This window comes from Bacteroides propionicifaciens DSM 19291 = JCM 14649, from assembly GCF_000375405.1.
Lineage (GTDB): Bacteria > Bacteroidota > Bacteroidia > Bacteroidales > Bacteroidaceae > Bacteroides_E > Bacteroides_E propionicifaciens.
In genome coordinates this window covers 1-115,343 of record NZ_AQWS01000002.1, presented here as the reverse complement: position 1 = coordinate 115,343, position 115,343 = coordinate 1, and the positions used below count along the sequence as shown (strand labels likewise).

Below are 115,343 nucleotides of genomic sequence, written 5' to 3'. Positions count from 1 at the left end.
TAAATAGTTTCACCATTGTCCTCAAATATATAGGGAAGTGAATCTACAAAAGGCTTAAGGGCATTGAATTTAGAATTGATTATCCTTTTATACATAGGCTAAAATTATACTTCTTGGTCTGCTCTAGCAATTACAAGCTAAAATCTCGCTCAATACGATCAATTATAGTTGTGGGAGCTATTTGATTCAAACATGCATAATCTTTTCTGTAACAAGGCTTTTGACCATAAACAGAACAAGGTCTACAGGTTAAGTCTTCGATTTGAATGGTGTTAATGGGCAGTTGCTTCCAACCCAAGAACCCTGCATAAGGATGTGTTGCACCCCAAATAGAGAGTACAGGAGTATTTACAAGAGAAGCCAAATGCATATTAGACGAATCCATAGACAACATTAGGTCAAGGTAACTCATCAGAATTAGTTCTTTCTCCATGTTCAGCTTACCAATCATTGACATAACTGAAGGATATTTCGCCACCAAGTCATCAAATATCACTTGTTCGTGCTGACCACCTCCAAACAAGAATATACGTACACGAGGGTCTTTTGAAAAATGTGCAATGACTTGCTCCATTTTATCCATTGGATATATTTTGCCCTTATGCAGTGCAAATGGGGCGATACCCAACCATTTCTCCTGTTTTAGCCCAACTACATCTTGAATTTGAGAGAAGTCTCCTTTCCCCTTTCCAAAGATAGAATCGAAATTGGCAGATATAGGTAAGCCAAGAGTTTCCAAAACATCTGTATAGCGTTGGAATAAGCTCTTTTGACGAACAAACACTTTATTGGTTCGACGAACCAGTTTGCGCTTGCCTGTACGTCCTTTATCTATTTTGGCAACCTTGACTCCTTTAAGTCGGAATCTTAAGTCTAAGTATTGCGTTCTTAATACGTTATGAAAGTCGGCAACTGCATCAAATTTATGGGCAGCAAGCTCTGAGAAAAGCTTGTTTAAACCCGAAATACCATGATGCTTGCCTTTAAGGTCTGCACCTATAAAGCGTACATTAGAGGGCATTTCTTTAAAGATTGGTCTTAAAGCCTCTCTACTTAGCATGGTAATCTCCAAATCTGGATATTGCACAGCCAAGGAATGAACAATAGGGACTGTCATGGCGACATCCCCTATTGCAGAAAATCGTATAATTAGAATACGCTTCATCTTATTTCTTTGCATATAATACTGGGTTCAAAGCAGGGTCATTATACATTTTCATTTGTTTATAAACTTTCATGTATTTATTACCAGCTTCAATATCTTCTAGTAGTTGATCAATTGCAGAACAAAGATCTTTTTGTTGCTCCAAAAGAACGTTTAGCTTCTCAAGACATTTGTCGTGATGCTCTTTCGAAGTATCTTTTCGATCTACCTCTTCTTGCATATGATAAATCTTAAGAGTCAGAATAGACAATCTATCTATAGCCCAAGCAGGACTTTCAGTATTGATCGTTGCATCAGATTTAACCTTAACCTCTTTAGATTTGTCTAAGAAGTAGCTATCAATAAGCTCTACTAAGTCGGTACGATCTTGATTCGATTTGTCAATACGACGTTTTAGCTTCAAAGCCTCAACGGGATCAATATTAGGATCACGGATGATATCTTCGAAGTGCCACTGAACAGCATCAATCCAATTCTTCAAATACAAGTAGTATTCGATAGTTTTAAACTCATAAGGATTGTTTATCGTTGCATCAACACTATTTTCAATATGATAGTCTTTTGTCGATTGCAAGAAAATTTTATTACAAAGGTTGCTAAAGCTCATAAATTTCAATTTTTAAATTAGTACTAGGTTTGAGGTTTACGCTTTGTGCATCTACATTTATACAATATAGATACCAAGAACAATTCAGCAAAAATAGATAATTCTTTAATGTCAGCCAATTTAATGCTGTATAATTAAAAAAGCTCCTTCGATGAAGGAGCTTTTTAATTTTCTTAACAAGCTTAGATGAATTATCGTCTAAGTTTAAGAGCTTTAATGATATTACGGTATCTTTCGATCTCGTTATCTTTAAGATAATCAAGTAAACCACGACGTTTACCTACTAATCTTGTTAATGCTCTTTCTGTGCTATAATCTTTTCTGTTGAGCTTCATGTGCTCAGTTAAGTGCGAAATACGGTACGAAAACAAAGCTATCTGGGCCTCAGCTGAGCCAGTATCAGTGTTAGACTTTCCGTGTTCGGCAAAGATTTCTTGTTTTTTAGTTGCGTCTAAATACATAATTTTTAGCGTTTTTATATAACTATTCTATGAGCTTGCAAAGATAGACATAGTTTTTAATATATTAGCATGATTATCAGAATATATTCAAAACATTACCCCCATTTATCAGATCGCTTTTTGTATCTTTGCAACAAATTATAGGTATTATATGCAGAATATTAGAAATATTGCAATTATTGCCCATGTCGATCATGGAAAAACCACATTAGTGGATCGTATGTTATCTGCGGGTCAGCTTTTTAGAGATAATCAGTCTAGTGGAGAATTAATTCTAGACAATAATGATCTCGAGCGTGAACGCGGAATAACCATTCTTTCAAAAAACGTATCTATCAACTACAAAGGTACAAAAATCAATGTTATTGATACTCCTGGTCACAGTGACTTTGGAGGTGAAGTAGAGCGTGTTCTTAATATGGCCGATGGCTGTATCCTACTCGCTGACGCTTTTGAAGGTCCGATGCCACAAACTCGCTTTGTATTGCAGAAAGCACTTGAAATAGGACTGAAACCAATTGTTGTTATCAACAAAGTGGACAAGCAAAACTGTCGCCCAGACGAGGTAAACGAAATGGTCTTTGACCTAATGTTTAATCTTGATGCTACAGAAGACCAGTTGAGCTTCCCAACCCTTTACGGCTCTGCCAAAAATGGCTGGATGAACACCGACTGGAAAACTCCAACCGAAACCATCGAACCACTACTTGATTGCATTATTGAGACTATTCCTGCACCAGAAATACTTGAGGGAACTCCTCAGATGCTTATCACTTCACTAGACTACTCTTCATACACAGGTCGTATTGCTATTGGTCGCGTCCATAGAGGTACACTTAGAGAAGGTATGAACATCACACTTGCTAAACGCGATGGTGAGTTTGTGAAGACCAAGATTAAAGAACTACACGTTTTCGAAGGCCTAGGCCGTATTAAAACAAAAGAAGTTTCTTCGGGAGATATTTGTGCAGTTGTCGGTATTGACGGTTTCGAAATTGGTGATACTGTTTGTGATTACGAAAATCCAGAAGCACTAATACCAATCAAGATTGACGAACCAACTATGAGCATGCTATTTGCTATCAATGACTCACCATTCTTTGGTCGTGATGGTAAATTTGTAACCTCAAGACATATTCACGATCGTTTGATGAAAGAGCTTGATAAGAACTTAGCACTTCGCGTAGCCAAAAGTGACGAAGATGGTAAGTGGATCGTATCTGGTCGTGGTGTACTCCACCTTTCAGTTTTGATTGAAACTATGCGCCGTGAAGGTTATGAGCTACAAGTAGGACAGCCTCAGGTTATCTTCAAGGAAATTGACGACAAAAAACATGAGCCAATTGAAGAACTTACAATCAATGTACCCGAAGAGTATTCTAGCCGTATCATTGATATGGTAACGCGTAGAAAAGGCGAAATGACTCAAATGGAAAACACTGGTGAACGTATCAACCTTCAGTTCGATATGCCATCACGTGGTATCATTGGTCTACGTACTAACGTACTTACAGCTTCTGCTGGTGAAGCAATCATGGCTCACCGTTTCAAAGAATACCAACCTTTCAAAGGCCCAATCGAAAGACGTTCTAACGGCTCAATGATTGCTATGGAGGGTGGAACAGCATTTGCTTATGCAATTGATAAACTACAAGATCGTGGTAAATTCTTTATCTTCCCACAAGACGACGTTTATGTAGGACAAGTTGTTGGTGAGCATATTCACGACAAAGACCTCGTTATCAACGTAACTAAATCTAAGAAGCTTACCAATATGCGTGCTTCAGGATCGGATGATAAAGCAAGTCTTACACCTCCAGTACAATTCTCATTAGAGGAAGCACTAGAATACATCAAAGAAGATGAATACGTAGAGGTTACACCTAACCATATGCGTATGCGTAAGATTATACTAGACGAATCAGAACGTAAGAGATCAAATAAGAAATAAGAACTCCTTACATCGCAATATATAAGAAAGCCGTGTCGAGACTATCAGGTCAAGACACGGCTTTTTATTTTAAAACTCAACAAGAGGATTCTCTTAGTGAGTCTCTTTATTTTGAAGAGAATGCCATAAGCTTGCTTTCAGATTGTTTAAACCATTTATTATACGACCACAAAACAACTCCATAAATAGGAAATGCTGTAACCCATCCCGCAAACACATCTATCAGGTAGTGGGCTTGGATATAAACCGTTGCTCCACAAAGCAGCACATAAAAAGGAAATAATGCACCAAATGTGGTTCTGCTTATTCTCCAAATCAAAATCATAATAATGGTCGATATCCCCACATGAGAGCTGGGGAATGCTGCTGTTGGACGCTCTCCTGCTGCCTGAGAAGACTCCACCAACTCATAAAATATCCCTTGATCACAACCCGTATTGGGCAATAATTCTTGGCTATGGTCGAAATAATCACCAACTGCGGGGAATACACCATTCAATACATTATCAAAACCGATTGCAGGGAAATAATACTGAGGCCCTACCACTGGCAAGAAGATATAGATAAAATAATAAAGAAAGAAAGCCCCTACAAGGATATAAGCCACTTTAGTAAATTCCTGAAATCGTTTAAAGAAATACATAAATACAACTAAGCCTATCATGGGGTAATAGGCAAAATAACCCAGGTTAAAGGCCTCACTCCAAGAAATATCAGAGAAATTAACCCTAAATGTAATAGCAGGCTGAAAGCCAATCAAGCTCTGTTCCCAAGAAGCAAAAACATGGTCTAAGTTATCGAATAGACGATTGAATTCATAAGTATCAGGGTACCAATAAGATAGTAAACTCATCTGAAAAGCCACCCGAACAAGTGTCGTAAACTTGGAAGGCCACCACGAACCAATAAATACAAGAGCTAAGGTAATCCCCACTATAGCCAATCGTTCAACGAGCATTTGCATGGGATGATCCATACGAGGGTAAAGGCAAACAATTAAGATCGCAGTTAAAAAACTATAGATCAAAGAGATCTTTTCAACACCAAGTAATCGTTTATTAAGAAGAACTTTTTTTGTCAGCGCTATATCCATTTTTCATCTTTATACCAAGAAACAGCCTCTTTCACTCCCCTATCAAGTTTGTATTTGGGCACGTAACCCAGCTCTTCGACAGTTGGAGAGATATCACATTGCCAGTTTCTTTGTTTCATAATTTTGTATTTATCTGAGTTTAGAGTACTTGTCTTCTTCATCAAACCCGATAAAAATTCAGCGCACAAAGATATTACTTTTAATACGAAAAGTGGACTTTTTATATGAATAACAAAAGGATCGCCTAACTCATGCTGTATTAAGTCGGAGAAAGATCGACTACTATACACCTGGCCATCAGACACAAAATAGGCTCTGCGATTAACCTTTTTGTCGATAGCCAAAAAGATGGCTTGAACCAAATCCTTCACATAGACAAAGGTTATGTCTTGACGTTTATAACCAACCGAAAAGTCAACATGACCTTTAATAGACTTTATCATCAAGAAGTAATCGCCTTCACGCGGGCCATAAACCCCAGTAGGTCGAAAAATCACATAAGGGAAATCCGGCATCTGCTCAAGGTATTGCTCAGATTTTAGCTTACTAAGTCCATATGCCGTATTGGGTTGGCGTTGGTCAGATTCGGCAATGGGCTGATAGGTCTGTTCGTAAATTGGTCCAAAGACACTCAATGTACTAATATAAATAAATTGCTTAGGAACCATTTCGAGCTCTGATAGTGAGTCTACAAAATTCTTGGTTTGGAGGTAGTTGACCTCAATAAACTCCTCTTTATTGATGCATTTAGTTACCCCTGCACAGTGAATGATATAATCAAAACTGCCGTTATCACGTTTAAAATTGGATAAAGCCTCAACTATGGACTGCTTGCTAGAAAAGTCAATCTCTAAAAAGTTAATTCGCTCATCTTGAAGATAACGTCGGCTACTGCTTCTACGCACTCCAGCATAGGTCTTATAGCCTTGGGATAGGGCTTCCTCAACGATAAAACTACCGATAAAACCACTAGCTCCGGTGATTAATATTTTTGTCATGTTCTAAAAAAGGTTCTATATGAATGCTTATGTATGTGTTCTGTCCAAATGACTTTCTGAGTCTGTCTTCAAGTTCATCCGTATATTGATGAGCCACCTTAACGGTGGTATTCTGATCTATATATATAAGGAAGGATATTGCATAATAATTGCCTATTCTACGGGTACGTAGTTCATCAAAACCCTTGATTGGTTCAACCGACTCAATAATAGCAATAATTTCCTTCGCTGTTTCGGTAGGCAAAGAACGCTCTAAAAGCTCATTTAAAGAAGATTTTAGCAATTTAAATCCTTCATAAATAATCCAGAAGCTCATCAATACTGCTACCAAGGGGTCGAGTATGCTCCATGAGTGACCCAGCAAAATAGCCCCACCAATACCTACAGCAGCACCTACAGAAGACAGAGCATCACTCCGATGGTGCCATGCATTAGCCATAACAGCCTGCGAATTCATTCGTTTGCCTTCAGCATAGGTATAACGAAACAACAATTCTTTTGCAATAATTGAAACTACGGCTGCAACGAAAGCTATGAGTTTAGGAGAGGGTAAAACATCTTTGAGAACTAGTGAGCGATATATATCAATTGATCCGTTACAAAAAATCCCCACACCGACTATAAAAAGGAAAACACTTATAAGTAAGGTGGCAAGCGTCTCGTACTTACCATGGCCGTAGTCGTGGTTATCGTCTTCGGGCTTACTGGATATCCGTACAAAAACAAGCACAATCAAATCGGTTATCAAGTCCGAGAGTGAGTGCACAGCATCGGCTATCATAGCAGAGCTACGACCAAAAATTCCTGCTGCAAGCTTAAAAAGTGTCAGCAGTACATTGACAACACTCCCTTGGAGGGTCACCTTATATATTCCTCTTTCTCGAGAAGTAACTCTGGATTTCATACTAATAAAACAGATTAAGGGAGATTATGTTACAATATAAACATAAGTTTTGTAAACTTAATTAGGTTTTTTATGATTTACAGCCCTATGCTAGCCTATAATAAGCGACCGATACTATTTTAAGCTCAGACTTATTCGCACTACCCAAACGACTAACTCGTTTGCTTCAGGCGAGTAAGTCCTTTTAAATAATGTCTAAAAACAGCACTGTAGCTTTAACTAGGCGACTTACAACAACAGGTCATCAAATTATTCTTTCATTATAAATGGTGAAACTATTTTATTTGCTTACTTTGTTGTGATTAACTAAGAAAACAAGATTTAAAAGATCGAACTAAAATATATGGGTAAGAAAAAATTTCCAAAAGCTAAAAAGACAATTTCGAAACGGGATTTATCAGAACGTCTGATTAAGTTGCTCGAAAGAAACACCAAAGAAAAACTAACTTTCAAGCAAATATGTACTGAGCTGAGCCTAAAGACTCACCCAGCTAAAATGCTATGTAAAGATATCTTGGGTGCAATGATTAGTGATGATTACGTATTCGAATCGGCCAAAGGCAAGTACACACTCAACCACCGAGGTACAGAGATGACGGGTACTTTCAGACGTAAAAGTAACGGAAAGAACTCTTTCATCCCCGATGAAGGTGGAGATCCTATTCTTATCTCGGAGTTCAACTCGGGCCATGCAATGAACAACGACAAGGTTAAAATTGCATTTTTTGCCAAACGCAAGAATCAAGACCCTGAAGGCGAAGTAGTAGAGATTTTGGAACGCGCTAACGACACTTTTGTTGGTACGCTTGAGGTTTCAAAATCGTATGCCTTTTTAGTTACAGAAAACAGAACATTATCCAACGATATATTTATCCCTACCGAGAAACTTAAAGGTGGAAAATCGGGAGATAAAGCGGTTGTTAAGGTTACTGAGTGGCCAGACAAAGCAAAGAACCCTATTGGTGAGGTAATCGACATTTTGGGTAAAGCAGGAGACAATAACACAGAGATGCATGCCATCTTAGCTGAGTTTGGCCTACCTTATGTATATCCCAAAGAGGTCGAAGAGTATGCTAACAGCATCCCTACCGATATCACAGCCGAAGAGATTGCTAAAAGAGAAGATTTTAGAAAGATTACGACTTTCACCATCGACCCCAAAGACGCAAAAGACTTTGACGATGCACTCTCTATCCGCCAATTAGAGAATAAAAACTGGGAAATTGGAGTACATATTGCAGATGTGACTCATTATGTAAGACCTGATGACATTATAGATAGAGAGGCTCAAAAAAGAGCAACATCAATCTACTTGGTCGACAGAACCATCCCGATGCTTCCCGAACGACTTTGTAATTTCATTTGCTCGCTACGTCCTGATGAGGAAAAACTAGCCTACTCGGCTATCTTTGAGATGAACGAGCAGGGTGAAGTTCTTCATTCTAGAATTGTACATACCATAATTAAATCGGATAGACGATTTGCTTATGAAGAGGCTCAAGAGGTTATTGAGACAAAACAAGGCGAGTATGCTACCGAAATCTTAATGCTTAACGAACTTGCAGGCAAACTAAGAGCTGCTCGCTTTGCTGACGGTGCTCTAAACTTTGATCGTGTAGAAGTTCGCTTCGACATTGATGCAACGGGTAAACCCATTGGAGTATTCTTTAAAGAGTCAAAAGAAGCCAATAAGCTAATTGAAGAGTTTATGCTACTGGCCAACCGTACGGTTGCCGAAAAAATAGGCAAAGTGGGACATAGCAAAAAGGCGAAAGTTCTTCCTTACCGTATTCACGACCTACCCGACCCTGAAAAACTAGACACACTAGCTCAATTTATTGCTCGTTTTGGTTACAAGATTAGAACTAGTGGCAATAAAGACACCGTATCAAAGTCTATTAATGCTTTACTAACGGAGGTTCAAGGTAAGAAAGAGGCTAATTTAATTGAGACGGTATCAATCAGAGCAATGCAAAAAGCGAGATACTCAACACATAATATTGGGCACTACGGTCTTTCGTTCGACTACTATACGCACTTCACCTCTCCTATCCGCCGTTACCCAGATATGATGGTACATCGTTTGGTTACAGCCTACTTGGAAGAGAATGCACCAAGTGCATCTGAAGAAAAGTATGAAGAGTTATGTGACCACAGTTCTCAAATGGAACTTATCGCTTCGAATGCTGAACGAGCTTCAATCAAATACAAACAGGTTGAATTTATGGCAGACAAACTTGGGCAGGAGTTTGAGGGTGTCGTTTCGGGTGTTACTGAATGGGGGCTTTACGTAGAGCTTAACGAGAACAAATGCGAAGGAATGATTCCTGTACGCGACCTTGACGACGACTACTACGAGTTCGACGAAAAGAACTACCGCTTGATTGGGCGACGCACACATAAGGTTTTCTCACTAGGCGACCCCATACGAATCCAAGTTGCTAGAGCAAATCTAGAAAAGAAACAGTTAGACTTCACCTTGGTAGACGAGTCGCCTAAAAGCAAAAAATAGATGAAAACTGAGGTTCTCACTGATCTAGAGCAAATTGAGTCGGTTATCAAAACCTGCTCAGTTTGCTATGTAGGTCTGATAGACTCCGATGGTTCCCCCTATGTAATCCCCATGAACTTTGGCTATTACAAAAACATAATATACCTGCATTCAGCTCCAACAGGCAATTTGGTAGATAAGGTCAAAAATGACAATCGGATCTGCATCACTTTTTGTAGTGATGGTGAGTTGGTCTATCAACACCCCGATGTGGCTTGCAGTTATAGAATGAAGGCCGAAAGTATTGTTTGCAAGGGAAAGGTAGGGTTTGTCGACGATTTCGATAAGAAAGTAGAGATTTTAAACATCATAATGAAGCAGTATGTCAAAGACAAAAGCTTCAACTATTCAAAACCAGCAGTTGAGAATGTACTTATCTGGGAGGTCCCCATTGAAAAGGCTACAGGAAAGTCTTTTGGAGTACCACACGCTGGACCACAAATAATAAGAGGAGGTAAATAATTACCTCCTCTTATTATTAAATTAGAACCTTAGTATAGCATTAGTCCAGCTGACACAGTTAATACATAATTTTTCAATAAATAAGTGCCGCTTGAGATTAGAATACAGTGATTATTATAGAAATGCACATGATGAAATATACTTTTGAGAACGTTATAGGAATAATAAAAAAACATTTGGAGTTAATAGACTGGGAGAAAGAAAAATTTAGCTGCGAACCATTTTATAAAACGGAATATGATAATGACATAATTGTTAAGTACGAAAATAAAGAGTTTGTACGTTTTGGATTTTATATATCAAATGTTTTTACTCCAGATGGACGAAGACAAATAAGAGGCAGCATTACTATTGAACTATTCAACTACTCCAAATGGTATCATATAGGTAACATATCAGTAAATGTTGATGAATTTCTTACATGTGGACATAATAATGGGAAATCTATTATGTTAGATGATGAGTTAAATAGAGTATTACCAATCTCTAACAGCGATGAGGTAACCAAAATTAAAGACCAATTTCAAAAGGAATCTATAAGTAATCTTGAAATAAAATTTGACACTCTTAATAAACGCTATATCATTTTGGGGGATTTATCATTATTATTGATTGATGGAGGAGAAACCAGTGGCCAAGAGGATAAAAACACTTTATATCTTTATAAATACATGTCATTGGACACGTATTATAGCATGCTAAACAATAATAGCTTTAGGATGAACTCTATAGTAGCTATGAATGACGAAAGTGAATCATTTTTCTTAGATGACGGAATTACGAATATTTATGATGGTGAGGGTAAAGATGAGAAGTATTTAAAAACTGTTGAAAACAGCAGAATATTAATTACTTCTTTTACTGACCAACATGATAGTGCTTTAATGTGGCGACTGTATGGAGACTCAGGTAGAGGTGTATGTTTAAGCTTTATTGTACCTAAAAACAAAGTAAAAAAGATTCATTACGTAAACACAAGATCAGAGGGTTATCAAAAATTAAAGAGATGTGTTGACAATCTAAAGAAAGAAGGCATCAGTCTTTATTTTAAAGATTTTGACAACTTTAAGTATTATGCTAAAAGTGACGGGTTTAAATACGAAGACGAGTATAGGTTATCTTATCGCTGCACTGAAGAAGATTTAAAATGGGCAAAGTATGGCAATCTGTTAAGCCCATACAAAGATTTCAACATAAGTAATCAGGAGATTAAGGAGATAGATATTAAATTAAGTTGGCTAATAATTGGAGCAAAGTTACCCAATTTTAGTGTAAATTATCCCTTACTAGTAGATATGACAAATAGAAAATTTGGTATTAGCGTGATAAATATTAGCGAGCATGATAAATTTAGGGAGTAGGTTAAAGCGGTAACTTAAGCCCTTGTTCTGAAGAACAGCTATAAAATAAAGGACTTTAGCTTTTAAAACTCAATTTACTATTATACAGAAGAACGACTTGAGTAATAAACTTACTCAAGTCGTTCTTAAAAAAGTTAGATAGTGCCTTAAGTCAAAATGTCACAGACAAAGCTCTTAACTTATGAACTAGTCATTATAATGGATAAGAGTCAAAAGCATACAAATCTGTCGATAGATAGCGTTCGCCCGTGTCAGGTAGAAGCACTACAATGTTTTTACCTGCATTCTCAGGGCGTTGAGCCAACTTAGTTGCAGCAGCAACAGCAGCCCCAGAAGAGATTCCTACAAGTAGTCCTTCTTTGGTTGACAACTCACGTCCTACGCGAATAGCCTCATCGTTTTCAATCTGAACTACCTCGTCAACAACACTAGCATCGTAGTTTTTGGGCACAAAACCTGCACCAATACCTTGAATTTTGTGAGGGCCTGGCTTGCCGCCCGAAAGTACAGGAGAGCTTGCGGGTTCAACAGCTATAATCTTAATCGATGGGTTTTTAGCTTTTAGTGCAGAACCTACTCCACTAACTGTACCACCAGTACCAACACCAGCAACAAACATGTCAACCTTACCATCGGTAGCACTCCATATTTCAGGACCAGTAGTGCGTTTGTGAACTTCAGGGTTAGCCGGATTTTCAAACTGTTGCAAAACTACCGAACCTTCAATTTCTGTTTGAAGAGCCATAGCCTTAGCTATAGCACCCTTCATTCCATCGGCTCCAGGAGTCAGATGCAATTCAGCACCCAGAGCTTTTAATAAGTTTCTACGCTCTACACTCATGGTCTCGGGCATGGTAAGAATTAGTCTATAGCCTTTTGATGCAGCTACAAGCGCCAACCCTACACCGGTATTACCACTAGTAGGTTCAATAATAGTTCCTGACTTTTTAAGCGTTCCCTTGGCTTCGGCATCTTCTACCATAGCTAGGGCAATACGATCTTTAACACTACCTGCTGGATTGAAATATTCTAATTTAGCAATCACTTTCGCTTTAAGCCCCTTGGCAGCATTATAGTTAGTCAGCTCTAGCAATGGAGTTGAGCCGATCAAATCTGTTAGTTTACTTGAAATTTTACTCATAACATCTATTTTTTAAGTGTATGTATTTCTAAATATAAAATAAAGATTTTGATTAACACTTTTGTATAGCCTTTTTTATGTTTTTTATTCGCACTTTTATAACTATCTTTGCAGACTATATCACTTCATTTTAAGCGTATTCAAATGAACCCTTTAGACCATACACTCTGTCTTACTCAGGTCGTAGACCAGTTATCAAATAGCAATTCTTATCAAGAGCTGTTTCATGAGCAAAGAGATGGAGAACTACTCCCTTCCGCTAAAGAGCTCAATACGATTATTGAACTATGTCGAACAATCTTATTTCCTGGGTATTTCGGAAATTCAAGTATAAACAGTAGAACCATCAAATATCACATTGGAGTTAATGTAGAAAGTCTGCTAGAACTTCTTACCGACCAGATATTTGCAGGCTTATGCTTCACTCGCAGACACAATGATCAAGATTGCAGAGAGGTAAAACGTCAAGAAGCAGCCCAAAAGGCTATTTCTTTTATTACGAAACTTCCCGAAATGCGTCATACGCTTGCAACCGATGTAAAAGCAGCTTATATAAGTGATCCTGCTGCGCAAAGTGTTGGAGAAGTTATTTGTTGTTACCCAGCGATACGAGCTATTAGCAATTACCGAATAGCACACGAACTACTACTACTTGGAGCACCTTTGATTCCACGTATGATAACCGAAATGGCACATAGCGAAACAGGAATAGACATTCATCCTGGCGCGCAAATTGGTGGTTTCTTTACCATTGATCACGGTACTGGTGTTGTTATTGGAGCTACAACCATTATTGGAAACAACGTAAAACTATATCAAGGGGTAACCCTTGGAGCCAAGAGTTTTCCTTTAGACGAAAACAACCAACCCATTAAAGGCATCTTAAGACATCCCATCATCGAAGACGATGTCATCATATATTCCAATGCAACGATACTCGGAAGAATCCGTATAGGTAAGGGAGCTGTCATTGGTGGTAATATTTGGGTTACTGAAGATGTAGAATCAAATTCAAGAATAGTACAGCGAAAAGTTTAAAACAAAGATTAATATTATATATTTTAATGAATAAAAACTATGCAATGATTGCTAAAACATTCCAAGGATTGGAAGAGGTTTTAGCAGAAGAGTTAACAGTACTAGGGGCTAGTGATGTACAGATTGGTCGCCGTATGGTATCATTCTCTGGTGATAAAGAGATGATGTACCGAGCCAACTTTTGTCTGCGAACTGCTACTCGTATACTTAAGCCCATCAAAGAATTTACCGCAAAAAATGCTGATGAGGTATATGATGCCATCAAAAACATAGTTTGGGAAGACTACATGGATGTGAATAACACATTTGCTATTGACTCAGTTGTCTTTAGCAACGAGTTTAGACACTCTATGTTCGTTTCTTATAAGGTTAAAGATGCTATTGTTGACTATTTTAGAGATAAAACAGGAAAACGACCATCGGTACGTATTCACAGACCTGACATTTCGCTTAACATCCATATTGCTGAGACGCGATGCACGCTATCGTTAGACTCATCGGGTGAATCGTTACACCGTCGCGGTTACCGCCAAGAAGCTGTTGAGGCCCCTCTGAACGAGGTTCTTGCAGCAGGTATGATTCTACAAGCAGGATGGAAAGGTGAAACCGACTTTATCGACCCCATGTGTGGATCTGGTACTATTCCTATTGAAGCGGCTCTTATTGCAAGAAACATCGCTCCTGGGCTTTTCAGAAAAGAGTTTGCCTTCGAAAGATGGGTTGACTTTGATAAAGAGCTTTTTGAAGAGGTTTATAATGACGACAGCCAAGAGAGAGAGTTCAACCATAAAATTTATGCAAACGATAATAACCCCAATGCTATTGAAATTGCGAGTCGCAACATCAAAGCTGCAGGTGTATCAAAAGACATTGAGTTGGCACTCAAACCTATTCAGCGTTTAGAGCAACCAACTGAGCCAACACTGATGATTACCAACCCACCGTATGGTGAGCGTATCTCTACAGACGATATTCTTGGTTTATACGAAGTAATTGGTGAGAGACTTAAACATGCTTTTTTAGGCAATACGGCTTGGATTCTATCGTATAGAGAAGAGTGCTTTGTGAAAATCGGTTTAAGACCGAGCTTAAAACTACCTCTATTCAACGGCCCACTTGAGTGTGAAATTAGAAAGTATGAGATTTTTGATGGCAAAATGAAGGTTTTCAAAGCAGAAAACCCTAGTGAGCATAGAAAAGACAAACCAAGAGACTCTTCAAAACCACGTGTAAGAACTCCCAAAACCATTGTGCGTGTAAAAGAGGGAGATGCTCCAAAGTTTGAGCGTAAACCTTCAGCAGACTCCTCAACAGGATCTTCAGATAGAGAGCGCTATAAACAACACTACGAAAGAAAAGTTGAGTATCAAAAAAGACTAGAAGAAGGAACGGAGGCTTCCGAAAACTCAGCTACTGAAAATTAAATAAAAGCCCTAAGCACTTTGCTAACTAAGAAGAACATGAGACACAAACTTTACTTACTATTAAGTCTATTTTTTTTAAGTAATACACTTTTTGCTCAAGACACATTAAAAGACCTCACCCTAGAGCATCTTATGCCAGGTGGAAACAGTTATATTTTCCCCGAAAACAGGTATGGATTAAGCTGGTGGGGGGATCAATGTGTGCAAAAAGAGATGGATAACCTTAAACTAATAAACACTAAGAACGGTAAAGAGAAGGTCTTACTGACACGCACCGAGGTCAATCAAATTCTTAGTCAGCAAGGCGTTTCTGAGCTTACAACGTTTTATCAAGCTCAACTTCCTTGGGCAAACCAAAATAGGTTCTACTTCGAACAAGGAGATGAGTATGTTTTAGTGGATTGGGAGGCTAAAACAGCCTCCATTCTCCATAAGACAGCACCCGAAGCCGAAAATAACGATTTTAACCCTATCTCTAAAAATCTTGCCTACACGGTAGGTAATAATTTATGGGTTAACGACAGGCAAATTACAGACAATCCTGAAGGAATAGTTGCGGGTCAAACCGTACACCGCAGTGAGTTTGGAATTCGAAAGGGTACGTTTTGGAGTTCGAAAGGCGACTTACTCGCTTTTTACCTCAAAGACGAGACCATGGTGAGTCAATATCCCCTTGTAGATATTACAAGCAGAGTAGCCTCACTTGAAAATGTACGCTACCCTATGGCAGGCATGGAAAGTCATAAGGTTAAAGTTGGTATATACAACCCAGCAAACCAAAAGACAGTTTACTTAAATACAGGAGATCCGACCAATCGATTCTTTACAAATATCAGCTGGTCACCTGACGACAAGTCAATTTATCTGATTGAGGTAAACAGAGATCAAAATCAATCAAAGCTTTGCCGCTATAACAGTGCAAGTGGAGAACTTGAGATGGTTTTATACGAAGAATCACACCCCTACTACGTAGAACCTCAAACCCCCATTGTATTCTTACCTTGGAATTCAAACCAATTCGTACTCCAAAGTCAAAGAGATGGCTTTAATCATCTCTACCTGATGAATGCCCAAGGGGAAATCATTAAACAACTTACAAGTGGACATTGGTTAGTGCAAGAGCTAGTAGGTTTTAACCCTTCTAGAAAAGAAATTATCCTTACAGCTACAAAACAATCTCCTCTACAGAGTAATATTTTAGCTCTGTCGGTTAACTCAGGTAAATTGCGTGAAATTGACAACCTTGAAGGAGTTCATAGCCCCCTACTTAGCGGCTCAGGAACTTACCTTATAGATAGTTACAGCTCACCAAACTTACCTCGAGTTGTTGATATAGTCAATATTGATAAAGAGACTAGAATCAACTTACTCAAAGCTGAAGACCCCTATAAAGAATATAAACAACCCCATATCCAAGTAGGTACAATCAAAGCCGCTGATGGACAAACAGACCTGTATTATCGATTGGTTACTCCAAGTAAATTAGACAAAGACAAGAAATACCCAGTAATCGTTTATGTTTATGGTGGGCCTCATGCTCAAATGATAAATGGTGGTTGGAACTACGGTGTCAGGGGCTGGGACATATACATGGCAAACAAAGGCTATATTGTTTTTACCTTAGACAATAGGGGTAGTGCAAACCGAGGCCTGGAGTTCGAGAACTGTACTTTCCGCGAACTCGGAATAAAAGAGGGAGAAGACCAAGTTGAAGGTATCAAGTTCCTAAGTACTCTAGATTACGTAGATACAGATAGAATCGGAGTACATGGTTGGAGCTTCGGTGGACACATGACCACAGCACTTATGCTACGCTACCCTCAGATTTTTAAGGTAGGTGTTTCGGGAGGCGCAGTAATGAATTGGGCTCTATACGAGATTATGTATGGTGAGCGCTACATGGATACTCCGCAAACCAACCCCGAAGGATACAAAAAGACAGATCTAACCAATTATGCTAACCTGCTCGAGGGAAGATTGCTGCTTATTCACGACGATCACGACACAACTTGCGTGCCTCAACATACACTCTCTTTTCTTAAAGCGTGTATAAATGCGCGCACTTATCCCGATTTATTTATATATCCTAACCATGCTCATAATGTGCAAGGCCGAGATAGAGTACATTTGTACGAAAAGATAACAAGATATTTTGAAGACTTTTTATAAACTTATTTCTGAATAAAATGAAGCTATTATTATTGGGTTCTGGTGGTAGAGAGCATGCACTGGGATGGAAAATTGCACAAAGTCCGTTAATCGAACAACTTTATATTGCTCCGGGCAATGTGGGGACTCAAACCTTAGGACAAAACATAGCTATTGACCCTTGTGACTTTACAGCCTTGAAAGAGTTTTGCTGCAAGAACGAAGTTACGGTAGTAGTTGTAGGCCCCGAAGCTCCTTTGGTTCAAGGTGTTTACGACTCTTTCAAAGCCGATGATTCGACCAAACACATTACGGTTATTGGCCCATCAAAGAAAGGTGCTCAACTCGAGGGTAGCAAAGAGTTTGCTAAGGCGTTCATGCAGAAATACAATATTCCTACGGCCAAATACAAAAGCATCACACAAAACAATATAGAAGAAGGGTTTGAATTCTTAGAAAGCCTCAAAGCACCTTACGTATTAAAGGCTGACGGTCTTTGTGCTGGTAAAGGTGTGCTAATTTTAGATTCACTAGATGAGGCTAAAAGCGAACTTCAAGAGATGCTTTCGGGTCGTTTTGGACAAGCAAGCACCACGGTTGTTATTGAGGAATTCCTTAGTGGAATAGAGTGCTCTGTTTTTGTACTTACTGACGGAATTGATTATAAGATTCTTCCTGTTGCCAAAGACTATAAGAGAATTGGTGAGGGCGATACAGGGCTAAATACGGGTGGAATGGGTAGTATATCACCAGTTCATTTTGCAGATGAGGTTTTTATGGAAAAAGTAAGAACTCGAATTGTAGAACCCACTGTACACGGAATTCAAAAAGAAAACATTGATTACTTAGGTTTCATCTTTGTGGGTGTAATTTCGGTAGACAATGAGCCCATGGTTATTGAGTATAATGTGCGAATGGGTGACCCTGAAACTGAAAGTGTTATGCTACGCATAAAAAGCGACCTGGTAGAACTATTCCAAGGAATACAAGATGGAACTCTTCAAGACAAAAAGCTAGTAGAAGACCAGCGACATGCAGCTTGTGTAGTCATGGTTAGCGGTGGATATCCTGAAGAATTCAAAAACGGTTATGAAATAACAGGCACTGAGTCGACCAATCCTGATACCCTTGTTTTTCACTCGGGTACAAAAAGTCAGGGAGAGACTATACTCACCAATGGCGGTAGAGTTTTAGCTGTATCTTCTTATGGCAAGACCATGCAGGAAGCATTAAATAACAGCTATCAAAAAGCTAAAGAAATCAATTTTAAAGACAAATACTTCAGAACTGATCTTGGTTTTGATTTAAAATAAATGAGAGATAACTCAATACAGAATAGATACACAACAGGTAGATTTACGCTACCTATTGTGTATATTGCTTGTACAGTAGGCTGGATTATTTCAGCCTACTATACCCCTAGCAACCAATACCCTTTCCCGAGTGATAATCCTATCTGGAATATAATCTCACTCCAGAATTTACCTGCTTGGATTAGCCAATTGGGTACTTACGCTATTTTAAGCTTGGTGGGATACCTACTTATTCAGCTGAACAATCAGTTTACCATTATTACACAAAGAGCAACAGTACAGTCAACCCTGTTTTTACTCTTCATAACAGCCATACCACAGCTACACATCATTCAGCCCAGTATTATTATTGGGTTTTGCTTTGTCTGCAGCACTTATTTCTTATTCCTATCTTATAAAGAGTGGGATTCGATGCGCCAACAGTTCTTTGCGGGAGTATCGATGGCAATAATCTTCTTTATGGAGCCCAAAACGATATTACTATTCCCTATATTCTTGCTAAGTAGAATCACATTCAACTGCATGAATTTAAGGACACTTTGCGCTACACTGTTGGGATTTTGCATGCCGATTTGGTTCTTATTAGCACACGCCATTTGGCACGAGCAGATAGAACTATTTTACTTTCCTTTTACCGATCTATTTAGTGGGCACGATCTGTTCAATTACCATACACTGAGCTGGGATCAGTTGGCTACATGGGGTTATATGGTTTTTATTTCGTTATTGGCTGGAGGATATTTAGTATTCTCACGTACCAAGATGAGAACCCGTACCCGCCAAATGGTAAACCACTTCAATAGAATAGCAATTTACTCGATTGCACTAACACTACTTTACCCCAATATCCTCAGAGAGATTATTCCCATTTGGTTAATCTCAATAAGCTTTACTTACGGCTATGCCTTAATGAGCAATCGGGATAAACTCTCCAATTATCTATTCATGTTTTCAATCTCACTGCTAATCACCTTATTCTGCTTCAACGTATGGATGCTATAATACAATTTCTTATTGACTGGGGTTACCTCGGTATGTTTATTTCAGCCCTTCTTGCCGGAAGTGCCATCCCCTTTAGTTCAGAAGCAGTACTTGCCGCTTTAGTACACCCATCCACAGGACTTGATCCGTGGATTTGTCTTCTAGCAGCATCTGCTGGCAATATTTTGGGCAGTTGCACCTGCTTTGTTATCGGACGTATGGGCCATATGGATTGGTTGGAAAAATACTTCAACATGAAGCCCGAGAAGATTGTAAGGATGCAACATCAACTCAATAAACGCAGTGGTCTGATGGCCTTCTTTGCTTTTATTCCAATTGTTGGTACTGTGATAGTTGTGGCATTGGGGTTTCTGCGAAGCAATTTCCTAGTGGTACTCGTAAGTATGTCAATTGGAAAAGTGCTACGCTACCTATTGGTTATTTACGCAGCTCTAGGTATCTTTAATTATTTTTAAACGATGGACGAACTCATTCTAGAAAAGACAGAGGATGGCAGCGATACGTTGTTTATCCCAGAGATGGACGAGCACTACCACTCAACGAAGGGTGCCCTAACCGAAACAAATTATATTTTTATTGAGAAAGGCTTACTAGCCTCAACTCAAAAAGAAGTTAAAGTGCTCGAGATAGGATTTGGGACAGGATTAAATGCTATTCAAACACTTAAAGCAGCTCAAGAGAATAATATTAAAGTTGCTTTTCATACGCTAGAACTCTACCCTCTAACTTGGGGTAAACTGGAGTCGCTTAGCTATGCAGAACAACCCTATTATAAAGAGATTCACCTTGCACCTTGGGAAAATTTAGTTGAAATTACACCCGAGTTTACCATACATAAGCACCAGTTCGACTTTACAACTTTGCCCACAAAAGATATAGGATCAGCATTTAATGTAATCTATTTCGATGCGTTTGCCCCCGAAAAACAACCAAACATGTGGACTCAACAACTTTTTAACCACCTTTTTGGTTTATTATCTGACGGAGGAATCCTGACCACCTATTGTGCAAAAGGAGTAATCAGAAGAATGCTTCAAGAGGCTGGATTTAAGGTAGAACGACTGCCTGGACCTCCCAATGGTAAACGAGAAATATTAAGAGCAACAAAATTCTAAATTCATGAAACTAAGATATTATATACTCATTCTTTTAACACTGGTTCTAAGCAGCTGTGGACAATCCCAAAAGTCGGATAAAGCCATCATTACAGTTACAATAGAACCCTTACGCTTTTTTACTGAAGCCATAGTAGGCGATCACTTCTCGGTTGTGAGCATGGTTCCCAACGGGACTAGCCCAGAGACCTACGACCCTACTCCACAACAACTGGTTAATCTAGCCAATAGTGCTGCCTACATTAAAATAGGCTATATCGGGTTTGAACTCAGTTGGATGGATAAGATTCAGGAGAATGCCAAGCACCTTGCCATATTTGATAGTTCTAAAGGTTTAGACCTAATTTATGCCGATGGGCATCAACACGGAGATCACTACCATGCAGGAGGAGTTGAACCACATACTTGGAACTCAACGAGGAATGCTAGAATAATAGCCAAGAACATACTCAATGCTGTAACTCAGCTCGATTCTATCAATATTCAGGCCTACAAAGCAAATTACGAATCACTTATTGAACTGATAGATACGACCGAAGATACTATACAGTTGATGCTCAATAATAATCCGCATGCCAAGGGTTTTATGATTTATCATCCTGCCCTATCTTACTATGCTAGAGACTACGACTTAGAGCAAATCAGCATTGAGGAAGAGGGAAAAGAGCCCACTCCAGCGCATCTTAAGAAGCTGATTGAAAAGTGTATGAGCGATAATATACATACGATCTTTATTCAACCAGAGTTTGATCAGAAGAATGCTGAAGTCATCGCCACTCAAACCGATAGCAAAATAGTGGGCATCAATCCGCTCTCCTTTTATTGGCAAGATGAGATGGTTCACATCACTAAAGCTTTAATAGAAAATCAGTAAGCAGAACCCATAACTCGAACTAGAATATGCAACCTATTATTAAGATAAAAGATTTAGCAGCAAGTTACGATCAAAAACAAGTTCTGACCGACATTACCTTAGAGGTATGCAATAATGACTTTTTGGGCATAATTGGCCCCAACGGAGGTGGCAAAACGACACTTATCAAGTGCATCTTGGGTCTCAAAGCCTATGATCGTGGCAACATTAGCTACTTCAAAAATGGGAATGCTGTCAAAAATATAAAAATGGGATACCTACCTCAGTACAACCTAATCGATCGAAAATTCCCAATCTCTGTTCGTGAGGTTATTCTCTCGGGCTTAAGAAGAGAGAGAGGCTTGATTCTTAGACATAACAAACAAGAAATCCAGCATGCTCAGTTAATCATTGAGCGCATGGGATTGGAGACTTTAGAAGATCGTCCAATAGGTCAACTCAGCGGAGGACAACTCCAACGTGCTTTACTTGGAAGAGCCATAATTTCGGATCCTGAAGTGCTCATTCTCGACGAACCAAATACCTATATCGATAAAAGATTTCAAGATAAGCTATATGACCTACTCGAGGACATCCAAAAGGAGTGTGCTATAATTTTGGTCAGCCATGACATCAGTACCGTACTCAAAAAAGTACAGAAAGTAGCCTATGTAAACCAAACTCTAAAGTATTACCCTGATGCTCAAGTCTTATCTACGGCTAGTGTGCAAGATATTTTTTAATTTATTGATTAACTCAACTGTTTTATTTAGTAAAATAAAGAAACGAAAACATATAGCTTGAGTTATATCATTAATATTTAGCTTCTTAAAATAGTTTAATCATTAAATTTCTATCGGCTCACACAATTTACTTATATTTGCAGCTTTAACATTGCAATTAAAATCATTAATTTCTATTGGATGAAACACTATAAAGCAATCAATAACCTCACAGGGTTTATTGTTTTTTTCATAGCGGCACTCGTTTATGGCTTGACTATAGAGCCCACAGCCAGTTTTTGGGACTGTGGAGAATTTATTCTTTCGGCTTTTAAACTTGAAGTTGGTCACCCACCTGGCGCCCCTTTCTTTATGCTAACAGCGAATTTCTTTTCGCTATTTGTAAGTGACCCAACGAAAGTTGCCATGATGGTAAACCTTATGAGTGCACTGATGAGTGCAGCTTGTATCATGTTTCTCTATTGGACTATAACTTACCTCACTCAAAAACTAATCAACGTTACAGACGGATTTAAACGAAGCTCTCAAATGATTACGGTCATTGGTAGTGGTCTTGTTGGTGCATTTGTTTACATGTTTAGCGACACCTTTTGGTTTAGTGCTGTTGAAGGTGAGGTTTATGCCTATTCATCTCTATTTACAGCCGTTGTATTCTGGCTCATCTTAAAATGGGATGCCGATGAAGACTCACCAGCAGCCGATAGATGGCTTATTTTAATTGCATACCTAACAGGTTTAAGTATTGGAGTCCATTTGCTGAATTTACTCTGCATTCCTGCTATTGTGATGGTTTATTACTTCAAGAAAAGACCTGAAGCAAAGTTAAAAGACTCACTTATCGTATTAACTCTATCAGGAATACTTGTAGGCTTGGTGCTTTATGGACTTGTTCCTGGGGTTATCAAGGTTGGAGGTGCTTTTGAACTATTCTTTGTTAACACGCTAGGATTTAGCTTCAACACAGGTATTATGGTCTATATGATGGCCTTAATCTTGATTTTAGCTTGGGGAATATATGAGTCCATACACTTAAAAAGTGGCAAAAGACTACTTATCTCTTTTTTAGCTACTATAGCTATTGTAGGGATTCCGTTCTTTGGAGAGGGCACAACAAGCCTACTTGTTGGCATAGTAGTTCTTGTAGCCATAGGCTTTGCCGTTCAAAGGTTTAAGAAAGTATTCAATTCGCGTGTAATCAATACTGTTGTGCTTTGCATTACATTTATCATGGTAGGTTATTCTAGCTATACACTAATTGTGATGCGTTCGATTGCCAACACGCCAATGGATCAAAACTCACCCGAAGATATCTTTACCTTGGGTAGCTATTTGGGTAGAGAGCAATACGGTTCTCGTCCACTATTCTATGGTGAAACCTTTAATTCTATTCCTAAAACAAATGCAGATGGTACGTTTGCTCGTGAAAAAGCATCGCACACCTATATTCCTAAAACAAAATTAAGCCCTAATGAGCCCGACTCTTACGAGGTATCGCCAAAACCAGCCGACTATATTTTTGAGCAAAACATGCTATTTCCACGTATGTACAGCCAGGGACATGCTCAAGCTTATGAGCAATGGGTAGATATTGAGGGCAATCAAGTGCCCTACTACTATAATGGTCAGGTCGTACCTGTAACCATTCCTACTCAGTGGGAAAATGTTCAGTTCTTCTTGAAATATCAAGTAGGATACATGTATTGGAGGTACTTCTTATGGAACTTTGTAGGCCGCCAAAACGACCTTCAGGGTCAGGGCGATCTCGATAAAGGCAATTGGATAACGGGTATCCCTTTTATTGATAATATGGCCTATGGAGATCAAGACAAGCTTCCTGACTCCCTTAAACAGAATAAAGGACATAATGTATTTTATGGTCTTCCACTATTGCTGGGTATTCTTGGACTACTTTGGCAACTCAATAAGGGTAGAAAAGGGACAAAGCAGTTTAGCATTGTTTTCCTACTCTTCTTTATGACAGGTTTAGCAATTATCTTATACCTAAACCAGACACCAATGCAGGTGCGTGAGCGTGATTATGCCTATGCAGGATCGTTCTATGCCTTTGCCATCTGGGTCGGCATGGGAGTAGCAGGAATTGTTCGACTCATAAAAGACATTACCAACAAGGAAACCCCAGCCATAGCAGGACTTGTTACTGGGCTATGTATACTTGTGCCCATCCAAATGGGTTGCCAGACTTGGGATGATCACGATCGTTCTCACCGCTATTTTGCAAGAGATTTTGGTCAAAACTACCTAAACAGTACGCAAGTAGAGGGTGCTCCTATCCTATTCAATAACGGCGATAACGATACTTTCCCTCTTTGGTACAATCAAGAGGTTGAGGGTGTTCGTTTAGATACACGTACTTGTAATTTTAGCTATATCAATACCGATTGGTATATCGACCAAATGAAGAGACCTGCTTACCAAAGCCCTAGTCTACCGATTACTTGGCCTGAAAAGTACTATGCTCACAACACAAATAACGGTGTTGAAGTGCGTCCAGAGATGAAAGAACTTATCCTGAGCGAGCAAAGAAAAGCAAAACAGAAAGCTGCTGAAGGTGATGATAAGCTCTTGAAACTATTCAACATGAAGTATGGTGAAGATCCGTTCAGCGTACAAAACGTATTCGAAAAATGGGTGATGTCTGACGATCCTAAGCTAAGAGTAATCCCAACCGATACGCTGACAATCCCTGTTGACAAAGCTGCCGTGTTAGCTTCGGGCATGATGATTCCCCAGGGAATGGAAGATAGTATCCCTGATAAGATGTATATCTCACTCAAAAACACGCGTGTCTTAACAAAGGGAAATATGATGTTCCTTGAAATTTTAGCGCGCTCTAACTGGGAACGCCCCGTTTACGTAGCTGTATCTGTTGGAGGTAACGAATACCTGAACCTAGACAAATACTTAGTACAAGAGGGATTAGCTTATCGCTTCACACCATTTAATTGGGAAGAAATCAGAAAGCAAAAACTGACTGAGAAATATCCTGAGATCGATCCTGCAAAGATTCCTTTTGAGATAACTATTGATACCGACAAGATGTACGATAACATCATGAACCGATTCAAGTTTGGTGGTATGAACGTTGAGGGTATCTATATTGATGAGAATGCGATGCGTATGTGTCTTACGCATAGAAGAATCATGGTTCAGCTTGCCGATCAACTGATCGAAGAGGGTGAAAATGACAAAGCACTTGAGGTATTAGACTTCTGTGAAGAACAGATTCCTGCCAAGAATGTCCCTCACGACTTCCAAAGCTATTCACATATTATGGCTGAGAATTATTACACCTTAGGTAAACAAGACAAAGGTGACCAAATAGCTAGAGCACTGGCTGACGATGCTGTGGCCTATATCGACTGGAGTCTGTCGCTATCTGATGCACAATTACCAAATGTGCTCTCTTCATTGAGTTACCATTTTAGTTTAATGCGCAATGCTATCGGACTAATGAGTCAAAACGACTCAACTTATGCCGACGAATACATGCAAAAGCAACAAAGTCTAGCTAAGGTTTTGGATAAAAGGATCCAAAAACTTAGAAATAACCAATAAAATTCGATCTTTGAAAAGAAGGAGAAGTTAGAATCTTCTCCTTTCTTTCATTTCAAGATGATGATATGTTAATAGAACAACCACCCAAGTTTTTTAGAGCGCTATACCCTAGTGCCATCTTTAGAATGGACCCAAACGAACATTCTATTTACTTGACCTTTGATGATGGCCCGATTCCTGAGGTTACACCCTGGGTGCTTGATATCTTAAACAAGTATAATGTAAAAGCTACCTTCTTTATGGTGGGTGATAATATCCACAAATACCCAGAGATTTTTCAACGTGTAGTTGATCAAGGACATAAACTGGGTAACCACACCTATAACCATATTCGTGGATTTGAATATTGGAGCAATAAGTATCTCAAGAATGCTAAGAAGGCTGACGAATATATGCATACCGATCTCTTTAGACCCCCACACGGACATATGAGATGGATGCAGTACCGACTGCTCAAAAAGTATTATAAGATTATCATGTGGGATGTCGTTACCCGTGATTATAGTACAAAATTAAGAGGACCACAGGTTTTAGCCAATGTAATGAAATATACGCGCAACGGCTCAATCATTACATTTCACGACTCACTAAAATCGTGGAAAAATGGCAACCTACAATATGCTCTTCCCCGATCCATTGAATTCCTAATCGAAGAAGGTTATGAATTTAAACTACTCTAAAACAGAGCTCACAGAACTCATAAAAGAAAAAGCCTACTTGCTAGGCTTTACTGCTATTGGTATGGCTTTGGCTGAACCCATTGATCAAAAGGATTTAGAAGCCTACAAAGAGTGGATAGAAAAAGGCTATCACAGTCAGATGGGCTACCTAGCCAATAATCTAGAGAAAAGAATTGACCCCACACTCCTCGAAGATGGGACAAAAACCATCATTTCACTGGCGTATAACTATTACCCATCCCAATTTATCGCTCCCGATCAATACCAACTTGCTTGGTATAGCTACGCCAAAGACTACCATTACATAGTAAAGGATAAACTCACCGAATTATTCAATTACATCAATCAGATTCAACCCATTAATGGCCGTGTATTTTGTGATACTGCGCCTGTGCTTGAACGCTATTGGGCTTGGAAATCGGGGCTGGGCTGGATTGGAAAGAATACACAATTGATAATCCCTAAAGCGGGTTCTACCTTCTTTTTAGGTGAACTTTTTATCGATATTGAGCTCGACTACGACACACCTCAACGCAACCGATGCGGCACATGCCGAAGATGCCTTCAGGCCTGCCCAACAAATGCACTAGAGGCTCCATTTCTGCTCAATGCCAACAAATGTATCTCCTACCAAACCATAGAGAATAAGGGTGAAATAGATAAAGACATCATCTCCCATTTAGGCGATAAAATTTACGGTTGTGACGACTGCATCAAGGCCTGTCCATGGACTCGTTTTGCTAAGCCATCTCTAGAACCTGCCTTTAGAATCTCCGACGAGCTACTTAACATGAAAAAAGAAGACTGGCATGAGCTTTCCGAAAAGCAATATCAGGAATTATTTAGAAAATCAGCCGTTAAAAGAGCCAAGTTTACCGGGCTAGTCCGAAACATTCGGGCAACTAAAGACTAACCATAGGCTGACTCACAAGTTCCCACTTACTCGCACTACCCAAACGAGCTGCTCGCTTAACATACTCATTTAGTCAAAACAGTATATCCTATTCTACAGGCTAGACAACGGTTTTTATCGCAGTACTCTTTCTGAAGTTGAATCAGGGCTTGACTATCACCTGCATGATCAACTCCAACGTGTGCGGCACGCCAAAGCCGAGTAATGTAATTATTTTCAGGTTTTATCTGATTTAAAAGCTCAATAGCCAACTCCATTTTCGGCTGGCTGTTTTGATGCTTAGCATAGGCATACAAAAATGGAGATACACTGTTAATGATTAAGAGATCTTTGGCCTGCCGAGTCAAGACCTTATCACGTGAAGCGATCTCTTTACCAAAAATTACATGAGTCTGCCAATAAGGACTAGTCTTAAAGTCAAGTGCTTTATAAACATCGTCTATACGGGTAGAATCCAAAAGGTTGGAGAGTTGTGTTCTCTGACAGCTATAAAACCAAGCGAGCTGAGCTAAACGAACATGGGGATAATTGCCTGGTTTGAACTGCCTAGCTATCCAAGGGTAATCTGCTACATTAAGATTGAACTTTACACTCAAAAAGGCAAACTCATCTTGAAGCTCACGCATATATCGGTCAGATGGATCTGTCTGTAATAAACCAGCGAGACCAAAAAAGATTGCCTCAACCTGAAATAACGAATCCTTATGCTTATCAAGTGCACGATAGGGTAAACTCTTTGCCCACCGCTCAAAAACATCACCCCGGATACCAAACCCGAAATTACGAGCTAGTGCAATAAAGAATATATCTTCCCATAGATAATTTTGGGATTCAAATAGCTCTTGAAGACGGGTTTGCTTGGTTTCGAGTCGTTCTACACGAAGGGCTTCGAACCACAAATGAAGTCGCAGCTTATCTACTAGCAACAAAGACTTTGAGCAATGTGGCTGGTATCGAGTATCCCTAAGCCTGACGTATCTATCGATTAGTTCAGGGGGTAAAGACAAAATTAGTTTTGGGATAGCATCATCTGTGGCGCACAAATCAGACTTGGCTGACTCCACCTGAGCATAAACTTCAAGAATAACTGAATCTTGAAGCAAAGATTTAGTGGAAAGATCAGCAGGAGCACCACTATGATGCCCATGTACCAGAATATTGCCCACCCAAAGGGTGTGATCAATTATTAACTTTGCATTTAAAAAAGTAGGACCTACACTGTAGTTTCTAAGTCCTGAGTCGATTACCTCTACGGGAAGATGATTAGTGGTCTCTAGAGGTGAGCTGGTGAACAGTTTGTACTGCCACACGTAATATAAAAGCTCCTCCATATGAACAAGTTGTGTTTCTCAACTATCAAATATAATAAAAATATTATCTTTGTATTAGTACGGAATAAAAAATTCACACAAACTTTTGAAGATTATGAAGATAGCACTTATAGGATATGGAAAGATGGGGAAAGAGATTGAGCGTATAGCCAAAACCAGAGGTCACGAAATCGTCTCCATAATTGACCACGATAATCGCGGTGATTTTGAAAGTGAAGCTTTTAAATCGGCTGATGTTGCCATTGAGTTTACAAATCCTAGTTCAGCTTACGATAACTATATTCAAGCTTTTAAGGCTGGCGTTAAAGTTGTTTCGGGCACTACAGGCTGGCTCGAAGAGCATGAGGAAGAGATAAATAGTCTTTGTCAGAACCAAGGTAAAACACTATTTTGGTCTTCAAACTTTAGCCTAGGTGTAGCTATATTTTCATCAGTAAATAAGTACCTCGCCAAGATAATGAACGATTTTCCTGCTTATGATGTCAAAATGAGTGAAACTCACCATATCCATAAGCTTGATGCACCGAGTGGTACTGCTATTACGCTTGCCGAAGGAGTGCTGGAGAATATCAATCGCAAAACAGAATGGGTAAATGACCCATCAGTCAAAAGCGAAGACTTATATATTGAATCAATCCGTGAGGGAGAAGTTCCCGGTATACATACCATAAGCTACGAATCGGAAGCAGATACAATAACCATCACTCACAATGCTAAGAACCGTTCAGGCTTTGCTCTTGGAGCTGTTATTGCAGCTGAATTCACTGCAAAAAACGATGGTTGGTTGCAAATGTCAGACCTATTTACCTTCCTTAAATAAGATTATATGCAAAAGAGACAGATTAAAGGCATTATATTTATCGTTCTATACCTCCTTTTCCTTGTATGGGTTAAAAGCTGGTTAGGGCTGATTTTGCTACCTCTCCTAATCGATATCTACTTTACAAGGTTTATCCCTTGGGGATTTTGGCGTAAATACACCAACCCCATAGCCAAAACATTGTTTAGCTGGTTTGATGCCATCCTTTTTGCACTAGTTGCGGTATATTTCGTCAACATATTTGTGTTCCAAAACTACCAAATCCCTACTTCTTCTCTTGAGAAATCACTATTAGTGGGTGATCACCTATTTGTTAGTAAACTTAGTTACGGACCACGCATACCCAATACACCAATTGCACTACCTATTGCACACAACACACTCCCTAGCGGTGGTAAATCTTATTTTGACTCACCTCATTGGGACTATAAACGTGTAAAAGGACTTGGAGAGATTCAAAGAAATGACATTGTTGTTTTCAACTATCCTGCAGGTGATACTGTTGCCTCAGACCTGACCAATGTAGACTTCTACAGACTGGCCTACGAAATTGGCTACAATGTCAACAAAAACATGCCTTTGCTCGACAGCATGTCAACCCAAGAACAACGAAACTACTTTGAGAGCATTTATACCGAAGGCCGTAAGGTTGTCGAAACTTTGCCTCAATATTATGGTGAGATCATAAGTCGCCCAGTTGACCGAAGAGATAACTATGTAAAACGTTGTTTAGCACTACCAGGAGACACTTTACAGATCATTGATAGTAAAGTCTATATTGATGGTAAATTAAACCCCGATGCCCCCGATGTACAGTTTAACTACTACGTACAGACTACAGGCCCTAGAATTCCTGAAAAGGTGTTTAAAGAGCTTGGTGTTAATAACGACGATAAATACCTATTCCGAAGAGATGTTCGAGTTGAAGACAGAGCGAGCAATAATCAAATTGTTTATCATGCAGAAGGTCTGAATAACGAAGATTTAGAGAAAGTTATAAATAAGTATTCCAACTCGGCAAGATATGCGGTATTGGTCATCAATGGTGCTGAAGCAAACTTCTTAAACCAAGAAGGATTTGACTCAAATGGTTTTAGAGCTGACGATAAGTTTATCTATAAGATTCCTTTGACCAAGGAGATGTATCAAACCCTTAAGGTTAATACAGCTTTAATCTCAAAAATTATTCAAGAGCCAAACACGGCACGCATAGCCGATGCTAACTATCAGAAGCTCCTAATCTACCCACTTAGCGGTTATACCAAGTGGGACAAAAACGACTATGGGCCTATTTGGGTGCCAAAAAAAGGAGAAACAATAGAGCTTAGTCTAGAAAACCTGCCAATTTATGAAAGATGTATCGCTGTTTATGAGGGCAATAAGCTCGAAGTAAAAGACGGTAAGATTTATATCAATGGAGAGCAAACAGACAAGTATACCTTCAAGATGAGTTATTACTGGATGATGGGTGATAATAGAGACAACTCGCTCGACTCCAGATATTGGGGATTTGTGCCTGAAGACCATATTGTGGGTAAACCTCTATTTATTTGGCTATCTTTAGAGAAAGACAACGGATGGTTTGATGGAAAAATTCGTTGGAACCGCTTCTTTAAATGGGTTAAGTAAAAAAGTTCTTGAGCATGAGAAAACTAAAAAAATGGATAGCAATTACAGTTGGAGTACTCCTCATTGCAGGAATACTTCGACTGTTGCTATTTACCTCATGCTATATCCCTAATCAGGGTATGGAAGATAGCCTTAAGCAAGGCGATCATATCATAATCAATAAGACCAGCTATGGCTTTACAACACCTTTTAGCAACAAAGTAATAGGTGACAGAAGCCCCAAGCAAGGAGATATTGTACTCTTCTACAATCCTGCAAATACGCAAGCTCCACTACACCAAAAAGAGATATACACTAGCCGCTGTATGGGACTTCCTGGAGATACCTTATTGGTCAATGCTCAGTTTGAAATAGAACAAGAGGATCTATTCTTCAGCCCCGATCAAAAAAAACAATACAGTTACAGCAGTCGATACAAAGCAACTATTGACTCCGTTATAAACCTACTAGAAATAACAGTAAACCCTGCTTCTGAGCGAAACGACTCCTTAGTACAAAGTCTGAGTAGCTACGAATATTACCTAATAGCCCAAAAGCTAGGAAGAGAAGATAGCATAACGGTCAAAGACCTAAGTGACAACTTGGAATATCATTTTGTTATACCTAAAAAAGGTGAAAGTATCAAAGTAGAACCTTGGAACATAGCCTTGATACATAACACCATACTGCTTCACGAGAGAAAAACAACAACCGTTAAGAGTAATAAATTATGGGTTGAGAACCAGCCTGTAGAGAGCTATAGATTCGGACAAGATTATTACTGGATGGTAGCTGGAAACAGTAAAAACACGGTGGATTCAAGGCAGTTCGGCTTAGTACCTCAAAGCCATATCATCGGAAAGGCTAGCTTTATCTGGTTCTCCAAAGATCCCAACCAAGGACTCTTTTCGGGCTACCGTTGGAACAGAATTTTTCAGCCCATCTATTAAACGAAAATGAATAAAACGCTTTACTTAAGTTCGGCCTACATGGCTCCAATTCAGTATTATCAAAAACTAGTGTCTAACCCCAACACTGTTATTGAACAATACGATAATTATACCAAACAAACTTACCGAAACCGATGCCATATAGTGGGTGCCGAGGGTGTCCAAAACCTTACGATTCCTACCGTTAAGGCAAGTACACCGAAGATTTCAATGAAGGATGTAGAGATTTCACAACATGGAAATTGGAAACATATCCATTGGAATGCTATAGTATCAGCCTATAATAATAGCCCCTATTTTGAGTTTTATGCTGACGAGTTTGCCCCCTACTACCACGACAAAGATTTTAAATACCTACTAGACCTCAACGAGTCACTACAAGAACTAATTTTGGAACTTTTAGACTGCCAGAAGAGCTATAGCTATTCATCAGAATACAAAATGGATTTTGAGGGGAATGAGTTGGATTTAAGAGAGGTGATTCACCCCAAGAAGAGCTACCTGGAGATAGACCCAAACTTTGATGTTGTAGCTTATCACCAAGTCTTTAAGCAGAAACACGGCTTTATACCGAATCTAAGCATTATTGATTTACTGTTCAATAAAGGCCCAGAGTCGGTATTCTACCTCGATTTATCATTTATAGATAAGATAAAATAACTTATCTTCATCAAATATTTCGTTAGCAACATTCAATAGGTCTACAGCAGTAAGTGAGGTAATCTTATTGTAGATGGTTTCGAAGCTATCGCATTTACGGTGGTGTAGATATGTTTTACCCATTCCGAGTGCCAAACTTTCACTACTATCTGAAGCTACACCAATTTGACCAAGTAATTGCTTCTTAGCCATAGATAGCTTTAAGCTAGTCAATCTAGTTTCTCGGAATTCTTTCAGCTCTTTAAGCACTAAGTCAATACAGCGATCAGCATCGGAGTCATCGGTACCAAAATAGATTGAAAACACTCCAGCATCGGTATACGAGGTCAAATTAGACTCAACAGAATAGACCAAACCGTTACGTTCACGAAGCGAAAGATTAAGCTTATTATTCATCCCTGGTCCGCCCAAGATATTATTGAGTAGGTATTGTGCATCACGATTTTTATCCAACTGATAAAAAGACCGAGAACCAATCATTACATGCGACTGATGGGTATCTTTTAGCTCAATTTTTTTTGTTGGGGGTATTATAACTGGAGATTCACGGAAAAGAGGTATAACATCCGATGGGATGCCTTTAGTAAAGTTTTCTAGGGTATTAACAACTCGTTTAAGTGAGAGATTTCCTCGAACAAAAAACACCATGTTATTGGGTCGGTAAAATCGAGAAGTAAAATTGTGTACATCCTCAGATCTGTAGGTTTTAAGCTTCGAGGCTTCACCAAGAATATCACGCCCTAAGGGATGATCCTGGAATACTTGGTTCTCAAACTCATCAAAAATTAGCTCAGAAGGGCTGTCCTTATAAGAGACAATCTCCTCTGCAATAACTTCAACTTCCTTTTCAAGCTCGTCCTGTGGGTAGGTCGAATGAAAAACAATATCTGTCAAAAGATCAACAGCTCTACTGAAATGTTCGACTAAGAAAGCTGAATAGATGACGGTTTCCTCTTTGCTAGTATAAGCATTTAAATCACCACCAACATTCTCCATCCTGTTTAGGATATGCCATGCTTTACGATGCTTAGTCCCCTTGAATAATAAGTGTTCAACCAAATGAGCCATACCCGATTCAGTGTATAATTCGTCTCGGGTTCCTGCATTTACAGCATAACCACAATAAGCTACTTTCGACTCTGTTCGATCAAGTATAACTCGTAATCCATTGGATAATTCATATTCTAAGTAACTCACGCTGACCTCTCTTTATTATGTTAAGGCTACAAAACTAAGCAAAAGATATGGTCATTAATAAATATTTGTGGATATTTGCAAAAGAACTAATCACTTTTAAGTATGAATAGTATTGGCGTTTTTTGCTCAGCTTCATCCAATATAGATGTAATCTACACAGATAATGCAGCATCTTTTGGAAAATGGCTTGGAGAAAATAAGAAAACCCTAATATATGGCGGGGTTGATAGAGGTCTAATGGAAATTATTGGCAAGGCAGCCCATCTGGCTGGAGGCAAAGTAATCGGAATCGTTCCTACAAAACTACAAAACCATGCGAGTCAATATCTGGATGAAAAAATGATAACAGAGAGTCTTAGCGATAGAAAAGATAATATCTTAAAGCTATCTGATAAGCTCATCGCTTTTCCTGGTGGTATTGGTACGTTAGATGAGGTGTTTCATGTATTGGCATCACTTTACATTGGTAGTCACGACAAGAAAATCATCTTCTACAATATCAACGGCTACTATTCTAGTTTACTAACCTGCTTGGCCGACTACAAAAGAAAGGGATTTATAAGTTCTAATTTATCTGACCTCTATGAGGTTGCAAATACAGATACAGAACTCAAAACACTATTAAAATAACAACCATACTACAATGATTGAGGCTATTAAAGCATTATTAAAACAAGAAGCTGAAGCTATTTCAAATATTCCAGTTACTAGCGAATACGAAAAAGCAGTTGAGCTAATTGTTAAGCAGATACACCAAAAGAAAGGTAAACTAGTAACCTCAGGAATGGGGAAAGCTGGTCAAATAGCAATGAATATTGCTACTACATTTTGCTCTACGGGTATCCCCGCTGTATTTTTACACCCCAGTGAAGCCCAACACGGCGACCTTGGTGTATTACAAGAGAACGATTTATTTCTGATGATTTCGAACTCAGGAAAAACGAGAGAGATTGTTGAGTTGGCACGACTTTCTCGCCAATTATTACCCAATATACAATTTATTGTGATCACAGGAAATCTCGATAGCCCACTAGCCAAGGAAGCGACTATCGCACTTAGCACAGGCAACCCTAAAGAGGTTTGTGAGCTTGGAATGACTCCTACAACTTCTACAACAGCGATGACTGTTATTGGAGATATACTAGTTGTTGAAACCATGAAATGTACTCAGTTCACCATCGAAGAATATTCTAAGAGACACCACGGTGGATATTTAGGCGAAAAGTCAAGAAGTCTATGTTCTGATCTATAATCAACAAAAGACATTTTAAATAACACATAAATGGGTGACTTCCCAGGGCGATAAAAGCCCTTATGGGTAGGTTACCCATTTTTATTTAATCAATATAGAGTCACTTATCAAACTAGAAGTGAATAAAGAGCTACTTACAAAGCCTACAAAGCATTTTTAGAAGCATACCTACCAGAATAGGAAATCATGACTAAAACCACCTGTTAAACAGATGGTTAAGGAGTATAATTAGTCTTAAAAAAATATATACTTTATCTATTTAAAAGAACAACATACCAAATATTCCAAATTAACACCTATCTTTGCATCACCTTACACTGGTAGTGATATGCTTATAAGACATTTATTCAGGACATTTATTCTCTTTTTATTGTTTACATCTTGCTCAAAGTCTTCATCACAAATATCCATTACTTGTGAAGAAAATCAAGTTGGTAACAATATCATTGTTTGGGAAACAACCCCCATTAAAGAAGGTATTGTACGAGTATTTGCAGGTAATTCTCCCTATAACATTGTCGAAGACACCCCTATTGCAATGGCTAATATTGGAGATCAACGTCTAGTTATAATCAATAATAACCCTTCTGTTCGCAATTTCTACAAAGTTGTTTTCAACAACGAAGAGCGAATAGTAGTAGGAAGCCGAAACATAAACATTCCTAATGTTCAAAACTTTAGAGATTTAGGTGGATATCCAATCCACTCTACTAAAAAGAGAACAAAATGGGGAATGGTTTATCGTACAGGAAACCTTGACAATATTGACGCAAAAGGAATTGCACGACTTAAAAACCTAAACATTAAAACAGTTATAGATTTAAGACCGCTTAACGAGCAAAAGCAAAACCAACTACTAGACAATAACTTTAAAACAATTTCAATTCCAGTATCTTGTAGAGATACTGAAGACCTAATTAATCAAATAGGGAATAAAGAGATAACACGTAAGGAGTTAAGAGCATATATGCAATGCATCTATACTCAACTTACTAAAGAGAATAACGAACAATATAAACAAATATTCGACTTGCTTTTGGACAAAGCAAACTACCCTATCGTTTACCAATGCGCTGCTGGAAAAAGGCAAAGTGGTATAGTATCATACATACTACTGAGCATATTAAACGTTAATGAGGATATTATCAAAACAGATTATAAACGATCAAATAACTTTATAGATATCTCGGAGGCATACGTCTATGCTTCTAATCTATCGAATAATGCCCAAGAAGCTTTAACTGCATTACTTTTAACTCAAGATGAGTATTTAGATGCAGCAATCCAAGAGGTTAAGTCAAGTTACGGGAATATTGACTCCTTCATGACCGAAGGGCTTGGATTTACAGACAACGATCTTAAAAAGCTTCAATCTATGCTGCTGGAATAATTAAAGACAGTCCTTCTCCCAAATTTTTGCTATTCTGTCACATAGCACAAGACCGTAACAAACGTATACAAAAGATTATTTAAATTGATGAAAAATTTTCAAGAGCTTGGTGTATCTGCAGAGATCATCAAAGCAATCCAAGAATTAGGGTACGAACACCCTATGCCAGTACAAGAAGAAGTAGTTCCTTATTTACTAGGTGAAAACAACGATGTCGTAGCTTTAGCTCAAACAGGAACAGGTAAAACAGCAGCATTTGGATTACCTATTATTCAAAAAGTAAATGTAGATTTCAATTCTCCTCAGTCTTTGGTACTTTGCCCAACGCGTGAGCTTTGTTTGCAAATTGCTGATGACTTACACAACTATTCTAAATATATCAAAGGACTAAAGGTATTACCTGTTTATGGTGGATCATCTATTGAGAGCCAAATCAGAAGCCTTAAAAGAGGTGTTCACATTATTGTGGCAACTCCAGGTCGTCTTTTAGACCTTATGAAGCGTGGTACAGTGTCATTATCAACCATTCAAAACGTGGTAATGGATGAAGCTGACGAAATGCTAAATATGGGCTTTACCGAAAGTATCAATGCAATTCTTGCTGATGTTCCAAAGAACAGAAACACGCTATTATTCTCGGCTACAATGAGCCCTGAGGTAGCTAGAATCGCTAAGAAATACCTTCAAAACCCAAAAGAAATTACCATCGGTCGTAAGAACGAAAGTACAGCTAATGTTAATCACGTTGCTTACAAAGTTCACGCTAAAGATAAATACGCAGCTCTTAAGAGAATTGCCGATTTTAATCCTAAGATTTATGGTATTATCTTCTGTAGAACTCGTAGAGAGACTCAAGAGATTGCCGACCTATTAGTAAAAGACGGTTATAGCGCAGACTCACTTCACGGTGATTTATCACAAATCCAACGTGATGCAGTAATGCAAAAATTCCGTGTCAAAAGCGTACAACTGCTTGTAGCTACAGACGTAGCTGCACGTGGACTTGACGTAGATGATCTATCTCACGTTATCAACTACGGTCTTCCTGATGATGCTGAAAGCTATACTCATCGTACAGGTCGTACTGGTCGTGCTGGTAAAACAGGTACTGCTATTGCAATTATGAACCTTAGAGAAAAAAGCAAACAACGCGAAATCGAACGCATCATTGGTAAGAAATTCGAAGAGGGTAAACTACCAACAGGTGAAGAAATTTGCGGTAAGCAAATCATCAAGGTTATCGATGATATCGAAAAAGTAAAAGTGAACGAAGAAGAAATCGAGCACTTCTTACCTGAGATCTATCGTAAACTCGATTGGTTAACCAAAGAAGATGTTATCAAACGTATGGTTTCAATTGAGTTTAACCGCTTCTTAGAATACTACCAAGGTAGAAAAGATATCGAAAACGCACAAGATGGTGACAGAAGAGATCGTGATCGCTCAGATCGTGGTGATCGTGGAGATCGCAATGACCGCAGCCGCAACAGACGTGAAGAAGGTTCTCGTAGCCCTAGACAAGCCGACGCAGGTTACTCTAGACTATTTATCAACTTGGGTAAAACAGACAACTTCTATCCTAGCGAACTAATTGAACTACTCAACAAAAACACTTCTAAACGAGTGGATTTAGGTCGAATCGACTTAATGAGAAACTTCTCGTTTTTCGAGGTTGAAGAGAGAGAAGCTCGCATGGTACTTGATAGTTTGAATAACAAATCGTGGGGTGACCGCAAAATTGTTGTAGAACTAGCTGGTGACGATAGCAATAAATCTTCATCAAGAAAAAGACCAGATAGAGAAAATAGAGAAAGAAGACCAAAAAACAAATACGGTAAATCTAACCGCTAGTTTAAGGTTATCTGAAAAAAGGTGCTAGTTTAGCCCTAATCATATAAAAGCCCCGTCGTTACATTAAGTTGTAGCGACGGGGTTTTGCTTTATGTTTTTCTTAATCTATCGAAAATCCTACCTCTTGGTAGAACTCAGCAATATACTCTTGCATAAATTGATGTCGCTTATTTGCTATAATTCTAGCAGATTGGGTATTCATCTTGTCTTTCAGTTTAAACAGCTTGTCGTAGAAGTGCTGAATACTAGAATTGATCTGTTCATACTTATGAGGACTGAACAGAATGCGGTTCTTGCTTCCTCCATAAGCAAAGCAGCGAGCAATACCAATTGCACCAATAGCATCTAGCCGATCGGCATCCTGCACAATCTCAGCTTCTATAGAGTAGGGTGTATTCCCCTTACTAAAAGAGACCTGGGATACCACCTCAACAATCCGGTCGATTACCTGCTGTTCAACGTCCAGTGAGCTAAGAAAGTCATTAATTAACTCTTCGGACTTGTCAACCCCATCGTGTAATTTATGATCTCCCAAATCGTGTAGCCAGGCAGCAAGCTCTACAACAAAGCTATCGGCTGGTTCGGTAATCAAAATCTTTCGGGCATTGATTACCACTCGCTGTATATGATAATAGTCGTGACCTGTGCTTTCGGTTAAGAAAACCTCTCGTATATGTTCTTGCGCTCGAATCAGAATCTCAGCTTTACTTATCATTTTTATTATTCTAAATTTTACGATACTTACAGTTAGCATACGCCAGTAAAGACCTATTTACAGGTTTCTAGACGCAATATATTATGATAAAGATAAATGAAGTTTTCATTAAACGAAGATTCTGATCAATAAACCAGCTAAGAAACTCACGCAAATTTGCCTATCTTTACACCCAAATCATCTTGATTATTAAAGACATGAATAGAAATACCATCACAGGATTCCTTTTCGGAATCTTGTCCTCTTCAACCTTCGGGCTAATTCCACTCTTCACCCTACCGCTAATAGCTGAAGGATTGCAATTCCCATCCATACTGATGTATAGATTCATTTTCGCCTGCCTCGTACTGGCTAGCCTACTCTTAGTAAAGGGAGTTTCACTCCGACTAACCCGAAAAGAAATCCGTGGATTAATCCTTTTGGCTGTTCTCTACGATATCTCATCACTATTCCTTTTCTGGGGATTTCACCTTATTTCGAGTGGCGTTGCCGTAGCCATACACTTTATTTACCCCGTCTTTACTACTCTATTAATGATGATTTTCTTCAAAGAAAAGAAGTCGTTTTGGCGGATATTTGCCATACTTACTGCCATACTTGGAGTAGCTCTACTGTCAATTAATGGTGGTGACACTCAGCTCTCCATTTGGGGTATCATTATTGTCCTTATATCAGGGTTTGGCTATGGAGCTTATCTTGTAGCCTTAAACCAACTCAACCTAAAGATGAATCCTCTTAAGTTGACCTTTTACGTTTTCTTATTTGGAGGACTAATTCTTTTTGCGGGTATTACCTCTTTCTCTGAGATACAAGTCATTCCCTCATGGCGATCATTTGGTTTTTTAAGCCTACTAGCCATCGTGCCAACCATACTATCGAATCTAGCATTAATTAAAGCTGTAAAAGCCATAGGATCGACCATAACATCAGTGCTAGGTGCCATGGAGCCTGTCACAGCATTAGCCATCGAAATGTTATTCTTTGGTGAGGTATTTACACTTCAAATAGGGTTTGGTATAGCACTAATCCTGACTGGTGTAATGCTCATCATCCTAAAGAGATAATACAATAGATAAAGAATTCAAAAAAGCGAGACTACCAACAAATCGGATAGTCTCGCTTTTTAAATATTAAGAAACTTACAAGCTTAGCAAAGCTGCTTATTTATCTAGAATGATTTTCAACTTCTTAGCTTTCACTCGGGTTTTAAGCCAATCTTGAAGCTTTATTCTCTCCTCGGAAGTAAAGTCTCTATCAGTTCTTAGTACGGCCAACATTACAGTATCCGACTTCATGGTTTTGGTATCTACCTCTGTGGCTTCGAATATGGAGAACTTCTCTACCGAAGGATAAAGTACAGTCAGTTCAGGAGCAATCGTACTACTCATTTGGCTGTACTCTTTGTAGCGTTGTACGGTCGATTCTAAGAGCTTGATTTGTTCCTCATTCGACTGGATTTTCATTCGGCTCTCCTTGTAAAAATCTTCCATAAGTGAGGCTTTAATGGTGCTTAAGTCGGGAGTATTGCTATCACCTAATCCTTGAATAACGACAAGTCGTGTATCTTTAAGATTGTACTTTGGTAGTTTTTGACGCGCCACATTGATCGCTGCTTCGGGAACTTCTGCTCCAACCAAGACAACTCGAATCTCACGCTCTTTATTAGAATCGTTCAGGTGAATCGTTTTATCGATAATCTGAGTATTATCAAATTGAAGCTCCTCGGCTATAAAACGGCTAGCAGAGTTCTTGAACACAGTCTCTTTAATAATACCCGTGGTTAAGTAAATGGCAGGCACCATAGTTAAAATAACAATCAGTACAATATATTTACGAACCTTCATCTCACGAGTTTTGTCAACAAACTCTTTGGGCCTGAACTTCATTACTCGAACACCAATAAAGGTAGCTACGGCAATAAATACAGAGTTGATAAAGTAGAGGTAAAAAGCACCTAAGAAAAAGGCGAGGTTGCCTGTTGCCAGTCCATAACCTGCTGTACAAAGAGGAGGCATAAGAGCAGTGGCAATCGCCACACCTGGAATCACATTTCCCTTCTCTTTTGTAGAGAGTGCAACTACACCTGCCAAGCCCCCAAAGAGTGCAATCAAAACATCGTAAATATTGGGTGAAGTACGAGCCAAAAGTTCTGACTGCGCTTCAGCCAAAGGAGAGATTAAGAAGAATATGGTAGAGGTAACCACACTAAAAGCCGTAGTGATTAAGAAACTCTTAAATGAACGCTTTACCAAGTCGAAATCACTAACACCTACAGCCAAACCAATACCCATAATTGGGCCCATTAGCGGCGAAATTAACATCGCACCAATGATTACGGCTGTCGAGTTAACATTGAGCCCTAACGAGGCCATAAAGGTGGCAAAAATAAGAATCCAAAGATTAGCACCTTTGAAAACAACACCTTTTCGAATAGAGTCTACCGCAAGACTCTCGTCATCTTTGTCTTTGTGAAGATCTAGATACTCACTCAAAAATGAGCGTATAGCAAATACATTTCTTTTGTCTGTTTTCATTCTGCTATGATTTAGTTAATCGGTTTAGAAGAGGAATCTTCCGCAGTGGCAAATCTTTTTTTAGTACATAAGCCACATAGATTATTAATAAAACTGTTCTGTAAGTCAATCGTAAATATAAGTTAGATATCTCTACTTGTGTACCCAGAAGGTATAAAAAGAGTGTCAGAAAAACATAACCAGCAATACGCTTCATGTCGTAAGGGATGGGGTTTTTCATTTGCCCTACAATATAAGAGAGCAAGGTCATTAACGCATAACCCACCAAACCTGCATAAGCTGCTCCCATATAACTATACTTAGGTATCCACAAGATATTCAAAGTTATAATAACACCGCAACCTATGATCGAAAAATATGCTCCCCACTTGGTTTGTTCTGTGAGCTTATACCAATAGGAAAGATTAAAATAGACACCAATCAAAATTTCGGTAAGCATAACAATGGGTACAACGATTAAACCTACGCGATATTCAGACTGAATAATATACTGAATCACGTCTAGATAGAAGACGACTCCAAGAAAGCCCAAAAGCGTGAAGATGATGAAAAACTTCATCACATCGGCATAGGTTTTTCGGCCATCACCCTGACGGTTTTTATTAAAAACAAAGGGCTCGTAAGCATAACGAAAGGCTTGCGTACTCATCCCCATGATCATGGCAATCTTACTGGTCGCTCCATAAATGCTCAGCTGAGATAAACCCTCTGCCTCATTTGGATAAACAATGGGGAATATTATCTTATCAAATGTTTGACTCAACACCCCTGCAACACCCAAAATTAGGATTGGGAATGAATACTTGAACACGCGCTTAAAGAGCGGTAAATCGAAGATATACTTCATACGTCTTAGCTCAGGCACAAAGAACAACAGCTGCAAACAGGTTGCTATAAGATTGGCCACAAAAACATACCCCGCCAAATCCTCTACATTGAACCAAGCAAATAGGGATGGCATAGACTTTTTCAGGTCGGGAGCCAAAACCAAGAAGAATAAGTTTAGTGCAATATTGCTAACAATAAAGAATATCTTGATTGAAGCAAACTTTATGGGCCGCTTCATGTAGCGTAAGTAAGCAAATAAGATGCTCATAAAAGCATCGAGTGCAACTACAATAATCATCATACCCAGATATTCGGGGTGCTGCCCATATTCGAGCAATTGAGCTATTGAGCCTAAATTAAGCAAGCATAAAAACACAAATAATAGCGAGCTCACTCCTACTGAAATCAAAATTGTAGAAAATACACGGCTAGGATTCTCCGTCTTTTTATTGGCAAAATAGAAAAAACCCGTCTCCATACCATAGGTCAGAATCACCAACAGTAAAGCAATAATCGCATACATATTGGTAACCACACCGTAACTTCCACTCTCCACAGTCATCTTGTAAGAGTATAGCGGAACAAGTAGATAGTTTAAAAAACGACCTACGATGCTACTCGCACCATAGATCATTATATCTTTTACTAATCGCTTACTCTCCCCTGCTGAGGTTTGTTTATTGCTGGTCATAGTTGAGAGATTAAAATAGATTTTGCTGTTTAGACTCGGGGGTTCTACCCAAATGGGTATAAGCCAATGGGGTGACTTCACGTCCTCGAGGAGTACGCTTAATGAATCCTTCTTTGATTAAGAAGGGTTCATAAACCTCTTCGATAGTACCTGTATCTTCACCCAAAGCTGTAGCGATGGTAGTAATCCCGACAGGACCACCGCCAAACTTATCTATAATGATGCAAAGTATCTTATTGTCGATTTCATCCAGGCCGTAACGGTCAATGTTTAATGCCTCAAGTGCATACTTAGCAATTGCTACATCAATCGTTCCATCACCTTTTACTTGAGCAAAATCACGAACACGCCGAAGCAATGCATTACAAATACGAGGTGTACCCCTACTTCGAGATGCAATTTCTTCAGCCGCTTGAATCTGGCACGGAACATCTAAGATATCAGCCGAACGGTTAATAATACGGGTCAACACATCGTCGTCGTAATATTCTAGGTGCAAGTTAATACCAAATCGAGCACGAAGTGGAGCTGTCAACAAACCACTTCGGGTCGTTGCTCCCACCAAGGTAAAAGGATTTAGTTCGAGCTGAATGCTTCGAGCCGAAGGCCCTTTGTCGATCATGATATCTATTCGGTAGTCTTCCATAGCCGAATAAAGGTACTCCTCGACTACGGGCGAAAGACGATGAATCTCATCAATAAACAATACATCATTGGGCTCAAGACTCGTCAACACACCAGCCAAATCACCTGGCTTGTCGAGCACAGGCCCAGAGGTTACTTTAAAGCCCACCTGAAGTTCGTTAGCAATGATGTTCGATAATGTCGTTTTGCCCAGACCTGGAGGCCCATGCAACAACACATGATCGAGTGCTTCACCTCGTAAGCGTGCAGCTTTAACAAATATAGTAAGGTTCTCAACCACCTTTTCTTGCCCATTAAAATCGTCAAACGATAAAGGACGCAACGCATTCTCGAATTCAGTTTCGCGAGTGGTTAATTGGTGGTCTCGGATATCAAAATTATCTTCCATTATATAAACTATTTCACAAACAAAGGTAATAAAAAGAATCAGCCAGCACCCTCAGTATTCAGCATAAAAGATGGCCCATACTCAGGGAGTCAAATCGAGTAAGTGGTTTGCTTGCTCCGACTAGGTACTTTACTACAAATGACCTAGTCGTTTTGGGCTATCAATGGCCCACATGAAGGTCAAGACCAACTAATTATGCCTTATACTTGTATAGGTAGACACATTTCGGGTTTAATCACTAACTAAGTAGACATAATCTTTATACGCATACTGAATAAATAGTCATATTTGATTCTACTGCATTAAAGGAACTCTACTTAGTTTTTCATTTTGTTTTTAAAGTTAAATAATTCACTCAGTATTGTGCAGGGTAAGCCCTATTCTTTTTATATACCTTTAGCTTCCATAATTTTACTTGGTTGCCCTCTTGTAAATGGGCTACATCTGGAGTTTGCATTTTTAAACTCATATGGGGACGCCTTTTGTTATAATACTCGGGTGAAGTTAAACAGTTTTGTCTTGAGCTCTTTAAAGTCTTTAAACTGCTTCTGCCTGTAAATTAGCTCCTGCTTAATAATACCATTTACTCTTTCTGCTATTGCATTATCTGTGGGTTTAGAGTCTTGTGTCATACTAATGCTAATATTATAATTATTAAGTTCTTTCACATAATCAGTACTACAGTATTGTTTTCCTCGATCTGAATGGTGGATTAAGCCCTCTAATGAGTTTTCTTTAGTATAGTCGATAGCCATTCTAAGAGCATCTATGCTGTGGACTGCTTTTAGAGAGTTTGCTAACTTCCAACCCATTATCCGACGAGAGTATGCATCAGTTATTAAGTGTAGATAGCTAAAACTTTCCGCCGTGTCAATGTAAGTTATATCACTAACCCATAACTCATTAGCCTTAGTTATTTTAAGATCTTTAATCAAGTTTTTATATTTACGAAAGCTATGATTTGAGTTTGTTGTTCGTCGAGGTTTGGGTGCTGGTAACACCAAAGCATGCTTTCTCAATAGTCCAATAAAGGCATCTCTACCAATCATGAAGTCCTGCCCAAAGATATCCCTGAGTTGTATGTGAAGCTTTACAGAACCAACCCCTGGAGCCTCTGATCGAATCTCTTTAGCTGCAACGATAAGTTGTTTTTCACGAGTTAACCTCTCTAAATAATCTGTTTTGAGTTGATAATATGCTTGTCTACAGTGGCCAAACAATCCACAAGCAGTTGTAATATGCAAGCCATGCTGCTTGTGGAGTACTGTTACTGCTTGGCCCCAGATTTTTTTCGGATGCGAATACCCTCATGCTCCTCAGCTACATCTATTAGAGTGTTTAGAGCAAGCGTCTCTAATTTTGAATAAGCCAAAGCCTTTTCCAACTCTTTTACTCTTGCTTCCAAGAGCTCTTGAGCCTCACTAGTCTGAGGTTTCTTTTTCATATCTTGACTATATTTACAGTCAGAAGATAATTCTAATTCTTCAAAGCTAAACCTCTCTATCCAAGAATTTATCAAAGTAGGAGTTCCTAACTTGAATTTTCTTGCTGTTCCAATACGGCTAGATCCTGACTCAAAGTGGTCACGTAAGATATCCAGTCTCTCCAAGTCTGTATATCTATTCTTCTTCTTTGTTTTCATTAATTATTATAATTAATGAAATGTGTCTACCTTTTTCAGGAAAAGTCACATTACACACTAGCTTTAAAAATCATACAGAATTCCTTGTGATTAGAATCTGCAGCCTATTTCTACTTACGTGTCAATTTGCTTTTCAAACCCATATGTTTCATACATTTAGCTACTATTGATCTTAACTCCTAGCTCTCGCCTTTGTTCCACTAAGATAAAGATGGTTTTATCTCTTAACCACTTCTGCTGATAAAGTTAGCAAGGCTAATTTTTCAAAACACCACTCCCCATAAACAAAAAAACTCGTCTAGAGCTACCTTAGTTAGCTACAAGACGAGTTTATGATTACAAAATATTATTTTACTCTAACACGAACCTAACTTTACTCTTTATGTTGGTAGAAGAGTTACCAATGTGTGCGATAAAATCACCAGGTTCTGCCACCCATTCATGTTTTATATCGTCAAAGAACGAGAGATCCTCTTTGCTTAAAGTCATTGATACAACCTGCTCTTCGCCTGGTTCTAGCCAAACTTTACGGAAGCTCTTTAACTCTTTTATTGGGCGTGGAAGAGACGATTTAACATCTTCAACATAAAGCTGAATAACTTCGGCACCAGCAACACTACCTGTGTTTTTTACAGAAACCTTAAACTCAATTGTATCGTCGATCTGCATTGTTTTCTTATCAGCAATAGCCTTGCCAAAACTAAATGAGGTATAACTCAAGCCGTGACCAAAGCTAAATAGTGGTTTGATGTTATGTTTATCCAACCATCTGTAACCTACAAAAAGCCCCTCTTTATACTCTACATCATCACCTCCAGGATACGCATTCAAGGCGTGTGCACCATTATCATCTAGTTGTGCATAGAAAGAGAAGGGGAGTTTTCCACTAGGATTAGTATCGCCAAAAATAACCGAAGCCAATGCATTACCAGCCTCTGTACCCAAGAACCAACCTTGTAAAATAGCTGGCACAGATTTTACCCAAGGCATAGACACAGCATTACCAGAGATGTTTACCACCAACAAATTAGAATTTGCTTTAACAAGTGCCTCAATCAAATCGTCTTGACCATAAGGCAGACCTAAACTAGCTCTGTCGTTGCTTTCACTATCCTGACCACTACTCTTGTTTAAACCACCCACAAAGATAACTACATCGGCATCTTTTGCTGCCGATACGGCTTCGGATATTAACTCCTCTTTAGAACGATTGTCCGATAGGTCGGTACTACTTCTCAGACCATCTTGAACCGTCAAAACATCACCTACATATCCTCTTGCAAAGGTTACTTTAGCATTATCTCCTACTCGAGCTTTGATTCCGTCTAGTGGAGAAACCTCGTACTTAGCCTTGAGAGAAGAGCTACCTCCACCCACAGTCATCGGTTTAATAGCATTCTCACCCACTACTAAAATATGAGTGCCAATGCTGATGTTGAATGGCAGTGTTTTTTTATCATTCTTAAGTAGTACAATACCCTCTTCAGCTATTTGGCGACCCACAAGAGCATGCTCTTCTGTGCCAAAACTACCCAAAGGACGATGTGGATTTAAGTTTGTTCGGTAAATAAGACGTAAAATATTACGTGCTTTCTCATTAACAACATCTTCACTGAGCTCGCCAGATTGCAACATCTTTAAAAATGGCTGAGCCAGATAATAGCTATCATACGCATTACTAAGTCCCTCTGTTAACCCGTCTGTCCAAGTTCCGAACTCCATATCTAGCCCATAAAGAGCAGCTTCCCGAGTATCCATAACACCACCCCAGTCAGAGACAACAACACCATCAAAACCCCACTCTTTACGAAGAATGTCATTGAGAAGGTAGTCGTTGTGGCAGCAATATTGATTGCGATACTTGTTATAGGCACCCATTATGGCCCACGCACCACCCTCTTGTACTGAGGCTTTAAAGGCTGGTAGATAAATTTCATATAGCGTACGATCGTCCACTATAACATTTACACCATGACGATTAATCTCCTGATTATTGAGTGCAAAGTGTTTTACACAAGCGGCAACACCGTTAGATTGTACCCCTTTAATATAAGGAACGACCATGCGAGAAGCCAAGAAAGGGTCTTCCCCCATGTACTCAAAATTGCGTCCATTAAGTGGTGTACGATAGATGTTTACACCTGGTCCTAGCAGTACATTTTTATTACGATATCGAGCTTCTTCACCAATGGCTTTACCATAAATTTGGCTCATATGCTCATTCCATGTGGCTGCCAAACAGGTTAATGCAGGAAAAGCAATACACGAATCGTTCGTCCAGCTTGCCTGATCCCATTCGTCCCATAAAACTTCTGGACGAATACCATGAGGTCCGTCGGTCATCCAGTTTTCTGGAATACCCAAACGTGGAACACCTGCCGAACTAAATTTACTCTGAGCGTGACAAAGTGCCACCTTCTCTTGCAAAGTAAGCTGCTCTAGCACACGCTCTATTTTACTCTCCATATCTTTATCCCAGCCATCGGGAAACCTATGTAGCGACTGAGCCATTGCATTTACAGCAAGAAAACTTATCACTAACATTAGCATTTTTCTCATATCTAATTCTGTTTTTTATCTATTACTTAATTTCAAAATCAGTACCTAGTGTAGCACTGCTATCCGTACCAACCCATATCTTAAAATCACCTGATTCGATTAACTTATCTCCTTTGGCATTGTAAAAGCCAAGCTCTTCTGCGGGAATGGTAAAGGTTACTTGACGACTCTCGCCAGCCTTTAATTCCACTTTCTTAAATCGCTTCAACTCCTTAACTGGACGAACCACACTACCGACTAAATCTCTCACATAGACCTGAACCACCTCTTTACCATCTCGATTACCGTTATTGGTTAAAGTTACAGAGACGTTCAATACTCCATCTTTAGCCAACTCCTTTGGATAGATATTTAAGTCAGTGTAGCTGAAAGTGGTATAGGAGAGCCCATAGCCAAATGGGAATAACGGATCACGACCAGAATCTAAATAAAAAGAGGTGTTTCCTAGTGAAGTTTGACCTGCCTCAAGTGCAATGTCTTTTAAAGTCATAACCTGACTAGGAGCAGGACGGCCCGTATTGTTGTGGTTATAGTACATCGGAATTTGTCCTACCTCACGCACAAAGGTTGTAGGGAGTTTTCCACTTGGATTCTCCTTACCAAACAATAAATCTAAGATTGCAGGACCACCCATTGTACCTGGATGAAAATTATACAACACGGCATCGGCATGAGCCAAATCCCGCTCAATGGTAAGTGGCCTACCCGCCATAACAACCATAACAACGGGCTTACCCACGCTCTTTACAGCTGCTAAAAGATCTGATTGTTTACCGATAAGATTGATATCAGAGAGTGAGTGTGCCTCGCCCGAGAGGATAGATTCTTCGCCTACAAAAACAACGGCAACATCCGACTCACGAACTGCTGCTTTTGCTGCTTCAAACTGGCTCGTATTCTCATCTCTAGAGTATCTTAATGCAGGCTCATAAACATAATTAATAGCCGAATGTGTGCTCTGAAGAGCTTTTAGAGGAGTTACAGTACGCTCTTTCTCTCCATCAAATACCCAAGTACCCATTTGATCGTGTGGCGCATCGGCCATTGGTCCGATAATTGCTACTTTAGTACCCTTTGCTAAAGGGAGCGTATTACCCTCATTTTTCAAGAGTACAGCCGATTCTACTGCGGCCCTTTCTGCAGCATCTAAATGGCTGTCGGCATACATTACTGAGGCCTTTTCGATATCTACATAGGGGTTATCAAATAGACCTAAATCGAACTTTAAACGTAAAATATTCGTAACCATACCATCAATATCAGACTCTTTAACCTTGCCTTCTTTAACCAACTCTGGTAGATGATTGAGGTAAACTTGAGAGACCATATCAATGTCTAAAAGTGCATTGGCTGATAGTTCTGCTGCATGTTTGGTGTCTTTAGAAAAACCATGGGCAATCATTTCTGCAATAGAGGCCCAGTCAGATACTACAACTCCTTTAAAACCCCATTTTCCACGAAGTACTTCATCCAATAAATAACCATTCCCTGAAGAGGGAATACCATCGTTATCATTGAAAGAGGTCATCAGCGTTGCTGCACCACTCTTTATAGTGGTCTCAAAAGGAGAGAGATAGACATTGTGCATCAAGGCTGCAGGAATATTGGTGCTGTTATAGTCTCGACCACCCTCAGAGGCACCGTAACCAACAAAGTGTTTGACACAAGCTGCCATTGCTGCATCGGAAGATAAATTCCCTTTTCCCTGAAAACCATCGACCATAGCAACACCCATAACAGAGGTTAGATAAGGATCTTCACCGAAAGATTCCGCTATTCTACCCCATCGTGCGTCACGAGAGATATCTAGCATCGGAGCAAAAGTCCACTGTACACCAACCGAACGTGCCTCTTTTGCAGCGACCTGTCCACCCTCTTCTACAAGGTCTGGATTAAATGAGGCTGCTTGACCCAACGGAATTGGGAAGATTGTTTTATATCCATGAATAACATCACGTGCAATGATTAAAGGGATGCCCAAACGGCTATCCTCTACCGCAGCACGCTGAATACGGTTAACCAAAACAGGATCGACCACGTTGAGTAAACTACCCACTTCGCCACGACGTATCGGAGCGAGTACGGCTTTGTCAAACTCCATATCGTTAGCAGAGACAACTAGCTTAACCTTTTTGGCATGGCTCATTTTCTGAATCTTGGCTGGGTTATGCCCTAACTTTTGCAACCAATCATCAAGTTCTTTATCGGCTAAAGTTGTTATCTGCTTTGTATCTAATCCGAAGTAACTATTTTGGTTCATCTGACCTATTTTCTCTTCTAAGGTCATTTCTTTTACCAAATTAGCAACCTTCTCATCCGTAGTCTGTTGGCCAAAAGCTAAAAGACTACTACCCAATAGGAGTGTTATACTTAGTAAACGTTTTATTTTCATAAATTATATTCGTTATTAGAGTTATCCATCAAGTCTTTAAAATAGTATGGCGGCCCTAAACAGAGCCTCCATACTAAAATTTAACACATACTAAATCTCTTTTACCGTAAGAACTACTTTATCTAATCCTGCAGTAACATCTACCGTAAATTGGTAGGTACTACCCACAGTTAGAGACTTATCTTCTATAATTCCTAAATTACCACTGTCACGACCATTATCGCCATTGCCCACAAAAACAAGGTCACTATCTGTAGAGAGTGCGTCCGAACCAAACTCACTTCCCCACTCTTTTTGATAGAAGAACTTGAAGTCAATAGAGTCTTCGGATACATTTTTACCTGCAACTAGTGTAACCCTATACTTGCCCTTCTCTATTGGAGCCATGCAGACTGCATTACCAGGGTTCCATCCTGTTGTATTTGCCAAAGAAGGTTTACCAATATTGTCTCCAATAATCCAGATTGCTCCAGAACCATCGGGCTGTAACGTAGCTAATTCACCGTTATCAAGCACTTCAACACGTAGGTATTCAAGTTCAAAGTTTGCTGTAATTCTGTACTCCCCCTCTATTGGTTTAAAAATCAGCTTATCCTCTTCTTTCGAGAAGAAGTCTTGATCTATCCACCAAGTATCAAAGCCATCTATACCATCTACAACCACCTCATTTCCTGGTTCTAAATTTAGGTCGATGCTAAAGTTGTTCTCATCTGCTCTATTCATAGGCTCACCATTAATGGTGTAGCCAATAATAAATGGAGCAGCATTGTAGGTCAGTGTATTGAACGATATTTTATACTCTCCCGCAGAAGAATTTGAGAAAGGAATAGGCCTAGTAGTTTCCTCTTTCACCTGATCGGCATCCCAGCCAAATGTCATCACATTTCCTCTATCTGTCAGCGTTGGAGTTTTAATATACCCAGGCACTTTGCTAGGGAAACTCTCTTCAGCCACGTACTCATAGTTTGTAGTAGGCAGTAATTTATATTCCTTATCTGCAGTAACCAATGTTAAGTAAGGATATTCTGGTCTGGTAAGGGGTAATTCAAACTCTTGCTCTGTAATACCTAGATTAATATTCTGTAGTACAAAGACCAAAGTGGCTGTACCATTCGGAATATCTTTCAAGAATGGAATGTATATTTTACCCTCATATTCGTCATATGTTTTGGTACGTATCACTGTTTCGGACACCATTTCGTCACTGAAAAACAGACGTGCCTTTAGTGTAGATAGTGGTACATTATCTGCATCAGCAACACCTATATTAAAAGATAGGCTATCGCCAAACATCACATTTTCTAACTCAACTGCATCTAATTCGATCGTAATTACAGGGTTTCCTGGACCTTTATCGTCGTCGGAACAACTATATAAGAACAGGCTAAGAAACAAGCCCATAAGGGTATATATGTGTTTTTTCATAATTCTAATCTTTTATTTTTTCCACTGATAAGAAGTAACAGCCTTAGCAGGAACGGTATATGTAAAGTTTTTCGTACCGTCGTTTACTGTTACTTTTTTAACTTCGCTTGTATTGTTCAATAACACAAATGCATAACTACCATCATTATTGTCGAAAGCACTGTAAGTAACGCCCTCTGCTGTGTATCCAGTTGTGCCGATACGAGTAGCATCTGGTTTTACTACCGATGATAAGTGACCAATGATGTAGTAGTGCGAGTTTCTTGTAATGGTTTTATAATCTCCTTTATCAAGCGTTACTGCCCCGTAACAAGTTTGGCAACCTCCATCTCTATTAGGTCCTTTTTCAGAATCCAACATCAAGTTCCAGACAACAACAGCCTTACACCAGTTATTAACAGTACCAAGAGCCACTTCTGCCATATCTTCCATCAGTCTTTTACTTAGGTTTTTACCATCGTTCCACTCTCCTATTGAGGTCTCTGTAAAGATTAACTCTTTATTTGGATAGCTATCGTGTACACGATTAAGCTCTTCACGATTTCCACCGTAATTATGAAATGCAGCACCTGCAACATAGCTTTCAGCCTCTTTGTCTTTGTAGATTTTACCCACGTAGTCTTGCTCAGAACTGATGTTATCGTAGTTGTAATTGTGGTCAAACAGGTATATTTTTACTTGATCTAATCCACTCTCTTTGAACTTAGGCCCTAAAGCCGATTTAATAAAGTCTCTTTGCTCTTCCCAGCTCATGTACATAGATGCCGAATTTCCTCTATTTAATGGCTCATTTTGAACTGTAATACCATAGATATTAATACCATTTGCTTGCATTGCATTTACCCATTTCACGAAGTAAAGTGCATAGTCTTGGTAATATTTAAGATTAAGCTGGCCATCTGTCCAAGAGTTAAAAGGTTTAAGATCTGTTAAGTTATTCACCTTCATCCATCTTGGTGGAGTCCATGGAGAACCTAAAATCTTCACCTCTGGATTGATGGATAGAATTTCTTTTAGAATTGGAATAACATAATCTAGCTCTTCACTTTGAAGTGCGAAATTCTCAATTCCTGGTGTATCACAACAAGTATATTCACTCAGGGAGAAATCCGAACAACCAATAGATATACGGATGTAGCTATACCCCATTCCTTCTGTTGTAGAAAAGGTCTCTTTTAAGAACTTAGTTCTATCAGCAGGAGCCATCTTTAGCAGGTTATAACAAGTAGAACCCGTTACAGCTGCCCCAAAGCCATCCATATTTTGGAATCTTTGAGACGGATCTAGCGTAATTGTAGTTGGCGACATGCTAGGCCTTTTATTGAAATCTACTGCAAAAGCTTTGAAATCTGCCGTTCGGTCGTTGGTTGTAACATAACCCGTAACATCGCCCGTAACGTCAGGCTTCGGCGGATTGATAATATTCTCCTCTTCGCTGCTGTTACCGCACCCTGTGCACGCCATTACAACAAGTAAATAGCTTAGCAGAATCATTCTATTCTTTATATTCATCTTTATTTGTTTATATTTCATTGATTAAGATTAATAACCTGGGTTTTGAGATAACTTAGAGTTTTCATCAATTGCATTCTGAGGAATAGGAAGCAGATACGAATCTTTCGAGAAGTTGTATTCTAAAGTCTTACGCCCAGAATCATTGCTAAAGACATCGTTCATCACCTCTTCAACTTTGTCAAGTCTTACCAAGTCGAACCAACGCTGACCCTCAAAAGCCAATTCCATACGTCTCTCTTTAAGCAGGGCATCAAGTAGTACATTCTTATCGGCCTTATCTGTACCTTTCAGTTTAGGCAGCTTAGCACGAGTACGTATCTGGTCAATAATTGTTGCAGCCTCTGCCAATTGTGGAGTGTCAGACAGGATGAGTGCCTCCGCTTTTAGTAGTAAAATATCAGCATAACGATATTTAATAATACTGCTGTATGCTGAACGACATTTATACATAAACGGATAATTATCTGCTGGGTAATAGATGCTCCAGCTCGCTTTATAATAAACAACAGACTCTTCAAAACGAACCTTATCTCCTTCTGATGTATAAAGCTTAATCAGGTCTCTAGATGGTGTAATCCACTTAGCCCAAGTAAAGTTGGTGTTCCAGTTTACAAGGTCTCTACCATACATCCATGTACACCAGTTTCCATTACCTGGGAAGAACTGTGCCTCAAGGATAGACTCTTTTGTATTTCTTTGTTTAGCATCAGTAACCGCTTCGTTCATACCAAATAGATTACTAAAGTCGGGCTCTAAATCAAAACCATCAGCAGCCAATTCGTCTGCATATTGAATCACTTTATTGTAATCTCTCAATGGTTTTTCAGCATATACTTTTGCAAGAAGTGCCTTTGCTACCGATTTTGTGAATAGTGTTTTATCCGCAGGGTTATTCTTTGAAGCATCTTCTATACCCTCCAGCAAATCTTTCTCTATCTGTCTATAAACCTCTATTTCTTCATTTTGCTCTGGAAAATATTGATCGTATATCTCTCCTATATTTTCCGAAGTAATGTCTCCTGCAACACTTGTAATTACAGGTACTCTACCCCACATCCTAACCATATCAAAATAGATGATGGCACGGTAAATTTTAGCCTCAGCTTTAAATTGTCTCTTTTCAGCATCAGATAGAGCGGGATCGGTCACCTCGTCAATATTACAAATTAACTTATTAGCTAATCCTACATTAGCAAGATGCCTGTTCCAGTCACGATCCATTACCGAGTTTGAACCTTCAATACTATTGTTTTCAAACGGAACGACCTCTGCACCAGTCGTACCAGCGTAAGCATTGTCGGAGTGCGACTCTGCTACCAGTAAAAGGTCAAGATACCAATGCTCTTGTCCATCTCTAAGTGTTTTATAGATAGATTGTCGGTGGTTAACCACTGCCTCTTTATCTTTAAATACCACCTCTTTATCTTTGTCCTGTACACCCTCTGTAACATCAGAATAGGTATCAATAGGGTTATAGCCGAGTGAGCAAGATGAGAGTATCATTACTCCACCTAGCATCATGCCACCAAATATGTTTTTGAATTTCATAATTTTAGATTTTTAGAATTGAACATTAAGGCCCATAACAAAAGATCTACTGTGTGGGTAAGTCCCCCAGTCTATTCCTTGCACCGCACCACTATTACCCCATTGATTCACTTCTGGATCCATGCCCGAATAGTTTGTCCAAGTATATAAGTTTGATATAGATAGATAAGGCTGGAAACGGCTAATACCCAGTTTTTCTAAAAGTTTAGCCTTTACATCATACGATAATGAGATGTTCTTTATCTTCAGATAACTACCGTTTTCAATAAAGTAAGAAGAGTTCTTTATGTTGTAATTGGCACGAGGTACACTTGTGATTTGTCCAGGTACTCTCCATCTGTCTAACACTTTTCTTAATTGATTTTTACCGTCATACATACCCTCTGTTTCAATACGAGAAGCATTGTAGATGTCATTACCATGAGAACCTTGAATAAAGATGCTTAGGTTGAAGTTTTTCCAGGAGAAGTTGTTCGTCAATCCATATGTAAAGTCTGGATTCGGATCACCAATGAAAGTACGGTCTGTAGATGTTATTTTACCATCTCCATTTATATCGCGATAAATCATATCACCTGTTTCTGGATCAACTCCATCGCTAATGTATCCGTAGAAACCACCTAAAGATCTACCTGGTTGATTTCTTACCACAGGTTCGTGAAGTACATCAGCAGTCCAACCGTCTGTATAAATCTGTTTTAGCTCTAGTTTGTTCAGTTTATTTTTATTGAATGATATGTTAAAATCAGTGTCCCATGCAAAATCTCCGACAAGATTTTTAGAGCTTACACTAAACTCAATCCCCTTGTTGGTCATCTCACCCTCGTTACGCTGAATTGTATTGGCCGCAGCAGCACCTGTAGGTAACGATACCCACATCAGCATATCCTTTGTTCTCTTGTAGTAGTAATCTACATTTACCGTTAAACGGCTTTTAAAAGCAGTAAAGTCAAAGCCTAAGTTTGTTTGGGTAGTTGTTTCCCATTTCAAATCTTTAGTTCTTAAGTTGGCCTGTGTAAGAATAGGTAGTGAGTTTCCTGCACCTGCTTCAAACCACTCTACCCGACGTAGATTATAGCGTTGTAGATACGCATAATCACCAATACCAGATTGGTTACCTGTCTGTCCCCATCCTCCACGAATTTTCAAATCATCTAGCCAATCTAGGCTTTCCATAAACTTTTCGGAAGAGATTCTCCAGGCAGCAGAGAACGATGGGAAAGTACCCCATCTATGATCTGGATGAAGTTTTGAAGAACCATCTGCACGCAAATTGGCAGTTAGTAAGTATTTGCTCTCATAATTGTAAGATGCACGTCCAAAGTAAGACATGATCCCCCATTGAGATGCACCACTACCTGTTCCGTCCCATGATATCTTATTAGCTGCATTTACAGTCTGTATCGCATCTGATAAGAAGTGAGAGCCATTAATCCAGTTGTTATTGTAATCTGAATCTGTCCAAGAACTACCAGCCATAACATCCAGATTATGCTTATTAAAACTCTTGTTGTAGGTAACAATATTATCAAATGTAATCACCGTATTGGTATTTCTATTGTCCCACGCATTACCCCAATCGTCTCTATCCTCTGCATGTACAGGAGGTACAAAACCTTTCGAGTGCGCATTCCGTCTATCTAATGTGATAGATGTTCTAAAATCCAATTCTGGCAGAATAGTAATAGTAGCATTACCTGATGCAATCAGACGGTTTTCTTTATTCTTATTGTTCTTATCATTCTCAATATTCTCCACTGGATTGGCTATGTTCATTCCATAGAAAGAGCGATTATACAAACCCGTTGTGGCATCTTTAATACCTATAGTAGTTGGTAGGTTTACGACTGATAAGACAACACCACCACGGTTTGAGCCCTGTCCTGTTGTAATACCATTCGATGTATTGTCCGAGTACGATATATTAGCACTTACCTTCAACCATTTACGAATTTGGTTGTCAATATTTGCTCTAAAGTTATAGCGTTTAAACATGGCTGCATCTAGCACTCCTTTTTCATCTAAATATCCTGCTGATAAGAAGTATTTCAACTTTTCTGTTCCGTCGGATACCGATACTTGGTAACTCTGTGTTAATCCTGTTTGGTACACCTCGTCAAACCAGTTAATAACATCTGTAGTACCCTCTGGCACATTAATAATCTTAATCTCGTCTTGCAACTCTTTATATTCTGCCGCATTCAAAGATTTCATTTTATTAGATACCCTATTCATGGTAAGCTGTGCATTGAAATCAATCTTTGCATTGCCCGCTTGGCCCTTCTTTGTAGTAACCAGAACTACACCATTTGCAGCTCTAGAACCGTATATGGCAGCAGAAGAGGCATCTTTTAAAATCTGAATATCAGCAATATCATTAGGAGACAAAAAATTTAAATTATCTACAGGCACACCATCCACGACATACAGCGGGTCATTACTACCGTTGAAAGAGGTTGTACCACGCACACGAATAACCATCTCGCCACCTGGAGCACCATTTGGCTGTGAAACCGATACCCCTGCAGCTTTACCTTGAATGGCTTGTCCAGCAGATATTAAGGGCCTTTTATCAATGTCTTTGGTAGATACAGAAGAGATGGCAGTTGTTACATCTTTACGTTTTGCCGTACCGTAACCAATAACCACAACCTCGTCTAAAAATTCGGTAAATTCGCTCATCTTGATAACAAGATTCAATCCTGCTGCTACTTCAACAGATTCGTAGCCAATGTATGAGCATTGAAGAAGTGTTCCTTTTGGAACTTGCAGTGTAAATTCACCATCCATATTGGTGATGGTGCCCACTGATTTGTCTTTCTTAGACACAATAGATACACCAATTAATGTATCATTCGTATTGGCATCTAAAACTTTACCTTTTACTTGTATAACTTCTTGTGCATATGTTGGTATGGTAATACACAACAAAAACAGAAGCGAACAAGTCTTTAAAAGGAAGCATCCTTTTTTAAAGTGTTTCATCATAATAGTACGTATTAAATTTATTGTTTAAGTATGAAGTAATCACAAAAATGAATGCTTCATGCTTAAACATAAAAGTACATCTATTATGAACTCAAATATTTTCAAGGACTTAAAAAGTACCCAACCAAAATATCAATACATTGATAAACAGATGATTAATACTTATAAAAGAGCGTAAAAAGTACTTGATTTATATCAAATACAGGTGCTATCTTGTGCTTTTAAGCCCTATTTTCTTTACATAGTCTTCAAAATCGCCTCTTGTAACAGCTGATTTGTTCCTTACTTTCGTGCGGTAATTGTAAACAGTTCTTAAAGAATAGCGTAAGAAACTAGCTATCTTATTACTATCTGTAATACCCAATCTTATCAAGGCATAGATACGCAACTCTGTCGTTAGCAATTCATCTTGCTTCGGATAGATACGCTCTTCGGGCACCAATAGATTGTTGAACTCCTTGATAAAGTCGGGGTATATATTTAAGAATATAGAGTCAAACTTAGCATATAACTCCATCAACTCGGCCTCAACAATAGCTTTAGACTTCAACATTCTGAAGAGGTCATCCAGCTGATTATTCTTGGCTTTTCGATTCAGTTCTTTACGGTAGTTCTCAATTTTTTCAATATACTCCGAGCATTGATCAAAGAATCTGCCAATATATTCCTCTTTCACGTGGTTTGCCTCTTCCAGATGGATGTTAGACATCTGCAGCTCATCATTTAGCTCAGTTAGTTGTTTATTGGTCTTCTTAAGCTGATTTTTAATCCGAGCCAATTTCTTCATCTGTTTATATATATAAACCATCACCACGATAAGAAGCAATGAGAGTAAACTTATCAGTAGCAAAGAAAACTGTAATGTCTCCTTTTGAGAAGCCTCTTTGGCTTGAAAAGCTGAATTTATAATCGGATAAAACTCGGAACTCTCTATTGTTCTGTACCGCACATTGCAGAATACAGCATCATTCATGGCCGATTGAATGTATCGATATGCATTATCAATCTCACCCAATTCGTAACAAGTTAGCGCTAAGTTCTGAAACGAAGCATTGTCTTTAATACTATTTATAACATCACAAATAGCCGATATGGAGAAGTATTTCTTCTGCAAAGCCAAATTACTCTTACGCTTATAAGTGTATCCTAAAAAATAGGCTATGCTAGCACGTTCTGGATTGGTGTCGTCCGCTTGGCTCAGCAACTTTTCAAAAGCAGCTATCGCCTCATCTTCTTTGTAAGAGTAGAGCAGTTTTTTAGTATTTTCCAACTGATATTCAAAAGAGTTTTGATCTAAAATATTCAGAAGCGAATCCCTATACAGTTCACTCTCCATATAATATTTATTATCGTTGTTACTCAATCCGTAATGCGAATAAAAATCGTTATAGGTACGGTAATAAGAGCAAAGTAGGTCGAAGGTTAGTTTTTTCTTATCTATGTTTTGTAAAATATCGTTCGCTTCAATGTATTTCCCCTTCGTAGAATATAACCACGCCAGGTTAAGTTGGGCATTAATCAGTAAAGTATCGTTTTCACTCTTTTGGGACAACGAAATATTTTCAAGCATATAGTGTACGGCCGAATCTGTTTTAAACTTACTATACTCTTGGTACATTTTTTCATTCAGCTCATACTTCTGCATATCTGTTAAGCTAGCCAAGGAAAGCACCTCTCTAAAACTAGATATTCGTTTCTCTTTCTCCTTGACATAAATTTCTTTCTGATTCAGAGCCTCATTCAGTTGAAAAGCAATAGAGTCGGGCAACATTGCATAAGAGATGCTGTTTGTCAATAAAAAAATAGAGAAAAGCAGTAATATAATTCGTTTCATAGTAACTCCAATCAAGTAAATTTTATAGAATAGGATTAGTGTCAAAGATAGCACACCCATTTAAAGAGGGGATCTAATAGAGAAAGATATCAAATTTGGCGCACCAACAGATGGATGCTATATCTATTGAATTGTGCATTTTATGTTATCTGTCTGGAGCTTCACCTTCAAAGGAGCGCTGTTTACAACGCCTCCTCCTACTGAATGTATAGCTTATAACAAATCTAAAAATAATAATCTAATTCTAGCACATACAACCAAGTTATATACCAGAAGTATAAATCCATTAGCAAGGTATTCACACAAATACAACACTGGACTGACTACTTTGCCTACACAAGTAGTTAGGGGATAGAACTACCTTTATCCAATAAAATAAAAAAGTATACAACCAAAAGTTTAAAGAAAACACAGTCAAACTCAGTTTGCTCGTGAGTTATGCAAATTCCACAACTTTTCAGGAAAAGTCATTAAACCACCTAGGTGTTATTTTGCACTAAGTAAGAGATGATTAAAGCAAATTTAGTTAAAAAGCAAGTACATCCGAAAAGTTATTCCTAAATTTGTGCGAAAACAAATGAGATAAGACAATCTATCTTAGAGCTTGTTTTCGTTAAAATTGTATTTATCTCTATGATTATTACTTACCATACCGATGGGGTTGAAATGCCCCAACTTGACGAAAACTTTATTCAACTATGGATAAAGAAAATAGCTTCTAAATATAATCGAAGAGTGGGAGAAATCACGTATATCTTTTGCTCCGATGAAAAAATATTAGAGGTAAATAAAGCTTATTTACAACACGACTACTACACCGATATTATTACTTTTGACTACTGTAAGGGCGACCTTATTGCGGGCGATTTATTTATTAGCTTGGATACAGTCAAAAGCAATTCAGAGCAATTAAGCACCCCCTATACTGAAGAGTTCCTACGAACCGTTATTCACGGCATTCTTCACTTGTGTGGAATCAATGATAAAGGGCCTGGAGAACGCGAAATTATGGAACAACAAGAAAATGAAGCTCTTGCCGAATACAAGCTTATCGCCAATACGCCCAGCTTATAATGACGAAACAATATTTTAGATTGGTACCCTTCGAGTACCTTAATTTAAATTTGACTTCCAATGAAATTCAACTATGATGTAATTGTTATTGGTGCAGGACATGCCGGTTGTGAAGCTGCTGTTGCTGCTGCACGATTGGGATCTAAAACCTGCCTGATAACAATGGATATGAATAAGATTGCACAGATGAGTTGCAATCCAGCCATTGGCGGTATAGCCAAAGGCCAAATCGTTCGTGAGATAGACGCCCTTGGTGGTGAGATGGGATTAATAACCGACCGCACCGCCATACAGTTTAGAATGCTTAACCGTTCTAAGGGGCCTGCAATGTGGAGCCCTCGAGCACAAAGTGATCGCAATAAATATATTTGGGAATGGAGAGAAATACTCGACAGAACCGACAACTTGGAGATTTGGCAAGACAGCGTAAAAGAGCTGATTGTTGAAGATGGTGTTGTTGTGGGCTTAACCACACTCTGGGAGGTAACCTTCAATGCAAAATGCATAATCATCACTGCGGGTACTTTCCTTAATGGATTGATGCACGTGGGTAAAGTTCAACTTCCTGGAGGAAGAATGGCTGAGCCTGCTAGCTACTTTCTAACCGAGTCAATCACGAAGCACGGTATCCATACCGACAGAATGAAGACCGGAACTCCCGTAAGAATTGATGCCCGAAGTGTTGACTTCAGCCTGATGGAGCCCCAAGATGGAGAGAGTGATTTTCACAAATTCTCATTCTTAGATACAGGCGAGAAAAGACTAGATCCTCTACCCTGCTGGACTTGTTATACCACGCCTGAATGTCACGATGTATTGAGAAAAGGTCTTGAAGACTCACCACTATACAACGGACAAATTCAAAGTATAGGCCCACGCTATTGCCCAAGTGTAGAGACTAAAATTGTCAACTTCCCCGATAAAGACAAACATCAATTGTTTCTCGAACCCGAAGGAACTGACACCAACGAAATGTACCTAAATGGATTTTCGTCATCACTCCCTATGGATATCCAATTGGAGGCTTTAAGAAAAGTCCCAGCCTTTAGAGATGTAAAAGTTTATCGGCCTGGCTATGCCATAGAGTACGATTTCTTTGACCCAACACAACTCACCCATACCCTAGAGTCGAAGCTAGTAAAGAACTTATTCTTTGCAGGGCAAGTCAACGGTACCACAGGTTATGAAGAGGCCGCAGCCCAGGGTTTGATGGCTGGGATTAATGCTCACATGAACTGTGTAGGCGGCCAGGAGTTTGTGCTCGGCAGAGATGAAGCTTATATCGGGGTGCTAATTGACGACTTGGTTACAAAAGGTGTTGATGAACCTTATCGTATGTTTACCTCTCGAGCTGAGTACAGAATATTACTCCGTATGGATGATGCCGATATGCGTTTAACACCAAAAGGTAGAGCAATAGGATTGGTTAGTGATGAACGCTTTGCACTTTACGAAAGCAAAAAAGCACATATAGAGCGACTCATGGACTTTGCTACAAACTATTCTATCAAGGGAGAACAGGTTAACGCTACACTCGAAAGCCTTGGAACAACTCCCCTAAAACACGGTTGCAAACTAATTGACTTGTTAACCCGTCCACAGATTAGTTTTGCCAACATACAAGATGCCCTTCCTAAGTTCAAAGAAGAGATCGACAAAATAGAGAATCGCAAAGAAGAGATAGTAGAAGCAGTCGAGATTTTAATCAAATATAGTGGCTACATTGAAAGAGAAAGCCAGATTGCAGAAAAGACAAAGCGACTAGAGAATATCAAGATCCGAGGCAAATTCGATTACAGCAAACTTCCATCACTCTCTTACGAAGCCAGAGAGAAACTACAGAAAATAGACCCTGAGAACATTGCACAAGCAAGCCGAATTCCAGGCGTATCGCCTAGCGATATCAATGTATTGCTAGTACTAATAAGAAAGTAATTGTTACACGTGGAACATTCGATTATAACAAATAAAGAAATGACTAGAGAAGAATTAATCAAAGAAATCAGAACGGTTAAAGACTTCCCAATAGAAGGGATTTTATTTTATGATATAACCACCCTATTTAAAAATGCAGAAGCACTCAAACAACTTGGCGACACCTTGTATGAGATGTACAAAGATAAAGGAATAACAAAGGTTATAGGAATAGAATCAAGAGGCTTTATCATGGGCCCTATCTTAGCAACAAAACTTGGAGCAGGATTTGTCACGATTAGAAAGCCTGGGAAACTACCAGCCGACACAATCGAGGAATCCTACGAAAAAGAGTATGGCATAGATACCATCCAAATGCACAGAGATGCAATCACCGAAGACGACGTAGTGCTAATTCACGATGACCTACTAGCGACAGGAGGAACTATGAAAGCTGCAATAAAACTAGTCAACCAACTCAAGCCAAAAAACGTTCTAGTCAACTTTATTATAGAGCTCAAACAGCTCGATGGACGAAAAGAGTTTTCAGAAGAGACACCAGTAGACAGTGTACTGAAGCTATAGAATATAACACACAGAAGAAACGCCGCAATTATCGCGGCGTTTCTTTATATTTGTACTGTTCAGTATTTTAAACCAACTATGTTACACGTGGAACAATGAGCAAGGAGAACAGAAATAAGAAAGATGATTACAAGCTACACTTAAGCACAATCGTAGGTAGCTTGCCTGAGACACCTGGCATATACCAGTACTTCGACGATAACGACAAAATAATCTACGTAGGTAAAGCAAAGAACTTAAAGAAGCGAGTCTCCTCCTATTTCAACAAAGACCACAAGTCGAACAAGACAACCGTACTCGTTCGACGAATAAGGAATATAAAATACATTATTGTTAATAGCGAACAAGATGCACTACTGCTTGAAAACAACCTGATAAAAGAGCACCAACCACGCTACAACGTACTACTCAAAGATGATAAGACCTATCCATCAATATGTGTGCAAAACGAATATTTCCCAAGAGTATTCAGAACACGGAAGATCATCAAAAATGGTTCAACATACTTTGGCCCATACACGCATCTTCCTGCAATGCACAACCTACTAAGCATAATAAAAAAGATATACCCCATACGAACTTGTAAGCATCTCTTATCACCCGATAACATAAGTGCAGGAAAGTTCAAAGTCTGCTTGGAATACCATATCAAAAACTGCTTAGGTCCATGCGAAGGATTACAGTCGCAAGAAGATTACCTCAAGGACATAGAGGAGGTTAAGCAAATACTCAAAGGGAATACACGAGAAATAGCAGATAAACTCAAAGAGCAAATGCACCATTACGCAGAACAAATGGATTATGAAAAGGCACAAGAGTACAAACAAAAACTGACCTTACTGGAAAGCTACAGAAACAAATCCGAGGTAGTAAGTACACTTATCCACAACATCGATGTATTTACAATAGAAGAAGATGGCGAACGATCAGCCTACATAAACTACCTACACATCGAGAATGGAGCCATAAATCAGGCCTACACTTTTGAGTATAGGAAACGACTCAGCGAATCAAAAGAGGACCTACTAATCATGGGTATCGTAGAGATGAGGAACAGGTTTGGCAGCCAAGCCAAAGAGATTGTAACACCCATGGAGCTAGATATAGAACTCAAAGAGATTAAGTTTACCGTACCTCAACGAGGTGAAAAGAAAAAGCTTCTAGACCTTTCTCAACTCAATGCAAAGCAATATAAAGCCGATCGACTAAAACAAGCTGAGAAGCTCAACCCTGCACAGCGAAGCATGCGACTGCTTCGAGAAATACAAGAAAAGCTACAACTCAAAAAGCTACCCATGCACATTGAGAGTTTTGATAACTCAAACATTCAAGGGAGTGATGCCGTAGCTGCCTGTATAGTTTTCAAACAAGGTAAACCTTCAAAAGACGACTACAGGAAATACAATATTAAGACCGTTGAGGGTCCCGACGATTATGCTTCGATGCACGAGGTTGTACTCAGAAGATACAAGCGACTAATAGAAACAGAGCAATCCCTACCCGACCTGATAATAACTGACGGTGGTAAAGGGCAAATAGAAGTAGTTCGAAAAGCTTTGGAAGAACTCAATATCAACATACCTATAGCAGGTCTAGCAAAGGATAAAAAACACCGTACGTCAGAACTGTTATTTGGATTTCCTGCAATGACAATAGGAATGGAACCGAGCAGTGCATTATTCAAATTTATGGAGAGACTCCAGGATGAGGTACACCGTTTCGCCATCAAGTTCCACCGCGACAAAAGAAGCAAAAGACAAGTACAATCTGAGCTTGATACAATAAAGGGTATAGGGCCTAAAACAAAAGAGCAATTGCTCAAGGAGTATAAGAGTATCAAAAGAGTCAAAGAAGCAACGATAGAAGAACTAACACAATCGGTTGGAAAAACAAAAGCAACTCTACTATGGGAGAGCTTTCATAAAAAAGATTAAGTAGTTATAGATATCTTTTATATTTATAACTTTGTAGTAAAATACAAAAGCTATGAGAATTGTTATACAAAGAGTATCGGAGTCAGCCGTAAGAATAGACAATGAAATCAAAGCAGAAATAACTAAGGGACTGCTTATCTTACTCGGCATAGAAGATTCAGATAATCAGGAAGATATTGAGTGGCTATCAAATAAAATTGTTAACTTAAGAATCTTTGATGATCAAGATGGCGTAATGAATAAATCAATCCAAGATATTGGTGGTGACATCTTATTAATAAGTCAATTTACATTGCATGCCTCTACGAAAAAAGGTAATAGACCTTCATACATTAAGGCTGCTAAGCCCGATATAGCCATACCGCTCTATCAGGCATTTATAGAGACGATAGAGTTAAAACTAGGCAAACCCATAGGGACAGGAGAGTTTGGCGCAGACATGAAGGTAAGCCTAGTAAACGATGGACCTGTAACCATATGCATGGACACCAAAAACAAAGAGTAATGAGCATAGACGAGGCACAGCAAATGGTAGATCTATGGATTAAGACCACTGGAGTAAGATATTTCAACGAGCTAACAAACATGACTATACTAACCGAGGAAGTTGGAGAATTGGCTCGTGTAATGGCTAGAAAGTATGGAGAGCAATCGTTTAAAGCAGGAGAAAAAGACAATATTAGCGAAGAGTTAGCTGACATACTCTGGGTGTTACTTTGCCTAGCAAACCAAACAGATGTAAATTTAACTCAGGCTCTAAAAGATAGTTTTGAAAAGAAGACTAAGCGAGATAAAGAAAGACATATCCAAAATGCTAAATTAAAATAATTATGGCTGACAAAGATTTAACTAAGTATGAACTTGCACTTAGCAAGTACAACACCGATATCAAAGATTCAGATGTAAAGAGTAGTTTAGAAAAACTACTTGAAAAGAATCTAGAAAAAAACGACACACAGGAAGTAAAGAAGCTGCTATTCAACTGTGTTGATTTGACAACACTTCAAACAACAGATAGTCAAGAAAGTGTTCTCAAATTTACCGAGAAAGTAAATCAATTTGACGACGAATATCCAGAATTAGGACATGTTGCAGCCATCTGTGTTTATCCCAACTTTGCCAAGATTGTGAGTCAAACTCTAGAGGTAGATGATGTACAGGTTACCTGTGTATCTGGAGGATTCCCCTCGTCACAAACCTATATCGAAGTTAAAATTGCAGAGACATCAATGGCGCTATATGAGGGAGCAACTGAAATTGACATTGTGATTAATGTTGGAAGCTTCTTAAGCGGAGACTACGAATCGATGTGCGAAGAGGTTGAAGAACTTAAAGAGGTTTGCAAAGACCACCACATGAAAGTTATTCTTGAGACAGGAGCTCTAAAAACAGCAGCAAACATCAAGAAAGCATCTATCTTATCAATGTATAGTGGCGCCGACTTCATCAAAACCTCAACAGGTAAATTAGAACCAGCTGCAACACCAGAAGCTGCATATGTAATGTGTCAAGCCATAAAAGAATACTACCTAGAAACAGGCCGAAAAGTTGGATTTAAACCAGCAGGTGGATTATCGACAGTAAAGGATGCATTAATCTATTATACTATAGTAAAAGAGATTCTAGGCGAGGAGTGGTTAAACAACAAACTGTTCAGACTAGGAACAAGTAGACTAACCAACCTCCTACTATCGGAAATTAAAGGTACAGAGATCAATTTCTTTTAAGTAAGAGATAAACATAAACCACAAAGTAGCCTCTTTGATAGTATCAATTATCAAAGAGGCTACTTTATTTAAGGCAAACCCTAGAGATAAAAAAGCAGAACAAGTTTTAAAACTAATTCTGCTAAATCATAATTTAATATTACTTCAATCCGAGTCCTATTTCTTGCGGAGAACAACATAATCTAAATAGCGGATCAAAGATTGACGCGCATCATTATCGGGGAAGTCAGAGAGAATATCCAACGCTTTTTGACGATAAGAAAGCATCGTTTCTTCGGCATATTCAATTCCTCCATTGGCTAAAACAAAATCAATAAACTGATTAATCTCTTCAGATGTAGCATCTCCACCTTTGATACGATAAGCTGCATCAATAACTTCCGCAGTTGCTTTATTATTTAAGACATAAAGCGATGGTAAAGTAAGTTTTCCTTCAAGCATATCGTTACCCGTTGGCTTCCCAATATCTGAAGAAGCATAATAGTCGAAAATATCATCGCGAATTTGGAAACAGATTCCCATGTATTCACCAAACTTAGTAGCCAAATCAACCTCCTGGTCCGAAGCTCCAGCAGACAAAGCAGCAACACGAGTACAAGCAGCAAAAAGAGCCGCTGTTTTTTTATAAATAACACTGAAGTATACCTCTTCTGAGAATTCTCTATTTGCAATATTAGACAATTGGAGTATCTCACCATCTGCCAATTGCTGCCCTAGTTTAGCAACAACATCAATGATACGATAGTCACGAGAAAGGCTCACTTGAACAAGGCTAGTTGCAAGTAAAAAGTCACCAACAAGTACAGATACCTTATTATTGAAAAGTGCATTAACAGAGAGTTGACCTCTACGTTGGTCGCTTTCATCAACAACATCGTCGTGCACCAAACTTGCAGTATGAAGTAATTCTAAAGATACAGCTGAATGAATAGCTTGGTTACTAACAGAACCATAGAGTTTGGCCAAAAGTAGTACAAGTAAAGGACGCATCATTTTACCGTTCCGCTTACGAATATGATCAATAGCTCCCATCAATAAAGGGTTCGAGCTTGTAAGCGACTCATCGAAAGTCACTTGAAACTGAGCAAGCTCTTGCTCAATAGGTTTGCGTATTTCTGATAGTAAACTCATCTGCATTCGGGTTTGGATACAAAAGTAACAATAAAAGCATTAATACCTTATTTTTTGCTACTTTTACATGTAAAATTAGTATTTATATGGAACAAACAACTAAACTTTTTCTATTGGATGCCTATGCTTTGATTTACAGAGCATATTATGCATTTATAAGAAATCCAAGGGTCAATTCGAAGGGATTAAACACCTCAGCGATACTCGGATTTGTAAACACATTAGAAGAGGTCTTAAATAAGGAACAGCCAACCCATATTGGTATAGCATTTGATCCTGCCGGACCAACCTTCAGACATAAAGCCTTCGAAGATTATAAAGCACAGAGAGAAGCTACACCCGAGGATATTAAGCTAGCTGTGCCAATAATTAAGGAGATAATCAAAGCTTACCATATCCCCATCTTAGAAGTTGCAGGATATGAAGCGGATGATGTTATCGGGACACTTGCAAAACAAGCACATGAGCAAGGCATAACAACCTATATGATGACCCCCGATAAAGATTATGCTCAACTTGTAGATACTAACATATTCATGTACCGACCCAAATATGGCGATAGAGATTTTGAAGTCTTGGGTCCAAAAGAGATTATCGAAAAATATGAGATTGAGCACCAATCACAGATTATAGATTTACTTGGACTAATGGGTGATGCCTCCGATAATATTCCTGGCTGCCCGGGTGTGGGAATTAAAACTGCACAAAAACTTATTGCAGAATTTGGCTCTATTGAAAATCTTATAGAAAACACAGACAAGTTAAAAGGTGCAATCAAGAAAAAGGTTGAAGAAAATATTGAGCAAATTAAATTCTCTAAATTTTTAGCTACAATCAAAGTTGATGTACCCATAGAGCTAAAATTGGAAAACCTTAAAAGAGAAACTATTGACAAAGTCAAAATCAGATCTCTCTTCGAAGAACTAGAGTTTAGAGCTTTGGCCGAAAGAATTCTAAAAGAGACAGAAGCTCCTACCCTATCAGCAAAATCTGGTCCAATTCAGGGCAATTTATTTGATGAAAATCCGCACTTCCCCACAGTGAGTTCAAAAGAAACGAAAAATACGGCAGTTGAAAGCATTAACAAAACGTACGAACTAGTTGATAACCTGATAGATATAGCCAAATTAGTCAAAAAACTAAGTAGCTATAAAGAAATTGCTCTAGATACCGAAACCACAGGTATAGAGGCAATGGAGGCAGAAATTGTTGGAATTAGCTTTTCGGTCAAAAAACACGAAGCATTCTATGTCCCATTTCCTGAAGATAAGGAGGAAACTCAAAAAAGGCTAGAACTCTTAAGACCAATCTTAGAAAATAAAGATTCGCTCAAAATTGGACAAAATATAAAGTATGATCTACTTATACTTAAAAACTACAACATCAATGTTGGAGGTCCACTTTTCGACACCATGATTGCTCACTATGTCGTTCAACCCGAATTAAGACATAATATGGATTACTTGGCAGAAATTTATTTAGGCCACACAACAATCCCTATTGAAGATCTAATTGGTCCAAAAGGTAAGAACCAGAAAAGTATGCGAGACCTGGATCCGAAAGATATCTATATCTACGGATGCGAAGATGCAGATATAACCTTGCAACTAAAAGAGAAGCTCGAAGAAGATCTAAAGAACAATAATGCCGACGAACTTTTCTATACCATAGAGATGCCACTTGTACCAGTATTGGTAGATATGGAGTTTGACGGTGTCCTTATAGACAAGGTTGCACTAAAAGCACTATCGACCGAATTCTCTGGAAGAATGAACATAATAGAAGAAGAGGTTAAAAAACTAGCTGGCGAAGACTTCAATGTTTCATCACCCAAACAAGTAGGCGAAATATTATTCGACAAACTGAAGATAGACGAAAAAGCTAAAAAGACAAAAACAGGGCAATACACAACATCCGAAGAGGTACTACAAAACTACAAAGACAAGCACCCTATCGTTGGAAAGATTCTCGATTACAGAGGACTTAAAAAACTAGTCAGTACTTACGTTGATGCTTTACCAAAACTAATCAATAAAAAAACAGGGAAACTACACACATCGTTCAACCAAACCATAACGGCAACAGGACGACTGAGCTCGAGCAATCCTAACTTGCAAAATATACCCATCCGTAACACAGATGGTAAGGAGATTAGAAAGGCTTTCATCCCCGACCCTGACTCTTTATTCTTCTCTGCAGATTACTCTCAAATAGAGCTAAGAATCATGGCCCATCTAAGTAAGGATCCAAATATGTTGGATGGCTTTAGACATGGAGATGATATTCATGCCTCTACTGCAGCTAAGATATATAAGGAGAAACTAGAAGATGTTACAAGCGACCAAAGAAGAAAAGCTAAAACGGCTAACTTCGGAATTATCTATGGTATATCTGTATTTGGACTTGCCGAAAGAATGCAAGTAGATCGTAAAGAAGCAAAAGACTTAATTGACGGTTACTTTGCGACCTATCCTGAGGTAAAAACCTATATGGATAGCTGCATAGAGGTGGCTAAAGAAAAAGGATATGTAGAAACCATATCGAATAGAAAACGCTTCTTACCCGATATCAATTCGAAGAATGGAGTTGTTAGAGGATTCTCTGAGAGAAATGCCATCAATGCTCCTATCCAAGGAAGCGCTGCAGACATTATAAAAATAGCGATGATCAATATCCATAAAAGATTTATTCATGAAGGCATAAAGTCAAAGATGATTTTACAAGTGCATGATGAGTTGAACTTTAGTGTCATTTTGAGTGAAAAGGAAAAAGTTCAACAAATTGTTATTGAAGAAATGGAGCGAGCTTACCCTCTATCAATTCCCTTAAAAGCCGATTATGGCTGGGGTAGCAACTGGTTGGAAGCACATTGATACCATTTTAATGTTATTTAACCATAAGTCAAAAAGACATATTTAGTGCATATCTATTAGCACTAAATCAATAAAAAAGTCAGCGAATAATCTCGCTGACTTTTTTATTGATCTAGACCAAACTTTTCGATAATCTCAAAATTAAACAGCATCAAATGCACCTGAAAATAGCCTATAAAAGCTTAGAATTAATAGAGTATAATTATTAAGTTCGTAGTAGAAACCTACAGAAGTAGATAATAAACCAAAAATAAATTCTAATAAATACAGCTATGAAATTCAAACAAGTTTACAAAGTACTTTTAGTTGCTCTAGTAACAATTAGTAGTTTTTGTTCAGTTTCGGCAAAAAGCAACATAAGCAATAATATCATTTATAACCTCGAAGAAAAAGACGGTATCCTAGTTGGACAAACACTCTACAAACAAGAGGGAAAAGAGCTATCTCAATATCTAAAGTACAACTACGTATACGACAACCAAAATAGAATCGTAGAAAACAATATCTTAAGATGGGATGAAGATAACAACAGATGGGGCAAAGCTTTAACTGTTAGATACCAATACGACGGGCAAAATGTTAATACTAAATCGTATATGTGGGATGCTAGTCGTCAGGAATACAAACTAATTCCTCAGTTCAATAAGCAGTTTTTAGATACCAACTTATAGTTTAGTGTACGGTAATTAATTAGGGCTTAAATCATTTTTGATTTAAGCCCTAATTTTTTATCGAGCAAAGCTAATAAAACAATAGAGGTGCTTGTCAAAACTTTGACAAGCACCTCTATATTATAAAAATATGCAGAAATTATTTGAAGTATTTACTCCAATCAATATTTCTCATATCACCTGTTTCCATGAAAGTTTGGTGAAGCGCGAATGCACCATTAAACCAAACAGGAGTGTGCGATTTACCATCAGTATATTTTAAGTAATCTCTCAGGATTTGCTTATAATCAGGGTGAGCACATTTTTCGATAATCTCGTAAGCTCTCTCTTTAGGACCTTTACCTCTTAAATCAGCAACACCTTGCTCAGTAACAAAGATATTTACATCGTGTTCAGTGTGGTCAAGGTGAGCTACAAAAGGAACGATAGAAGAAATTTTACCGCCTTTAGCTGTAGAAGGAGTAGTAAAGATTGAGATATAAGCAGGGCGAGTGAAGTCGCCTGAACCACCAATACCGTTCATCATTTTACTACCCATAATATGTGTAGAGTTAACATTACCATAGATATCACCTTCGATAGCTGTATTGATTGAAATCACACCTAGACGGCGAATAACTTCAGGGTTATTAGAAATTTCAGAAGGACGAATTACTAATTTATCCTTAAAGAAATCCATATCCTTATAGATACCATTCAAGCTATCGTTAGTAAGGGTAAGTGAGCAACAGCTACCAAAAAGTACACGCTCGTTACGTATTAAATCAACAACTGCATCTTGCAGAACTTCAGTATATACGTTAAAAGCAGGAATAGCAGGAGAATTACCTAAAGCACCCAAAATAGCATTGGCTGTATTACCAACACCCGATTGAATAGGAAGAAAAGTAGATGGGATAATACCTTTTTTCATCTCATTTACTAAGAAATCAGAGATGTATTGACCAATCAAATCAGTTTCAGGATCTGGGCTAGCAAAACCACGAGCTTCATCTGGCCAGTCAGTTTTAACAACACCAACAATCTTCTTAGGATCAACCTCTACATAGGGTTTACCTATTCTATCACTAGGCTTATAAATAGGGATTTCGCGTCTATAAGGAGGGTCTAACGGCTCATACACGTCGTGTAAACCCATAGAGCTTTTGCTTTGAGCACTATTTAGCTCAACAACAATTTTGTCGGCCAAACGGCAAATAGTCGGAGAAATACCACCAGCAGCAGTTAAATATATTTTTCCATCTTCAGTAACCTCACAGGCTTCAATAATAGCCATATTGACGTCGCCAAAAAAACCATAGCGTAACTCTTGTGCCATTTGCGATAAGTGAATATCGTTATAAGCAATTTCACCACCATTTACAGCATTTCTAAAATCCTTGTTGGTTGTATAAGGCGCACGGTAACGAATTGCTTTTGCTTTTGCTAATACACCGTCACAAGAATCACCTGTAGATGCTCCAGTAAAGATACTCACTTGAAAAGGGTTACCCTTAGCGTGTTCAGCTTCAGCTCTTTTAGCCAAAGCAAATGTAACAGCTTTTGCTGTTCCAGCAGGAGTAAAACCACTTAAACCGATGTTATCACCATGGTTAATGAGTTCAGCTGCCTCTTCTGCAGTAATAAAATTTAAAGCCATAATCTGTAATTTTCAAAAAAGTTTTATTAATACTTCCTCCTTAAAATTTCAGACCACACAAATGCACGTTTCAAATCTTCTTCAGAATTAAATTGATACGCCTTGTTATAAGACAATGAAGCATCAGCCGATTCGCCTAAACGAACAGAAGATTCATCTTTGCCTAAGTCATCAAATGCAGTTTGATTTAAATTATTAATGTAAGAGGAAGCATTCTCTCTAATTAATTTATTTTGTTGTATTGAAATATCTTTTGCTTTCTGACTAGCACGAAGAGGTTTAGTGCTGTTAGAATATTCTTTTACAGTACTTTGTTGATCAAAGTCAGCAGTGGTATCAAGCAGTTCTTCGAAGTCATCGGGTAACACATTACCTTTATTTTTCGATTTAAGAGATTTAAATTTGGATGATATTATCATAAAACCGATCCAAACTAAAAATATTGTAAAGAAACTCATTTATCAGCCCTTTCGTTAGTTTTACATTAAAGCAAAGATAAAGAAAATAGCTAGAACAGAGTGTGATTTGCAGAAAATAAAAAAGGGCAGCTTCACAGCTACCCTAATTTTTTAACCTAAACCTTAACTATGAAAAAATCTAATGTTTTTTTCACGGTGACAAATATGCACACTAATTTGCCGTAGTCCAAAGATTGAAACTATAATGTTCTTCTATTTAACATTAATTAAAAACGAACACTTAAGCAATAACTTTTGTTATCTACTATTTGGATTTTGGAAACACGCAATATGCAAGAAAGTATATATATTTGCGAGACACAGTAAAATCACCCCAAATTTATGAAACAAGAATCTACAGGAGTGGACTTAAAATCCATAACTGACATTACAGACAAGAAACTCTTAATTGAAACTTACGGCTGTCAGATGAATATAGCTGATAGCGAAGTAGTAGCTTCGGTAATGAAAATGGCTGGCTACGAGATCACTCTAGAGCTGAATGAGGCAGATGCAATTTTCTTAAACACCTGCTCAATTCGAGAAAATGCTGAGCAGAAAATATACAACAGGCTAGAGCACTACCAAGCGCTCAAAAAGAAGAAAAATAATAAGCTTATCATTGGTGTATTAGGCTGCATGGCCGAACGTGTCAAACAAGCTCTAATAGAAGATCATCACGTTGATTTGGTTGTTGGCCCAGATGCTTACCTCAATTTACCCGATTTAGTTGCAGAAGTAGAAGCAGGAGAAAAGGCTATGGATATAGAGTTATCGAAAACTGAAACCTATAAAGACATTATTCCAACTCGACTTTGTGGTACGAACATATCGGGCTTTGTATCGATAATGAGAGGCTGCAATAATTTTTGCACGTACTGCATTGTCCCTTACACACGCGGAAGAGAAAGAAGCCGTGAGGTTGAAAGTATACTCAACGAAGTGGACGACCTGATAAAAAAGGGATATAAAGAGATTACGCTACTTGGACAAAATGTGAACTCGTATCATTATAAGGCAGAAGGCCGAGACGTATTATTTCACCAATTACTTGAGATTGTCGCTAAACACGCCCCAACTACTCGAATAAGATTCTCCACTTCTCATCCAAAAGATATGAGTGATGACACCTTGGATGTAATAGCAAGTCTTCCCAATATCTGTAAGCATATTCACTTACCTGTACAAAGTGGAAGCTCTCGCATTCTTAAACTTATGAATCGTAAATATACCAGAGAATGGTATTTAGATAGAATTGATGCCATCAAACGTATCATTCCTGAGTGCGGAATAACAACAGACATATTTTGTGGATTTCACTCCGAAACCGAAGAAGATCATCAGTTGTCATTGAGCCTAATGGATATTTGTCAATTCGACTCAGCCTTCATGTTTAAGTATTCTGAACGACCTGGAACTTACGCAGCAGAAAAACTCCCAGACGATGTACCCGAAGATATTAAGACAAGAAGATTAAACGAGATCATAACCTTCCAAAGGCAATTATCAGACAAAGCGAATAATGCATGTGTTGGAAAAGTATATGAAGTACTGATTGAAGGTGTTTCAAAAAAGTCTAAAGACCAACTATACGGCAAAACAGAACAGAATAAGGTTGTGATTCTAGATAGAAACAACCATAAAGTAGGTGACTATGTCAACGTACTTATAAACGAGGCTAACTCTGCCACACTTATAGGCACTGAAGTTAGAGCATAGTAACCCCTGAGTGATATTATACCATAAACGCTATCTCCTAATTCTTTGACCAAATAATTGGGAGATAGCATTGTATTTGACAAAAACACAAATAGCATAAAACCGAAGAGAACTATTGGATAATTTTAACCCAATTGATAAGTTCATAGACAAATACGAGATCCTTAATATTAAATTTCATTAAACAGACCGATAAACTGCCGAATTATTCGTTTATTTGTAATCATTTTGGGCATATTATAAGCTGTTCCTAAATATTCAATCATATCTATCGTCAAAATTTTCAGCAAGTATGAATAAAAAGTTTGTTGCCTCTTGTCCTATTTGTCAAGGGGAAAGTCTAAAGAAATTGACTACTTGCAAAGACTATTTTATGTCGAATGAGGAATTTAATCTTTATAAATGTAGTGATTGTGGTTTTGTTTTAACAGAGAATGTGCCTCAAGAAAATGAAATTGGTCGCTATTACCAATCAGATACTTACATTTCCCATAGCAATACAAACAAAGGTTTAATGAACAAGGTTTATCATGTAGTTAGAAACTATATGATGGCTAAAAAAACATCCTTAGCCAAAAAATCAACAGGACTTGAAAAAGGAGAGTTATTGGACGTAGGAGCTGGAATTGGTTTGTTTGCTAGCAAAATGCGTTCTAAAGGTTGGAACGTCCAAGGAATAGAACCAAGTAAAGCGGCAAGGCTAACCGCTAAAGAGTTATACGGACTAGATCTTTACGATCAGAGCCTTTGGCAAGATTTACCCTCGGAGTCTAAAGACCTAATTACGTTATGGCATGTATTAGAGCATTTGCCCAATTTAAATGAAAGCTGGGAAGCATTCTTCAGAGTATTAAAGCCAACAGGCAAACTTATAATAGCCGTACCTAATTCTAGATCGTTTGACGCAAACCACTATGGTGCCGATTGGGCTGCCTATGATGTCCCAAGACATATTTGGCATTTTAACGCAAAAACAATGCAACAAATTGCACTAAAACATGGTTTTAGAGTAATTAAAACATTACCAATGCCCTTTGATGGTTTTTACATATCCATGATGACTGAGAAGAACCTCAAACACAATCTACCCATTATTAAAGGTAGTTGGATTGGTTTTAGAGGCTATTTAAAAGCCTTAAGAGATAAAGATAATAGCAGTTCTTTAATTTATGTTTTACAGAAAATTTGAGAAAAAACAATAGGACAAAATATTCAACCCAACAGTGGAGAACACTCTTTTCCACGCTCTTTATTAGTACTACTCTGGTATTAATCCTTCTACTTATTGCTATAAACCTACAGTTCTCTAGTAAGAACATCACACAAAGCATTATCACAGAACAAACACTTATCGTTAGCCTGCAAGCTAACTTAGAGCCCCTAGACAAAATTGTACTTCAACGTGAAGTAGGTAAGCTAAAATGGGTTAGTAGTACTACTATGACAGACAACCAGCTAATTATTATACTTAAACAACCGCTGGAATCGATAGAGTCTATTAGTGAGGATCTCGCTCAAATAGCTCCTATTAAAAACATTGCCTACCCACGCTTACTAAATAACAAGACCCAGCTGTTGGCTAATAATATAAATAAACTAACAACTTTACTATTAATAGCTACAGCAATTATTTGCTGGATATTTTCTTTTTTGATTTTAAAATCTTTACTCTACAGCAAACGACAACAGATTTACTACATGAAACTTGTGGGCTGTTCAAAAGGTTACTTACTAAAGAAGTATTCAACAATAGTGTTCTGGTGTAGCTTAGCGGCAGCACTTGCGGCGATAATAATCGTGAGTGGTGCAATGTTCATCATATCGCTAATTGATACCAGCTCTGTCACATACATCAATATAAACGGATTATTTATAGGCTTAACGATAATTCCACTTTGGGCCGTAGGGATGAATAGTATAAACTGCTACTATATAATTTCCAAAATATACAAACTAAATAAGAAACAGATTTATAGCATATAATACAGACTAAGTATGAATAAAGAAGAACAGAATGGAAGATTTGCTTTTACTAGAACCAACTATATACTATTTATTATTGGTTTAGTGGCAATCGCATTAGGCTTTATCCTAATGAGCGGCCCCTCATCAAGTTTGACACACTTCGAACCTGATATTTTTAGTTTCAGACGAATTAAATTAGCACCCAGTATCTCTTTTTTGGGGTATGTGTTTCTGATATTTTCAATCTTATACAAAAAGAAAACAAAATAATTGATGGAAGAGTTGAGTATTTTCCAAACCATTGTATTGGCAATAGTTGAAGGATTAACAGAGTTTTTACCTGTTTCCTCTACAGGACATATGATTATCACGCAAAGTATTTTAGGTATAAAAAGTACTGAGTTTGTTAAAGCATTTACGGTAATCATCCAATTTGGAGCAATCTTATCAGTTGTGTGGCTCTATTGGAAGAGCTTTTTTCAGCTCAATCATTGCAAAATATTTGATAAGGAAGCGGTTAAAGATAAAAAAGGATTGGCAAAAGCAACAGTCTACATTAAGCGCTTCTTAAAGAAGTATGATTTTTACTGGAAGCTATTAGTCGCTTTTATTCCCGCAGCAGTATTTGGTTTACTCCTTAGCGACTACATAGACGATTTACTAGAGAGTGTCACTGTTGTAGCGGTTATGTTAGTACTGGGTGGTATATTTATGATTTTTAGCGATAAGCTATTCAAGAATCAAGAAGAAGATACCCCCCTAACAGATAGTAAGGCTCTAAAGATCGGGTTTTCGCAATGCATAGCGATGATACCGGGAGTATCAAGATCAATGGCTACAATCATGGGAGGATTATCTCAAAAACTTTCAAGAAAGCACGCTGCCGAATTCTCTTTCTTCTTGGCCGTACCTACAATGTTTGCTGCCACCTGTTACAAAGTACTTAAACTCTACAAGAGTGGAGGAACTCAACTGTTAATGGATAACATGACAACACTAGTTATTGGTAACGCAGTTGCCTTTATTGTAGGTGTAATAGCAATTAAGTTTTTTATAAGCTTCATTACTAAGTATGGTTTTAAGGCTTTTGGATATTATAGGATAGTTGTTGGAGCTATTATACTTGTTATGATTGGCTTGGGATATAATTTAGAAATTGCATAATGAAGTTTAAATCAGGAGAGATTTTATATTTTAACAAACCATTAGGGTGGACCTCATTTAACTTGGTTTCAAGAATTAGAGGTTCAATCAGACGAAGGCTAGACATAAAAAAAATAAAAGTTGGGCATGCAGGTACACTAGATCCACTAGCTACTGGCGTAATGATTATTTGTACAGGAAAGGCTACAAAAAGAATTGGGGAGTTTCAGTATCAAACTAAAGAGTACATTGCTAAGATTTATCTAGGAGCAACAACACCTTCATTTGATTTAGAACAAGAAGTTGATCACACGTACCCAAACGAGCATATTACTCAAGAGCTGGTAGAAGAAACACTTAAAAACTTTATAGGAAGAATAGAACAAGTTCCTCCTGCTTTTTCGGCATGTAAAGTGGATGGTAAACGAGCTTATGACTTGGCTCGAAAAGGAGAAGAGGTAATTCTCAAACCCAAAGTTCTTGTTATTGACGAGATAGAACTGATGGATTATAGCTTTCCTGAAATTACTGTTAGGGTAGTTTGTAGCAAAGGCACTTACATTCGTGCTCTAGCCAGAGATATAGGTTTAGCACTTGGAAGTGGTGCACATTTAACGGGATTGATCCGTACCAGAATTGGTGAAATCAGATTAGAAGACTGTATGGACCCACGAGAATTTGATACTTGGGTCGATCAACAAGAGATAGAAATAGAAGAGTAATTATTATATATAAAGATAGGCATGAAATTATCACAATTTAAATTTGACTTACCTAAAGAAAGAATAGCTCAGCACCCTACTACATTTAGGGATGATTCTAAGCTAATGGTTCTTCATAAAAGTACAGGTAAAATTGAGCACAAAAAGTTCAAAGACATCCTAGACTATTTTGATGACCAAGATGTCTTTATCTTTAACGACACCAAAGTTTTTCCTGCAAGACTTTACGGAAATAAGGAAAAAACAGGTGCTCGTATTGAAGTTTTTTTACTACGTGAACTCAATGCAGAACAACGCTTATGGGATGTTCTAGTTGATCCAGCACGTAAAATCAGAATCGGTAATAAGCTTTACTTTGGCGAAGACGAATCAATGGTTGCTGAAGTAATAGACAACACAACCTCAAGAGGAAGAACACTACGCTTCCTCTACGATGGTGAAGAAGCTGATGACGAACAAACCAAACACCTAAAATTCAAAAAAGAGTTATTTGAATTAGGAGAAACTCCACTGCCAAAAGAGATGATTGACAGAGCTGTCGAAACAGACGATGAAGAAAGATTTCAATCAATTTTTGCAGTATCTGAAGGTGCTGTAACAGCTCCATCAGCCAATCTACACTTCAGCCGTGAGTTGATGAAAAGAATGGAAATAAAAGGTATCGAGAAGGCTTTTGTAACACTACATGCTGGTCTGGGCAACTTTAGAGAGATCGATGTTGAGGATCTTACTAAACACAAAGTTGACTCTGAGCAAATTAATGTAGATTCTGAAGCTGTAGCTATAGTTAACAAAGCCAAAGAAGGCAGAAGAAATATCTGTGCTGTGGGTACAACAGTAATGCGTACTGTTGAGAGTACTGTAACTACCGATGGTCACCTAACTGAATTTGACGGCTGGACCAATAAGTTCATCTTTCCTCCATACGAATTTCAAGTAGCTGATCGTTTGATATCAAACTTCCACCTACCTTTTTCTACTCAACTAATGCTAGTAGCAGCTTTTGGTGGATATGACATGGTCATGGATGCTTACCAAACAGCTTTAAAAGAGGGGTATCGCTTTGGAATTTATGGTGATGCAATGCTTATAACAGACTAAAAAATTATGGAAACTGCTTATTTAGCTTTAGGAACCAACTTGGGGAACAAAGTTAATAATCTAAATAAAGCCGTTCAAGAGATTAATAAGCGGGTAGGAAAGGTGATTTCCCTATCCGCTTATTATGTTTCAGCCCCATGGGGATTTGAATCGGATAATAGCTTTATTAACGCTGTACTAAAAGTTGAAACATCTCTAGATGCACTAAATCTTCTACAAGCCACACAGCAGATAGAGGTGGATTTAGGAAGAAAGACAAAGACTACAGCTCAATCATACACAGATCGGATTATAGACATTGATATTCTATTATTAGGCAATCAAGTGATAAATAGTGAAATGCTTAAAATACCTCATCTTCATATTTTAGAGAGAGATTTTGTTTATATACCCTTATTAGAAATAGCGCCTACCCTACTGATACCCAATACTTACAAACCTTTAAAAGATTTGATTAATCCAGATACACATACTTTAGAAAAGTTAAAATAGAAAAGAGTATAGAGGTTTATATAATTAATTACTTAACTTTGTAATCGTAATTTAATGTGGAGAGATTTGAGTAGCTTGCAACCACAGAAAAAAAAATGCTAAAACAACATTCCTTTCTGGATAGCCATTTTTCGTGCACACTACTCTAATACATTTCAACCCACTAAGATTTATATAAGTAATTTTAAATAAATAATCAATGGGATATTTATTCACATCCGAATCGGTGTCTGAAGGACACCCTGACAAAGTAGCCGATCAAATATCGGATGCTATACTTGACGAATTATTGGCTTTCGATCCAAGTTCTAAAGTAGCTTGCGAAACATTAGTAACTACAGGACAAGTAGTTCTAGCAGGAGAAGTGAAATCAAAAGCTTATGTTGATTTACAAGAGGTTACGCGAAATGTTATTCAAAGAATCGGCTATACTAAAGGCGAATATATGTTTGAAAGCAACTCGTGTGGAATCTTAACTGCTATCCACGAACAAAGTGCAGATATCAACAGAGGGGTTGAAAGAGAAAGCCCAATGGACCAAGGTGCTGGTGATCAAGGTATGATGTTTGGTTATGCGACCAACGAAACCGAAAATTACATGCCACTTTCGCTAGATTTATCGCACAGAATTTTAATTGAACTAGCAGCAATACGCAAAGAGGGTAAAGAGATGACATATCTCCGTCCCGATTCTAAGAGTCAAGTAACAATCGAATACAACGACGATAACAAACCTGTTAGAATCGATACAATAGTTGTATCTACCCAACACGACGATTTTATCAAGCCAGAGTCAAACACACCTCAAGCAGAAGAGATAGCAGATAAAACAATGCTAGATATCATACGAAAAGATATACTCAATATTCTTATGCCTCGTGTAATCGGCTCAATTCACCACGAAGATGTTCTTAAGCTATTTAACGACAACATCACCTTTCACGTAAATCCTACCGGTAAATTTGTTATCGGCGGACCTCATGGAGATACAGGGCTAACTGGTCGTAAAATTATTGTGGATACTTACGGAGGTAAAGGTGCTCACGGTGGAGGAGCGTTCTCGGGCAAAGACCCAAGCAAAGTTGACAGAAGTGCTGCCTATGCCGCAAGACATATTGCAAAAAACTTGGTCGCGGCTGGCATTGCTAGCGAAATATTGGTACAACTCTCATACGCTATTGGAGTAGCAGAACCAATTAGTATTTATGTAAATACATACGGACACGCCAATATCAACATGTCAGACTCTCAAATAGCAGCTAAGATCAAAGAACTATTTGATTTAAGACCCAAGGCAATTGAAGAAAACTTCAAGCTTAGAAAGCCTATTTACAGCGAGACTGCAGCTTATGGGCACATGGGAAGAGAACCTCAAGTCATTACTAAGACTTTTCACTCTCGCTATCAAGATAGTAAGAGCATTGAGGTAGAACTCTTTACTTGGGAAAAATTAGATGCAGTTGAAAAGATAAAAAAAGCATTCCATATATAATCAGCATAGCTTTACAGCTATTTATAAATATGAAGGGGTATAAGACCGGGTAACCGACTTATGCCCTTTTATTATTTATAAAAACCAAAAATAGGAACAGAGTCAACTCAAAGTTGATTATTTTTGTAGAAAGATAATAAAAGCCTAAATTATGAGTGGGAAAATCAACAGTATATGTGTTTATGCAGCCTCTAGCACAAAATTAAACCCTATATATACAGAAGCTGCACAAAAACTAGGATTGGTAATGGCGCAAAATAACATCAAGCTGATTAATGGAGCTGGTGGTATAGGACTAATGAAAGAGACTGCTGACGCCGCCTTAAGCGTTGGGGGTAAAGTTACTGGGGTAATACCAAAGTTCATGATAGATCAAAAGTGGCACCATACAGGTCTTACCGAGCTCGTTGTAGTCGATAACATGCACGAGCGCAAAGCATTGATGGCCAAAATGAGCGATGCAATAATAGCATTACCAGGTGGTTGTGGAACACTAGAAGAACTTTTAGAGATAATCACATGGAAACAACTCGGCTTATATTTTAACCCAATAATAGTTCTCAATACCAATGATTTTTATTCACCACTAATAGAAATGCTAAATAAAGCCATCCAAGAAAACTTTATGTCGGCCAAACATGGAGAGATATGGAAAATAGCCGAAAGCCCCGAACAAGCAGTAGCACTAGCAATCAACACACCAAAATGGGATTCATCAATACGTCAATTTGCTAAAATATAAGCATAATATATATTCAAAAAGCAATGCTACAAATACTTGGTTTTACAGGCGATTTAAGACCTTATCTTCCAGCTAAAGACAACACCGTAACGGTGCTCTTAGTTATTTGTTTCTTTATTATAAGCCTTACCCTAGCTAGTAATAAGAAACTTTTCACAGAACTTGGTGCTGTTTTCTTTAACAAAAAAAATAAAGTTACTAACTACAGAAATGCCGTAAGCACTAACATTATCAGCTTATCTCCTTTGATTCTGCAGGCTAGCCTTCTGATGGGAGTCATCATCTACATCTTTTTAAAGGTTAACTTCAACGATAATATTGCATCATATCCTCCATGGCTAATTATAGGACTTACAACAGTCATTACATTGGCCTACTTAGCAATCAAATGGGCTGTATATTCATTCATAGGCTGGATATTCGACGAAAAGTACAGAACTGGAACTTGGATAGAAGCGTATGCAACACTTTTATATTATACTGCTGTGTTGCTATATCTCCTTGTTTTATTTATAGTTTACTCTGATATCGCAGTAAATACTATCATTTACATAGTAGTTATACTTTTTTTAATTACAAAATGCTTGATTTTTTATAAGTGGATGAAACTTTTCTCCAAAAAAATGAATGGTCTTATCCTTTTAATTTTGTACTTTTGTGCATTAGAAATCATTCCTTATGTAATATTATACAAAGTGATGAATAAAACTATAATGTTTTAACCTTTAATATTTAGAACATTGAAAATCAAAAAAGTACTAGTTTCGCAGCCTAAACCGGCATCAGAGAAATCACCTTATTACGACATAGCAAATAAATATGGCGTCAAAATTGATTTCCATCCTTTCATTAAGGTAGTGAGCATACCTGCTCAAGAATTCAGACAGCAAAAGATATCAATTCTAGACCATACCGCAGTTATATTTACTTCAAGACACTCTATAGATCATTTCTTTACACTCTGTGAAGAACTTCGAATTACAGTGCCTGAAACCATGAAGTATTTCTGCAATTCGGAAGCTGTAGCACTCTACATACAAAAGTATGTTCAGTATCGCAAAAGAAAAATATTTTTTGGTAGCACTGGAAAGTTTGAAGGTTTACTACCTACAATTATCAAAAACAAAAAAGAAAAGTTTCTAGCACCGGTTTCTGACGTTCACAATAGTGAAATCAAAACCCACCTAGACAAGCATAAGATCGAATTGACTGAGGCTGTTATGTATAGAACAGTAAGCAATAAATTCGACCTAGCCGACAATTTTGATTATGACCTACTAATTTTCTTTAGTCCATCGGGAGTAGCTTCACTAAAAGAAAGCTTTCCTGATTTTAAACAAGAAAATATTTGTATCGGAACATTCGGTAATAGTACGGCTCAAGCTGTAGTAGATGCTGGATTAAGACTTGATTTAGAAGCTCCAACTATAGCCGCTCCATCAATAACAGCTGCATTAGAGGAGTTCATAAAGACTCATAATAAGTAATTTTATTATACTGAATAAGAACAAAGGCGGTTGGTAGTTGTGTTATACTATTAACCGCTTCATCATTTATGCATATCATGGCAAATACAACCTTCAAACGTAGCGAGAGGATTAAAAGCAAAAGAATTATAGATTCTATGTTCTGCAGCAAGTCAAGCTCTCATGCTGTATATCCTCTACGCGTGGTTTACAAAGAATATGAAAATCCAACAGCGATTCTAGTGAGTGTTGCCAAAAAGCGCTTCAAGCGTGCTGTGCATAGAAATAGAATTAAACGACTAATCAGAGAGGCCTATAGACTCAATAAGGGCCCCCTACTGAGTCTTTTAGAAAATAGAAACAAAAGTTTGGCAGTTGCTTTTATTTTTATATCTGAAAAGATGCCTACTTTCGAAAAAGTAGAAAGTAGCATAAACAAAATGCTCACCTTAATCATTGAAGATATGAATAAGGAAGATAAAAAAGATGCGTAAACTATTTACCAACATATTATTACTACCAATATACTTTTATAGAGCTGCTATATCGCCTCTAATTGGTCCGTCATGCAGGTTTACCCCTACCTGCTCTAGATACGCAATCGACGCACTCAAAAAACATGGACCAGTTAAAGGGTTGTATCTGACAATAAAACGAATCTTAAAATGCCATCCTTGGGGAGGATCAGGCTATGATCCTGTACCATGAACGGGATATTAGACATACATGCACACTTACCGAGTAACCCCCAAAGGATGGATACCCTATACAGTTTATCCTTTCCATCCGAAACTCCGACACAAGACATCCACCAGTCACTAGGGGTACATCCATGGCAAATCAAAGAAAAAATCAACTGGCAACTCTTTGAACAAGAGTTAAACAACCCAATGATATTGGCTATAGGTGAATGCGGATTAGATAAGCTTAGACAAGAAACAAATTTAGAGGATCAATTAAGCTGTTTCATCAAACAGATAGACCTATCAGAGCAATATAAGAAGCCACTCATCATTCACCTTGTAAAAGCTACTGACGAGCTTATAAAACTACACAAAATTAAGAAGCCTACTCAAGAATGGATAGTACATGGATTTAGAGGGAAACCTGAGGTATATTATATGCTCAAAAATCAAGGTATAAGCCTATCCATAGGACCAAATCACAATGTTCAAACCGTAAAGCAAATCCCTCTAGACCAACTAATAATAGAAACAGACACCTCAGAAATAAAAATTGAGCAGGTTTGCCAAAATATAGCCCAAATAAAAAACATATCTACACAAGAACTTATTTATCAAATATATAAGAATACCAACCGTATTTTATTTAGATGATGTTGGTTGTTCTAATAAAGAGTCGTACTTTTGTTATTAGAATAATATTTTTATATAAAAAGACTTTTAAAGTATGAATTTTGTAGATGAACTAAGATGGCGCGGAATGGTGCACGATATAATGCCTGGCACTGAAGAATTACTAGCTAAAGAGCAAGTTTCTGCATATGTTGGCATTGACCCAACTGCCGATTCCTTACACATAGGACACTTAGTAAGTGTTATGATGTTACGCCATTTACAAAGCTGTGGACATAAACCTTTTGCACTTATTGGAGGAGCAACTGGTATGATCGGAGACCCATCAGGTAAATCATTAGAAAGAAATCTTTTAGACGATAAAACATTGCTTCACAACCAACAAGCAATTAAAAATCAACTTTCTAAATTTCTTGATTTCGAATCTGATGCTCCCAACAAGGCGGAACTTGTGAATAACTACGACTGGATGAAAGACTTCAGTTTCTTAGCTTTCGTGCGTGATGTGGGTAAATACATTACCGTTAACTATATGATGGCTAAGGACTCTGTAAAGAAAAGACTTACAGGTGAAACTAAGGACGGTTTGTCATTCACAGAGTTTACTTATCAACTTCTACAAGCATACGATTATCTACACTTATTAGACTCAAGAGGTGTTAAACTTCAAATGGGAGGCTCTGATCAGTGGGGAAATATTACTACTGGAGCTGAACTTATCAGAAGAGCTAAGAGCCAAGAAGTCTTTGGTCTTACTTGCCCTTTAATAACAAAAGCTGATGGTGGTAAATTTGGCAAAACCGAATCCGGAAACATTTGGTTAGACCGCAGATATACATCACCTTACAAATTCTATCAGTTCTGGCTGAACGTTAGTGATGCTGATGCTGAACGCTACATAAAGATTTTTACGTCGCTTACTAAAGAGGTGATTGCTGACTTAATTGCTGAGCACAATCAATCTCCACACGAACGTATTCTTCAAAGGAGACTCGCTAAGGAGATTACTGTTATGGTCCACTCACAAGAGGACTACGACACTGCTGTAGAGGCATCAGAAATTCTTTTCGGTAAATCAACTTCTGAAACTCTTAGAAAGATAGACGAAGAAACTCTCCTATCAGTATTCGAAGGTGTGCCTCAATTCGAAATTGATAGCGCCCTGATAACAGAACAAACTAAACTTGTTGACCTATTTGTTGACAATGCTCCAATCTTCTCTTCTAAGGGAGAATTGCGTAAATTAGTTAAAAACGGAGGTATCTCACTTAACAAAGAGAAGGTAGAGGATTGTGACCAGTTAATCTCTGATAAAGATTTACTTAACAATAAATATCTACTTGTTCAGAAAGGAAAAAAGAACTATTACCTAGTTCTAGTAAAATAAAAACTGTTAAAATATTTGGAGGTTATAAATTAACCTCCTATATTTGCACTGCGTTTGAAAGAACAGCAATTGAGTTTGTCCAATGGTGTAACGGTAGCACAACAGTTTTTGGTACTGTTTGTCGGGGTTCGAATCCCTGTTGGACAACTTTAAAAAGCAACTGGATCCAGTTGCTTTTTTTTATGGATAAAAACTAAATCTCTCCCATATTTTTAATTAATGATACTTACGAAATAGACAAACTGTTTATCTTTGTATACTAAATTAAACTTCCTATTTTTGTCTTGAATTAACTTTAACATCACACAACATGAACAACTTAGCTGAAATTGTTTCTCAGTTTGAAATTAAAGCTACAATAAATGCGATTAAAGCATTTGGAGGTGGATTAATTAACGATACCTACAAAGTAACTACTAAAGAACAGGATCAACCACAACATCTTCAAGAATGTGGACATGCTACAAAATAACATAGTTGAAGTTACTAGCCATATCCGTAAAAAACTTGAGCAACAAAATGCTACTGAAATTGACCGAAAGGTGTTACAGTTTCTTCCAATAAAATCAGGCAAATACTACTACTTCGACGGTAAAAGCTATTGGAGAGTTATGCGCTTTATTCCAGAGACAGATACATTCGAAACTGTAAACCCTAAATATGCAAGATTTGCTGGTGAGGCCTTTGGTCAGTTCCAAGCAATGCTTGCAGATATTCCGGTTGAACTTGAAGAGACCATACCGAACTTCCACAATATGGAATTCCGTATTGAGGAACTAAAAGAGGCTATCAAGAACGATAATAAAGGAAGAGTTAAAGAAGTTCAACACTACATTGATGAGATCTACAAAAGAGCTGAAGAGATGTGTAAAGCAGAAAGACTACATAGAGAAGGTAAACTTCCAAAAAGAGTTTGTCACTGCGATACAAAGGTCAATAATATGTTGTTCGACAAAGGTGGTAAGGTGCTTTGCGTAATTGATCTTGACACTGTAATGCCCAATTTTATATTCTCTGACTTTGGAGACTTTTTAAGAACAGGAGCTAATGCTGTCAAAGAAGATAGTAAAGACATAGATGCTGTCGCTTTTCAAATGGATATCTTCAAAGCATTTACTGAGGGTTATCTCAGCACTGCCAAAGCTTTCTTAACTCCACTTGAAATAGAGAATCTACCCTATGCCGCTGCATTATTCCCTTACATGCAATGTGTACGCTTCTTAATTGATTATATCAATGGAGATACCTACTATAAAATAGAATACCCTAACCATAACCTTGTCAGTACAGAAAATCAATTCAAGCTTTTACAAAGTGTTGAGGGTAATATGTCGGAAATGAAAGAATTCATTGCTTCTTGTCTATAATATATACACCATTATTACTGTATATTTAGTTTAAAAGAACAAATAATAAATGAAACAGCTAGACGTTAAAAAAATCAGTATTGCTAATATTCCCGTTGATGCTATTCCAGCTCTCCTAGACAAAGAGAAGATAGCTTTTCAGAAGTTAGATGAAGTAAACTGGAAGGAAGATTATCCTTATTGCCCAAATGTGAAATTTAGATTAGCATATGCTAAAGATGCCTTTCTACTCAACTTCAGAGTAACAGAAGAGAGCATCAGAGCAAATAGTTCTGCAGACAATGGCCCTGTCTGGACTGATTCATGCGTGGAGTTCTTTTCTATACCTAATAATGACGGGATTTATTATAATATAGAATGTAACTGTGCTGGAACAATTCTGATAGGAGCTGGCAGAGACCGAGAAAATAGAGAGAGAGCACCTAAAGAAATTTTAGACCAAGTTTTAAGATGGTCTAGCTTAGGTAGAAGCCCTTTTGATGAGCGTATTGGAGAGTGTAGTTGGGAAGTAGCTTTGGTTATTCCATTTACTGCATTTTTCAAACATAACATCGAAAGCCTAGATGGGCAATCTATAAAAGCTAATTTTTATAAATGTGGTGACGAACTAAAAACTCCACATTTTATCTCTTGGAATCCTATAACACTGGATACTCCTAATTTTCACGCACCCAAATTCTTTGGTACGATAAACTGCCTATAGAGAAATAAGAATAACAGATAATTAAAAGAGCATTGTAAACTTACAATGCTCTTTTTTGTTTCTTCTACTATATGAATAAATTATCAGGACAATCCTTTATTATTAAGAGATAAGACTTATTTTTGTGTAATATCACTTACCAATATGAAGAAGAAAATACATCTATACCAAGTCATGCTATCACTAATTGCCACCATGATACTCTTATATTCTTGCGCAAGCATAGGAAGACCTGATGGCGGTCCAATTGACGAAGATCCACCACAGTTTGTTAGTAGTACCCCCGAGATGCATGCAACGAATGTAAATAAGAACAAGATCATTCTTCATTTTGATGAATTCATTAAACTAGAGAATGCAAATGAAAAAATAGTAGTTTCTCCTCCGCAGCTCAAGCAACCTTTGATCAAACCCTTAGGTAAACGAGTTTCAATAGTACTTGAAGACACCCTACAAGCTAATACAACTTATACTATAGATTTTGGAGAAGCAATTGTAGATAATAATGAAGGAAATGCCTTGGGCGATTTCACCTTCACATTCTCTACAGGTGAACAAATTGACACGCTTGCGATGTCAGGGGTGGTTTTAGCGGCAAAAGACCTAGAACCGATTAAAAATATACTTGTTGGGCTACACAAGAACCTAGCTGACTCAGCCTTTACAGATATACCATTCATTCGTGTGGCAAGGACTGACTCAAAAGGTCAATATACTATCCATGGAATTGCACCAGGTAAGTACAGGATTTATGCCCTACAAGATGTAGATCAGAACTATGTGTTTTCACAAAAAAGTGAGCGCATAGCTTTTTCTGATTCTATATATATCCCTACTTTCGAAGAACGAATCAAACAAGATACAATTTGGAAAGATACCACAACGATCGATTCAATCTATACACGTAACTATACACATTTTCTACCTGATGATATAATCTTGCGTGCCTTCGAGGAGAATTTTTATAATCAATACCTAGTTAAATTTGAACGAGCTATTGAGAATAAACTAACACTCTATTTTTCTGAATACCCCGAGCAACAACCCAAGCTAACAGGCCTAAACTTTGATGCATCTACCTTAATAGCCGACTACACACACCCAGTAGATACTATTTATAACTATTGGATCAAAGATTCACTAGTTTATAATCAAGATACGCTATTTGTAAAACTCGACTATCAACATACAGATACATTAAATCAGCTAGTTGCCAAAACAGATACCCTACGTTTTATGTTTAAGCATAAAGTGATAGACCCTAAAAAGAAGAAAAAAGATAAAAAAGAGGAAGAGCCTATCATTAAGCATCTAAAAATTGCAGCGGACATACCGTCTAATTTAGACGTTTACGACTATGTTTCTTTTGCTTTCGACGAACCTATTGAGAGTTATGACAAAGCTAAAGTTCATCTGCAACAGAAGAACGATACCATATGGGAAGACATAAAAGATTATGAGTTTGAACAAGATAGTATCCACATTAAGAGATATAATATATTTTATAATTGGACACCTGGTCAAACCTATAAACTTCAGTTAGACTCCTTGGCGTTTAAAAACATATATGACGTAAGTTCTGATGCATTTGGACAAGAATTTAAGGTTAAGAAACTCGATGAATACGGAACTGTTATATTTAACGTTACTGGTTATAATCCTGAAATTCATGCTTTTGTAGAGCTCTTAGATACCTCTGATAAAGTGGTTAGAACTGTTGATGTAGATTTCAAAACAAAAAATGCTGCGTTCTATTATTTAAACCCTGGCAAATACAGTGCTAGAATTATTATTGATACAAATAATAATGGAAAATGGGATACGGGAGATTTTGAGAAGAATATACAACCAGAAGATGTATATTACTACCCACAATTTATTGAATTCAAAGCCAATTGGACAACTAATCAGGATTGGAATGTGACCGAAACTCCATTACCTAAACAAAAACTTAACGAACTTAAAAAACAGAAACCTGACGATGATAAAAAAAATAATAAACCAAATCGAAGGAGGTAAAAGCAGAAAACTAAGCTCATTGCTGCTCATACTATTCCTAAGCCTTAACCTAACGCCTAGCTCAGCTCAGTGTAAATTGGTTAATTCAGCTATTAAAGAGGGTGAAGAAATTAAATACGATCTATTCTTTCATTGGGGATTAGTCTGGAAAAAAGCTGGAGATGCAACATATACCACAACAGCGGTTACACAAGATGGCAAGCCAGCCTATAAAATGGAGCTTCTAGCTTCTACGAACAACAGTGCAGATGTGTTTTTTAAGATGAGAGATACTTTGGTCTCTGTCATTGACCACGACATGGTACCTCTATATTATAAAAAAGCTGCCGAAGAGGGCAAAAGATACACCATCGACGAAGCAAGTTACAGCTATGAAAATAATAAAGTCAAAGTAGATCAGCAAAGAACACATAAAGATGGTAGCATAACCAAACTATCAACCCAACAAGATGAATGTGTTTACGACATGATTAGTATTCTTGCAAAAGCTCGCTCACTCGATTTTAAGAAGTACAAAAAAGGAGATCGAATCAATTTTCCTATGGCAACGGGACGAAGAATAGATAATATCAGTATGGAGTTCAGAGGAACTGAAAATATCAAAACAGAAAATAGGACTACATTCCGATGTAATGTTTTTGGCTTAGTATCAAAGACTAAAAAGAATAAAGAGAAAGATCTCATCACTTTTTACATTACCGACGACCATAACCATCTACCGATACGAATAGACTTTAACTTGAACTTTGGTTCAGCTCAAGTTATTTTGAGTAGCCTCAAAGGACAGAGATATCCCTTAGAGTCTATTGTAAAGAAGTAAACTGATAAAAATTATATACATACCTATTACCTAACAACTAATTAATTAGCTATATTAGATAAGGCGTATTAATGAACTAAAGAGATGTATTATGGATGTAAGTGTTTTTATTAGAAATGCCTGTCCATGTCCCTAATTTTGTATCGATAAAAGAGCGATACAAACAAACACCCGAGATGGTACTCGATTTTATAGAACACTTGGGTGTAGAGAAAGCAAAAAAAGAATATCTAACGTTTGCAAGAATAGATAAAGTAGATGATTTTGATAATATCGAAGCCCTTGTATTTTTTGCAGAACCCGATATAATTTCAGGATTGGCTACTTGGGCCTATTTTGATAATAATTCTGATGGGGCGGTTACTACTCTATTTGGCTCGGGTTGTTCTGCTGTGGTAACAAATGCAGTAACTGAAAACAAAAAACAAGGTAGAAGAACTTTTCTCGGCCTATTTGACCCCTCTGTTCGGCCCCATATGCACAAGAACCACTTGAGCTTTGTTATTCCATCTTGTAGGCTTAAAGAGATGTATTACACCATGAGAGAAAGTTCACTATTCGACACCCATGCTTGGGGGAAAATTAGAGATCGAATTGTAGACTCAGAATAAAACAAAATAGGCTTAAGGAAATAATAATCCCTAAGCCTATTTATTATATATGTGAATACTGAGAAATTAAACTGTAAGTTTCCACTCCGTACCGTCTTTGGTATCTTTGATAATAAAACCTAAAGCAGCTAATTCATCACGAATCTTATCTGAGGTTGCCCAATCTTTGTTTTGCTTAGCAATCAGACGTTGCTCAAGCAACATATCTACAACTTGGCTATAAGCATCTTCACGCTTACCCGAAGCATTGGCATCGGGTTTCATTCCCAATAGCTCAAAAAGAAACAAATTAAACACTCCCTTAAGCTTATCAAGATCTTCGGCAGTAATGGTATTATTACCAGCAATGATATTATTAATAATCTTAGCACCTTCAAAAAGATGAGCAATTACAATAGGTGTATTCAGGTCGTCGTTCATTGCCTCGTAGCACTTGGCTTCTAAGTCAGACACATCCACATTAGAGCTCTTTGAAGGCGTAATTAACTCCATTCTTGACACGGCATCCATCAAGCGCTCAAAACCCTTCTCTGAGGCCAGTAATGCTTCATTACTAAAATCAACAGTACTTCGGTATTGGGCCTGAAGAATAAAGAAACGAATAGTCATTGGGCTATAGGCTTGTGCTAATAGTTTGTGACTGCCGGTAAAAAACTCTTGAAGCGTAATAAAATTACCCAAGGATTTACCCATTTTGGTTCCGTTGATAGTAATCATATTATTATGCATCCAGTAGCGAACCATATCTGTTCCTTGTGCTGCAACAGCTTGAGCAATTTCACACTCGTGGTGAGGAAAGACTAAGTCCATACCTCCTCCGTGAATATCAAAATGATCGCCTAGATACTTACGCCCCATTGCTGTACACTCACAGTGCCAACCAGGGAAACCATCACTCCAGGGTGAAGGCCAACGCATAATATGTTCGGGTTGAGCTGCTTTCCATAAAGCAAAATCAGCAGGATTTCTTTTTTCAGACTGACCATCAAGAGCACGAGTAGTATTAAGTACATCGTCGAGCTTTCTTCCTGATAGCTTGCCATAATGGTAATCTTTATCGTATTTGACCACATCAAAATAGACAGAGCCTTGGCTTTCATAGGCATAGCCATTGGCTAATATCTCTTTTACAAGCTGAATTTGCTCAATAATATGCCCCGAAGCAAGCGGTTCGATGCTCGGAGGAAGTACATTGAGCTCGTCCATCTCTTTATGGTAGCGATTAAGGTAGAATTGAACAATTTCCATGGGCTCAACTTTCTCTAAACGAGCTCTTTTAGCAATTTTATCTTCTCCCTCATCGGCATCGTGTTCTAAGTGGCCAACATCGGTAATGTTTCGCACATAACGAACCTTATATCCTAGGTGAGTTAAGTAACGAAATAAAATATCAAAAGTGATGGCTGGACGGGCATGTCCTAGATGAGCATCGCTATAAACTGTAGGACCGCATACATATAAACCAACATGAGGAGCATGTAGGGGTACAAATAGTTCTTTTTCTCTATCTAATGTATTGTAAATCTTCAGTTGATGATCCATGTTTATATCTTCTTTATTTTAGTTTTTATTATTTAATGTAATCATACTATCAATATAGTCGCGATTATTGCTTAATCGAGGTACCTTATGTTGACCTCCTAGCTTACCTTTTTCGGCCATCCAATCGTGAAACAGACCTGGGCGAGCCAAAATAATTTCAAGAGGCTGCAAAGCAATGTCTTTCCAACGTTTAGCTTCGTAGTCAGAATTAACCTCTTTAAGGGTATCGTCTAAAACTTGACCAAAATGCTCAATAGAATCAGGCATATGTGCAAACTCAACAACCCACTGATGACGACATTTAGCATTTTCATCCATAAAAACAGGCGCAGCAGAATACTCTAGAACCTGAGCTCCAGTAACACTACAAGCCTTAGCCAGTGCTTTTTCGGCATTATCAATGATAACCTCTTCACCAAAAGCATTAATAAAGTGCTTAGTACGTCCTGTTATAACAAATTTGAATGGTTTATTGTTAGTGAATTTAACCGTATCACCTATAATGTACCTCCATAAACCAGCAGAGGTCGAAATTACCATTGCATAGTTTTTGTTGAGTTCAACTTCTTCGAGAGGGTAAACTCTAGGGTTATCACTTTCTATATCTTCCAAAGGAATAAACTCAAAGAAAACACCATAATCAATCATCAACAACATCGATTGATCGGAGAAATCACTCTGAATACCGAAGAATCCCTCAGATGCATTATAGGTCTCCATATAATGCATTTTATCTGTTTTAACCACTTGTTTATATTGGTCTCTGTAGGGAGTAAAAGCAACACCTCCGTGAAAGAAAACTTCCAAGTTAGGCCAAACCTCTTCGATAGAAGTTTTACCAGTCATCTCCAATATATGTTTAATAAGCACCAACATCCAAGAAGGAACTCCTGATATATTCGTTACATTTTGATTAACAGTCTCGTTGGCTAAGGCTTTAATCTTAGCCTCCCACTCATCCATTAAAGCCGTTTGCTTACTTGGCACACGAACTAAGTTGACCAATGGGTTAATATTTTCGATTAAAATAGCAGACAAATCGCCCACTAAGCTATGTTTAGAGTTAAAGTTTGGACTATGGCTACCACCAAGAATAAGCCCTTTACCCGAAAAGAATTTACTATTTGGGTTATTGGCTAGGTAGAGTGTTACTACATCTTGTCCACCACGATAATGCGTATCTTTAAGTGACTCTTTACTTATGGGTAGGAATTTACTCTTAGCATTGGTAGTTCCTGAAGACTTAGCAAACCAACGGATATTAGATGGCCAAAGCACTTGCTGATTACCCTGTCGAATTTGTTCTACAAAGGGTTCAAAACCTTCGTAAGTCTGAAGCGGTATGCGAGATTTAAAATCTTCGTAAGTCTTGATAGACTTATAATCGTAAAGCTTCCCCCACTCTGTATTCTGAGCTTTAGAAATCAATCTTCTCAATACGCCAGCTTGAATATCACCAGCCTGACTGGTATATTTTTCTATTGATTTAAGTCTAGTACTGAATACTTTACTTACTATTTTAGTAATACTCATCTTTATATTTACACAAATTAATGAAAGGCAAAAGTAATCTTATTTATTCTTCTTTTCTAAGATTTTATCTAAATTCTAACCCTATACGAGCCAGATGTATAGATAAACCAACAAGATTATAATATAAGAATATTGTAGCTGAATTGGCCTTATAAAAATATTAAAAGGTATTAGTTACTCAGTTTTAAACATAATAAATCTTTATTGACAATTTAAACTGTCAATAAAGAAGCCAAAAACCATAATAAGGACAAAAAAAAACGACTAGGTCAAAGAAGACAAACCACTAGGTGGCAAAAATGGCGCAAGTAAGTCGGACTATGTAAACTAAACGCAGAAAAAGAGCGAATTAAGAATCGGCCTGATGAGTAGGTAAAACTTCGGAGCAACTTAAGGCTGAAACTTCTTCTTGGTTCTCGACTTCTTCATTTTCTTCTTCAGAAATGGGAAAAGTAGAGTCAACAAGCTTTAGTAATTCTTCTTTAGCATGAGCAATTGCCTCAATAAATTCGGTAGAGCCACTCAATAAATCAAGAGCCTTGGCTGAAGCATTTTGTTGAGATTCTTTTTTAGAGTACCCCACCCCTGTTCCACCAGATAAACCTTCAATCAAGACTTCCGTCTGAAAAATAGGATTACATTGCTCATCTTGAATTTCTTCAATAAGCTCAAATGATATTTTATACTTGTATTTTTGTCCCCACTCGATAAGCTTTGACTTGAAATTGAGTTCAGTCTTGGCTAGCCTATCTAAATCAAGAAACTGATCGATGATTCGACTCTCAATGAACTTCCGACATACCCCATAACCTTTATCTAAATAGATAGCACCGATTAGAGCTTCAAAAGCATTACCATACATGTAATTATTGTGGGAATAGGATTTGGTTGAGAAAACAATATGCTTATCTAAACCAATCTCAATAGCCAAGCGATTAAGTGTTTCTCGTTGAACTATTTTGGAGCGGGTATTAGTTAGAAATCCCTCTTTTTTATCCTTGAAATAATAAAAAAGTAGGTCAGCAACCACAGCATCGAGCACAGCATCACCAAGAAACTCAAGTCTCTCATTATTCTGCACGCAACCGTTATCTTCAATTATGGTAGAAGATTTATGAATTAGGGCTTGCTTATAATATTTAAGGTTCTTAGGATAGAACCCTAACATCTTGTAAAAACAAAGATAAGACTCTTTTTCTGTAGAGAATAAAAGTCTTATCTTATTTATAATAGTTGATAACACAATCTTAGTCTATGTATTTTTTAAATACTACACATGCGTTATGTCCTCCAAAACCAAACGTATTAGATAATACGGCATTAACCTCTCTTTTTTGAGCTTTGTTGAATGTGAAATTAAGACTATAGTCAATTTCAGGATCTTCATCACCCTCAGTAAAGTTAATCGTTGGAGGTATAATTCCATCGCGCATAGCCAAAATACCAGCAATTGATTCAATAGCACCGGCTGCACCCAAAAGGTGACCAGTCATAGATTTAGTTGAACTAATATTAAGTTTGTAGGCATGCTCTCCAAAAACAGATTGGATTGCTTTAACCTCAGAAATATCACCCACAGGGGTAGATGTTCCGTGAACGTTAATATAGTCAATATCTTCAGGCTTCATTTGAGCATCCTCTAATGCGTTAATCATCACCAATTTTGCACCTAATCCCTCAGGATGAGAAGCTGTTAAGTGATAAGCATCAGCAGATAAACCCATACCAGCTACTTCTGCATATATTTTTGCTCCGCGAGCTTTCGCGTGCTCTAATTCTTCTAAAATCAAACAACCGCCACCTTCACCCATGACAAAACCATCACGACTCGCACTAAAAGGACGAGATGCAGTTTGGGCATCATCATTACGTGTAGATAAAGCATTCATGGCATTAAAGCCACCAACACCAGCAGCACAAATTGCAGCTTCTGATCCTCCAGAAACAATAGCGTTAGCTTTACCCAAACGAATTAGGTTAAAGGCATCAGCAATCGCATTTGTAGAAGTAGCACAAGCCGAACAAGTTGAATAGTTTGGACCATGGAATCCATACATGATTGAGATTTGCCCTGCAGCAATATCAGAAATCATTTTAGGAATAAAAAAAGGATTAAACTTAGGACCATTTTCTTTGTTTAGGGCGTAGTAACCAACCTCTTCTTCAAAAGTGGTGATTCCTCCGATACCTGCACCGAAAATAACCCCTATTTTATTTAAGTCTTCTTTTTCCAAATCAAAACCAGCATCTTCAACAGCCTGATCAGCAACAGCTACAGCGTACTGGCAGTAGAGATCCATTCTTCGAGCTACCTTACGATCAATGATCTTATTGATATCAAAGTTTTTGACCTCACAAGCAAATTGTGTTTTGAAGAGAGACGCATCGAAATGTGTAATAGGTCCGGCCCCACTAACCCCATTGACCGCGTTTTCCCAATATTCAGAAACCGTATTTCCAATAGGAGTAATGGCACCTAGACCCGTTACAACAACTCTTTTTAATTCCATATTGATAATAAGTCTAATTACTTAGCGTTCTCTTCAATGTATGATACAGCATCACCAACAGTAGTGATTTTTTCTGCTTGGTCATCTGGAATAGAAATGTTGAATTCTTTTTCAAATTCCATGATAAGTTCAACAGTGTCAAGAGAATCTGCACCTAAATCACCAGTGAAGCTTGCTTCTGTTTTTACTTCTGATTCTTCTACGCCTAATTTATCGACGATTATCGCTTTAACTCTTGATGCAATTTCAGACATAACTTTTAGTTTTAAATTAATAATATATTATATTTTCTTTAAATTTGCCGTGCAAAGGAATAAATATTTATTGTTCTAAGCAAACATTTGATTGATTAAATGCACATTTTTGCACATTTCACTACTTATTGTGCATTAAAACTAATAAACTATGAAGTATAATCTTGCCATTTTAGCATCGGGTTCGGGTACAAATACACAAAATATAGCGGAATATTTTGAGAATAACCCCGAAATCTCAGTTAGACTAATTGCCTCAAATAAAAGTAATGCTTTTGTATTAGAGCGAGCTAAGCAACTCAAAATTGACTCCGTTGTACTAAATAAAGCAGATTGGAATAATGAAAAACTTGTAAAGAATATTTTAAAACAATACAATATAGATTATATTATATTGGCTGGCTACCTATTAAAGATTCCAGCCTACCTTATTAATATATATCCAAATAGAATAATAAATATACATCCAGCTTTATTACCTAAGTTTGGTGGTAAAGGAATGTATGGAGATAATGTACACCAAGCAGTTGTAGAAGCAAAAGAGCAAGAAAGTGGAATAACCATCCATTATTGTAACGAACACTACGACCAAGGCGATATAATATTTCAGGCCAAATGCGAGGTTAACCCTACAGATAACTATGAAGATGTAGCTACAAAAGTACATGCACTAGAATATGAACACTTTCCCAAAGTCATAGAAAAGTTATTGCTCAACACGAATAGTGTAGGCTAGGGACTCACGCCGAAGGGAATAATTACTTCGTAAGGCTTCAAAATCCTGAATATGCTCTTTTAAACTAAGGCTGTCGTATTCAGGATTATATATTTCTAAATAAGCACTATCCATACTATCTGCATCAAGAATAGGATTCAAGGGTTGTGGAAGATTAATATTGATTTTCAATCCTAAGTTTAAAAAATCAGATACAGCTTGTAAAGCCATTTCAGAAGCTTTAGCCTTACCATCGGCTGAATAACCCGCAATATGAGGGGTACCTAAAAAAACTTTTTCAAGCAATTCGGCATCAATATGAGGTTCATTCTCCCAAACATCAATTATTGCTTGCTTTATAGTATGTCGAGCAAGTGAATCTTTTAAAATAGCACCATCAATCACTTCACCACGAGAGGTATTAATTAAAATCGGTGTTTTTTTAAGTTGATTAAAAAATGCTTCATTAGCTAAATGATAGGTCGGATAATTACCTTGACGAACCAAAGGGACATGAAAACTTATAATATCAGCCTGACAAGCAATAATATCCAAAGATGTATGCTGAAAATCGGCCTCTTTTTCAGCTCTTAGAGGGTCATTCATCAAAACTTTCATACCATAGCTTCGACCCAAATCAACTATTTTGCACCCCACATGGCCCACACCAATAACAGCTAAAGTTTTACCCTCTAAACTAAAGAGATAATTTTGCTTTAAAAGAATCAATGCAGATTGTATATATTGTCTTACGGAGTTTGAATTACAACCAGGTGCATTTTGCCATAAAATACCGTGTGAAGCACAATAAGCTATGTCTATATGATCAAAACCGATAGTTGCAGTAGCAATAAACTTAACCTTGCTACCCTCTAACAAGGAAGCATTACATTTGGTCCGAGTACGAACAATTAGAATATCAGCATCCTTAACAGTTTGGGAGGTGAATTCTTTAGCCGATAAAAAAACAATCTCGGCTTGGAGCTCCTTAATAGCTTCGTCTAAAAAAGGAATCTTATTATCGACTAAAATCTTCATATCTAATTTAATTGATATTATATAATACAAACTTAAAATAAAAAAGAGTGATACAATTCAAGTTAGGATAAAAACCATACCCAGAATCTTTAATACTTAAATAAAGAACAAAACTTTATACGTATCACACATATATAGTAAGAAACATATTTGAACTACTTATATAATATTGCCTATATTTGTGTATAAAACAATTTAAAAGATCCATGACAATATCTTTGTTTTCAGACTTACCCTATAGAGTAGCCGATATAAGCCTGGCTAATAAGGGAAGAGAGGAAATTAGTTGGCTCGAAAAAGAAATGCCAGGTCTAATGGCTCTTCGTAAAAAATACATAGATAAAAAACCACTAAAAGGTATGAGAATTAGTGGTTCATTACATATAACAACGCATACTGCGGTGTTTATAGAAACACTTAATATTCTGGGAGCCGAAGTCCAATGGTGTTGTTCCAATATATACTCTACTCAAGATAATATTGCTGCAGCAATTGCTGATAAAGGGATCTCTATATTTGCCTGGAAAGGAGAAAACATAGAAGATTATTGGTGGTCAATCTTTAAATGTTTTCAATTTAATGACAAAAAAGGACCAACTCATATCATTGATGAAACAGGAGACTTAGCCTTAATGCTTCAAACAGGTTATATGGCCGAAAAAACTCCCGAGATACTAGATGAGTATCACGAGCTTGAGAGTAAATATAAAATGAATCTTTTCTTAAAAAGAGTATTAGCCGAAAACCAGATTTACTGGCAACATATAAGCTCAGAACTTCAAGCTATAAGTGAAATTACAAAAACAGGCAGTAATGAACTTCACGAGTATGCTAGGCGATTTAAACTATTAGCACCAGTATATGAAATAAGCTCTTCACGTGTAAAATCAAAAATAGATGACTTTTATAGTAGTAAGGAAACCATAGCAGAAGCAATCAAAGCAGTAACTAGAACCATTTTGATTGGTAAATCAGTAGTCATCTGTGGGTTTGGCGAAGTAGGACAGGGTTGTGCAGAAGCATTAAAAATGAATGGTGCTAGAGTTTCTATAACAGAAACAAATCCATTATTAGCTTTACAAGCTGCTATGCAAGGATATAGAGTAGTGGAATTAGATAGTATATGTAACCAAGCAGACATATTCATTACAGCTACAGGCCAGAAAAACATCATTAGTCTTGATCACATGAAACTGATGAAAGACCAAGCTATAATATGTAGCATGGGCCACAATAAATTAGAGATTGAACTTAGCAAACTTAAAGAGGATTCGGAAATAAAAGAGATACCCGTCAGTTCTGACCTGACAAGATATTATTTTTCAAATGGAAATAGTATATTAATCGTAGCAGAAGCTAAGCTTGTAAATCTGGCATACGATACCTCACAACTAGCATTTATAAAAAGCTGTACCTATTCATTACTTACACTCTTACAACTGGAATTAAAGAATAAGAGAGATAGTATAGGATTTCATACAATAAACTCCAGATTAGATCAGGAAGTTGCACGATTGCATTTAAATAAATTAGAGGCACAAATTACCTCACTTACTAAAAACACGCTATAATTCATGAAGAAATATGCAAATGACATAATCGCAGTTCTAGTATTTTTATTGATTTCATTTTTATACTTTTTACCTTCAGTATTGGATGGAAGAGTATTAATGGAACACGATGCAGCAGCTGGAATAGGGGCAGGACAAGAAGCTAAAGAGTATTATGAAGAAAATGGAGAACGCACAAGATGGACCAATACTCTTTTTAGCGGTATGCCTACCTACCAAATATCACCTTCATACGAATCGACTGATACAATCAAATTCTTAGAGAAAGTATATCGCCTATTTTTACCACAATATGTAGGTTACATATTCATAATGATGCTAGGTTTCTATATTTTATTAAGATGCATGAAAGTAGATCCAGGCATAGCTTGCCTTGGAGGGATAATATGGGCTTTTTCATCGTATTTTTTTATTTTAATAGCTGCTGGTCATCTTTGGAAGTTCATTACCTTGGCTTATATTCCACCAACAATAGCTGGAATTATTCTGGCCTATAATAAGAGATATCTTCTTGGGGGACTTTTGGCTGCTTTATTTGCCTCACTGCAGATTTTATCGAATCACATACAGATGACTTACTATTTTTTATTTGTGATTCTATTTATTGTAATAGCCTATTTTATTGAAGCTTATCGAACCAAAACACTCAAAGATTTCTTCAAATCAACAGCGGTATTAGCCGCAGCCGGAATCTTAGCCATCGTGATTAATGGGTCTAACTTATACCACACTTATCAACTCAGTAAGGAGTCTAATCGTGGAAAAAGTGAGCTAGTCTTTGATAATAAAACTGATAATAGTGGCGTAGATAAAGCCTATATCACACAATGGAGTTATGGAGTTGATGAAACTTTAACGCTCTTAATTCCTAGTTTTAAAGGGGGTGGATCAAAACCTATAGCTCAGAATGAGCAAGCTATGAAAAAGGCTAATCCTCAATTTTCATCCATTTATAATCAGATTACAGAATATTTTGGTGATCAACCTTTTACAGCTGGACCAGTATATGTAGGGGCTTTTGTTATGTTTCTATTCATATTGGGTTGTTTTATAGTTAAAGGCCCTATCAAATGGGCATTGTTGGCTGCAACTATACTATCAATAATATTGTCTTGGGGTAAAAACTTCATGCCAATAACAGATCTATTTATAGATTACATACCACTATATAATAAATTTAGAGCAGTATCGTCAATTCTTGTCATAGCTGAATTTATCATACCACTATTAGCTATTTTGGGATTTTCTAAACTAATAGCTGATCGTAAAAACGTAGAGTTATATAAAAAACCACTGCTCATTAGTTTAGTTGCAACGGGGGGTATAGCATTACTCACAGCAATAGCTCCATCATTATTAGCTGGGCCTTTTGTTTCAAATCAAGAACTGATAGCACTAAGTCAACTTGATCAGAATGTAGCAGGACAGTTGGTAATGAGCCTTGAAGAAATGAGAAAAGCTATAGTTACAGCAAGTGCTTGGAGAAGTTTTGTAATAATTATTATTGGCTGTGCAACACTATACCTATATTATAAGGTAAAAATCAATAAGCTGTCAACTATAATGCTAGTGATTGCGATTTGCTTACTCGATATGTGGTTTGTTAATCAACAATATTTAAACGATAATCAGTTTGTTCCTAAGTCTAATATATCGATGATACTTAAATCAACTGAAGCGGATAAATATATTTTAAATGATAAGGACCCTAATTATAGGGTTGTTAATTTTACTACAAACACCTTTAATGAAAATACAACATCCTATTTTCATAAAAGTATTGGAGGATATAATGCAGCTAAACTACGCAGATACCAAGAGCTTATAGAGCATTATATTCAACCAGAAATGAGTCAGTTCATAGAAAATATAAATAAGCCTGGGAATGTTGACTTGTTACTGTTTGAAAAAACTCCAGTACTCAATATGCTTAATGCCAAGTATTTTATCCTTGGGCATACAGCTAATATGGTAATCGAAAATGATAATGTCAATGGTAATGCTTGGTTTGTTTCCGATATTAAAACTGTAGAAACGGCTAATGAAGAGTTGGAGTCACTAGGAAAAGTTGACCTAAAGCAGGTTGCTATAATCAATAAAGATCAGATTAAAGGTAACTCAAAAATACAGGGTGGCGCTAAGGGGACTATAACATTAACTAAATATTCACCCAATGAATTGATTTATTCAGTAAACGCACTTAAAACAGGTTTAGCGGTCTTTTCAGAAATATATTATCCTGGATGGACAGCAACTATTAAAGGCGAAAAGGTCCCAATTATAAGAGCTGATTACGTGTTACGTGGAATTGAATTACCAAAGGGTAACTACGAGCTTAAATTAAGCTTTCACCCCACAAGCCTTAAGACAACCGAGACTCTAGCCTATATAGGATTAACTATTCTAATCTTAGGATTTATTATACTCATACTTAAGTATCGTAAGAAGCAACAAAAAGTCAATTAGAAACTCGTTAAATCATATTATAATAAAAGCCGAATGGAATCCCATTCGGCTTTTATTATAATATATTGTATATAAACAACACTTAACTACAAACCTAATTCAGCAGAAATTTCCAGCATTTTTTTGATTGGTTTAACAGCATCAATAGCTATTTTAGGATCTACTAAAATCTCTGGAGATTCATTCTTTAAGCATAAATATAACTTCTCAATCGTATTTAATCTCATAAAACTACACTCGTTACAAGCACAAGTACTGTCGTTAGGAGGAGCAGGAATAAATAACTTAGTAGGACAATTCTTTTGCATTTGGTGAATAATCCCCGACTCAGTAGCTACAATAAATTCTTGAACTTCAGAATTAGTTGAGTACTTTAATAGGGCAGAAGTAGAACCTACAAAATCAGCTAAATTAAGTAAAACACTTTTACACTCAGGATGAGCTAAAAGGAGTGCATTGGGGTATTCTTTTTTTAGTTCTAATATTCTTTCAACAGAAAACTGTTCATGAACATGGCATGCACCTTCCCAAAGAACCATGTTACGGCCCGTAATTGAGTTGATATAGTTGCCCAAGTTATAGTCGGGTCCAAATATAATTTTTTCATCAACAGGCAAGCTCTCTACGATTTGCTTGGCATTGGTCGAAGTTACAACAATATCAGTAACTGCTTTAACTCCTGCCGAGGTGTTTACGTAAGAGATCACGGTATGGTCAGGGTGTTTATCAACAAACTCTTTAAAAGCATCAGCAGGGCAGCTATCAGCTAAAGAACAGCCTGCTTCAGGGTCGGGTATGAGTACTTTTTTGGTTGGGCTCAGCAATTTAGCCGTTTCAGCCATAAAATGTACTCCACACATCACAATAATATCAGCATCGGTTTTTGAAGCCCATTGTGCTAAAGCTAAACTATCACCAACAAAATCTGCTATATCTTGAATTTCTCCTCGCTGGTAGTAGTGAGCAAGAATGATTGCATTCTTCTTTTTCTTTAAATCTTTAATGGCAGTTATAAGCTCATTCATAATAATAATTTAATCTTTTCTTTAATTTAAAATATATATGATAGTGATAATGGGCTGTTAATTGTGTCAGTAAATAAACTATATTTATCTTGCTTTTGAGGTTATAAACTAAATATAAAACTTATGTATAGTCTTATGAACTGATATAAATAGGCTATTTATACTGATTACTAGGGAAATAATGTATTTAATCAACAGCTTGTTTATAATAGACAAAGTTAAGAACTTTCTAGTCAAGAACTATAATTTATCGGTTAAAAGTATGTTCAATGCTAGTTCTTAACTTACTAATAACTAATTTGGTTATTGATATATTCTTTATATAGCCTTGGGATTATGAATAATGCAAGAGGTAGTTATTAAATCTTATACCCAATCTTTCGTCAGGTTTTACACAATAATAAACAGGGATATAAACCGTTTATTCTACCTTTGTGCAGAATTGCTATAGCGATATATAGAATATGAGAAAATTAAAAATAACAGAACTCAATAGGTTAACTACTAATGAGTTCAAAGAATCAAGAAAACTTCCATTGATTGTTATACTAGATAACATAAGAAGTACTTATAATGTTGGCTCTATATTTAGAACTGCCGATGCCTTTCGGCTTGAAAAAATTTATCTCTGTGGAATAACCTCAATTCCTCCACATCCCGAGATACATAAAACAGCTTTAGGTGCCGAAGAATCAGTCGATTGGGAATATTCAACATCTACTCTTGAAGTTGTTGATAAGCTAAAACAGCAAGGATACCGAGTTTATGCTGTTGAACAAGCCCAGGGAAGTACTATGCTCAACAACTTTAATCCATCTGATGATAAGTTGGCAATTGTGATGGGCAATGAGGTAAAAGGTGTACAGCAAGAGGTGATTAATCATTCGGATGGGTGTTTGGAAATTCCTCAGTACGGGACTAAGCACTCTTTAAATGTTTCTGTTACTACAGGAATCGTTATTTGGGATCTTTTCAATAAGATTCATCTATAAAAGTCACATTATTACTGCTCTTAAAGTGTATAATAAGCATTGTCTAAAAGTCTATCAACAACTGTTGATAGACTTTTTATTTATAATATAGTTATGACTGAATATTTCTTAGAATTAATACTCTATTTTGGGTATCGTAAATAAATAAAATAGTAATTTTATAATTGTGTTTATAATCTTGTTGATATAACCTAATACCATCTCTTTAAACCATGATAAGTAACCGTTTAAGGTTGTTCATACTTATTGACTCTTTGTTGATAAGTGTAAATTGTTTATCGCAATCACTTAGTGAAAACGTTGAACTTGAGTCGCAATTAGAATCACTTATTTTTACTAATAATTCAGGTGATAATGATATAGAATATTCTGTTGATGACCTTGTTGATAATCTTAAATATAAGGTAGATTTAAATATTGTCGATGCCCAGGTGTTGACAGAGCTGTTCATATTGTCTCCAGCACAGATTCAAGCTATTTTGGAGTATCGTAAGCGAGTGGGAAGGTTTAAATCGGTTTATGAATTGCAGTTTGTTTACGCATTAGATAGAGAAACACTGGCTAAGTTAACTCCTTTTGTATATGTTGATGAGCTATCAACAATGGGTGTTAATAAGTGGTTGGGAGATAAATTGTTCTTCAGTCACGAGCTGAGTAGCCGGCTATCTATTCCATTTTATAAACGTGTTGGTGATAAGTCTCAATTTCTGGGACCTGCTGTTTATAATAATATTCGGTATAAGGGGAAGCTTAATGAAAATATCGAATTTGGTTTTGTGGGTGAGAAGGATTCTGGTGAGCCTCTATTTGCTTTGAATAACAAATGGGGATACGATCATTGTTCTTATTATCTAATGTTGAAAAATATAAACAATATTAAAGTTGCCTGCTTTGGATTATTTCGAGCTGAATTTGGTTTAGGTTTAGTCTTAGGGATGGCCCGTTTTGGAGGAAAATGGAATGCTATTCAGTCATTCTTTAAATCTGGATCTTCGCTTACTAAACACGGCTCAGTTAGTGAGACTAATTATTTTCGTGGTCTTGCATCAATATACAAAATTAAGAAGTTTGAACTCACTAGTTTATTCTCTCATGTTGCTATTGATGGATCTATAAAAGATAATCAAGTTCGTTCATTATCCAAAACTGGTTTACATAGAATAAGTAAAGATTTCGTAACGAAACATAATGTTAAATTACTTACGCTAGGGCAGCGAATTTCTTATTTAGCTGATTATTTTAGCTTGGGGTTTAATGGTATTTATTATCAGTTTAATCGTCCCTTGAGTGCTTCGAATCTTAAATCTAAAATATGGGATATTCAGGGAAATAACTTTTATAACCTGAGTTTTGATTATTCCCTTTATCTTTCGAAACTTATGTTTAAGGGTGAGATAGCTAAGGGTAAAAAAGGTATAGCTCTCCTAAATAAAATATATTACTCACCCAACTTCAATTGGGATTTATTACTCATTTATCGGTTTTATAGTTATGACTATTGGGGGTATTTTGCTTCAGCATTTGGCAATCAAACCAGTGTTAAAAACGAGAATGGCTGGTACTTAAATATTCAAACTTCTCAGCTCTCTCCCTTATTGATTAACCTCTATTTGGATTTTTGTTCTTACCCCTGGCAGCGCTATAGAGTTAGTAGTTCTTCTAAAAGTTTTGATACTGGGTTTACCTTAGATTATTCAATTCATCAGGACCAAAAACTCAGCTTTAAGGCAAGTTATAAAAGCTCTATTCGGGATATTAGCGAATCTAAAAGTAAAAAGCAAGAGCCATTTAAGCGTTATAAAATCCATCTTGACTATACAATTGATTTACTTAATAAAAAATTGATATCTAAAACAATGTGTGATTACATTGGTGTTAATAGCTCTATAAGGGAGGGTGGTTACGCTTTTACTCAGCGTCTTACCTATACCTATTTTTTTATTGGTTTTTCTTTGCAGTATAGTTATTTTGATACTTCATCCTTTGATAGTCGTATATATATTTATGAAAAGAATTTGCTCTATAGCCCATCAATAAGTTCTTTTAGCGGGTGTGGTCATCGATGTTCTTGTCTTATGAATTGTAAAATAAACAAATCACTTTCTTTATATTTTAAATACGGCATGACTTGCTATAGCGATAGAAACTTTATTGGTGGTGGGCTTGACAAAACTATAGGTAACAAGAGAAGTGATTTAAGTATTATGGGAAGATTTAAATTTTAAGTTTTATTGCTTAGTTCTCTTTTCTTATATTTGTATTAACACATTAAATGGGCTAAGTATTATGACTATAATTTATCCATCTCCAATCTTTGGACCAATACACTCAAGACGATTAGGAATCTCTTTGGGTATAAATCTTCTACCTTCAGACGGTAAAGTTTGCACTTTTGATTGTATTTATTGTGAGTGTGGTTTTAATAAAGATCACCGCCCATCATTGACATTACCTACACGTGAAGAGGTTTCCCTTGCTTTGGAAAAAGAATTGCAAGCTATGGCCAGTGAAAATAGACTCCCTGACGTATTAACTTTTGCTGGTAATGGTGAGCCTACTATTCACCCCAAGTTTGCTGAGATAATTGACGATACAATTACCTTGCGCAATCGCTATGCTCCAAATGCGAAGGTTAGTGTTTTGAGTAACGCTACGTTTTTACATCGGGAAGCTACTTTTAAAGCTTTAGCTCGAGTAGATAATAATATTCTAAAGCTCGATACAGTCGATTTACCGTTTATTAGTTTGGTTGATCAACCAAACTGTAGTTATGACATTGCTTCGACCATTGAGCTAATGAAAAAGTTTGAGGGTCAATTAATAATTCAGACGATGTTTCTTAAAGGTGAATATCAGGGAGTCAAAATTAATAATACAGGGAAAGAGTTTGTTGAACCTTGGATTGCCCAACTCAAAGAGATCGGCCCACGTCAGGTTATGATATACACGATTGATCGAGAAACTCCAGCTAAAGGTCTTGAAAAAGCTACAAAAGATGAGCTTGACTCTATAGGAGTGTTATTAGAAAAAGAAGGGTTTGGTGTTTCTATATCTTATTAAGCATAAAAAAGGATTACCAATTGGTAATCCTTTTTACTTATTTAGCGGTCTAGTTTTAGATGTATTTATCTTCAAACTTTAACTGTGCATCGCTTACGTATCTGCGAATGGCTTGCTCGTCGTCTTTATTGCAAATCATTAAGACATTGTCCGATTCAGCAATAAGATAATTTTCTAGACCATCGATAATTGCTAGTTTTCCTTCGGGGAGGACAACTATGTTGTTTTTTGAATTGTAGAGTAGGGTATCGCCTTGAACTACAGCATTCTGTTGTTCGTCTTTTTCTGATAGATCGTATAGCGAACTCCATGTGCCCAAGTCGGACCAACCGAAATCTCCTAGAGTAACATAAACATTATCAGCTTTTTCCATTATTCCAAAGTCAATAGATACATTGGGGCAAGCTGGGAATGCTTCTGCTATAAACTCAGTCTCTTCTGGGGTAGTATAAATATCTTTTCCTACTTCAAACTTGGAGGATACTTCGGGTAGATGCTTTTCAATTGATTTAATAATTGAATTAACATTCCAAATAAAAAGTCCCGAATTCCAATAGAACTCACCACTTTCAACAAATACCTTTGCCAGTTCTAGTTGAGGTTTTTCGGTAAATGTTTTCACTTTGTAAAAATTATCTTCAATCTGATTGGCTATTTGTATGTAGCCATATCCTGTTTCAGGTCTATTGGGGGTAATCCCTAAAGTGAGTAAATGCTCATTATTACTCACATAGTTTAGACCATTTGTGATTGACTCTAAAAACTCCGCTTCTTTTAAAATCAGATGGTCTGAAGGTGCTACTACGATATTCGCATTTGGATTAATGGCTTTTATGTGGTAGGAGGCCCAAGCAATACAGGGAGCTGTATTTCTTCGTGTGGGTTCCAATAAGATTTGGCTCTTGTCTATTTCAGGAATTTGTTCTTGTACCAACGTAAGGTATTGGTCATTTGTAACAATAATAATATTCTCTGAGGGTATAATCTTCTTGAATCGATCGAATGTTAATTGGAGTAGGGATCTTCCTGTTCCAAAGAAATCTAGAAATTGTTTTGGCTTTTCTCTTCTGCTATAGGGCCAAAAACGGCTTCCTACGCCGCCACTCATAATAACACAGTAGCTATTTTTACTAATCATGATATCACTTTAATATTAGTTTACTGCTAAAATAGAGCTATTTTTTATATTCGAAAAGGATTAAGATTATTAAGAAGAATATTCTTACTACTTTTTTATTCATATCCTTTGTAGAATAAAAAAATAAAGTATCTTTGCACACGCAATGCCCAGATGGCGGAATCGGTAGACGCGCTGGTCTCAAACACCAGTGGATTCACTTCCATCCCGGTTCGATCCCGGGTCTGGGCACTTTAAAACCCCTTTAAGTTATTGACTTAGAGGGGTTTGCTATTTATTGTGGACAAACTAGGGACAAAGTAACAACAGAACACTGCTTATTAGGCTATTTTAGCTCATCTAAAAAGAAAGGGGCTACCTGTATGCACTCATACAAATAACCCCATAGGTTTATATACTTCAAATATAATAAATTTATTCAATAGTCTTCTTACACGTTTGCTATGACTTGACAAATAGAATTGATTTATTCATTGCTAAATCCTTTTAATGTCTTTACTATATCCTTTATGGTTTCATCAAATGTTTTTTCTAAACCTTTACCAAACTTATCTAAATCAAACTCTTTTTTCTTCTTTTTATATTGTTTTGCCATCGCCCTAATCTCCCCCTTTATATTATTATAATTGCCTTAAAACGGCTAAAAAAGGTTCAATTGATAATTGAAATACTTTCTATGAGTACAGTTATAGAGTATAGGTAAAACACTCTTTTAGATTTGATGAAAAAAAATGATATAAATTTTTAGATGGTATCATATACCTAAATAATTAACATTTATATTGTCCTACCCCATACCCTGGACTTGCTAACTTTACCATTGCCGTTACCTTGCCGTTCTTACCTCTGTTTACCGTCGTTTTACCGTCAATTAACCATAAGATTAATAGGCTATGCTATAATATTCTTTATCTCATCGTCTAGCTCTTTAGCTAAATCTTGATTAGGTTTATGTGCTGTCATTGATGTTACTTCATTAAATTTGCTTTTTAGTCTAGTGTAATCTCTAGGATACTTTAATGTATTCCCATCTTTTAAACCTTGCATTATAGACCTAGCTTTATGCTCATCAATTGAGTTTGCAATCATATACTTTAAAGCATCTGAAACGGTCTTTATTTCTTGTTCATCGCTCATTATATAATTTGATTTGACTATTGAATTATAGTTATTGGTAAGGTTATTCTTCATAAGTTGATAGAAGTCATCAGCATATAGTCTATTAGCTGTTATATCAGTAGTTTTCAGTTGTCTTGATAGTCTGCCATTATATCTAACCTCATACCTTAAAACGTTCTGATTAGCATATACACTAGGTATCAAACCCTTTCTATTTTCAACCTCTTTATTTTTATCATAGAAACAAAGTACTTTATTGTTTTTACCTGTATAGCTTTTAGTTTTACCTTTTGACCTAAAATATAGAGTGTCTTTAGTTGTTCTTAAAGCTTCTAAGTATGGGGCTTCTTTAAGTAGGTCTAAATACATATTTATAGGGTACTTCATTAGAAAGTTTGCACCAAATTCAAGCTCACTTAATTTAGCCTCATCAATATTTATCTTTAAAGTGTCTGATAGCTTACAAATAGCCTCTTTTGTAGTCTTTTTGTTGAGGCTAATCATGTTGTCTTTATACATAAACTTAGCTAAACTACCTTTTATTGAAACCCCACTATTATAAACTGATATATTCAAGTTCTCTAATCTACCATTATAGCCTATAACCTCTCCTGTATCTCTATTTACTATGTCTTTAGTATTGTTTAAGTGCTGTGCAACGTTATTATATAGCCCATACTGAAACATCTTAATCCTATCATACATATAAACCATATTTTGGTAAAGAATACCACCTTATTAGATTAAAGGGCTTTACTTTTTTTCTATACTATTAGAAGTATATACTTAACTCACACTGTAGAGTAGTAAAGCCCTTTTCTATTTATAGTGTTTTTGCCTGTTCTCTTAATAGCCTTAAAGCATCATCAAAGCCCCCCATTAATAACTGCTTTCTATAAGCATCTATTAATAGCTTAGCATTTTCAAGAATGATTAGTTCAAAGTAACTAGGTACATCTGTTCTATTACCTTGATGCAACAATATCAAATAAGCATCATTTCTATACTCATAGAAAGGGTTATCTCTTACCGTCGCTTTTCCATATTGTTTTTTATCACTAGGATAGCCTGTACATACATCACTCATCTTACCATCTATAAAGAAGTGGTATAGGCCTGTGAAATTTAAGCTGTTTTTGCCTTGTAGTTTGTATGGTGGTGCATCTACTTTTTTGCTTCTACTAGGTAGCATATAAAATAAGATTTCTCCTTTCTTATTTTTCATCAGCTCCATAGGTGGATAATATCCTGCTATTTGTGTACAGGTATATTTAGGGGTCTTTATATTGGGTACTATATCAAACCGTGCATATAATTCAATCTTTGGGGTAATCATTTTCTACCCCCTTTCATGCAATAGGTTTGTGCTTGTTGGGCTAACTCTTCTTGTGTTGATACTCTGTTAGATTGCAACCATTTGTCAAGTTCTAGGCGATTGAAATATATTTGTTTCCCATTTGGTTTATAATGAGGTATTTCTTTCCTCATAGTAAGCTTATATAAATAGCTTCTTGAAAGTCCTGTATAGTCTGCTACTTCTTTAAGGGTTAGTACTTCTTTGCTGTTTTGCTTAATTAAATTAATGTTATTGTAAAGCTGTTTAAAACCTTTTTCAAACCGTTGTATTACGTTTGTTATATCTGCATTATCCATAACCATATTATTTATTGTTATTACTTGTTATTTGTTAGCTAACAAGGGCAAACATATAAGTTAATGAATAATAAGTAACCCCACGTAGGGCATACGTAGGGCATACAAAAGGGCAATAAAAAAGAGTGTAATAAATATTATACCCTCATATTTTAGATTGATATGCCCTATTGTGGTATATTTAGTTCACTAAAGAATAAATCTATTTCATCACATCCATTAGGTGTAAAATCTGCATATATTTTTGTGTAATCATTCTTAGCCGTTTCTAGTTTTCTATCAGTTGTATCTATACCAAATAGCTGTTTAAATGGTTTCCAAATAGTTTTTTTATTACTTTTTCTTAAATCCAAGTAATCATTAGCTTTCTCTGCAAAGTATGCTTGAAGTTGAATAGGATTATCAGTATTATCATTCCATCGATAGCAGGTTTCAAGTTTGGATATTAAGCCCTTATTTACGGCTTGATTTAATAATTCTTTTGCTTTAGGAGTGTCTAGTTCTTTTGGTATGGTAGATATTAATGCCTTTTTGCTACTCTTATTTATTTCTATTTTAGATTTTAAAAGGTGTATAGCTTTATGATATGAATACTCTCTAAATGGATATACAACACCTCTCATTTTAGAGTAATTAGGAATAGTGTTTTTTTCTCTAGTAAAGTGTTTTCCTTTATTTGTTGTATAGTCTTGTTTTGCAAGATATGGTATGTCTATATTCTCTTGAATATAATAATCCACAACTTTAGAATCAATATCTTCTGTATAAGTAAGAAGATAAAAACATTCCATTTCATCTAATACAATCTTTACCCTATCAGTATTAAAGTTTTTTGTTGTAAACTCCAGATAATTGTATATATCTAATTCATTTAAAGTTAATCTATAATCAAACAAAGTGTCTTCTATCTGTTGGTGAAGTTGGGGGTGTGTTATTGTTGCATCACATAATTGCTCATACGTTCCAACTAGGGTATGCTCATCTTTACTATCATTATAATAACTTTTTAAAGTTAAGGTATACTCTTCTTCATAATCTAGTAAGAGCCTGGTAAACTCTTCTACTGTCAATTCATATAATTGTTTTTTCATACTCTAGTTATAAAGCCCCACTCTGGAGTTCCTAACTTTTTTCGCACAACTAGTTAAGCGACATTATTAATATTCTGTTCTCTGTATTTGTTGTTAAATTCTTCAATGGTTTGATAGTCTAGATAAGAATGTCTTCTTTGCTTTCTGTACCATATTTCGATGTATTCAAATATTTTACTTCTCATTTGTTTTGCTCCCACGAGTTTAGTGCCATAAATCAATTCTGTTTTCAGTGATTTGAAAAAACTTTCTGCCACTGCATTATCCCAGCAGTTCCCAGCTCTGCTCATTGACTGAACAATA

Annotated in this window: 99 protein-coding genes, 2 tRNA genes and 3 pseudogenes (1 of these 104 running past the window's edge); 63 read left to right on the top strand and 41 right to left on the bottom strand. The window is 37.4% G+C overall.

What is annotated here, in order from left to right:
* The 4 genes from B091_RS0101180 to rpsO all read right to left on the bottom strand — a co-directional run.
* Positions 1–95 carry the beginning of a lipopolysaccharide kinase InaA family protein gene (locus B091_RS0101180; protein WP_018108174.1) on the bottom strand. It extends 652 nt beyond the left edge of the window, so only the first 95 of its 747 coding nucleotides appear in the window; it begins with the start codon at positions 93–95; its stop codon lies off the left edge, out of view.
* A 35-nt stretch (positions 96–130) separates the two neighbouring features.
* Entirely contained in the window at positions 131–1,165 is a 1,035-nt protein-coding gene (locus tag B091_RS0101175; protein WP_025069326.1) for a glycosyltransferase family 9 protein, read from the bottom strand.
* Position 1,166: 1 nt separating this feature from the next.
* Positions 1,167–1,772 carry a DUF4254 domain-containing protein gene (locus B091_RS0101170; RefSeq protein WP_018108172.1) on the bottom strand — a complete coding sequence of 202 codons (606 nt, stop codon included), beginning with the start codon at positions 1,770–1,772 and terminating at the stop codon, positions 1,167–1,169.
* A gap of 191 nt (positions 1,773–1,963) precedes the next feature.
* Positions 1,964–2,233 (bottom strand): 30S ribosomal protein S15, encoded by a 270-nt coding sequence (rpsO, locus tag B091_RS0101165; RefSeq protein ID WP_018108171.1) that lies wholly within the window; start codon positions 2,231–2,233, stop codon positions 1,964–1,966.
* Positions 2,234–2,384: 151 nt separating this feature from the next.
* Between rpsO and typA the strand changes: the two genes are divergently transcribed.
* Positions 2,385–4,184 carry a translational GTPase TypA gene (gene typA, locus B091_RS0101160; protein ID WP_018108170.1) on the top strand — a complete coding sequence of 600 codons (1,800 nt, stop codon included), beginning with the start codon at positions 2,385–2,387 and terminating at the stop codon, positions 4,182–4,184.
* A 106-nt stretch (positions 4,185–4,290) separates the two neighbouring features.
* Here typA and B091_RS0101155 read toward each other — a convergent pair whose 3' ends face one another.
* Genes B091_RS0101155 through B091_RS0101145 form a run of 3 tightly spaced genes read right to left on the bottom strand, consistent with a single transcriptional unit; the run spans position 4,291 to position 7,179 of the window.
* On the bottom strand, positions 4,291–5,277 hold the full coding sequence (locus B091_RS0101155; protein ID WP_018108169.1) for a phosphatase PAP2 family protein: 987 nt from the start codon (positions 5,275–5,277) through the stop codon (positions 4,291–4,293).
* On the bottom strand, positions 5,268–6,275 hold the full coding sequence (locus B091_RS0101150; RefSeq protein ID WP_018108168.1) for an NAD-dependent epimerase/dehydratase family protein: 1,008 nt from the start codon (positions 6,273–6,275) through the stop codon (positions 5,268–5,270). The genes B091_RS0101155 and B091_RS0101150 overlap by 10 nt, the downstream gene beginning before the upstream one ends.
* Positions 6,247–7,179, bottom strand: coding sequence for a cation diffusion facilitator family transporter (locus B091_RS0101145; RefSeq protein WP_018108167.1), 933 nt, complete (start codon positions 7,177–7,179; stop codon positions 6,247–6,249). Before B091_RS0101145 ends, B091_RS0101150 begins: the two co-directional genes overlap by 29 nt.
* Before the next feature lie 343 nt (positions 7,180–7,522).
* Here B091_RS0101145 and rnr point away from each other — a divergent pair, with 343 nt between their 5' ends.
* The 3 genes from rnr (at position 7,523) to B091_RS0101130 (ending at position 11,553) form a co-directional block, all read left to right on the top strand.
* The gene (rnr, locus tag B091_RS0101140; protein WP_018108166.1) at positions 7,523–9,691 is read left to right on the top strand and encodes a ribonuclease R; all 2,169 of its coding nucleotides are present in this window, start codon (positions 7,523–7,525) and stop codon (positions 9,689–9,691) included.
* Complete coding sequence (locus tag B091_RS0101135; protein ID WP_018108165.1) at positions 9,692–10,192, top strand: pyridoxamine 5'-phosphate oxidase family protein; 501 nt, start codon at positions 9,692–9,694, stop codon at positions 10,190–10,192.
* A gap of 128 nt (positions 10,193–10,320) precedes the next feature.
* Positions 10,321–11,553, top strand: a complete 1,233-nt coding sequence (locus tag B091_RS0101130; RefSeq protein ID WP_018108164.1) for a DUF2971 domain-containing protein — start codon at positions 10,321–10,323, stop codon at positions 11,551–11,553.
* Between the two features lie 193 nt (positions 11,554–11,746).
* Here the strand turns inward: B091_RS0101130 and cysK are convergent, their stop codons facing one another.
* Positions 11,747–12,694: a cysteine synthase A gene (gene cysK, locus B091_RS0101125; RefSeq protein WP_018108163.1), complete on the bottom strand. Its 948-nt coding sequence runs from the start codon at positions 12,692–12,694 to the stop codon at positions 11,747–11,749.
* A 144-nt stretch (positions 12,695–12,838) separates the two neighbouring features.
* On the opposite strand from cysK, the gene B091_RS0101120 reads away from it, so the two are divergent.
* The 12 genes from B091_RS0101120 (at position 12,839) to queG (ending at position 27,499) form a co-directional block, all read left to right on the top strand.
* Positions 12,839–13,732 carry a serine O-acetyltransferase gene (locus tag B091_RS0101120; protein WP_018108162.1) on the top strand — a complete coding sequence of 298 codons (894 nt, stop codon included), beginning with the start codon at positions 12,839–12,841 and terminating at the stop codon, positions 13,730–13,732.
* A 26-nt stretch (positions 13,733–13,758) separates the two neighbouring features.
* Positions 13,759–15,156: a THUMP domain-containing class I SAM-dependent RNA methyltransferase gene (locus tag B091_RS0101115; RefSeq protein ID WP_018108161.1), complete on the top strand. Its 1,398-nt coding sequence runs from the start codon at positions 13,759–13,761 to the stop codon at positions 15,154–15,156.
* A 36-nt stretch (positions 15,157–15,192) separates the two neighbouring features.
* Positions 15,193–17,325, top strand: a complete 2,133-nt coding sequence (locus tag B091_RS0101110; RefSeq protein WP_018108160.1) for a S9 family peptidase — start codon at positions 15,193–15,195, stop codon at positions 17,323–17,325.
* Positions 17,326–17,342: 17 nt separating this feature from the next.
* The gene (purD, locus tag B091_RS0101105) at positions 17,343–18,617 is read left to right on the top strand and encodes a phosphoribosylamine--glycine ligase (RefSeq protein WP_018108159.1); all 1,275 of its coding nucleotides are present in this window, start codon (positions 17,343–17,345) and stop codon (positions 18,615–18,617) included.
* Positions 18,618–19,619: a hypothetical protein gene (locus B091_RS0101100; protein ID WP_018108158.1), complete on the top strand. Its 1,002-nt coding sequence runs from the start codon at positions 18,618–18,620 to the stop codon at positions 19,617–19,619. It begins immediately after the preceding gene.
* Positions 19,607–20,074 (top strand): YqaA family protein, encoded by a 468-nt coding sequence (locus tag B091_RS0101095; RefSeq protein WP_018108157.1) that lies wholly within the window; start codon positions 19,607–19,609, stop codon positions 20,072–20,074. The genes B091_RS0101100 and B091_RS0101095 overlap by 13 nt, the downstream gene beginning before the upstream one ends.
* Before the next feature lie 3 nt (positions 20,075–20,077).
* Positions 20,078–20,734 (top strand): tRNA (5-methylaminomethyl-2-thiouridine)(34)-methyltransferase MnmC2, encoded by a 657-nt coding sequence (mnmC2, locus tag B091_RS0101090; RefSeq protein ID WP_018108156.1) that lies wholly within the window; start codon positions 20,078–20,080, stop codon positions 20,732–20,734.
* 4 nt (positions 20,735–20,738) lie between these two features.
* The gene (locus tag B091_RS0101085; RefSeq protein ID WP_018108155.1) at positions 20,739–21,608 is read left to right on the top strand and encodes a metal ABC transporter solute-binding protein, Zn/Mn family; all 870 of its coding nucleotides are present in this window, start codon (positions 20,739–20,741) and stop codon (positions 21,606–21,608) included.
* A gap of 26 nt (positions 21,609–21,634) precedes the next feature.
* The gene (locus tag B091_RS0101080) at positions 21,635–22,330 is read left to right on the top strand and encodes a metal ABC transporter ATP-binding protein (protein WP_018108154.1); all 696 of its coding nucleotides are present in this window, start codon (positions 21,635–21,637) and stop codon (positions 22,328–22,330) included.
* Positions 22,331–22,510: 180 nt separating this feature from the next.
* A complete protein-coding gene (locus B091_RS0101075; RefSeq protein ID WP_018108153.1) occupies positions 22,511–25,906 on the top strand; it encodes a glycosyltransferase family 117 protein in 3,396 nt (1,131 codons plus the stop codon).
* A 65-nt stretch (positions 25,907–25,971) separates the two neighbouring features.
* Positions 25,972–26,586 carry a polysaccharide deacetylase family protein gene (locus B091_RS0101070; protein ID WP_018108152.1) on the top strand — a complete coding sequence of 205 codons (615 nt, stop codon included), beginning with the start codon at positions 25,972–25,974 and terminating at the stop codon, positions 26,584–26,586.
* Entirely contained in the window at positions 26,567–27,499 is a 933-nt protein-coding gene (queG, locus tag B091_RS0101065) for a tRNA epoxyqueuosine(34) reductase QueG (protein WP_018108151.1), read from the top strand. Before B091_RS0101070 ends, queG begins: the two co-directional genes overlap by 20 nt.
* Positions 27,500–27,564: 65 nt before the next feature.
* Here queG and B091_RS0101060 read toward each other — a convergent pair whose 3' ends face one another.
* A complete protein-coding gene (locus B091_RS0101060) occupies positions 27,565–28,830 on the bottom strand; it encodes a DUF2851 family protein (RefSeq protein WP_018108150.1) in 1,266 nt (421 codons plus the stop codon).
* A gap of 94 nt (positions 28,831–28,924) precedes the next feature.
* Between B091_RS0101060 and dapB the strand changes: the two genes are divergently transcribed.
* Genes dapB through B091_RS0101040 form a run of 4 tightly spaced genes read left to right on the top strand, consistent with a single transcriptional unit; the run spans position 28,925 to position 32,868 of the window.
* The gene (dapB, locus tag B091_RS0101055; RefSeq protein WP_025069328.1) at positions 28,925–29,650 is read left to right on the top strand and encodes a 4-hydroxy-tetrahydrodipicolinate reductase; all 726 of its coding nucleotides are present in this window, start codon (positions 28,925–28,927) and stop codon (positions 29,648–29,650) included.
* A gap of 6 nt (positions 29,651–29,656) precedes the next feature.
* Positions 29,657–31,279 (top strand): signal peptidase I, encoded by a 1,623-nt coding sequence (gene lepB, locus B091_RS0101050; protein WP_018108147.1) that lies wholly within the window; start codon positions 29,657–29,659, stop codon positions 31,277–31,279.
* Positions 31,280–31,293: 14 nt separating this feature from the next.
* A complete protein-coding gene (gene lepB / locus B091_RS0101045; protein ID WP_018108146.1) occupies positions 31,294–32,208 on the top strand; it encodes a signal peptidase I in 915 nt (304 codons plus the stop codon).
* A 6-nt stretch (positions 32,209–32,214) separates the two neighbouring features.
* Positions 32,215–32,868 carry a WbqC family protein gene (locus B091_RS0101040; protein ID WP_025069329.1) on the top strand — a complete coding sequence of 218 codons (654 nt, stop codon included), beginning with the start codon at positions 32,215–32,217 and terminating at the stop codon, positions 32,866–32,868.
* Here the strand turns inward: B091_RS0101040 and B091_RS0101035 are convergent.
* On the bottom strand, positions 32,845–34,065 hold the full coding sequence (locus B091_RS0101035) for a M16 family metallopeptidase (protein WP_018108144.1): 1,221 nt from the start codon (positions 34,063–34,065) through the stop codon (positions 32,845–32,847). The genes B091_RS0101040 and B091_RS0101035 overlap by 24 nt on opposite strands.
* Positions 34,066–34,167: 102 nt before the next feature.
* Between B091_RS0101035 and B091_RS0101030 the strand changes: the two genes are divergently transcribed.
* From B091_RS0101030 to B091_RS0101015, 4 genes are all read left to right on the top strand, one after another.
* The gene (locus tag B091_RS0101030; protein ID WP_018108143.1) at positions 34,168–34,695 is read left to right on the top strand and encodes an LOG family protein; all 528 of its coding nucleotides are present in this window, start codon (positions 34,168–34,170) and stop codon (positions 34,693–34,695) included.
* 13 nt (positions 34,696–34,708) lie between these two features.
* Complete coding sequence (locus B091_RS0101025) at positions 34,709–35,317, top strand: SIS domain-containing protein (RefSeq protein WP_018108142.1); 609 nt, start codon at positions 34,709–34,711, stop codon at positions 35,315–35,317.
* Positions 35,318–35,645: 328 nt separating this feature from the next.
* The gene (locus B091_RS0101020) at positions 35,646–36,707 is read left to right on the top strand and encodes a tyrosine-protein phosphatase (protein WP_018108141.1); all 1,062 of its coding nucleotides are present in this window, start codon (positions 35,646–35,648) and stop codon (positions 36,705–36,707) included.
* A gap of 87 nt (positions 36,708–36,794) precedes the next feature.
* Positions 36,795–38,558 (top strand): DEAD/DEAH box helicase, encoded by a 1,764-nt coding sequence (locus B091_RS0101015; RefSeq protein ID WP_018108140.1) that lies wholly within the window; start codon positions 36,795–36,797, stop codon positions 38,556–38,558.
* A gap of 100 nt (positions 38,559–38,658) precedes the next feature.
* Here the strand turns inward: B091_RS0101015 and B091_RS0101010 are convergent, their stop codons facing one another.
* A complete protein-coding gene (locus B091_RS0101010; protein WP_018108139.1) occupies positions 38,659–39,273 on the bottom strand; it encodes an HD domain-containing protein in 615 nt (204 codons plus the stop codon).
* Positions 39,274–39,470: 197 nt separating this feature from the next.
* On the opposite strand from B091_RS0101010, the gene B091_RS0101005 reads away from it, so the two are divergent.
* Positions 39,471–40,337, top strand: coding sequence for a DMT family transporter (locus B091_RS0101005; protein WP_034524944.1), 867 nt, complete (start codon positions 39,471–39,473; stop codon positions 40,335–40,337).
* A 96-nt stretch (positions 40,338–40,433) separates the two neighbouring features.
* On the opposite strand, the gene B091_RS0101000 is transcribed toward B091_RS0101005, so the two are convergent.
* The 13 genes and pseudogenes from B091_RS0101000 to B091_RS0100945 form a co-directional block, all read right to left on the bottom strand.
* Positions 40,434–41,807 carry a TIGR00341 family protein gene (locus B091_RS0101000; RefSeq protein ID WP_018108136.1) on the bottom strand — a complete coding sequence of 458 codons (1,374 nt, stop codon included), beginning with the start codon at positions 41,805–41,807 and terminating at the stop codon, positions 40,434–40,436.
* Between the two features lie 4 nt (positions 41,808–41,811).
* Positions 41,812–43,326: a lipopolysaccharide biosynthesis protein gene (locus tag B091_RS0100995; RefSeq protein ID WP_018108135.1), complete on the bottom strand. Its 1,515-nt coding sequence runs from the start codon at positions 43,324–43,326 to the stop codon at positions 41,812–41,814.
* A gap of 10 nt (positions 43,327–43,336) precedes the next feature.
* A complete protein-coding gene (ruvB, locus tag B091_RS0100990) occupies positions 43,337–44,359 on the bottom strand; it encodes a Holliday junction branch migration DNA helicase RuvB (RefSeq protein ID WP_018108134.1) in 1,023 nt (340 codons plus the stop codon).
* A gap of 355 nt (positions 44,360–44,714) precedes the next feature.
* Positions 44,715–44,855 (bottom strand): annotated as a pseudogene (locus tag B091_RS13020) (hypothetical protein); the annotation flags it as partial.
* The gene (locus B091_RS11615) at positions 44,845–45,579 is read right to left on the bottom strand and encodes an IS3 family transposase (protein WP_018108132.1); all 735 of its coding nucleotides are present in this window, start codon (positions 45,577–45,579) and stop codon (positions 44,845–44,847) included. The gene B091_RS11615 and the pseudogene B091_RS13020, both read right to left, overlap by 11 nt.
* Before the next feature lie 47 nt (positions 45,580–45,626).
* Positions 45,627–46,001: a transposase gene (locus tag B091_RS0100980; RefSeq protein ID WP_018108131.1), complete on the bottom strand. Its 375-nt coding sequence runs from the start codon at positions 45,999–46,001 to the stop codon at positions 45,627–45,629.
* 351 nt (positions 46,002–46,352) lie between these two features.
* Positions 46,353–48,560, bottom strand: coding sequence for a glycoside hydrolase family 3 C-terminal domain-containing protein (locus B091_RS0100975; protein ID WP_018108130.1), 2,208 nt, complete (start codon positions 48,558–48,560; stop codon positions 46,353–46,355).
* 22 nt (positions 48,561–48,582) lie between these two features.
* Positions 48,583–50,952 carry a beta-glucosidase BglX gene (gene bglX, locus B091_RS0100970; RefSeq protein WP_018108129.1) on the bottom strand — a complete coding sequence of 790 codons (2,370 nt, stop codon included), beginning with the start codon at positions 50,950–50,952 and terminating at the stop codon, positions 48,583–48,585.
* A gap of 90 nt (positions 50,953–51,042) precedes the next feature.
* On the bottom strand, positions 51,043–52,377 hold the full coding sequence (locus B091_RS0100965) for a DUF5125 domain-containing protein (protein WP_026166276.1): 1,335 nt from the start codon (positions 52,375–52,377) through the stop codon (positions 51,043–51,045).
* Between the two features lie 12 nt (positions 52,378–52,389).
* The gene (locus B091_RS0100960) at positions 52,390–53,889 is read right to left on the bottom strand and encodes an endo-1,6-beta-glucanase (RefSeq protein ID WP_425303979.1); all 1,500 of its coding nucleotides are present in this window, start codon (positions 53,887–53,889) and stop codon (positions 52,390–52,392) included.
* A gap of 30 nt (positions 53,890–53,919) precedes the next feature.
* Positions 53,920–55,440, bottom strand: a complete 1,521-nt coding sequence (locus tag B091_RS0100955) for a RagB/SusD family nutrient uptake outer membrane protein (protein WP_018108126.1) — start codon at positions 55,438–55,440, stop codon at positions 53,920–53,922.
* Between the two features lie 12 nt (positions 55,441–55,452).
* A complete protein-coding gene (locus tag B091_RS0100950; RefSeq protein ID WP_018108125.1) occupies positions 55,453–58,428 on the bottom strand; it encodes a SusC/RagA family TonB-linked outer membrane protein in 2,976 nt (991 codons plus the stop codon).
* Positions 58,429–58,636: 208 nt separating this feature from the next.
* A complete protein-coding gene (locus B091_RS0100945) occupies positions 58,637–60,262 on the bottom strand; it encodes a DUF6377 domain-containing protein (protein WP_025069331.1) in 1,626 nt (541 codons plus the stop codon).
* 633 nt (positions 60,263–60,895) lie between these two features.
* Between B091_RS0100945 and ybeY the strand changes: the two genes are divergently transcribed.
* The 7 genes from ybeY to deoC all read left to right on the top strand — a co-directional run bounded on the left by ybeY (position 60,896) and on the right by deoC (position 67,496).
* On the top strand, positions 60,896–61,336 hold the full coding sequence (gene ybeY / locus B091_RS0100940) for an rRNA maturation RNase YbeY (protein WP_018108123.1): 441 nt from the start codon (positions 60,896–60,898) through the stop codon (positions 61,334–61,336).
* Between the two features lie 60 nt (positions 61,337–61,396).
* A complete protein-coding gene (gene mnmG / locus B091_RS0100935) occupies positions 61,397–63,271 on the top strand; it encodes a tRNA uridine-5-carboxymethylaminomethyl(34) synthesis enzyme MnmG (protein ID WP_018108122.1) in 1,875 nt (624 codons plus the stop codon).
* A 39-nt stretch (positions 63,272–63,310) separates the two neighbouring features.
* Positions 63,311–63,835, top strand: coding sequence for an adenine phosphoribosyltransferase (locus B091_RS0100930; protein ID WP_018108121.1), 525 nt, complete (start codon positions 63,311–63,313; stop codon positions 63,833–63,835).
* 95 nt (positions 63,836–63,930) lie between these two features.
* Complete coding sequence (gene uvrC, locus B091_RS0100925) at positions 63,931–65,769, top strand: excinuclease ABC subunit UvrC (RefSeq protein WP_018108120.1); 1,839 nt, start codon at positions 63,931–63,933, stop codon at positions 65,767–65,769.
* 52 nt (positions 65,770–65,821) lie between these two features.
* The gene (dtd, locus tag B091_RS0100920; protein ID WP_018108119.1) at positions 65,822–66,274 is read left to right on the top strand and encodes a D-aminoacyl-tRNA deacylase; all 453 of its coding nucleotides are present in this window, start codon (positions 65,822–65,824) and stop codon (positions 66,272–66,274) included.
* Positions 66,274–66,597, top strand: coding sequence for a nucleotide pyrophosphohydrolase (locus B091_RS0100915; protein WP_025069332.1), 324 nt, complete (start codon positions 66,274–66,276; stop codon positions 66,595–66,597). Before dtd ends, B091_RS0100915 begins: the two co-directional genes overlap by 1 nt.
* A gap of 2 nt (positions 66,598–66,599) precedes the next feature.
* Positions 66,600–67,496, top strand: a complete 897-nt coding sequence (gene deoC, locus B091_RS0100910; RefSeq protein WP_018108117.1) for a deoxyribose-phosphate aldolase — start codon at positions 66,600–66,602, stop codon at positions 67,494–67,496.
* Between the two features lie 156 nt (positions 67,497–67,652).
* On the opposite strand, the gene B091_RS0100905 is transcribed toward deoC, so the two are convergent.
* Positions 67,653–68,627 carry a polyprenyl synthetase family protein gene (locus tag B091_RS0100905; protein ID WP_025069333.1) on the bottom strand — a complete coding sequence of 325 codons (975 nt, stop codon included), beginning with the start codon at positions 68,625–68,627 and terminating at the stop codon, positions 67,653–67,655.
* 86 nt (positions 68,628–68,713) lie between these two features.
* Between B091_RS0100905 and polA the strand changes: the two genes are divergently transcribed.
* Both polA and B091_RS0100895 read left to right on the top strand, forming a co-directional pair.
* A complete protein-coding gene (gene polA / locus B091_RS0100900; protein ID WP_018108115.1) occupies positions 68,714–71,500 on the top strand; it encodes a DNA polymerase I in 2,787 nt (928 codons plus the stop codon).
* A 272-nt stretch (positions 71,501–71,772) separates the two neighbouring features.
* Positions 71,773–72,171: a DUF3836 domain-containing protein gene (locus B091_RS0100895; protein WP_018108114.1), complete on the top strand. Its 399-nt coding sequence runs from the start codon at positions 71,773–71,775 to the stop codon at positions 72,169–72,171.
* Positions 72,172–72,310: 139 nt separating this feature from the next.
* Here B091_RS0100895 and B091_RS0100890 read toward each other — a convergent pair whose 3' ends face one another.
* Both B091_RS0100890 and B091_RS0100885 read right to left on the bottom strand, forming a co-directional pair.
* Positions 72,311–73,810 carry a butyryl-CoA:acetate CoA transferase gene (locus B091_RS0100890; RefSeq protein WP_018108113.1) on the bottom strand — a complete coding sequence of 500 codons (1,500 nt, stop codon included), beginning with the start codon at positions 73,808–73,810 and terminating at the stop codon, positions 72,311–72,313.
* A gap of 26 nt (positions 73,811–73,836) precedes the next feature.
* On the bottom strand, positions 73,837–74,229 hold the full coding sequence (locus B091_RS0100885) for a hypothetical protein (protein WP_162137964.1): 393 nt from the start codon (positions 74,227–74,229) through the stop codon (positions 73,837–73,839).
* Between the two features lie 381 nt (positions 74,230–74,610).
* Between B091_RS0100885 and miaB the strand changes: the two genes are divergently transcribed.
* The 22 genes and pseudogenes from miaB to B091_RS11600 all read left to right on the top strand — a co-directional run.
* Positions 74,611–75,987: a tRNA (N6-isopentenyl adenosine(37)-C2)-methylthiotransferase MiaB gene (gene miaB / locus B091_RS0100880; RefSeq protein ID WP_018108111.1), complete on the top strand. Its 1,377-nt coding sequence runs from the start codon at positions 74,611–74,613 to the stop codon at positions 75,985–75,987.
* A 292-nt stretch (positions 75,988–76,279) separates the two neighbouring features.
* The gene (locus B091_RS0100875) at positions 76,280–77,176 is read left to right on the top strand and encodes a class I SAM-dependent methyltransferase (RefSeq protein WP_025069334.1); all 897 of its coding nucleotides are present in this window, start codon (positions 76,280–76,282) and stop codon (positions 77,174–77,176) included.
* Positions 77,173–77,970 carry a cell division FtsX domain-containing protein gene (locus B091_RS0100870; RefSeq protein ID WP_018108109.1) on the top strand — a complete coding sequence of 266 codons (798 nt, stop codon included), beginning with the start codon at positions 77,173–77,175 and terminating at the stop codon, positions 77,968–77,970. The genes B091_RS0100875 and B091_RS0100870 overlap by 4 nt, the downstream gene beginning before the upstream one ends.
* A gap of 12 nt (positions 77,971–77,982) precedes the next feature.
* Positions 77,983–78,222: a DUF3098 domain-containing protein gene (locus B091_RS12420; RefSeq protein ID WP_018108108.1), complete on the top strand. Its 240-nt coding sequence runs from the start codon at positions 77,983–77,985 to the stop codon at positions 78,220–78,222.
* A 3-nt stretch (positions 78,223–78,225) separates the two neighbouring features.
* Positions 78,226–79,116, top strand: coding sequence for an undecaprenyl-diphosphate phosphatase (locus tag B091_RS0100860; RefSeq protein WP_018108107.1), 891 nt, complete (start codon positions 78,226–78,228; stop codon positions 79,114–79,116).
* Positions 79,116–79,817 (top strand): tRNA pseudouridine(55) synthase TruB, encoded by a 702-nt coding sequence (truB, locus tag B091_RS0100855; protein WP_018108106.1) that lies wholly within the window; start codon positions 79,116–79,118, stop codon positions 79,815–79,817. The genes B091_RS0100860 and truB overlap by 1 nt, the downstream gene beginning before the upstream one ends.
* Positions 79,818–79,838: 21 nt before the next feature.
* Positions 79,839–80,918: a tRNA preQ1(34) S-adenosylmethionine ribosyltransferase-isomerase QueA gene (queA, locus tag B091_RS0100850; RefSeq protein WP_018108105.1), complete on the top strand. Its 1,080-nt coding sequence runs from the start codon at positions 79,839–79,841 to the stop codon at positions 80,916–80,918.
* A 6-nt stretch (positions 80,919–80,924) separates the two neighbouring features.
* Positions 80,925–81,410 carry a 2-amino-4-hydroxy-6-hydroxymethyldihydropteridine diphosphokinase gene (folK, locus tag B091_RS0100845; RefSeq protein WP_018108104.1) on the top strand — a complete coding sequence of 162 codons (486 nt, stop codon included), beginning with the start codon at positions 80,925–80,927 and terminating at the stop codon, positions 81,408–81,410.
* A 199-nt stretch (positions 81,411–81,609) separates the two neighbouring features.
* Positions 81,610–82,902, top strand: a complete 1,293-nt coding sequence (gene metK / locus B091_RS0100840; protein WP_018108103.1) for a methionine adenosyltransferase — start codon at positions 81,610–81,612, stop codon at positions 82,900–82,902.
* Positions 82,903–83,053: 151 nt separating this feature from the next.
* The gene (locus tag B091_RS0100835) at positions 83,054–83,644 is read left to right on the top strand and encodes an LOG family protein (RefSeq protein WP_018108102.1); all 591 of its coding nucleotides are present in this window, start codon (positions 83,054–83,056) and stop codon (positions 83,642–83,644) included.
* Positions 83,645–83,667: 23 nt separating this feature from the next.
* Positions 83,668–84,366: a DUF4271 domain-containing protein gene (locus B091_RS0100830; protein WP_018108101.1), complete on the top strand. Its 699-nt coding sequence runs from the start codon at positions 83,668–83,670 to the stop codon at positions 84,364–84,366.
* 18 nt (positions 84,367–84,384) lie between these two features.
* Positions 84,385–85,131 (top strand): uroporphyrinogen-III synthase, encoded by a 747-nt coding sequence (locus tag B091_RS0100825; RefSeq protein ID WP_018108100.1) that lies wholly within the window; start codon positions 84,385–84,387, stop codon positions 85,129–85,131.
* Positions 85,132–85,199: 68 nt separating this feature from the next.
* A complete protein-coding gene (gene rnpA / locus B091_RS0100820; RefSeq protein WP_238319374.1) occupies positions 85,200–85,604 on the top strand; it encodes a ribonuclease P protein component in 405 nt (134 codons plus the stop codon).
* Positions 85,597–85,818, top strand: a complete 222-nt coding sequence (gene yidD / locus B091_RS12415; RefSeq protein WP_081605801.1) for a membrane protein insertion efficiency factor YidD — start codon at positions 85,597–85,599, stop codon at positions 85,816–85,818. The genes rnpA and yidD overlap by 8 nt, the downstream gene beginning before the upstream one ends.
* Positions 85,815–86,447, top strand: a complete 633-nt coding sequence (locus tag B091_RS11610) for a TatD family hydrolase (protein ID WP_018108098.1) — start codon at positions 85,815–85,817, stop codon at positions 86,445–86,447. The genes yidD and B091_RS11610 overlap by 4 nt, the downstream gene beginning before the upstream one ends.
* A 73-nt stretch (positions 86,448–86,520) precedes the next feature.
* Positions 86,521–87,813 (top strand): tyrosine--tRNA ligase, encoded by a 1,293-nt coding sequence (gene tyrS / locus B091_RS0100810; protein ID WP_018108097.1) that lies wholly within the window; start codon positions 86,521–86,523, stop codon positions 87,811–87,813.
* A 76-nt stretch (positions 87,814–87,889) separates the two neighbouring features.
* Positions 87,890–87,960: transfer RNA gene (locus B091_RS0100805), tRNA-Gln, on the top strand.
* Positions 87,961–88,123: 163 nt separating this feature from the next.
* Positions 88,124–89,180 (top strand): annotated as a pseudogene (locus tag B091_RS11605) (phosphotransferase enzyme family protein).
* A 49-nt stretch (positions 89,181–89,229) separates the two neighbouring features.
* Positions 89,230–89,883 carry a carbohydrate-binding family 9-like protein gene (locus B091_RS0100795; RefSeq protein ID WP_018108096.1) on the top strand — a complete coding sequence of 218 codons (654 nt, stop codon included), beginning with the start codon at positions 89,230–89,232 and terminating at the stop codon, positions 89,881–89,883.
* Between the two features lie 144 nt (positions 89,884–90,027).
* Positions 90,028–91,902 carry an Ig-like domain-containing domain gene (locus B091_RS0100790; RefSeq protein WP_018108095.1) on the top strand — a complete coding sequence of 625 codons (1,875 nt, stop codon included), beginning with the start codon at positions 90,028–90,030 and terminating at the stop codon, positions 91,900–91,902.
* A complete protein-coding gene (locus tag B091_RS0100785) occupies positions 91,865–92,722 on the top strand; it encodes a DUF3108 domain-containing protein (protein WP_018108094.1) in 858 nt (285 codons plus the stop codon). Before B091_RS0100790 ends, B091_RS0100785 begins: the two co-directional genes overlap by 38 nt.
* 113 nt (positions 92,723–92,835) lie before the next feature.
* Positions 92,836–93,333: pseudogene (locus B091_RS11600) on the top strand (DUF169 domain-containing protein); the annotation flags it as partial.
* 66 nt (positions 93,334–93,399) lie between these two features.
* Here B091_RS11600 and cysS read toward each other — a convergent pair.
* The 5 genes from cysS to B091_RS0100755 form a co-directional block, all read right to left on the bottom strand.
* On the bottom strand, positions 93,400–94,875 hold the full coding sequence (gene cysS / locus B091_RS0100775) for a cysteine--tRNA ligase (RefSeq protein ID WP_018108092.1): 1,476 nt from the start codon (positions 94,873–94,875) through the stop codon (positions 93,400–93,402).
* 18 nt (positions 94,876–94,893) lie between these two features.
* Positions 94,894–96,408, bottom strand: coding sequence for a GH3 auxin-responsive promoter family protein (locus B091_RS0100770; protein ID WP_018108091.1), 1,515 nt, complete (start codon positions 96,406–96,408; stop codon positions 94,894–94,896).
* Between the two features lie 349 nt (positions 96,409–96,757).
* A complete protein-coding gene (gene rnc / locus B091_RS0100765; RefSeq protein ID WP_025069337.1) occupies positions 96,758–97,651 on the bottom strand; it encodes a ribonuclease III in 894 nt (297 codons plus the stop codon).
* Positions 97,652–97,655: 4 nt separating this feature from the next.
* Positions 97,656–98,918, bottom strand: coding sequence for a beta-ketoacyl-ACP synthase II (gene fabF, locus B091_RS0100760; RefSeq protein WP_018108089.1), 1,263 nt, complete (start codon positions 98,916–98,918; stop codon positions 97,656–97,658).
* 17 nt (positions 98,919–98,935) lie between these two features.
* A complete protein-coding gene (locus B091_RS0100755; RefSeq protein WP_018108088.1) occupies positions 98,936–99,172 on the bottom strand; it encodes an acyl carrier protein in 237 nt (78 codons plus the stop codon).
* A gap of 151 nt (positions 99,173–99,323) precedes the next feature.
* On the opposite strand from B091_RS0100755, the gene purN reads away from it, so the two are divergent.
* Complete coding sequence (gene purN / locus B091_RS0100750; protein ID WP_018108087.1) at positions 99,324–99,908, top strand: phosphoribosylglycinamide formyltransferase; 585 nt, start codon at positions 99,324–99,326, stop codon at positions 99,906–99,908.
* Here the strand turns inward: purN and B091_RS0100745 are convergent.
* Positions 99,879–100,925, bottom strand: a complete 1,047-nt coding sequence (locus tag B091_RS0100745; RefSeq protein WP_018108086.1) for a 4-phosphoerythronate dehydrogenase — start codon at positions 100,923–100,925, stop codon at positions 99,879–99,881. The genes purN and B091_RS0100745 overlap by 30 nt on opposite strands.
* Before the next feature lie 206 nt (positions 100,926–101,131).
* Here B091_RS0100745 and B091_RS0100740 point away from each other — a divergent pair, with 206 nt between their 5' ends.
* Both B091_RS0100740 and B091_RS0100735 read left to right on the top strand, forming a co-directional pair.
* Positions 101,132–102,496: an adenosylhomocysteinase gene (locus B091_RS0100740; RefSeq protein WP_018108085.1), complete on the top strand. Its 1,365-nt coding sequence runs from the start codon at positions 101,132–101,134 to the stop codon at positions 102,494–102,496.
* A 3-nt stretch (positions 102,497–102,499) separates the two neighbouring features.
* Positions 102,500–104,962, top strand: a complete 2,463-nt coding sequence (locus B091_RS0100735; RefSeq protein ID WP_026166273.1) for a YfhO family protein — start codon at positions 102,500–102,502, stop codon at positions 104,960–104,962.
* A gap of 86 nt (positions 104,963–105,048) precedes the next feature.
* Here the strand turns inward: B091_RS0100735 and nadA are convergent, their stop codons facing one another.
* Complete coding sequence (gene nadA, locus B091_RS0100730) at positions 105,049–105,987, bottom strand: quinolinate synthase NadA (RefSeq protein ID WP_018108083.1); 939 nt, start codon at positions 105,985–105,987, stop codon at positions 105,049–105,051.
* A gap of 464 nt (positions 105,988–106,451) precedes the next feature.
* On the opposite strand from nadA, the gene B091_RS0100725 reads away from it, so the two are divergent.
* From B091_RS0100725 to B091_RS0100715, 3 genes are all read left to right on the top strand, one after another.
* Positions 106,452–106,979, top strand: a complete 528-nt coding sequence (locus B091_RS0100725; RefSeq protein WP_018108082.1) for an RNA methyltransferase — start codon at positions 106,452–106,454, stop codon at positions 106,977–106,979.
* A 212-nt stretch (positions 106,980–107,191) separates the two neighbouring features.
* Positions 107,192–109,204: a ComEA family DNA-binding protein gene (locus B091_RS0100720; RefSeq protein ID WP_018108081.1), complete on the top strand. Its 2,013-nt coding sequence runs from the start codon at positions 107,192–107,194 to the stop codon at positions 109,202–109,204.
* A gap of 61 nt (positions 109,205–109,265) precedes the next feature.
* Entirely contained in the window at positions 109,266–110,039 is a 774-nt protein-coding gene (locus tag B091_RS0100715) for a radical SAM protein (RefSeq protein WP_018108080.1), read from the top strand.
* Positions 110,040–110,094: 55 nt separating this feature from the next.
* Here the strand turns inward: B091_RS0100715 and B091_RS0100710 are convergent, their stop codons facing one another.
* The gene (locus B091_RS0100710) at positions 110,095–111,177 is read right to left on the bottom strand and encodes a mannose-1-phosphate guanylyltransferase (protein WP_018108079.1); all 1,083 of its coding nucleotides are present in this window, start codon (positions 111,175–111,177) and stop codon (positions 110,095–110,097) included.
* A 147-nt stretch (positions 111,178–111,324) separates the two neighbouring features.
* Here B091_RS0100710 and B091_RS0100705 point away from each other — a divergent pair.
* Positions 111,325–111,408: transfer RNA gene (locus B091_RS0100705), tRNA-Leu, on the top strand.
* Positions 111,409–111,643: 235 nt separating this feature from the next.
* Here the strand turns inward: B091_RS0100705 and B091_RS12915 are convergent.
* The 6 genes from B091_RS12915 to B091_RS0100675 form a co-directional block, all read right to left on the bottom strand.
* A complete protein-coding gene (locus tag B091_RS12915) occupies positions 111,644–111,772 on the bottom strand; it encodes a hypothetical protein (RefSeq protein ID WP_018108078.1) in 129 nt (42 codons plus the stop codon).
* A 296-nt stretch (positions 111,773–112,068) separates the two neighbouring features.
* Positions 112,069–113,001, bottom strand: coding sequence for a phage/plasmid replication domain-containing protein (locus B091_RS0100695; RefSeq protein ID WP_025069338.1), 933 nt, complete (start codon positions 112,999–113,001; stop codon positions 112,069–112,071).
* A 118-nt stretch (positions 113,002–113,119) separates the two neighbouring features.
* On the bottom strand, positions 113,120–113,521 hold the full coding sequence (locus B091_RS0100690; RefSeq protein WP_244847778.1) for a hypothetical protein: 402 nt from the start codon (positions 113,519–113,521) through the stop codon (positions 113,120–113,122).
* A gap of 107 nt (positions 113,522–113,628) precedes the next feature.
* The gene (locus B091_RS0100685) at positions 113,629–113,949 is read right to left on the bottom strand and encodes a helix-turn-helix domain-containing protein (protein WP_025069339.1); all 321 of its coding nucleotides are present in this window, start codon (positions 113,947–113,949) and stop codon (positions 113,629–113,631) included.
* Between the two features lie 167 nt (positions 113,950–114,116).
* Positions 114,117–115,040 carry a hypothetical protein gene (locus B091_RS0100680; protein ID WP_018108074.1) on the bottom strand — a complete coding sequence of 308 codons (924 nt, stop codon included), beginning with the start codon at positions 115,038–115,040 and terminating at the stop codon, positions 114,117–114,119.
* A 53-nt stretch (positions 115,041–115,093) separates the two neighbouring features.
* On the bottom strand, positions 115,094–115,343 hold a 250-nt coding region (locus B091_RS0100675), incomplete at its 5' end, for an integrase core domain-containing protein (RefSeq protein WP_026166271.1).

Bases quoted from the DNA above. Each gene is read 5' to 3' on its own strand.
- B091_RS0100715 (WP_018108080.1), top strand. From the start codon at position 109,266: ATGACTATAATTTATCCATCTCCAATCTTTGGACCAATACACTCAAGA.
- B091_RS0100710 (WP_018108079.1), bottom strand. From the start codon at position 111,177: ATGATTAGTAAAAATAGCTACTGTGTTATTATGAGTGGCGGCGTAGGA.
- cysS (WP_018108092.1), bottom strand. From the start codon at position 94,875: ATGGATCATCAACTGAAGATTTACAATACATTAGATAGAGAAAAAGAA.
- B091_RS0100930 (WP_018108121.1), top strand. From the start codon at position 63,311: ATGACTAGAGAAGAATTAATCAAAGAAATCAGAACGGTTAAAGACTTC.
- dapB (WP_025069328.1), top strand. From the start codon at position 28,925: ATGAAGATAGCACTTATAGGATATGGAAAGATGGGGAAAGAGATTGAG.
- typA (WP_018108170.1), top strand. From the start codon at position 2,385: ATGCAGAATATTAGAAATATTGCAATTATTGCCCATGTCGATCATGGA.
- B091_RS0101155 (WP_018108169.1), bottom strand. From the start codon at position 5,277: ATGGATATAGCGCTGACAAAAAAAGTTCTTCTTAATAAACGATTACTT.
- bglX (WP_018108129.1), bottom strand. From the start codon at position 50,952: ATGAAAATAAAACGTTTACTAAGTATAACACTCCTATTGGGTAGTAGT.
- B091_RS12915 (WP_018108078.1), bottom strand. From the start codon at position 111,772: ATGGCAAAACAATATAAAAAGAAGAAAAAAGAGTTTGATTTAGATAAG.
- B091_RS0101115 (WP_018108161.1), top strand. From the start codon at position 13,759: ATGAATAAAAACTATGCAATGATTGCTAAAACATTCCAAGGATTGGAA.
- B091_RS0100835 (WP_018108102.1), top strand. From the start codon at position 83,054: ATGAGTGGGAAAATCAACAGTATATGTGTTTATGCAGCCTCTAGCACA.
- B091_RS0101075 (WP_018108153.1), top strand. From the start codon at position 22,511: ATGAAACACTATAAAGCAATCAATAACCTCACAGGGTTTATTGTTTTT.
- B091_RS0100915 (WP_025069332.1), top strand. From the start codon at position 66,274: ATGAGCATAGACGAGGCACAGCAAATGGTAGATCTATGGATTAAGACC.
- queG (WP_018108151.1), top strand. From the start codon at position 26,567: ATGAATTTAAACTACTCTAAAACAGAGCTCACAGAACTCATAAAAGAA.
- B091_RS0100875 (WP_025069334.1), top strand. From the start codon at position 76,280: ATGAATAAAAAGTTTGTTGCCTCTTGTCCTATTTGTCAAGGGGAAAGT.
- B091_RS0100790 (WP_018108095.1), top strand. From the start codon at position 90,028: ATGAAGAAGAAAATACATCTATACCAAGTCATGCTATCACTAATTGCC.
- mnmG (WP_018108122.1), top strand. From the start codon at position 61,397: ATGAAATTCAACTATGATGTAATTGTTATTGGTGCAGGACATGCCGGT.
- dtd (WP_018108119.1), top strand. From the start codon at position 65,822: ATGAGAATTGTTATACAAAGAGTATCGGAGTCAGCCGTAAGAATAGAC.
- cysK (WP_018108163.1), bottom strand. From the start codon at position 12,694: ATGAGTAAAATTTCAAGTAAACTAACAGATTTGATCGGCTCAACTCCA.
- B091_RS0100995 (WP_018108135.1), bottom strand. From the start codon at position 43,326: ATGACCAGCAATAAACAAACCTCAGCAGGGGAGAGTAAGCGATTAGTA.
- ybeY (WP_018108123.1), top strand. From the start codon at position 60,896: ATGATTATTACTTACCATACCGATGGGGTTGAAATGCCCCAACTTGAC.
- rnpA (WP_238319374.1), top strand. From the start codon at position 85,200: ATGCATATCATGGCAAATACAACCTTCAAACGTAGCGAGAGGATTAAA.
- B091_RS0100770 (WP_018108091.1), bottom strand. From the start codon at position 96,408: ATGAGTATTACTAAAATAGTAAGTAAAGTATTCAGTACTAGACTTAAA.
- polA (WP_018108115.1), top strand. From the start codon at position 68,714: ATGGAACAAACAACTAAACTTTTTCTATTGGATGCCTATGCTTTGATT.
- yidD (WP_081605801.1), top strand. From the start codon at position 85,597: ATGCGTAAACTATTTACCAACATATTATTACTACCAATATACTTTTAT.
- queA (WP_018108105.1), top strand. From the start codon at position 79,839: ATGAAATTATCACAATTTAAATTTGACTTACCTAAAGAAAGAATAGCT.
- lepB (WP_018108146.1), top strand. From the start codon at position 31,294: ATGAGAAAACTAAAAAAATGGATAGCAATTACAGTTGGAGTACTCCTC.
- mnmC2 (WP_018108156.1), top strand. From the start codon at position 20,078: ATGGACGAACTCATTCTAGAAAAGACAGAGGATGGCAGCGATACGTTG.
- B091_RS0101080 (WP_018108154.1), top strand. From the start codon at position 21,635: ATGCAACCTATTATTAAGATAAAAGATTTAGCAGCAAGTTACGATCAA.
- uvrC (WP_018108120.1), top strand. From the start codon at position 63,931: ATGAGCAAGGAGAACAGAAATAAGAAAGATGATTACAAGCTACACTTA.
- lepB (WP_018108147.1), top strand. From the start codon at position 29,657: ATGCAAAAGAGACAGATTAAAGGCATTATATTTATCGTTCTATACCTC.
- B091_RS0101110 (WP_018108160.1), top strand. From the start codon at position 15,193: ATGAGACACAAACTTTACTTACTATTAAGTCTATTTTTTTTAAGTAAT.
- B091_RS0100975 (WP_018108130.1), bottom strand. From the start codon at position 48,560: ATGAGAAAAATGCTAATGTTAGTGATAAGTTTTCTTGCTGTAAATGCA.
- B091_RS0100955 (WP_018108126.1), bottom strand. From the start codon at position 55,440: ATGAAATTCAAAAACATATTTGGTGGCATGATGCTAGGTGGAGTAATG.
- B091_RS0101175 (WP_025069326.1), bottom strand. From the start codon at position 1,165: ATGAAGCGTATTCTAATTATACGATTTTCTGCAATAGGGGATGTCGCC.
- B091_RS12420 (WP_018108108.1), top strand. From the start codon at position 77,983: ATGAATAAAGAAGAACAGAATGGAAGATTTGCTTTTACTAGAACCAAC.
- B091_RS0101150 (WP_018108168.1), bottom strand. From the start codon at position 6,275: ATGACAAAAATATTAATCACCGGAGCTAGTGGTTTTATCGGTAGTTTT.
- B091_RS0100980 (WP_018108131.1), bottom strand. From the start codon at position 46,001: ATGAAAACAAAGAAGAAGAATAGATATACAGACTTGGAGAGACTGGAT.
- B091_RS0101005 (WP_034524944.1), top strand. From the start codon at position 39,471: ATGAATAGAAATACCATCACAGGATTCCTTTTCGGAATCTTGTCCTCT.
- metK (WP_018108103.1), top strand. From the start codon at position 81,610: ATGGGATATTTATTCACATCCGAATCGGTGTCTGAAGGACACCCTGAC.
- B091_RS0100830 (WP_018108101.1), top strand. From the start codon at position 83,668: ATGCTACAAATACTTGGTTTTACAGGCGATTTAAGACCTTATCTTCCA.
- B091_RS0101060 (WP_018108150.1), bottom strand. From the start codon at position 28,830: ATGGAGGAGCTTTTATATTACGTGTGGCAGTACAAACTGTTCACCAGC.
- B091_RS0101015 (WP_018108140.1), top strand. From the start codon at position 36,795: ATGAAAAATTTTCAAGAGCTTGGTGTATCTGCAGAGATCATCAAAGCA.
- B091_RS0101030 (WP_018108143.1), top strand. From the start codon at position 34,168: ATGAATAGTATTGGCGTTTTTTGCTCAGCTTCATCCAATATAGATGTA.
- B091_RS11610 (WP_018108098.1), top strand. From the start codon at position 85,815: ATGAACGGGATATTAGACATACATGCACACTTACCGAGTAACCCCCAA.
- tyrS (WP_018108097.1), top strand. From the start codon at position 86,521: ATGAATTTTGTAGATGAACTAAGATGGCGCGGAATGGTGCACGATATA.
- B091_RS0101010 (WP_018108139.1), bottom strand. From the start codon at position 39,273: ATGATAAGTAAAGCTGAGATTCTGATTCGAGCGCAAGAACATATACGA.
- truB (WP_018108106.1), top strand. From the start codon at position 79,116: ATGAAGTTTAAATCAGGAGAGATTTTATATTTTAACAAACCATTAGGG.
- B091_RS0100895 (WP_018108114.1), top strand. From the start codon at position 71,773: ATGAAATTCAAACAAGTTTACAAAGTACTTTTAGTTGCTCTAGTAACA.
- fabF (WP_018108089.1), bottom strand. From the start codon at position 98,918: ATGGAATTAAAAAGAGTTGTTGTAACGGGTCTAGGTGCCATTACTCCT.
- purD (WP_018108159.1), top strand. From the start codon at position 17,343: ATGAAGCTATTATTATTGGGTTCTGGTGGTAGAGAGCATGCACTGGGA.
- B091_RS0100680 (WP_018108074.1), bottom strand. From the start codon at position 115,040: ATGAAAAAACAATTATATGAATTGACAGTAGAAGAGTTTACCAGGCTC.
- B091_RS0101145 (WP_018108167.1), bottom strand. From the start codon at position 7,179: ATGAAATCCAGAGTTACTTCTCGAGAAAGAGGAATATATAAGGTGACC.
- B091_RS0100735 (WP_026166273.1), top strand. From the start codon at position 102,500: ATGAAGAAATATGCAAATGACATAATCGCAGTTCTAGTATTTTTATTG.
- B091_RS0100965 (WP_026166276.1), bottom strand. From the start codon at position 52,377: ATGAAAAAACACATATATACCCTTATGGGCTTGTTTCTTAGCCTGTTC.
- B091_RS0100695 (WP_025069338.1), bottom strand. From the start codon at position 113,001: ATGTATGATAGGATTAAGATGTTTCAGTATGGGCTATATAATAACGTT.
- B091_RS0100945 (WP_025069331.1), bottom strand. From the start codon at position 60,262: ATGAAACGAATTATATTACTGCTTTTCTCTATTTTTTTATTGACAAAC.
- B091_RS0100860 (WP_018108107.1), top strand. From the start codon at position 78,226: ATGGAAGAGTTGAGTATTTTCCAAACCATTGTATTGGCAATAGTTGAA.
- B091_RS0100755 (WP_018108088.1), bottom strand. From the start codon at position 99,172: ATGTCTGAAATTGCATCAAGAGTTAAAGCGATAATCGTCGATAAATTA.
- B091_RS0101000 (WP_018108136.1), bottom strand. From the start codon at position 41,807: ATGAAAACAGACAAAAGAAATGTATTTGCTATACGCTCATTTTTGAGT.
- B091_RS0100690 (WP_244847778.1), bottom strand. From the start codon at position 113,521: ATGAAAAATAAGAAAGGAGAAATCTTATTTTATATGCTACCTAGTAGA.
- B091_RS0100725 (WP_018108082.1), top strand. From the start codon at position 106,452: ATGAGAAAATTAAAAATAACAGAACTCAATAGGTTAACTACTAATGAG.
- B091_RS0100795 (WP_018108096.1), top strand. From the start codon at position 89,230: ATGAAACAGCTAGACGTTAAAAAAATCAGTATTGCTAATATTCCCGTT.
- B091_RS0101135 (WP_018108165.1), top strand. From the start codon at position 9,692: ATGAAAACTGAGGTTCTCACTGATCTAGAGCAAATTGAGTCGGTTATC.
- miaB (WP_018108111.1), top strand. From the start codon at position 74,611: ATGAAACAAGAATCTACAGGAGTGGACTTAAAATCCATAACTGACATT.
- B091_RS0101025 (WP_018108142.1), top strand. From the start codon at position 34,709: ATGATTGAGGCTATTAAAGCATTATTAAAACAAGAAGCTGAAGCTATT.
- B091_RS0101095 (WP_018108157.1), top strand. From the start codon at position 19,607: ATGGATGCTATAATACAATTTCTTATTGACTGGGGTTACCTCGGTATG.
- B091_RS0101100 (WP_018108158.1), top strand. From the start codon at position 18,618: ATGAGAGATAACTCAATACAGAATAGATACACAACAGGTAGATTTACG.
- rpsO (WP_018108171.1), bottom strand. From the start codon at position 2,233: ATGTATTTAGACGCAACTAAAAAACAAGAAATCTTTGCCGAACACGGA.
- B091_RS0101170 (WP_018108172.1), bottom strand. From the start codon at position 1,772: ATGAGCTTTAGCAACCTTTGTAATAAAATTTTCTTGCAATCGACAAAA.
- B091_RS0100950 (WP_018108125.1), bottom strand. From the start codon at position 58,428: ATGATGAAACACTTTAAAAAAGGATGCTTCCTTTTAAAGACTTGTTCG.
- B091_RS0100960 (WP_425303979.1), bottom strand. From the start codon at position 53,889: ATGAATATAAAGAATAGAATGATTCTGCTAAGCTATTTACTTGTTGTA.
- ruvB (WP_018108134.1), bottom strand. From the start codon at position 44,359: ATGGAAGATAATTTTGATATCCGAGACCACCAATTAACCACTCGCGAA.
- nadA (WP_018108083.1), bottom strand. From the start codon at position 105,987: ATGAATGAGCTTATAACTGCCATTAAAGATTTAAAGAAAAAGAAGAAT.
- purN (WP_018108087.1), top strand. From the start codon at position 99,324: ATGAAGTATAATCTTGCCATTTTAGCATCGGGTTCGGGTACAAATACA.
- B091_RS0101120 (WP_018108162.1), top strand. From the start codon at position 12,839: ATGAACCCTTTAGACCATACACTCTGTCTTACTCAGGTCGTAGACCAG.
- B091_RS0100745 (WP_018108086.1), bottom strand. From the start codon at position 100,925: ATGAAGATTTTAGTCGATAATAAGATTCCTTTTTTAGACGAAGCTATT.
- B091_RS0100720 (WP_018108081.1), top strand. From the start codon at position 107,192: ATGATAAGTAACCGTTTAAGGTTGTTCATACTTATTGACTCTTTGTTG.
- folK (WP_018108104.1), top strand. From the start codon at position 80,925: ATGGAAACTGCTTATTTAGCTTTAGGAACCAACTTGGGGAACAAAGTT.
- B091_RS0100885 (WP_162137964.1), bottom strand. From the start codon at position 74,229: ATGATAATATCATCCAAATTTAAATCTCTTAAATCGAAAAATAAAGGT.
- B091_RS0100685 (WP_025069339.1), bottom strand. From the start codon at position 113,949: ATGGATAATGCAGATATAACAAACGTAATACAACGGTTTGAAAAAGGT.
- deoC (WP_018108117.1), top strand. From the start codon at position 66,600: ATGGCTGACAAAGATTTAACTAAGTATGAACTTGCACTTAGCAAGTAC.
- B091_RS0101020 (WP_018108141.1), top strand. From the start codon at position 35,646: ATGCTTATAAGACATTTATTCAGGACATTTATTCTCTTTTTATTGTTT.
- B091_RS0101130 (WP_018108164.1), top strand. From the start codon at position 10,321: ATGATGAAATATACTTTTGAGAACGTTATAGGAATAATAAAAAAACAT.
- B091_RS0100905 (WP_025069333.1), bottom strand. From the start codon at position 68,627: ATGAGTTTACTATCAGAAATACGCAAACCTATTGAGCAAGAGCTTGCT.
- rnr (WP_018108166.1), top strand. From the start codon at position 7,523: ATGGGTAAGAAAAAATTTCCAAAAGCTAAAAAGACAATTTCGAAACGG.
- B091_RS0101040 (WP_025069329.1), top strand. From the start codon at position 32,215: ATGAATAAAACGCTTTACTTAAGTTCGGCCTACATGGCTCCAATTCAG.
- B091_RS0100785 (WP_018108094.1), top strand. From the start codon at position 91,865: ATGATAAAAAAAATAATAAACCAAATCGAAGGAGGTAAAAGCAGAAAA.
- B091_RS0101070 (WP_018108152.1), top strand. From the start codon at position 25,972: ATGTTAATAGAACAACCACCCAAGTTTTTTAGAGCGCTATACCCTAGT.
- B091_RS0100740 (WP_018108085.1), top strand. From the start codon at position 101,132: ATGACAATATCTTTGTTTTCAGACTTACCCTATAGAGTAGCCGATATA.
- B091_RS0100890 (WP_018108113.1), bottom strand. From the start codon at position 73,810: ATGGCTTTAAATTTTATTACTGCAGAAGAGGCAGCTGAACTCATTAAC.
- B091_RS0101085 (WP_018108155.1), top strand. From the start codon at position 20,739: ATGAAACTAAGATATTATATACTCATTCTTTTAACACTGGTTCTAAGC.